This is a genomic window from Bacillus sp. YH3-2-B2, assembly GCF_053663335.1.
Map to the genome: position 1 here is coordinate 631,848 of NZ_JBSJQE010000002.1, position 114,674 is coordinate 746,521.

Consider the following 114,674-nt stretch of genomic DNA (forward strand, 5'->3'; position numbering starts at 1 on the left):
GCAAAGCAGCAGTTTGTAGCCCATGGACGTACAGTTGCTTTCAATATGAAAGGCGAGTTCGCCGAAAAACGGGTTGCTGGAGTTTGGAATGATAAGTCCTATTAAATTGGTTCGTTTTCGGAATAAAGAGCGGGCCAGATCGTTTGGAAAGTAATTGATTTCTTCCATCGCCTTGTACACTTTTTCTTTTGTTTTTTCGCTGATATAGCCGCGGTTATTTAATACCCGCGAAACGGTTGTAGATGAAACTCCCGCTATTTTCGCAACATCATGAATGTTAGGCTTCATTCCCGTGCCCTCCTGCTTACTGAAATGGCTTACAATTTCCGTCACGCACTTATTTTAGAGAATCAGGCTGACATGTGCAAGGACATTCCATGTTTCTGTTTTCATATAAAGAGGGTGCATTTTGTTTGATTGGAATAATCAGAAAATGTTATGTCAACCGATTGACATATGAAACCGGTTGACATACAATTCTTTTTGAAAGCGCTTTATTTATGGAGTGAAGGGAAGTGATGGGTATGGAGAGATGGCTGGCGGCAATAAAGTGAAGGAATCAAGCAGCGGCGGAAAGTAAGCGCTTACTCGGAGCTCGCATGTATGTGATGAATATGAAGAAGGAAGTATGCGGCTCTAAAACGGCTGTTAAAAGGTCCTATTAAAGGAGCGGTGCAAATGAAAAGCTCAAAAAGTCTGTATTGGAAACTGAGTGCTTATTTCTTCTTTTTCTTTTTTACTTGGTCTTCCAGCTATTCTTTATTTGCGATTTGGTTAGGGCAGGAAATCAATTTAAACGGATCAGCGACAGGCATTATCTTTTCTGTAAACGCCGTATTTGCCCTGTGCATGCAGCCTCTTTACGGTTTTATCTCTGACAAATTGGGGCTGAAGAAAAAGATATTGTTTATGATCAGCTGTCTTCTCATATTCACGGGTCCGTTTTATATCTTCGTCTATGGGCCGCTTTTACAATACAACGTCTTTCTTGGCGCCGTTGTCGGAGGCTTATATTTGGGAGCCGCTTTTTTAGCGGGAATAGGCGCGATTGAAACGTACATTGAAAAGGTCAGCCGTAAGTATGATTTCGAGTATGGAAAATCAAGAATGTGGGGCTCGCTGGGCTGGGCGGCGGCTGCATTTTTTGCAGGGCAGCTTTTCAATATCAATCCCAATATCAACTTCTGGATCGCCTCTGTTTCAGCCGTCATATTAACGGCCATTATCATGTCTGTGAAAATAGAAATGACCGATCATGAGAAAAACAGAGCGGATTCGGTCCGGTTAAAAGATGTGGGGCGGCTCTTTTTATTAAGAGATTTCTGGTTTTTTATGATGTACATTATCGGGGTGACTTGCATTTACGGCGTATATGATCAGCAGTTCCCGATCTACTATGCGTCTTTGTTTCCTTCAGTGTCGATGGGTAACCAAGTATTCGGCTATCTGAATTCATTCCAGGTGTTTTTGGAGGCCGGCATGATGTTTCTTGCGCCTTTTATCGTCAATAAGTTCGGAGCGAAAAACAGTTTGATTTTAGCGGGGTTTTTAATGGCTTTCCGCATCGTCGGGTCCGGAATTGCAGTTGAGCCTGTAGGCATTTCATCAATGAAACTCATCCACGCACTGGAATTGCCGATTATGCTGATCGCCGTTTTTAAATATTTGGCTGCCAATTTTGATACGCGTCTGTCGTCCATCCTTTATCTCGTCGGTTTTCAATTCGCATCTCAGGCAGGCGCGTCGATTCTGTCGCCGCTTGCGGGAGGATTATATGACAGTGCGGGGTTCCGTCAAACCTATCTCATCATGGGAATCGTCGTCTTTGGTTTTACCGTCATCTCCATATTTACTTTATTGGGCCCGAAACAAAACAGCAGGCGTGTCCAGCGTCTGCAAAAAATCGGATAGAGAGGATGTTACAAATGGACAGAATTCAGCAGGCGGAAGAAGCTTTGAAGGAAGCCGAGGGTAAAGTGAAACAAAGGTATCGATTGGGGTACCATATTATGCCCCGGGCGAATTGGATCAATGATCCGAACGGGCTTATTCAGTTTAAAGGAGAATACCACGTCTTTTTTCAGCATCATCCGTATGATGAGCATTGGGGGCCGATGCATTGGGGACATGTAAAAAGTAAAGATCTCATTCATTGGGAGCACCTGCCGGTTGCCTTAGCTCCGGGCGACGCATTCGATCAAAGCGGCTGTTTTTCGGGAAGCGCGGTCGATGATCATGGAAGATTGGCCCTCATCTATACAGGACATAATATAATTGATCAAGAGAAAGACCTATTCTATCAAACTCAAAATATCGCTGTCAGCCAAGATGGCACCGTGTTTGAAAAACTTCAGGAAAACCCTGTTATTGCGGAACCGCCGGAAGACAGCGCCCGTCATTTCCGCGATCCGAAAGTATGGAAGCATCGCGATGTTTGGTATATGGTCATCGGCAACTCTTCAAAAGAAAACGTCGGACGGGTCGTTTTATACCGTTCACCTGATTTGCGTGATTGGGAATACGCGGGGGTTCTCGCCCAAAGTGACGGTAATCTCGGCTATATGTGGGAATGTCCTGATTTCTTTGAACTAGGCGGCAAACATGTCCTGCTGATTTCGCCACAGGGTATTGAAGCGGACGGTGATTCCTATCAAAATTTACATCAAACCGGCTATTTAATCGGTGACTATAATAATGAAACAAACAAATTTACACACGGCGCTTTTAAAGAACTGGATCACGGCCATGACTTTTACGCCGTGCAAACATTATTAGATGATAAAGGACGCAGAATTGCTATCGGCTGGATGGATATGTGGGAATCTGAGATGCCGACAAAAGCAGACGGATGGTGCGGTGCACTGACTTTGCCGCGAGAACTGACTTTGCGTGATGATCATAAACTTTTGATGAATCCCGTGGAAGAAACCAAGCAGCTGCGGAAAATGGAATATCGGGAATGTGCCGGACGATCGATTTCAGGGAGTTACTTGGCAAAGACGTCCGAAGACCTGCTTGAAGTCCGAGCCGTGTTTGATGTAAACGATTCTGATGCCGAAGCGGCAGGTTTTAAAATTCGCGGCCTTGACGAAGAAGAACTTGTGCTGACATACAATCTAACGGATAAAAAGCTGACACTTGATTGCACTAAGATGGGGAAAGCGAAAGACGGTGTGAGAAGGGTGCGGCTGGATGCAAACGGCAAGCTGGCGCTGCGTATCTTTATTGACAGATCCTCGATTGAAGTATTCGCCAATCATGGAGAAACAACGATGACAAGCCGTATCTATCCGAATGAAGGCAGATTGGGGATTGAGCTGTTTTCTGAGAAAGGCGCCGTAAAGGTTGAGGAATTCACCTATTGGACGTTAAAAGACATTTGGAAAAAAAGCTGAAACGAGTGATTGCCGCTTTTTCTGAAGCGGCTGAAAATGTACCGAGCCGGGGGCAGTCCGCCTGAAATAAGTTTTTTGTGAAAATCAATGCCGTTAAATGATGCAGGATTATGCTGCATGAGGACGCTGCATAATCCTGTTGTGTATAATCAAAAAAGAGTTGCTTTCTGTTCGTTTCTTTATTATAATATAAAGGTATCTGATTGAAAAAACGTGCGCTCGTAGCTCAGTTGGATAGAGCGGTGGTTTCCGGTACCACGTCTGTCGGGGGTTCGAATCCCTCCGAGCGCGTCTCAGTTAAGACGATAGGAAAAACCTCGCAGATGATAATCTGCGAGGTTTTTTTATTTTATCTTGTTTTGAAACTGTTAACGAATGTGTCTCTGTTATGTTCGGTTCCGGCAATCAGCCGCGCACTTTCACTGATCCGCTGTGCGAGAGCTTTTTGCGCCTTGCCTTCGAAGCTGTTCAATAAGGCTGAATACACTTCATATAATTCATCTTTCAAAGTATCCATTTCGAATGTCGGTTTCAGCGTTCGGCGCACTGTCTCCAGTTTTGTCTCCGCTGCCTGTGTCATGACGGTTTTCAGCATCTGCCGCTGCAGCCTTTTCTTCATCGGGTCGTCCTTGTGTTCTAAAAGTTCGTCTAATGTCGGCATTATGTATCCACCTCTATCATCTTAACCAGTTTGCGAGCATCTGGTCTTTTTCCTGAAATTCGTCCGCTATTTTATGTAAGAATCCGCCGATCTCTTCAAGGTCCGTGATCGCCGCCTGCAAAGAATCAATAAACGCCTGCTCAGCCTGTGTGTCGTAAAAAATCGGGCCTTTATCGTAGGATTGCGCAATATCTTCAATTGTATTGGTCACGTCCTGTGCTTGAAGCTGATCAAACAAGCCATGCCCAACTTGGCCGTAAAATTCCGTTTTCAGCTCGGCGATTTTTTCATCGTGCTCTTGATAGGCGTTCTGCGCTTCTTTTTTCATCGTCCGCAAATCCTCAGTCATGGCCTGCACCTTTTCAGCCAGCTTCTTTGCGTTTTTCGGCGTTACTTTTATCGCGTCTCCGCTTCCGATCGCACCGGCCGGCAGGAGAGCGCCGAGGTTTTTATCGAAAACTAATTCATCACCATTCGGATTTGTGATGTTTCCGTTTCGGTCAAATATGAAATTCGCTTCGTTTAAGCCGTGTGTATCCGGATTTCTCAGAATGACCGTAGTGAAGAAATAAGTTAGATTCTTGCTGATCTGCTCGTTTAAGTTCCCGCCAAGCCGCTGCTTCCGGCTGAACTGTGAGAGCGAGGGGTTTTTCGTATAAATTGTTGTCCCGTTGTGGCGGTCATATTCGTTCCAATAACCTGCCCCGACCATGTCGTCCGGATTGATAATGGACCGGATGTATGGATCGTATATGCCGCTGTTGATGTCTTTCTGTGTTTCTTCATCGTGCAGTTTGACGACGGAGGGGCTGTTAAACGCGACGGCGTACACATCATTATTCACTGCGCTGTATTCGGCCTCAGCGCCGCCGAGTGAATGGCCGGTTGTTGAAATAATCGTTGACGTTCCGGCATACTTTTTCTTTACGCTGCGTACCAGCTGATCGGCTTGATCGATTTGCGATGTTTTCGTTATCAGCTTATACTTTCCGGTTGTGAGCATGGCGTCTTGAGAGGGCGTTCCGTGATAGGTTCCGAGCGTTTTCGAGGTATCCTCCGCGTCTTTTTTTACAATATAATACACTTCTTTTTGCGGATCATTTCCGAAAACAATATTCCCGCCGTCCGCTTTTACGCCGTCATTGATCGGGTCTTTTCCGATATCGGTTCCCGCAAAAGCGACGACCACGTTTTCGGGGTTTTTTGATTTTACCCATTTTCCGTTTTTTGTCTTGATGCCTTTTGAGAATACAAAGGCATCAAGACCCGTATCAGAATCCTGCTTCACTTTCTCAACGTACCAATATGACGTCTTACTTATTTTATAAGGTGTTTTATATTTCGTATGCAGGGCTAACATTTTATAATTATAAGCTGCTTGACTCAAACGGTAATATTCTTTATCTGTGACATTAGAGACGGTTATTTCTTTTCCTTTTGGCATATATACATCACCTTTCTTATATTGTAAAATAGTTCCGAAAGGATGATACGCATGAGAAAATACATTATTATCCTAATTGTTATAATTATAGCAGTGGGAGGTTTTTTCGTGAAGCGTCAATATGATAAACATAAAAACGAAGAAAAACTTGTGATTGAGGCGCAAGAGCACATGAAGATTTACTTAAAAAAAGACTATAAAAATGTACAGGAAGTTCATTTTTCAAAAGACTACAATATCGATCCGACAGGCGGAGTTGAAGTTTCAGGCTACATAAATAATAATAAAGAAAAAGAATTTTCCGGTATATATGATCCAACGAACAAGGAGATAGGTATTTCAGTGGTCAATGCCGAAGAAAGATAAAATACCCACCTCAGGATGAGTGGGTATTTATTTTGTTTAATTATCTTACAAAATTCGTGATATGTTTCTCATACAGTTCAAACCCGTCTCATTTGTCGAGGTATCCCCGATATTAACGATAACCGCGTACAAATATCATGACAACTCAACGTTAGGAAAAACGTCAGATCAGCATTTTACTCGCTTTAAGTTCCAATCTTAACTTGTCAGTAACAATCGCGATGAATTCTGAATTGGTTAGCTTTGCTTTTGACATGCTGAAAGTATATTCATATCAAGTTTTCGCTCATTTCGTTTACTTAAGAACGACAGTTATTTATAGGAAAGAGTTGATTTCCAAATGAAAATGAATAAGTACATAATTATCCTTATTTTAATAATTATAGCAGTTGGGGGACTTTTTATGAAGCATCAGTATGATCGAAAGGAAAAAGAGATTGCGTTATTCGAAGAAGCCCAGAATCATATGGAAAAGTTTTTAACAACGAACTATAAAAATGTGGATAATATCCATTTTTTCGAGGATTACTATATTAACCCAATGGGCGGTATTAGTGTTAAGGGTTATACTAATGGAAAAAAAGAGTTTGAAGGTCTATATGATCCAGGCAATAAAGAAATATTATCATATACGGTTGATGCCGAACCAAAAGAAGAATGTAAAGATAAGCTTTGTACAAGATAAATTAGCCTGCTCAATCGAGCTGGGCTAATTTTGCTGTATTGCTCTTCCTCTAATCTCCTGGACATAAAACAAATTTTCCATAGATACATTTAATCCTCTGTTAATAATGAATAGTGTTGTGATATCATATCTTGTATTTGTTTTAAATCTGCTTATCGTAACCTCAGTAGAACCAACTAAATCAGCCAAACCCTTTTGGCTTTGAATTCCCTTCTCCTTCATCACTTCATTTAACCTAGATCTAATTATAACTAACGCTTATAAAAAAGTATTCTCGATCACTGATACTTGATACGTTGATGTTTTTTAGACATGTACAACACCCTGAGGTTGATGTAAATTTAATCTAAGAAAGGATGAGTCTGTGAAGAAATACATGGTTGTCCTGATATTTGTAATAACTATAGTGTCAGGAAGTATCTACATGAAGTACCACCATGATAAAAAAGAAGCAGAGCAAGAACTTTTTATCCAAGTGAAAGATAAAATGGAAAGCTATATAAAAGCTAATTACAAAAATATAAAACACATTACATACCCCTATGGGGGAAATTTCCATTAGGGGGTACTTGAATGGTAATAATGAAAAAGAATTTTTCGGACTTTATGACAAAACGAATGATGAAATAGGAGTTTCGTCAGTCGATGCAGAAGAGAAACCCGAATGTCAGAAAAAAAATGTGAATACTAAAAAGACGCTGGAATAAAGAAGTACTCTGGATTGCCGCTTATATGATCCTCTGCGGACACTGAAGAAAAATCTTAAGACGCCTAAATGCATCGGATGTCACCACCATTTTTCTAGTCCGCGAGCTCCGTCATAACTCATGGAAAGGATGAGTTCTGTGAAAAAATACGTTTTGATCTTCGTGGTTATTTTTATAGCAGCCGGAGGTTTTATAATGAAGAGTATGAATGATAAAAATGTTCAGGCTGAAGAGATAAAGATTGCGCAAGAACGAATGGAGAAAATTATCAAAGCGAATTATGAAGGTATACATAACGTTACATTTAAAGATAAATACGAGATAGATCCAATGGGCGGGATAGAGGTATTTGGCTATTACAACGGTGATACATCGAATAAATTTGATGGTATTTATGATAAAGCAAATGACAAGATCATGGGGCACTCAATAGACGCTGTAAGTAAGAAAGGATGCAGAGATAAAGATTGTGATTACTAAGAAGACGCTCGTCTGCGTTTTTTATAGATGAGCTTAATGAAAAAGACAAGGGTTTCGGCATTTGCCGCCCTTGTCTTTTTTTATTGAACATCTCTTTTTCCGGGTAAAACATAACCGGAAAAAGCTCATTATTTGACAGTCCATTTTAACAGCGTTACAATTAAACGTGTAAATAGTTACATGTTTAAATAAACATAATGTCTCGGGAGGTGATACGTCCTTGAATGAACTTTCTTTAAAAAAGTCATTTATGAGTCAGTGAACCGCATCATTGATCCCGAGCACGTGTATTTCCGCACTGTGCCTGTGTTTGAAACAAGCAGTGAGGCATATCAGCATCTGCAGGACCGGCTGTTTATCGGGGCTGCGGTCAGATTGCCGGATGACATTCGGTTAGATATTTATGAAGTTCAATAATAAGATGGAGAGTGAGTCAACATGGAAAACTTTATCGGAAGCCATATGATTTACACGTATGAAAACGGCTGGGAGTATGAAATCTATATTAAAAATGATCATACGATCGACTATCGGATTCATAGCGGAATGGTAGGCGGCCGCTGGGTGCGCGACCAGGAAGTGAATATCGTCAAGCTGACAGAAGGCGTATACAAAGTGTCATGGACTGAACCGACAGGCACAGACGTTTCCTTAAACTTTATGCCGAATGAAAAACGGATGCACGGAATTATTTTCTTCCCGAAATGGGTGCATGAGCATCCGGAAATCACGGTGTGCTACCAAAATGATTACATTGACGTGATGAAAGAGTCACGTGAGAAATATGAAACGTACCCGAAATATGTCGTTCCCGAGTTTGCGGATATTACGTATCTCAACAATGCAGGAATCAATAACGAAACATTGATTTCAGAAGCGCCGTACGAAGGAATGACCGATGATATCCGTGCGGGAAAATTAAAATAAGAGAAAAACCCGGCAGCTTGGCCGGGTTTTTTGTATCCTTTTACGACAGGGTTTTGGTCATGATAAAGTCGACTTGTTTATCATCCCCCATATAAAAAGAGTGTTCTCCGGTTTGGACAAACCCCATTTTTTGATAAAAGGCGATTGCATTTTCGTTTTTTTCCCATACGCCCAGCCAGATGTTCTTTTTATTGTGTGCTGTTGCGATTTTCACAGCTTCATTCAGCAGATATTTGCCAAGCCCGTGTTTCTGATGGCTTTTTCTTATATAAATTCTCTCAATCTCAAGAGAGTCTTCCCCCATTTTTTCTGACTGTGCTTCGTTCATGTTGACTTTTACATACCCCGCAAGGTCATGATGATAATAAACAAAATAGAATTGAGAAGACGGATTGGATAATTCCTTTTTCAGCTGTTCAGAGCGGAATGCATTTTCCAAATAAGCTTTCATATTTTCAGGTGAATTTTGATCTTTAAATGTATCATTGAATGTTTCAATGCTTATCTCCCGGAGCTCTGTTATATCGTTAAGGCTGCACTTTTTTAATTTAATACTCATGGTCATACAGCTCCTTTCTTCATTTATCATATCAGCTGTTTTTTTTGTTGTGTTTGCAATAAAAATACCGTATAGTAAACATATCGTAATTTTGTTGTATTTGCAACATAAAATTAGAAAATGAGGACGATAAAGTGAAATATGTTTTTTATGTTTTAGGAATCATGATCTTGACCTTTGGTATTTCTGTCACGATTCAATCAGATCTTGGAACGTCGCCTTTTGATGCGCTTATTGTGGGATTGTCCGTCCATGCAGGGCTTACCGTGGGAAGCTGGGAAATCATCATTGCTTTCCTGTTAATTTGCTGTAATTCAATGTTAAAAAGGCAAAGACCGGAATTTTCAGGGATGATTACGGCGTTTATAACGGGAATCGGGATTGATATGTGGCTTTTTTTTCTGCATCGAGTCATAACGCCTGAACTATGGTACGGAAAGGCGGGCTGTTTTGCAATCGGTTTAGTTGTGATAGGGATAGGAACCGCAACCTACCTGCACACAAATTTCGCACCGATCCCGGTTGATCAATTAACGTTAATTGTCCGCGAATTAACCGGGAGAAGCATCTTTTTTTCAAGAACGGTCATTTACTTCATATTTTTCATACTGGCCGTGATGCTAAAAGGTCCGGTAGGCATCGGAACGTTATTAACCGTTTGTTTAGGCGGGATCATCCTTCATTTCTTTATGCCGATTACCGGAAGATGGATAGACGGCATATTAACAGCATCTCCAAAGCAGGAAGAAACGAAAACCCGGTAACGGCGGTTTTTATCCGATTCTATCATTTTTCATTTCACCCGCATGTTTAAGGTATAATAAAAAAGGGGGAGGGATTTTATGAGCGGTCAAAGAAAGCTCGTTTTTTACGGAGCTGTCAGCGCAGATGGCTATCTTGCGCGGGAAAATCATTCTTTAGATTGGTTAATCGGAACTGAAGGTGAAGACAGCACCGATTATGAAGCTTTCTATGAATCTGTCGATACGATCATTATGGGCAGAAAAACATACGAGGAAATATTGGTTTTATTGCCTGAGGAATTTCCGTACAAAGGTAAAGAATGCTATGTGTTTTCGCGGACATTGACAGGGCGTACTGAACATGTGCGGTTTATTCATGAAGAGCCTGCCGATTTTATAAAAGCATTGAAATGCCAAGAAGGCAAGCGGATTTGGATTGTCGGCGGGAGTGATCTGCTGCACCCGATTTTGGAGGAAAAACTTGTCGATGAGTTTATCATTCAGATCGCCCCCGTTCTGCTCGGCCGCGGAATTTCTTTGTTTAAACCCGGAGACCGGGAGACAGGACTGAAGCTGACTGATGTCAGGCGTTACAAACAATTTGCGGAGTTGCATTATGAAGTGAGATAAAATGAAAGGTATGAACGAAACCCAGTAAAGGTTACCGGGTTTCTTTTTCATGTTTGTTTTTATGTTTTGAAATGGTGTGGGCCGGACCGCATGAAAACCCTGCAACCATGATAACAACCCCTATCCACCTCACGGCATAGAAATCAGTGTCGCGCAGGAAGATAAATGAAACTAAGGTCATAAGCGCCCCGATTATAACGGCAGCTGTGCCGATAATACTTGATTTCTCCATATAGAAACTCCTTTATGAATGTTTGGTTAACGTATTGGGTTGGAATATAACATATCAGGGGTAATGCGGAAATGGATATGCCGCGAAGCTGACTGATGTCTGAAGTAAGATGAAAATGAAACGCCAAGGGAGCCGGCTCCCTTGGCGTTTTTTAGGCTTGAAACAGGATGCGGCGTTTTGCTGAATCGGGATCACTTTCGACAGCGGTATCCGTGTTGAAAAGCAAAGTTTCGCGTGAATCGGTTTCATATTCAGGCCAATTGAAGTGAGAGGTGTTCGGGTTTCCGGTTTTTGCAAAAGCGAGCCATGCGGATTGGATTTGTTTGGAAAGCTGTTCTGCGTCATCACCGAGCGGCTCTTGCAGCGTCTTTCTCAAAGAATCAAAGTTTCCGAACACAAACGGCAATTCCAGAGCGTGAACGGCTTTATGAAACGGCGGTGTTTCGCCATGCCAATCAAAGCGGTACATCCAGACCGGTGCGTGTTGCGACTGTCCTTGTGCGAAAGCGACAGCCGGCCGCCAGAAAATCAGATCCGTCATCATATCGATTTGTCCCGTTAATGAATGCGGATATAAATCTGCCGCTTGCTCGGTGCAGTTCTCTCCAAGATGATAATGCAAATAATCTTGCTGCTTTTTCTCGGAATGAATGTCTGTATCAGGGGTGAAAAACAAATATGCTTCATCACGATTGGTTCCGATGATCATAGGTATGCCTTCTGCGGCCCCGTCTGCTATGGCTTTCACCGGTTCCGCAGGCAATGTGGCCGGATCGATGGCGGGCTGAAACAAAAGCTGAAAAATGTTTTGATCCAGTGAGCGCCGCACTTTATCCGCAGTCTTAAGCAGGTCATTAACGGAAAGCTCCTGCAATTGATCAGTGCCGGCTTCATGAATAAATGCCGCCGCGATGTCTTTTGCCATGTCCGCCGGGATCGTATGAGAGGCGCCGCTTTCTAAAATGGCTTTATGAAACAGACCTTTTGCGTCAGGCATTGCCATAAGTGAGGCGATGCTCATGCCGCCTGCCGATTCACCAAATAGCGTGACGTTATCCGGGTCTCCTCCAAATTCGGAGATATTGTCCCTCACCCAGCGCAGCGCGGCGATCTGATCGAGCAGCCCGATATTGGCGGAATATGCGTCATGAATAGAAGACAAATGTAAAAAGCCTAACGGTCCGAGCCTGTAATTGAGTGTCACGACAATGACATCTCCCTCAGCGGCAAGGGCAGATCCGTCGTAAAGCGGTTCGCTTCCGGCACCTAAATAAAATGCCCCGCCGTGTATCCATACCATGACAGGCTTTTTTTCGCCCTCTGAATCGGGGGCGAAAACGTTGAGGTAAAGGCAATCTTCAGATTGAGGCGGTATATCCCCGGAAAACGATATGGACAGCATATCATCCGGCTGCGGACAAACCGGTCCGAACGAATCGGCATGTTTTACGCCGTCCCAAGGTGCGGGCGGCTCCGGCGCTTTAAATCTCAGCTCTCCGACGGGCGGCTTCGCGTACGGTATGCCCTTCCATGTGCGGGCACCGCGGCCGGCAGTTCCTTTCAGTGCGCCGCAGCGGGTTTGAACGGTAAGTTTTGTCATGATTTCATCCCCTTTTTTCTTTTCATTATAAACAGAGATGAAGGCATGAAGCGAATAAAAGCCCTTTCATCAGCATATCATCAGTAACGCTTCCGTTCTAAAAATGATCTGACTTCCTGAACGGACAAGCCGAGTTCTTTTGCTTCCTGCATCAGCGCTTTCCATTCTTCAATGTTGGATTCAGTCAGTTTTCTGTTGCGGTAGGGTGCGGGCACCGGGCGCTTTTCAGTCAGTTTGTTCGTAAAGGTGAACAGTTCTTCTTTCGGCATGCCCGACTGGACGGCCTGCACAAGGTGGATGCGCCACTCATCTTCCGTGTCTCCCATCTGATGCAGCATCGTTTCGGCATCAAAAAGCTCCGTCAGATCGACCTGCAGGGTGGCGGATACTTTTTTCAGAAATTGGATGGACGGATTTGAGTGAACCCCCCGTTCTATCTTGCTTAAATAAGATTTAGAGACACCTGCTTCAACTGCTAGCTGATTAATAGAGTAGCCTTTTCTTCTGCGGTATAAACGAATTATTCTTCCAATCATTGTGCTGAATTCTCCCCTGTATACTGGCATTTTTTGTTCATTATAAGAAATTTTTCGTTCTTTATAAAATTTAAAATTATAAGGTAAGTGCAGTAAATAAGAGGAAAATCATGATAATGTTCTCTAAAAAGAACCAAATGGCTTAATTTGAAATTTTCAAATTTCGACCTTTTCTTTTATAATCCAATCATTAACAGAAGGGGGCGTTTAAGCCTGATGCAATAAGGATGAGGCTGTAATTACATGAATGAGAATATGAGTTTTAAAGAATTATTTGACATTATTAAACACAGACTTTTACTGATTTTTATCATGACAGCAGTTGTAACGCTGGTGACGGGATACATCCAATTCCGGGTGATTTCGCCCGTTTATCAGGCATCGACCCAAGTGCTCATTCATGAAACAAGCGGTGAAAAAAATTCGAATCTCAGCGACGTTCAGCTGAATCTTCATTACAACAATACGTTTCAAACGATAATGAAAAGCCCGGTTGTGCTTGAGAAAGTGAAACAGAAGCTGCATCTTTCTGAGACGGCATCCGCTTTAAAAGCAAAGATTACGACAAGCAGCGAAACCGATTCAGAGATCATTACCGCAGCGGTGCAGGACGAGAACCCGAAACAGGCCGCCGCTATAGCGAACACGCTGATGAAGACATTTAAAAAAGAAGTCCGTGACAGGATGAATATAAAAGGCGTCATTGTTTTGTCCGAGGCAAAAGCATCGGAAAGTCCGATGGTCAAGCCTTCGCGCATCAGGAATATCATGATGGCGTTCGGTGCGGCTCTCATGGCGGGTGTGACGCTTGCGTTTTTTCTCCACTTTCTTGATGAAACCGTTAAAAGCGAGCGGCAGCTCAGCGAAAAAACAGACTTGCCTGTTTTAGGGGTTGTGTATGACATCAAAAATCAGCAGACACGGTCTGATGAAAAACATTTCGGGGAGTGAGGCGTTTGGGATTCAGAAAAAAGAAATCAAGAAGGGGACTGGCTCAAATATCCGTTTTACATCACAAATCATTGGTGGCTGAACAATACCGCACCATTCGGACAAATATTGAGTTCTCCTCTGTTCAGACCCATTTGCGCTCCATTCTCGTCACTTCCTCCGTTCCGGGAGAAGGAAAGTCATTCAGCGCCGCCAACCTTGCCGCGGTATTTGCGCAGCAGGAAAAAAAGGTGCTGCTCGTCGATGCGGATTTACGAAAACCGACGATACACGAGACCTATCAGCTTGAAAATGTACAAGGCCTTACGAATGTGTTAGTCGGAAACGCTTCCCTCGGCGAAACGGTGCAAAAAACGCTGATTGATAACCTTTACGTCTTAACGAGCGGGCCGACGCCGCCGAATCCGGCTGAGCTTTTATCTTCAAAGGCGATGGGAGAGCTGATTCAGGAGATGTACAGCCGGTACAGTCTGGTTATTTTCGATTCACCTCCGCTTTTGGCGGTGGCGGACGGACAGATTTTAGCGAACCAGACAGATGGAAGCGTTCTCGTCGTCTTGAGCGGAAAAACGAAAATGGATACCGTCCAAAAGGCGAAAGACGCGCTCCAGCAGTCAAAGGCAAAGCTTTTGGGGGCGCTGCTGAATAAAAAGAAAATCAAAAAAACAGAGCACTACTCGTATTGAGCGGTGCAGGTGATGTCTCCTTACCTTTATCAACGGAGGCACTCGGCTCTGCTGTGGGCGGCGTTTTCCGCCGCCTTAGATGCTGGTCGTCGGTGGCGGGGTGTGAGGACGGGTTAAATGCCCAATTTATCTTAAGATGATGCATTGTTATCGGCTTAGCTGTTATGTCTGTTTTTACGAAAACCGTATCAGCTAAACCGATAAATGAGGAGGGGAAAGATTGACTTACCGGAGAAGACTTTCAATGATTTTTGCATTGGATACGTATCTCGTTTTACTTTCCGTTGTTATAGGATATCAATTTTTTGAGGATTCTTATCACTTTTATGACTCCGGAGCGTTGCTGCTGACTGCCGTAAGCATGCTGATCAGCCATCATGTATGCGCTTTTATGTTTCACCAGTATAAGCAGGTATGGACGTATACGGGAATAGGCGAGCTGCTTGATCTGCTGAAGGGGATCACGCTGTCCGCAGCTGTGACAGCCGCCGTCCAATACGGGGTGTTCCACACGATTTTATTCCGGCTGTTAGCCGTCAGCTGGATGATTCAGCTATTGTTCATCGGAGGAAGCCGGATGATTTCGCGCGTACTGAAAGAAACGATCGGCAGGAAGCAAAATGACTCTTCCCGGGCGCTGATCATCGGCGCGGGCGCAGGAGGAACGCTGCTCGTCCGTCAGCTTACCCAGAAAAACGATCTCGGAATCATGCCTGTGGCTTTTATTGATGATGATCAGACGAAGCATAAGCTCAAAATTATGGGCCTGCCCGTCATCGGCGGAAAAGAAAGCATTATGCCGGCGGTGCAGAGGCTGAGAATTCACCACATTATCATCGCCATTCCGTCTCTTTGCACCCATGAGCTTCAGACGCTGTACAAAGAATGTGTACAGACGGGCGCCCATATTAAAATCATGCCGCAATTTGATGAGATCCTGCTCGGAACGCAGGCTGCCGGACACATCAGGGATGTGAAAGCCGAAGATCTCCTCGGCAGAAAGCCGGTCACCCTTGATACGAGCAAAATTTCTGACAGCATCAAAGGGAAAACGATTCTGGTCACGGGCGCCGGCGGCTCTATCGGTTCTGAAATCTGCCGCCAGATCAGCTCGTTTCTTCCGCATGAAATCGTCCTTCTCGGCCACGGGGAGAACAGCATTTATTCGGTGCATAACGAACTGTCCGCACGCTTCGGCAAAGAGGTGCTTTTTCACGCGGAGATCGCCGATATTCAGGACAGAGATAAAATCTTTACCTTGATGAAAAAATACGAGCCGCACGTCGTCTATCATGCGGCCGCCCATAAACATGTGCCGTTAATGGAACATAATCCGGAAGAAGCCGTCAAAAACAATATTATCGGCACGAAAAATGTCGCCGAAGCCGCCGATATGTGCGGAACGGAAACATTCGTGCTGATTTCTTCTGACAAAGCGGTCAATCCGGCCAATGTCATGGGCGCGACGAAGCGGTTTGCGGAAATGGTCATCATGAACCTCGGAAAGGTCAGCAACACCAAATTCGCCGCCGTCCGTTTCGGGAATGTGCTCGGAAGCCGCGGCAGCGTCATTCCGATTTTCAAAAAGCAGATTGAAAAAGGCGGACCCGTCACCGTCACGCATCCGGCGATGACAAGATATTTTATGACGATCCCCGAAGCGTCAAGACTCGTCATTCAGGCGGGGGCGCTTGCAAAGGGGCGGCAGATTTTCGTTCTGGATATGGGAGAACCCGTCAAAATCGTCGACTTGGCAAAAAACCTGATTCATTTATCAGGCTATACGACAGAACAGATTCCCATTGAATTCTCCGGCATCCGCCCGGGAGAAAAGATGTATGAAGAACTGCTGAATCATAATGAAGTACATACGGAACAGATTTTTCCGAAAATCCATATCGGGAAAGCGATCGACGGGGATTGGGCCGTGCTCATCCGTTTTATGGAGGAATTCAGCCGTCTGCCTGAAGATGAGCTGAGAAAACGGCTGTTTGAGGCGATCGAATCAGTACATGAAGAAGCGGCCGCAGGTGTGTGATGGGAGGACAGAAAGATGACGAAAAAAGTATTATTCTGCGCCACTGTCGATTATCATTTTAAAGCCTTTCATCTTCCGTATTTTCAATGGTTTCAGGATATGGGCTGGGAAGTGCACGTCGCAGCAGACGGCAATATGAATCTTCCGTTCGTTGATGAAAAGTTTTCCATTCCGATCCGGCGCTCGCCGTTTCATCCCGAAAATCTTTCTGTTTACAGGCGGCTGAAACGGCTCATTCAGGACAACGGCTACGACATGATTCACTGTCATACGCCGGTCGGCGGCGTGCTTGCACGCCTTGCGGCGAGACAAGCGCGCCAAAAAGGGACAAAGGTGCTGTACACCGCGCACGGCTTTCACTTCTGCGACGGAGCGCCCCTGAAAAACTGGCTTATTTATTACCCGATCGAAAAATTTCTCTCTTCTTACACGGATTGTTTGATTACGATTAATGAAGAGGATTACGAACGGGCCAAGCAAATGAAAAAAACAGCTTGCGGCGCGAAGAAAATACACGGCATCGGCGTGAATACAGACAGGTTTCGCCCTGTGAGCCGGGCAGAGAGTGAACGTCTGAGAGAAAAACACGGCTTCGGCGCCGGGGAATTTATCCTCATATACCCCGCTGAATTAAACGGCAATAAAAACCAGGGACTTCTCATTGAGGCTGCGGCACTGCTGAAGAACCGCATTCCGGAGCTGAAACTCGTATTTGCCGGAGAAGGCGCGATGGAAGAGCCGTACAGAAAAAAGGCTGAATCACTCGGGGTATCCGACATTGTGCGGTTTTACGGTTTTTGCCGTGACATTCATGAGCTGATTCAGCTTGCCGATCTGTCTGTCGCCTCAAGCATCCGCGAAGGGCTCGGCATGAATCTGCTTGAAGGAATGGCTGCCGAAAAGCCCGCCGTTGCCGCGGACAACAGGGGGCACCGTGAGATCATCGAAGACGGTGTGAACGGTTTTCTCGTGCCGGCAGGGGACAGCGCGGCATTTGCCGATCGGATTGAAAAGCTGTACCGATCCCCGGGTCTGCGAAAAGCAATGGGACAAGAAGGGCGCAGGACGGCGGAATGTTTTTCAGAAACACGTACGGTAAAGGAAATGGCGCACATTTACGCCGGTTATATGGATAAAAAGGAGAAAAGCGTATGAATGCAGGAGCACAACCGAAAATTTCCGTCATCATGGGAATTTATAATTGCGAAGAGACTTTAGCGGAGAGTATTGAATCCATCCTGAGCCAATCGTATAAGAATTGGGAACTGATTATGTGTGATGACGCGTCAACTGACGGAACGTATCAGATTGCGCGCCGTTACGCGGATCATTACAGCGACCGGATCACGCTGATTCAAAATAAGACGAATCAACGGCTTGCCGCTTCGCTGAACCGCTGTCTGACATACGCAACGGGAGATTATATCGCCAGGCAGGACGGTGATGACATCTCCAACCCGAGGAGACTGGAAAAACAGGCCGCTTTCTTAAACAAGCACGCCCACTATCAAGTCGTAGGCACGGGCATGCTCGTATTTGACGAATTCGGCGTCAGGGGCGCCCGGCTTTTGCCGCCCGTGCCGAAACCGGGAATTATGGCGAAAGGCACACCGTTCTGCCACGGCACCATTATGATGCGGGCTGAAGCGTACAAAGCGCTTGGCGGCTACCGGTCAGTCAGGCGGACGCGGCGGATGGAGGATATCGATTTGTGGCTGCGCTTTTTTGAAGCGGGTTTCCGTGGGTACAATCTCCAGGAAACGCTGTATAAAGTCAGAGAGGACAGTGATGCGTTTAAAAGGAGATCGTTTACGTATTCCATTGATAATGCGGTGCTCGTTTTTCAGGCATGCAGACGGCTGAAGCTGCCGCTTTCCCATTACGCGTATATCGCAAAACCGCTCATCCGCGCCATTACGCCGCCCGCGGTCATGAACCGTTATCATAAAAACAGGGACATTCGCCAAAAAGAAGGGCTTGCCGAACATGACTGACAAACCGATGCGGGTGCTGCACATCTTCAGCGGTATGAACAGGGGCGGCGCAGAAACGATGATGATGAATTTGTACCGGAAGATGGACAGAACGAAGGTGCAGTTTGATTTTTTAACCCATAGGAACGATCCGTGCGCTTATGACGAGGAAATTCTCGCTCTCGGCGGACGGCTTTTTTATGTGCCGAGCATCGGCAGCACAAACCCGATTACATTTGTAAAACAGGTCAAGCGGGTGATTCAGGAAAAAGGCCCGTTTGCCGCCGTGCACGCCCATACCGATTTTCAGTCGGGATTTATCGCGCTTGCCGCTCGTTTAGCCGGCGTCCCGGTGCGGATCTGCCATTCGCACAGTACGTCGTGGCGGGGGCGGGCGTCGCGGCTTGCCGGGATGCAGCTGTTTGTGTTCAGACGGCTGATCACGGCAAACGCCACGGCACTGTGCGCCTGCGGAAAAGAGGCGGGCCGTTTCTTATTCGGGAAAGAAAAAGACGTGCATCTTTTGCCGAATGGCATTGATCTCGACCTATTTGCCGGCGGGTGCGCGGACACAGAAGCTGAAAAAAGGAAGCGGGGCATTTCAGACGGCCGTTTGGTGATCGGCCATATCGGCCGCTTTACAGAAGAAAAAAACCACGAATTTCTGCTCCGGCTGGCCGCTGATATGAAAGAGCGGGGCATCGGCTTACAGCTGATTCTCGCCGGAGACGGTCCGCTTCGCACCGATATGGAAAATCTGGCGGCGAAGCTGGGGCTTGATGATGATGTGCGTTTTATCGGCATAGAAGACCGCGTTCATGATCTGCTGAAAACGCTGGATGTATTTGTCATGCCGTCTCTTTATGAAGGGCTGCCCGTCACGCTCGTTGAAGCGCAGGCCTCCGGGGTGCCGTGCGTGATATCAGACGGCATAACGGAAGAAGCCGATGCCGGGCTCGGGCTGGTCAAAAGGCTCAGCCTCAAAGAACCGCCGGGACAATGGGCATCCGCGGTTTTACGGGCAGCAGAGGCGGCAAAGCCTGACGGAGCGCGTATTAAAGAAACCCTCAGGCGGCTGGGATATGATGCGGGAGAAAATGCGGGGGCTGTTATGAAGCTTTACAATATGAATTGGAAAAAGGAACAGTAACGAATGATTGTATATGTAGTCAATATGGGAATTGTTTATATTTGGTCATGGTTCGCGAAAATGTGCGGCGGGCGTGATCAATCGCTTTCGACCGGATACCGGCCGAATCAGCTCGTCATGCTCGTTCCGCTGCTATCGCTGGTATTGGTCTCCGGTTTGCGCTACAGAGTCGGGACGGATTTTCAGACCTACGCGCTGATGTACAAGCTGGCGGAAAATTACGGAAGCATTTGGGAGATCTTCGGGTTCGGAGCGAAAAAAGCAGCCGTTGATCCGGGGTTTACGGCTCTCATCTGGCTCATGAATTTTATCACGAAAGATCCGCAAATCATGTATTTCACCGTGGCGGTCGTGACGTGCAGCTTTATTTTAAAGGGGCTCGTTGAGTTCGGCCGTCCGTTTGAGCTGAGTGTATTTTTGTTTTTGGGCACGTATCACTATTACGCTTCCTTTAACGGGATCAGGCAGTATATGGTGGCGGCCGTTTTGTTTTGGGCCGTCCGCTACGTGATCAGCGGAAGCTGGAAGCGTTATATGTCAATCGTGCTGCTGTGTTCGCTTTTTCATTCCTCAGCGCTGATTATGATTCCGGTTTATTTTCTCGTCAGAAAAAGAGCATGGTCGCCCGCGATTTTCGGACTGTCGGCATTGTTTCTTCTTATGACGTTTCTGTATCAGAAGTTCATTTCGCTGTTTGTCGTCGTGCTGGAAAACAGCTCGTACGGCCATTATGAGAAATGGCTGATGACCAATACGAACGGGATGAACGTCGTAAAAATCGCGGTGCTGCTTCTGCCGCTGTTTTTGGCTTTCTGCTATCGGGAGCGGCTGCGGAAGCTCTGGCCTGACATTGATGTCATCGTGAATTTCTGTCTGCTCGGCCTGCTCTTCGGTCTTTTGGCGACAAAGGATGTTATTTTTGCCCGGTTTAATATATATTTCGGCCTGTATCAAATGATCCTGATCCCTTATTTTGTGAGGATTTTTGATGAAAAATCAAATGCGCTGATTTATATCGCCATTATTGTCTGTTATTTTCTTTACAGTTACTTGCTTATGCCGGTCGATTCGTCTGTGCTTCCGTACAGAACGATTTTTTCCCGGTAATGGACACTGGAGGTTTATATGGAAACACCCGCGGTCAGTTTATTAATTGCTGTGTATAATACGGAAACTTATTTAGAAAGATGCTTAGATTCATTGCTCAATCAGTCGCTCGCCAATATCGAAATCGTGGCCGTTAATGACGGGTCAACGGATCAAAGCCCGGCGATTCTTGAAACCTATCAGAAGCGGGATGAGAGAATCAGGGTCGTTCATCAGCAAAACCGGGGGCTCGGCGCGGTCCGCAACAGGGGAATCGAGGCGGCGCGCGGCGAATTTATCGCTTTTATTGATGCGGACGACTGGGTTGAACCTGATTATTGCCTCAGCATGTATGAAAAAGCGAAGGCTGATCAGTCTGATCTCGTGATTTGCGAATATGCGGCTGAATTTGCGGATACGGGGAAAACCGCCGTTTCAACGATCGCTTCAGCGTACGAGGGCCACCCGAAACAACGATACCTGAAAGATTTATTTGAAGGAAGAGTCAGCGGCTTTTCATGGAACAAGCTGTACAAAAGATCCATGATCGAGCATCATCAGCTGCGCTTTCCGCTTCGTGATGAGCTGGAGCACGTGGAGGATCAGTACTTCAGCCTCCGGGCGCATGTTTTCGCAGGTGCCGTCTCATACGTGGATCAGCCGCTCTATCATTATCGGATTCACTTGACTTCCATTGTGCAAAGCTATCAGAAAAAGCTGTTTGACTCAGGTCTCGTTCTCTATCGGCTGAACGAGGCTTTTTTGCGTGAAAACGGCTGCTTACAGGAATACCGGCAGGAGCTGGATTTTTTCATCGTTCAGCACGGAACGGTCTGCCTGCTGAATGAATGGAAGCGGAATAACGGAGGCCGGTTTTCTGAGAAGTGGAAGAATATCAGCCGGATATGCGCTGATCCCGTATTCCGCCTGAGCCTTTCCAAAACGGGAACGGCGCCGTTTGACGCCAAACGCTCATGCCTTCTGCTTTTGGCGAAGCTGAAGCTGATTCCGTTCGTGTCGCTGGCATCAGCCGCGTATCAGCGGGCAATCGAGTACAAAATGAAAATCAGAGGGTGAAGACATGTCGATACAATCTTTAAAAATCAATCTCGCGGAATGGCTTTTGCTTAAGGTCAAATACCCGTCCCAATTTCATTTCGGAACGGCAGCGGATGGGGCGGGGCTTACAGCGGCAAGAAAAAAGATCATTCTGACGCTGCTCCCGTCCCATGATAATCTCGGCGATCACGCCATCGCCTACGCAAGCAAAACGTTTCTTGAACGGGAGTATCCCGATTTTGACATTGTCGAGGTGGATATGAAGGATATATACAGATCCGCAAAAGCGCTGATCAAAAAGCGCCACCCCGATGATATGGTATTCATCATCGGCGGCGGGAACATGGGGGATTTGTACCGGTATGAGGAATGGACGCGCCGCTTTATCATAAAAACATTCAGGCAATATCGGATCGTTCAGCTTCCGGCGACGGCTCACTTTTCTGAATCAAAAAAGGGACGGAAGGAACTGAAGCGCGCCCGAAAAGTGTACAATGCGCATCCCGACCTTTTGTTGATGGCGAGAGATGAGACGACGTATCAATGGATGAAGCGTCATTTTCCCGGAAAAACAGTGCTCAAACAGCCTGACATGGTCTTATATTTGGATAAAAGCGAGCGGGGCATAGCGCGGGAAGGGATCTACCTCTGTTTACGGGAGGATAAGGAGAGCGCGCTGACGGCTGAGGACAGAACGATGGTAAAAGAAGCTTTGGCCAAAGAGTACGGAGAGCTGTATTCCTTTACCACGACGGTCGGCCGGAGGGTCAGCCGCCATACACGCGAAAAGGAGCTGGAAGCGCTTTGGAATACGCTGAAAGGCGCGGAAGCCGTCGTCACTGACAGGCTTCACGGGATGATTTTTTGTGCGCTGACGAAAACGCCTTGTGTCGTCATTCGTTCGTTTGATCATAAGGTGATGGAAGGCTATCAATGGCTGAAAAACATACCGAACATGACATTGCTTGAACGTCCCGACCCTGAAGCCGTAACGTCCGCCGTAAACCGGCTGCTCAGCGGAAAGCATGAGGAAGGCGGTTCTTTGCGAAGTGTTTATTTTGCCGGGCTGCGCTCGAAAATCAGCGGTGATGCCCAATGACCGCCCCGCTTCTGAGCGTGATCGTCCCGATGTATAAGACAGAGCCTTTTATTAAAGAATGCGCGGTTTCTTTAACAAAACAGACGCTGAGAGACATCGAAATCATTTTCGTCAATGACGGTTCACCGGATCAGTCAGGCCGGATGGCTGAACAATTCGCCGCAGAAGATGCGAGAATCCGGGTGATTCATAAAGAAAACGGCGGCCTCAGCTCGGCCCGCAATGCCGGAATAAAAGCCGCCCGCGGCCGTTATATCGGTTTTGCGGACGGCGATGACTATGTGACGGAAACGATGTTCGAGCGGCTTTATGAAGAAGCGGAGAAGAACCGGCTGGATATTGCCGGCTGCGGTTATTACAAAGAAACGCCGTCTAAAGAAAGAACGTATATGCCGCCGTCCCTTCCGCCGGGCCGCGTCTTCACAGCGGATGAAATGACTGCATTGCTGACCCGCGCGCACGAACATCGGTTTATTTGGTATGTGTGGCGCTATATATACCGGCGAGAAGCATTGCAAGGGCTGTTGTTCCATGAAGATATCCGGTTTGCCGAGGACTCTCCGTTTAACTTGGCAGCGTTCCGCCAAGCCGCGCGTGTCAAAGTGATAGACGAAGGGCTGTATATCTACCGGGAAAATCCGCAAAGTCTTACAGAAACACCGTTTAAGCCCCGCTTAGATCACGAACTGCAAAAGCAATATGCAGCGAAAATGGCTTTTTATGAGGAAAACGGGCTGACGGACGCCTGCCGGAGCGATATTGATACGTATTTGTGCAAGCATCAAATTCCGATGCTGATCGCCAACGCATGCGCCGCCCCGCAGCTGTCACACCAGATTACGGCGCATATCGGCAGAATCTTAGCGTATGACATGGTAAAAACGGCCGTGCGCAGGACGCCGTGCCGCCATAAACAGCTGCTGGCCGGGGAGCGCGTGGTGCTCGGTCTGTGCAAAATGCGCCTTCCTCTTCTTCTGCATGCGTTTTTCGAACGGAAATCGAAAGAGAAAGGCAGTGCGGAAGGAGCATGAAATTTGCCATTAATTTCGGCGCCAATGTGACGGCGTTTTTACTATCGGTGTTTTTATCAGTGTGGATGACGCCCTTTATTGTGAAAACATTAGGTGTTGAGGCTTTTGGGTTTGTCCATCTGACACAGAATATCATTAACTATTTCTCTATTATTACCGTTGCGCTGAGCTCAGTCGTTGTGAGGTTTTTCTCCGTCGCCGCCCACAGGGGGAACAGGGACGAGGCCAATGCGTATGTAAGCAATTATTTAGCCGCGTCTGTCGTGATATCTCTATTACTCGCTGTGCCGCTCGCCGGGACTGCTTTTTTTATTGACAGGATTATGAATGTACCGGCCGGGCTCTTAACGGATGTGAGGCTGTCTATCGTAATCGGCAGCGTGCTGTTTATGCTGACGTTTTTTATGGCGGGGTTCGCGACGGGGCCGTTTTTTGCCAACAAGCTTTATATCACAAGTTCCATTCAGGCCGTGCAAATGCTGGTCAGGGTGCTGTGTGTGCTCGCTCTGTTTACGTGCCTGCCGCCGAAGATCTGGCAGATCCAGCTTTCGGCATTAGCGGGAGCCGTCTGTGCAGCTGTGCTGACTTTTTTCTTCTTTAAGAAATTGATTCCGTGGTTTTCTTTCAGCCGTAAAACTTTGTCATTACAGACAAGCAAAGTGCTGTTTTCGGCCGGTGCCTGGAGTTCTGTCAACCAGATCGGCGTGCTGCTGTTTCTGCAGATTGACCTCATGACGGCCAACCTTGTGCTGGGGCCGTCTGAAGCGGGTGTCTATGCGGCGATTATTCAATTCCCGCTTCTGCTCAGAAGTCTTGCCGGGACGCTTGCTTCACTGTTTGCGCCGGTTTTGACTTCCTATTATTCAAAAGGCGATATGGAAGGTCTCCTATCTTACGCCAATAAGGCCGTGCGGATGAACGGGCTTCTCCTCGCGCTTCCCGCTGCGTTATTAGGAGGGCTTGCCGAACCGTTTCTGGCGATTTGGCTGGGCCCGTCGTTTGTGCAGACGGCGCCGCTTTTATATATTCACGCCGCGTATTTGGCGGTCAGTCTCTCTGTCATGCCGCTTTTTTACGTATGGACGGCTTTTAATAAACAAAAAACGCCCGCCGTCGTTACTTTATGTTTAGGCGGACTGAATGTCATATTGGCCGTGGTTCTCAGCGGACCGGCACATCTCGGGCTGTACGGCATCACCATTGCCGGGGCTGTCTCCCTCATTTTGAAAAATGCCGTCTTCACGCCGCTGTATGTTTCGCATATTACCGGCTTTCAGAAAACTGCGTTTTACAAAGGCATGTTCGGACCGTTGGCGGCGGCCGTATTTGCCTGGGCCGTCTGCCGGGGTATCCGTCTGTTTTCACCGCTTGACAGCTGGGCCGGTCTGATCGCCGCGGGGCTTGCCGTATGCATAAGCTATGCCGCATTCGCTTTTTTCTTCATTTGTACGAAAGAAGAAAGGCGGCTTGCTTTACAGAAATGCCGAAAAGTGAAAGGAGCTGTTCAGATTTGAAGGCGAAACGTGTATTTGATATAGCGGCCGCGATGCTGTTATTGTGCGGCGCGAGTGTCATTCTTCTCTTCGCCATGGCAGCCGTCAGATGCGCCATCGGGTCTCCGGTATTGTTCAAACAGACGAGACCGGGGCATAATGGGCGTCCGTTTACGTTGTATAAACTCAGAACGATGACGGATGCGCGTGATGAAAACGGTGTGCTGCTTCCGGATCATCTGCGCCTGACCAAACCGGGAAGGCTGATCAGAAAACTGAGCATCGATGAGCTTCCCCAGCTTTTTAATGTGCTCAAAGGCGATATCAGTCTGGTCGGCCCCCGCCCTTTGCTGATGGATTATCTGCCGCTTTACACGGCGGAGCAGGCGCGGCGGCACGAGGTGAAGCCGGGGATTACGGGCTGGGCGCAGATCAATGGGAGAAACGCGATTTCATGGGAGGAGAAATTCAAGCTCGACGTGTGGTACGTCGACAACCGCACCTTTCTGCTCGACTTAAAGATTCTGCTTTTAACAGTGAAAAAAGTTCTCGTGTCAGAAGGCATACACCAAGCCGGCCATGTGACGGCAAAGCGCTTCACAGGCAGCGGAGATATGTCATCGTGAAAAAGGTCGTGCTGATCGGAAACGGCGGACACGGAAAAGTCGTGAAGGAAATCGTGCAGGCCCGTTCCGATATGGAGCTTGCGGGCATATTGGACGACGGATTCAGCGGTTTTGCCGTTCGGAACGGTTTATATACGGGCCGGACGGAAGACGTGCACATACTTCAGAAACTCGTCCCCGAGGCCGTGTTCACGATATGCATCGGACGCAACGGCGTCAGAAAGCAGTTCGCTGAAACGCTTGGGATTGAAGATGCCGATTATGCCGCACTCATTCACCCCGGGGCGATCGTCAGTGAAACGGCTTCCGTCGGACACGGAACGGTTGTGATGGCGGGCGCCGTCATTCAGGCGGGCGCTGACATCGGCGCCCATTGCATCATCAATACGGGGGCGGTTGCCGATCATGACAATGCAATCGGAGATTACGTCCATCTTTCACCGCGCGCGGCGCTTGCCGGCGGAGTGAAAGTCGGGGAAGGAACGCACATCGGAATCGGCGCGTCCGTCATACCGCAGATGGACATCGGCCCTTGGTCCGTTATCGGCGCGGGGGCTGCGGTCATCAGCAGAATTCCCGGCCATGTGACGGCGGTCGGCGTTCCGGCCCGCGTCATCCCCCCTATCCATAATGAAAAAGGATGATTTCATGCAAACAAACAAACGGATTTATTTGTCTCCGCCTCATATGAGCGGAAAAGAACAGGAATACATCGCAGAAGCCTTCCGCTCCAATTGGATTGCCCCGCTCGGTCCGCTCGTCAATTCGTTTGAAGCGCGGCTCGCGGAATATGCGGGAGTGAAAAGCGCGGCGGCCGTAAGCTCGGGAACGGCCGCCATCCATCTTGCCCTGCGGCTTGCGGGTGTGAAAAAAGGAGACGCTGTATTTTGTCCTTCTTTTACGTTTGTCGCTACGGCGAATCCGATTGTGTATGAGCAGGCTGAGCCCGTTTTTATTGATTCGGAATGGGAGACGTGGAATATGTCGCCCGATGCGCTTGAGCGGGCGCTCCGGGATGCAAAGCGGCGCGGCAGACTCCCGAAAGCGGTAATCGCCGTCAATCTTTACGGGCAAAGCGCGAAAATGGATGAATTAATGAGCCTTTGTGACGCATACGGCGTCTGTCTGATTGAAGACGCTGCCGAGTCCTTAGGATCAACATATAAAGGCAGGCAGAGCGGCACCTTCGGCCGTTTCGGCATTTATTCCTTTAACGGCAACAAAATCATTACAACATCGGGAGGCGGCATGCTCGTGTCTGACGATGAAGCCGCGATTGAAAAAGCGAGGTTTCTTGCGTCACAGGCGAGAGATGCCGCCGTTCATTACCAGCACAGCGAGCTCGGTTACAACTACAGGCTAAGCAACATTCTCGCGGGCGTGGGGATATCGCAGCTGGAAGTGCTCGAAGATCGCGTCCGGGCGAGGAGAGAAATCTTTCACCGGTATCGGGAAGCGCTGGAAACATATCCGGGCATCCGCATGATGCCGGAGCTTGAAGGAACGGTTTCAAACCGCTGGCTGACGGCTCTGACGCTTGATAACGGCGTGACGCCGCAAGAAGCCGTTGCCTGTCTTGCGGAACAGAACATTGAGGCCCGGCCGCTGTGGAAACCGCTGCATACGCAGCCGCTTTTCTCATCTTCCGTCTTTTATCCTCACAGCGAACATGAGCGTGTCTCTGAGAACCTTTTCAGCCGGGGCATCTGTCTGCCGTCCGGGTCTGACCTGTCTTCTGAGGAGCAGCAGCGTGTCATTGACGCACTTGCGCAACTGTTTGAAACGAAAGGGGAGAAAACATGGACAGCCGCCATGTTATGAGCCGATTAAAAGAGAAGCTGACGGGTCTGCTCAGCGTTATACCGCCGCAATCCGACATCATATATGCCGACTATCCCCTCTACGGAAATGTAGGGGATTTATTGATTATGAAAGGGACGGAGGCGTTTTTTAAAGCGCACGGCATCCGCGTGAAACAGCGCTGGAATCCCGACAATTTTCCATTCGGGCGCCGGGCGGACAAAAAGACGATCATCGTCTGTCAGGGTGGCGGAAATTTCGGGGATCTCTATCCATACTATCAGACGTTCAGGGAAAAAATCGTCAAATCCTTTCCGGAAAACAGGATCGTCATCCTGCCGCAATCGATTTATTATCAGGATGAGACACGGCTGCAAAAGACATCAGCGCTTTTTGCGGAGCACAAGGATCTCCACCTGTTTACGAGAGATCATGTGTCATACGAGACTGCGAAACACTTTTTTTCGGCGAATCATATCGGGCTTATGCCTGATATGGCCCATCAGCTGTATCCGATCGCGGCGTCAGCGGCTCCGTCACGCGGCAGGCTTCATTTTATCCGCACGGATGGGGAAATCAACCCGAAGCTGCAAAACAATTCTTCCGTTAAAAGCTGTGACTGGCAGGATGTTCTGTCAGCAAGCGGCCGCAGGGGAATCGCTTTTTTCCAAACGCTGAATGTTTTGAATAAAAAAGCGGGAAACCCGCTGCCGATTGCGCGGTTTTGGAAACGCTATTCCGATTTCTTAACGAAAAAAGCGGTCCTGTTTTTCAGCAGGTACGAATCGGTGGAAACGTCAAGGCTCCACGGCCACATCTTGTCCTCGCTTCTCGGGAAACCGAATACCGTCATTGATAATTCATACGGGAAAAATGCCAACTATTATTACACCTGGACGCACGAAGCGCCGGACGTCCGGCTGATCGGTGAAACCGCCGGCACGAAGGAAAACCTTCCGCTTTGAATGAGCGGAAGGTTTATTTTGTTTCTCCGCGTTTTACTTTGTTGTACGCCTCATCCAAATGCTGAATTCTTTTGAGCACAACCGAGTTTTTCGTCAGCTGATCCTGTACAAGGGTTGAGACGACGGAGCGGTAATAGCTGTTCATCGCATGAATTCGGTCTTCATTCGGATTCATTTCAATGTGCTGTGTAAAGTTTTCAATAAAATAGGGAACAGAAAAAAGTTCTGACATCTATAAAGCAACTCCTTTTAATAAGTATATACGGTATGAAACCAATCATGTACAATGAAAAAAGGGGAGTGAGCATGATGGATATCAAACTTCAGCAAACACAAATGTTAAAGCCTCAATTAACGCAAGAGCTTAAACAGGCCATCACATTACTCGGATACAATTCCGCGGAACTGGCCGGATATATTGATGAGCTCTCACTGGAAAACCCTCTGATTGAACGAAAGGAAACAGACACGCCGCCACTATCTTACCATAAAACAAATAAAAACAGGATGAAAGAACGGGACGGAAGCCAGCAGATCAGACTTACCCGTAAAACGTTGCAGGATTCGCTCAAACAGCAAGCCTTAGACATGAAGCTGTCCGATGATGAGAAAAAAATTTTCAATTATCTGATACATTCATTGGATTCAAACGGATATTTAAAAGAGGACATATCAGCCGCCGCCGACCATGTATCCGCTTCACAAGAGGAGACGGAAGCGGTTTTGAAAAAGCTTCAATCCCTTGAGCCCGCGGGAATCGGCGCCCGGTCTTTGCAGGAATGCATCCTTCTTCAGCTCCGCCGTCTGCCCGAGCGGAACGAACAGGCGGAATGGATTGCCGAAGCCTATTTTGAGCTATTTGCAAGAAAGAACTGGAAAGCGCTTACACTGAAAACGGGCATTCCGCTTAAAGACATTCAGGGCATCGCTGACATGATCAGCGCGCTTGATCCGAGGCCGGGGCTCCGTTATGCGCATGAGGAGCCGGGTTTTTACGTAGAACCGGATATTTTCATCACGGTGAAAAACGGCATCATTCAAGCGCGGCTCAACAGCCGTTCGTTTCCTGACATCCAGCTTCATGCCCATTATCAGCCGCTCCTGTCAGCTGCCGGGTGCCGTGACACGAAAAATTATCTGTCGGCAAAATATCAGGAATGGCGCTGGCTGAACCGGGCTTTGTCGCAAAGAAAACAAACGATCACGAGAATTATCGGCGTCCTGACTGAACGGCAGGAATCCTTTTTTCTCACAGGAAAAAGCGGAATGCAGCCGCTGACCTTAAGAGAGGTGGCGGAAACGCTGGAGCTCCACGAATCAACGATCAGCCGGGCCATCAAAGGGAAGTACGTTCAGACGCCGTACGGACTGTATGAAATGAAAACATTTTTCTCGGCGAAAGCTGAATCATCGGGGGATGGCGGCGCCTCCAATTATGCCGTAAAAGCGCATCTGGAAGCATTGGTCCGTAAAGAAGATAAAAAGAAACCTTTTTCAGACCAAAAGCTTGCCGATCTGCTTCATGAACAATATGAGATCCGAATCTCAAGGCGCACCGTCGCCAAATACCGTGATCAATTAAATATTCCGCCGTCATCGGCGAGAAAACGGTACAGCTGAAACCTCCCCGAGCCAAACCCCGGGGAGGTTCTCCGTGTTACGGGATCATCCATGAAAACAGATGATGCTGTAAAAATGTAATGAGACAGACGAGCAGAAGCAAAAACAGACTGTGCTTAATCGTAAAGCGGAAAAGGTCGGCTTCCTTGCCCGCCAGACCGACAGCGGCACAGGCAACCGCAATGGATTGCGGAGAAATCATTTTTCCGGTGACACCGCCTGATGAATTGGCGGCAACGGAGAGAACCGGGTCCATCCCGACAGAGAGCGCCGTCACCTTTTGCAATCCGCCGAACAATAGGTTGGCCGATGTATCAGAGCCGGTAATAAATACGCCGAGCCAGCCGAGCACCGGCGAAAAAAAGGTAAACATCGCGCCCGTCATGGCAAGCGAAAGACCGAGTGTCGTGCTCATGCCGGAAGCATTCGTCACATAAGCAAAGCCGACAACAGAAACAATGGTCACAACCGGAAGCGTTAACTCTTTCACCGTTTCAATAAACGCTTCGCCCCACGTCTTCCACGACATGCCGAGGGCGAACTTGGAGATGACGGCGGCAATCAGAATCGCCGTGCCCGCTGAACCGAGAAGCTCAAGCTTGTACACGGCTTCAATCGGCGTGCCGTCCGCCTGAAGAATCTGCTGATTTACAAATGGGACGGGAGGCGTGAAGGTCAATGCGCGCCCGGCTGCATTCAGCCAGGAAAGCCACATTGACGTTCCTTCATAATGACCGGTTAAGGCAGCCTTCACGCCGGGAATCCCCCAAACGGATATCATGGCCGTCAGAAGAAGGAAAGGAGACCACGCTTTAAACACCGCGGCGCCCCCGTACTTGATCGGCGCCCGGTCAGCGGCCGCTGCTGATTCCCGTTCTGCTGCGAAACGAAAGGCCGTTTTCGGTTTCCAAAATTTCAAAAACAGAGCGAGCGCGGCCATGGAAACAAGCGCCGACAGCACATCCGGAAGCTCGGGCCCTAAAAAATTCGAGCTTGCGTACTGCACGGCCGCAAAGGAGACGCCGGAAACAAGAATGGCCGGCCATACTTCAAAAGCCTTTTTAAACCCGCTCATCAAAATGATTAAGTAAAGCGGAATAAAGACGGATAAAAACGGAAGCTGCCGGCCGACCATTTGGGAAATTTCCATTGCCGGTATCCCGGTCGGACCTTCGACGGCGGTAATCGGAATGCCGATCGCACCGAAGGCAACGGGCGCCGTATTGGCAATCAGGCAAATTCCCGCCGCATACAGCGGCTGAAAACCAAGTCCGACGAGCAAAGCGGCCGAGATCGCGACGGGAGCGCCGAAACCGGCGGCGCCTTCTAAAAATGCCCCGAATGAAAAGGCGATGAGCAGCGCCTGCAAACGCCGGTCATCTGTAATTGAGAGCACCGAACTCCGGATAATCTCGAACTGTCCCGTTTTCACGGTGATTTTATACAGAAAGACCGATGTGACGATAATCCAGCCGATCGGAAGCAGCCCGTACACCGCTCCCTGAGAAGCGGACATCACCGCTTTTTCCGCCGGCATGCCGTAAACAAATACAGCGATTAAAAGTGAAACGGCTAACGTTAAAAGCCCCGCTATGTACCCCTTCATCCGTTTCACCGCAAGCGCCCAAAAAAAGAAGATAATCGGCACGAGCGCGCAAGCTGCCGATAAAAGCAAATTTCCCCCTAAAGGAGCGTACCCCTGTGTCCATTGCATCCCTAAAAAACCCCTCCTTATGTCATGTAAACGATTACTTTTTATGATAAGGTCATCTGATGACCGGGTTAATTAGCATTATATTTTGAAAGTTTTGAAAGTACAATACTTTTCTTGAACAAATTGTCTGAACCTGTCGGCAACACAAAAAAAGAAGTATAATAGACGATAAACATCAAGATTCACAAGTGACGGGGTGATCGCGTTGAAATATAAACAAATTAAAACGAAAAAAATCTACGAAGAAGTCGCTGACGCATTGCTGGAGAAGATAAAAGCGGGCGAGCTTAAGCCGGGTGAAAAGCTTGATTCCGTTCAGGCGCTTTCTGAGAGTTTTCAGGTCAGCCGCTCGGCGGTCAGAGAAGCGCTGTCGGCTTTGAAAGCGATGGGGCTCGTCGACATGAAGCAGGGAGAAGGCACATACATAAGAGAATTTGAGCCGTCTCATGTTTCCCAGCCGCTTTCTTCCGCCCTCTTGATGAAAAAAGAGGACGTCAAACAGCTGCTCGAAGTCAGAAAGCTGCTTGAACTCGGCGTCGCCGCCATGGCCGCTGAAAAACGCACCGAAGACGATTTGCAAAAAATCCGCCAAGCTCTCTTGGAGATGAAAGACATCGACGGAGACGAAGAATTGGGCGAAAAAGCAGATTTCTCCTTTCACATGGCGCTGGCGGAAGCATCACAAAACGGGCTGCTTAAGCATCTCATGAATCATGTCTCCGCGCTCCTTTTGGAAACAATGAGAGAAACGAGAAAAATTTGGCTGTTTTCTAAACGAACGAGCGTGCAGCGATTGTATGAAGAGCATGAACGCATTTACAGCGCCGTCGCCGCCGGAGACGCGGATGAAGCGGAAGCCGCGATGACGGCGCACCTGACGAATGTGGAAGAAGTGCTGGGGGCTTATTTTGAAGAAAATGTATAGAAGCTGACTTGTGAAAGGGGATAACATCACATGCAGGCCGAATCTTTTTTTTCTGACCATGTAAAGAAAGCTCTGACAAACGATCCTCCCGGGGAATGGATGCCGGCAGTTCCGAAAGCGTGCATCCCTCTGCATTCCGGCTATCCCGATCCCGCCCTCGTTCCGGATAAGGAGCTGAAAGAAGCCGCCTCCCGCCTTCTGGATGAGGAGCGTGATCTGCCGCTGCATTATATGGGAAGCCCGAGGACGGCCGTTTTAAAAAAGCAGATTCAAGAACGGTTAGCCATCCGCGGCATTCACTGCCGGGACGATGAGCTGATCGTGACATCAGGCGCCTGTCAGGCGATAGATCTGGCTGCGCGGGTTTTCCTCGATGAACAAACCGCCGCTGCCGTTGAAGCTCCGGTCTATATGGAAGCGCTCGAGATTTTAAAAAATTATACACCGCATATCATGAGCATTCCGACAGATCAAGAGGGCCTGCAAACAGAAACATTGGCCTTCATGCTTGAGGAAAGAAAACGAAAAGGGCTTGTGCTTCCCCGTCTTCTCTACACGATACCCGCTTTTCAGAATCCTGCGGGAACCGTAATGTCAGCGAAGCGGAGAACCCGCCTGCTTCAGCTTGCCGAAACGTATGATTTTCTCATCTTGGAGGATGATGCATACGGCGAGCTCGGATTCACCGATATTCCGCCGCCCTTGAAAGCCATGGATCAAAACGGCCGGGTGCTGTACGCCGGTTCATTATCAAAAGTCATCGCCCCGGGTATGAGGATCGGCTGGATTGCAGGGGACGCCGCATTCATTACGGCATTGTCATGGTTAAAAAAAGACTTAGGCCACCCGTTTTCCCAAGCGGTGACCGCCGTCTATCTGGAACAAACGAATATTGAAGAACGGCTCGCCGCCTTGCGGGAAGCATATCGAAGCAAACGTGATGTTTTGCTCGCCGCATCAGCGCGATATCTTCCGGAATCCGCATCCTGGCACGTGCCTGAAGGCGGTTACTTTGTATGGCTGAAAGCGCCGGGGGCTGATACGTCCGCAATGCTGGCGCGGGCTCTGTCTCACGGCGTTTCCTATGTACCCGGAAAATATTTTTTTCCGCATCAGGAAGACGGTGCCGAATATCTCCGCCTGTCGTTCAGTTTTGCCGGTAAAGCCGCGATAAAAGAGGGTGTGCAAAAACTGGGACGCCTGCTGAAAAACGGGATGTAGAGCAGCATGGGAAGCTTTCAGGCTTCTCTTTTTTTGCACCCTTCAGCGCATCGGACGAAAGGATTTTTCAGAAAAACCTTCCAATCCTTATTCAGAATAGTGTAGGATATTCATAGAGCTTTCCAAAAACAGGTCATCAGATGACCGGATCACATACTGAGGATGAAAGAGGGGTTCATCATGAAAGTCTCATTATTTGTCACGTGCCTTGTGGATATGTTTCAGACCAATGTCGGAAAGGCGACGGTTGAGGTGCTGGAACGGCTCGGGTGCGAGGTGGATTTTCCCGAGGGGCAGATTTGCTGCGGGCAGCCCGCATACAACAGCGGGTATGTGACGGATGCGAAAAAAGCGATGAAGCGGATGATTGCCGCGTTTGAAGAAGCGGAGTACGTCGTCAGCCCGTCAGGTTCCTGTACGACGATGTTCCGTGAATATCCGCATCTGTTTCAGGACGATCCGAAGTGGGCCGAAAAAGCGCAGCAGCTTGCGGACAAAACATATGAGTTAACGGATTTTATCGTCAACGTTCTCGGGGTGGAGGATGTCGGGGCGGTGCTGCATAAAAAAGCGACAGTCCATACATCATGCCACATGACGAGGCTGCTCGGCGTGTCGGAGGAGCCGATGAAGCTTTTGCGCCATGTCAAGGGGCTCGAGCTGACCGCGCTTCCCGGAAAACACCAATGCTGCGGATTCGGAGGAACATTTTCTGTGAAAATGGCGCAAATCTCTGAACAAATGGTGGATGAAAAGGTCGCCTGCGTGGAAGACACGGAAGCCGAGGTGCTGATCGGGGCGGATTGCGGATGTCTGATGAATATCGGCGGGCGTCTTGACCGTAAGGATAAAAACGTCAGAGTCATGCACATCGCAGAAGTGCTGAACAGCAGATAAGACGAGAAACAACAAGGGGGTAAAATCATGGCGATGAAAATCGGTACCGCCGCTTTTAAAGAGCGGGTATCAGAAGGAATAGATAATGAGTTTATGAGAGGAGCCGTCTCCGGAGCGCAGGAACGGCTCAGGACAAGAAGGCTTCAGGCGGCCGAGGAATTGGGAAACTGGGAGGATTGGCGTTCCCATGCGGAAGAAATCAGACAGCATGTGCTGGACAATCTTGATTTCTATTTGGAACAGCTCGCCGAAAACGTCGCCAACAGAGGCGGACATGTCTTTTTCGCCGAAACGGCGGAAGAAGCGTCCTCCTATATCCGCGATGTCATCCGGCAGAAAAACGCCAAAAAAATCGTAAAATCCAAATCCATGGTGACAGAAGAAATCAATATGAACGAAGTGCTTGAGGAAGAGGGCTGTGAAGTCACAGAAACGGACCTCGGCGAATACATTCTCCAGATTGACGATCATGATCCGCCGTCACATATCGTTGCTCCCGCTCTTCACAAAAACAAAGAGCAGATCCGTGACGTATTTAAAGAGAGACTCGAATACAAACAGACGGAAAAACCGGAAGAGCTCGTCATGCACGCGCGCAGCGTCCTCCGGAAAAAATTTCTCGAAGCGGATGTCGGCATCACGGGCTGCAACTTTGCAATCGCGGATACCGGATCGGTCAGTCTCGTGACAAACGAAGGAAACGGCCGCCTTGTGTCCGCGCTGCCGAAGACGCAGATCACCGTGATGGGAATGGAGCGGATCGTTCCTTCATTTTCTGAGTTTGAAGTGCTTGTCAGCATGCTGACGAGAAGCGCGGTCGGCCAGCGGCTTACAAGTTACATTACGGCGCTGACGGGCCCCCGGCAGCAAGGAGAAGCTGACGGGCCTGAGGAATTCCACCTCGTGGTTGTGGATAACGGGCGTTCCCGCATACTCGGCACGGAATTCCAATCGGTGCTGCAATGTATCCGCTGCGCCGCCTGCATCAACGTCTGTCCCGTGTACCGGCATGTCGGCGGACACTCGTACGGGTCCATCTATTCGGGTCCGATCGGCGCCGTCTTATCGCCTCTTCTCGGCGGATATGACGAATACAAGGAGCTCCCGTACGCATCTTCCTTATGCGCGGCCTGTACGGAAGCGTGTCCGGTTAAAATTCCGCTGCACGAGCTGCTGCTCAAGCATCGGCAGAACATTGTGGAAAAAGAGGGCAAAGCGCCGATCAGCGAAAAACTGGCGATGAAAGCCTTCGGGCTCGGCTCGTCATCCCCGTCCCTTTATAAAATGGGATCGAAATGGGCGCCTGCCGCCATGACGCCGTTTACGGAGGATGACAAAATATCAAAAGGGCCGGGGCCGTTAAAAGAATGGACGGCAATACGGGACTTCCCTGCGCCGCATAAATCGAGATTCAGAGATTGGTTTAAAGACCGGGAAAAACAAAAGGGGGAAGAATGATGATGAAAGGGACGGTTACACATCAGGAATCCTTTCTAAACCGGATCGCCGGAAGTCTGGGCAGAGAGCGCAGGAAATCAGGCGTGTCCCTGCCTGAATGGAAGTATCAGCCTCAATATCAAACGCATGCGGACTGTACGGAAGACGATCTTGTCACGATGCTGAAAGACCACTGCGTCAACATTCATACCGAACTGATCGAAACGGATGCAGCCGGGCTTTACGACGCTTTGCGCGCGCAGGTGAACCGCTTTGAAGGAGGGCCTGTCATCATTCCGAAGGACAGCCGGTTTGAAATGTACGGCTTGCAGACCCTTATGACAGAAGAGTGGCCGGACGAAGGGATTTCCGTTTGGGAATGGGACGCGGAACAAGGAGCGAAAAATATTGAAAAAGCGGAACAAGCGAATGTGGGCATCACATTCAGCGAGATCACGCTTGCGGAATCAGCCACCGTCGTTTTGTATGCGTCAGAGCATGCCGGCCGTTCCGTCAGCCTGCTTCCGACCACCTATATCGCAATCATCCCGAAATCTTCCATTGTGCCGAGAATGACACAGGCCAGCGATATACTGAAACAGCAGATCAGAGACGGCGTCACCGTTCCTTCCTGCATCAACTATATTACCGGACCGAGCAACTCGGCCGATATCGAAATGGATTTGGTTGTCGGCGTCCACGGACCCGTTAAAGCCGCTTATATCCTCGTGAATGACCGATAAAAAAACAAACCCCGGTTTACGGCCGGGGTTTGTTTTTATATAAACGCGTTAATGATCATGATAAAACAGATCGCACTGACAGAAATAATCGTTTCCATCGCTGTCCATGTCAGGAACGTTTCTTTTACCGTCATTCCGAAATACTCTTTAATGAGCCAGAAACCGGAGTCATTGACATGTGACAGAATCAAAGAGCCCGCTCCCGTTGCCAAAACGAGAAGCTCGCTGCTGACGCCCGGCATGACAGATGCAATCGGAGCAACAATGCCGGCCGCCGTCATCATGGCGACAGTCGCTGAACCCGTGGCGACACGGATGACCGCCGCGATCGTCCAGCTTAAAAGAACGGGAGAGAAGCTTGAGTGTTTCGCCATGTCAGCGATATACGTGCCGACGCCTGAATCAATCAGGACGTTGTTAAAAGCGCCGCCGGCTCCGATCACAAGCAGAATAGAAGCGATCGGTCCGAGACAGTCATTGCTGAATTTTAAAATGCTTTCTCTGTCAAAGCCCTGATAAAAACCAAGGCTGAAAAAGGAGTAAACCGTGGCGATCAAAAGCGCCGTGACAGGGTCGCCGATAAATTTAAAAGTTTCATAGAGCGTGCTTTTTTCCGGAAGCGCAATTTCGGCAAGCGTGGCCATAAGCATCAGGATCACCGGTACCAATATCGTAAACAATGTATTTGCGAATCCCGGAAGCTTGCGTTTTTCATTCCGTTCAATAAATTGTTTTTTCAACAGTTCGGGAACGGGTTTATGAATGCGCTTACCAATCCATTTTCCGTAAAGCGGCCCCGCGATGATGGCAGTCGGAATGCCGACGATTAAAGAAAACAAAATCGTTTTTCCGACATTGGCGTGATAAATGCCGACAGCCGCCATCGCCGCCGGGTGGGGCGGAACCAATCCGTGCACGACGGAAAGTCCCGCAAGGAGCGGAATCCCGATCGTCACTAATGAAACCCCGGTTTCAATCGCAATCGTAAACAAAAGCGGCACGAGCAGGACGAAGCCGACCTGGAAAAAGACCGGGATGCCGACGATAAAAGCGACGGCCATCATCGCCCAATGCACTTTCTTTTTGCCGAAGCGGCCGATCAGGGTGTGGGCGATCCGCTCCGCACCGCCTGATTCAGCCATCATTTTGCCGAGCATCGTACCGAGGGCCAGCACGATCGCAAGCAGCGAAAGCGTATTGCCGAGCCCGGTTTTCATCGAAGTGATAATGTCCGGCAGATTCATGCCCGTTGCGAAACCGACAAGGATGGATGTAATCAAAAGACTGATAAAAGGATTTAACTTAGCGACCGTAATCAATAAGAGTAAAACGATAATAGCGGCAATGACAATAAACAGTAACATGACCTTTTCACCCTTTCAAAGAAGAATTAACGGCTTTGTTTGAGCTGAAATTCACTGATGACGTCAAATTCATCTTTGAGCTTGTCATACAGCCGCTCGTATAAGTAAAACAGCTCAATATATGTTTCGCTGTTTTTGACGTTCGGTTCATGGCGGTGCGAAATTCTGATCCAGTCCTGAACATCCTCGATCCGTTCCATTTCGCCAAGGCTGTGCAAAGCGAGAACGGCCGCTCCGAGCGCAGAGGCTTCGTAACTTTCCGGAACGAGGACTTCCCGTCCCATCGTATCGGACAAAATCTGCCTCCACAGCGGCGATCTCGCAAATCCTCCCGAAGCCCGCACGTCTTTTGCGGGGCCCGCCAAATCTCTCAGTGCGACACCGATTGAAAAGACGCTCATGATGACGCCTTCCAGCACCGCTCTGATAAAATGCTCCCGTTTATGGCGGAGGCTGATGCCGAAAAACGTTCCGCGGGCATTCGGGTTCCAAAACGGCGCGCGCTCCCCTGATAAAAACGGCAGAAACAGCAATCCCTCAGAGCCTGCGGGCACTTTATCAGCAATATCAATCATTAAATCGTACGGATCAATGCCGAGCCGCTTCGCCGTTTCAACTTCCGGAGAAGCGAATTCGTCTCGAAGCCAGCGCAGCATAATGCCTCCGTTATTCGTCGGGCCTCCGATGACCCAATGCTTGTCAGTCAGCGCGTAACAGAATGTCCGCGCTTTTTCATCCGTAATCGGCGCATCCGTCACCGAACGCACGGCTCCGCTTGTTCCGATCGTAACGGCCACTTCGCCTTTGCCGATCGCGCCGACTCCCAGGTTGGCGAGCACGCCGTCATTTGCGCCGATAATAAACGGTGTATCCGCATGAATGCCCATCCGTGCAGCGATTTCCGGCGCAAGGCCGCGCAGCTGATAAGTGGTCGGCACGATGTCCGACAGCTGATCTTCCCGGATTCCGGCAATCCGGAGCGCTTCTTCATCCCAGGAAAGCGTATCTAATCGGAACAGCCCCGTTGCCGAAGCGATCGAATAATCGACGACATAAGTTCCGAAAAACTCGTGCAGAATATATTCTTTAATACTGATGAATTTGGCGGTTTTCGCGAATGTCTCCTTGTCCTGTTCTTTCATCCACACAATTTTGGAAAGCGGAGACATCGGATGAATCGGCGTACCCGTTCTTTTATAAATATCAAAACCGTTCATCTCTTTTATAATCCGTTTTGATTGCTCGGCGCTGCGGTTGTCCGCCCAAATGATGCTTTTGGTCAGCAGGCCGCCGTTTTGATCGACAGCTATCAATGAGTGCATGGCGGTGCTGATGCCGATTGCAAGCAGATTGTCAGGACTCAGTCCGGCCTTTGTGACGGCGCCCCTGATGCTTCCGATCACCGCTTCCAAAATGTGCTCAGGATCCTGCTCGGCCCATGCCGGCTTTGGCTGTATTAAATCATAGTGAACCGAATGCTTGGCTAACACTTTGCCTCTTGGTCCGAACAGAACGGCTTTCGTACTGGTCGTGCCGATATCCAGACCGATAACAGCTTGGGTTTCCTTCATAATATATCCCGCCTAATCTGATTGAATAATAAGATAGATTTATAATGTATGCCCTTACAAAGTCAATTATAGGAATAATTTTTTTATAAATCAACGATGAAGAAGAAAATTTTTTTCATAAAATTGCCTCAATTCCCGCTGTATCGGCATTCTCTCTTTTGAAAAATAAATATTACAAACGTTTGTGCGCGATCATTTTTCTGATTTGCTGCAAGTTGGCGAGCGTTTTCTCCTGCCGCAGCCGGGCCGTGGCGAAATACAGTGTATCAATGACCGACAGCTGGGCAAGCCTTGCGGACATCGCTTCCGTTCTGAAAGCCGTCTCCCTTGTTGACGTATACAGCACAACGTCGGAAATCTGGGTGAGCGGCGACTTTTGGTAGCTTGTAATGCCGATCGTGCCGGCGCCGAGCGATTTGGCCGTTTTCACCGCGTCGAGCACGTCCTTGTTGCTCCCCGAATGAGAAATGCCGATGACTGCGCTTTCGGGACCGAGAAGACCCGCTGACATCGCCTGAAAGTGAGAATCCGTGTGCGCGATGCAATTTATACCCGTACGCATAAATTTATGATACGCGTCAGTGGCGATCAGCCCGGAACCGCCGTTTCCGTAAAATTCGATTCTGTCTGCGCGGTGGATCATTTCTACCGCTTTTTCAACGTCGGCCGGATCTAATAATTGAAAGGTATCGGTCAGACCGGAAATGTTTGTGCGGAAAACTTTCCGGATGATGACTTCGATATCGTCGTCGGGGCTCATTTCTTCATGAATGTGCTGCACCGGCTCCTGAACGATCTCCTGAGCAAGCGCGATTTTTAAATCCTGATAGCCGGAAAAACCGAGCCGCTTGCACAGCCTGAAAATCGTCGCTTCAGAGCTTTTCGTTTTTTCCGCCAGCTGAATGATGGAAAGGTGAACCACGTCTTTCGGTTCCTTCACGATATGGTCTGCAATCGCTCTCAATTTTGGCGACAAACCTTTGCTGGCCGCCTGAATCTTCCCGATGCTGCTTGAATTCACAGGGGTCATGCTATAACCTCCCTACTCGAATGTAAACGCATACTTTTATGATAAAGCAAGTTCTGTCATAAGGGAATCAGGTTTTGCTTTCTTTACCGCAAATGAAAGAAAAGAGAAAAGTATATCGGGGAAACCGCCTCAATGACATTTCAGACATCCGATTTTTACAAAAAGTGATCGTTCTCTGAAAAGTGCCGGTGCCCAAGTCGCCGGCGCTTGAAGTTCCAGATGAATTTCTTCAAATTAGTGTTCCGCTATTAGCAGTCAGTTCATTATTAACTGGATTGATCGAAAGAGAAGGATTATTAAGCAGGAGAACACTTGAGAAGCACAGGCTGATCAGCTTCTCAGAAAAACTTCAAATTAATATAATAATCTAATTGCTCTGAAACGCGTACCATACATTATACTTTCAATGATTTTTAAACTCTGAGGAGGAAATTCACATGAAAGTAATTGCAATTGACTTAGATGGCACGCTGTTATCAGAGAACTTAACTATCCAAGAACAAGATGTAAGAGCTTTAAAGCTCGGACAAAAACAAGGTCATCTTGTAACAATCGCTACAGGGAGAGCTTTATTTGATGCAAAACACATCATCAATAAATATGATTTGGATTTTCCGATCATTGCTTCAAACGGCGCTCAAATTGATGTGGGAAATCAGGTCATATTCGAACATTTTATGGATTCAGATGTAATCCAACCTATCATCACATGGTTAAATAAAGAGGAAATCTATTATCAGCTTTACTTATCTGACAAAATTGCCGTATCAAATCAAGGAATTCAGCAGCTTGAAAAAGAACTTTACAATACAGTAATGGAAGAACCTCATTTTAATCAAGAAGTATTTTGGAATTCTATTAAAGCTCAGATACATCAATACGGGTTAGAGGAAATACCGGGTACAATTGACCCTATCGATTATCGGTATGTCATAAAATGTATGATCGTTTCGCCAAACCAAAGAAAATTAAAAAAAGCAAAAGAATATTTTGGACAACTGAAGGAGTGTGCCGTAACGAGTTCAGGAGCATTCAATCTTGAAATCACAAGTTCAGGAGTAGATAAAGGAGCGTCATTAAATAAACTTTGTGAACATTATGGAACGGATGCGCGGAATGCAATCGCAATAGGTGATAATCTAAATGATCTGCCTATGTTTCGTGCAGCAGGAATAGGGATAGCCATGGGAAATGCAGATAAGAAGCTTATTCAATTGGCTGCTTTTAAAACGTTATCGAATGATGAGTGTGGTGTATCTTATGCTTTTGATCACTACATTCTGACGAAAGAAGAAGACCCTAAACCGCGGAGTATACAGCCATGATCCATTTTGTGAAAAGATGTTTAATCTATATTGTCGGATTGTTTATTTTATCCGTAGGGGTTGTATGTATGATTAAATCTAATACCGGGATTGCCCCCTGGGATGCTCTGAACGTGGCTTTATCAGAACTCATTGGCCTTACAATCGGGTCATGGGTTTTCATCGTCGGAGGAATTCTTATCTTTATAAACAGCCTCATAAAAATGCAGTTTCCTAATTTAGCCGGTTTTATTCCGATTGTTATTATTGGAAGTTTTGTTGACCTTTTAAACTTAAAGGTTCTTTCGTTCTTAAAAACAGATGCTGTAATTCTTCAATGGAGTTTATTTTTGATAGGGTTGTGTATATTGGCTATGGGAATCGCTATTTATTTAAGAGCATCTTTTCCTTCGATACCGAATGATGAATTAATGTTGGCTATTACTGAACGTACAGGTTGGGGTATTCATATTACAAAGACGATAGGGGAAGCTTTAGCTTTTGTGCTTGCAATCATTCTTCAGGGGCCGATTGGGATAGGAACCATCATTGTGCTGCTATGTCTGGGGATATTAGTAGGTTTATTTGACAAACTATTACACAAGATGGGGAAGCCCCGTTCTATCTATAGTGTGGGACAGGAAGGCGCACATATTCATGCAGGCCATGATAAAACAATGAATTAAATGCTTTTTTCCCCTTGTGTTGTTCAGTGTGAAATGCTGATAACGCTGTCTAAAAAGGAGTAGCAGTAATGACAAACATTACAGAGATAGCAAAGAAAGCGAACGTTTCTCGGACAACAGTTTCTAGAGTTCTCAATAATCATCCTTATGTAAAACCTGAGAAGCGGGACGCTGTGTTAAAAGCTATGAAGGAATTAAATTATGTACCGAATTTCAACGCGATTAACCTTTCCAGGGGGAAGACAAATGTATTCGGAGTCATTGTTCCTAAAATCAACCATCCGTTTTTCAGTAAACTGATTGCCGGAATAGGCGAAGAGTGTAATAAACATAATTACAGTTTACTTGTGCACCAATCAAATAACGATCCTGAACAAGAAATGGAGTTTTTTAACAGATTGAAATACAAACTTATTGACGGTCTTATTTTGGGATCCTGTGTAAGCCCCCATCACGTACTCGACGAGATATCTGGGTTTGGTAATATTGTTTCCTGTGAAGCTTCTGCGAGCAAACAGGTTGCACATATATTTATTAATCATGAGTCAGGAATCAAAATGGCAATAGATCATCTGCGAAATCAAGGACATCAATCCATTGGTCTGTGTATAGGAAATCCTAAGAGCGGTGTTGGCATAAGCAGAAAAAAATCATTTTTTCACTTTCAAAATGAATACGGGTTGAAATGGAGTGATAATTGGTACTTTGAGGAACAGTACACTATTGAGAATGGTATAGAAATAGCAAAATTATTACTAAATAAGTCACCTCGTCCTGCGGCAATGGTTGTAGGAAGTGATTATGTTGCGGCGGGGATCATTTATGAAGCGAAAAGACAGGGAATACGAATACCTGAAGAACTGGCGGTTATAGGATTTGATAATCAGCCGATATCTAAGGTAATAGAACTTTCAACGATACATCAACCTATTAAAGAGTTGGGACAAACAGCAGCAAATTTATTATATAACTTAATGAATAACAAAGATGTCCCTAATATAAATAAGTTGGACCTAAAACTTATTAAAAGAAAGTCAACTTAAAAAGACCACTTTATGGTGGTCTTTTTTGCTTAGCGCAGAATCAGCTCTGGGGCAGGCGCTTTGAAATGAGCTCTTTTTTTCGTTTCATCTATAAAACTGAAGGACTTCATGGATAGGTTCCCAAGTTCATTTAGGAAATGACAAGCTTTTAATGGCACAAATGATGTCATATTCCATACAACTTTCTCATTAAAACCTATAGCACGAATATTATGCATAAGCCGATCAATTGTGTAAGACCCTGCCGCTACATACCCTTTTCCTTGATACCACAGATTATTCCCTTCAATTTTCTCCAGTGATTGGCCGCACATGGAATCTGTGTCAATGCGATCTGTCATTGCTATAATACCCTCAGAGCCAACAAGTTCTACAACCCGCCGTGCAACTTCTAAGTCTACATGTTCACTATCAAAATTCATACAAATGGTTAATAAACCTTCTTTTGCGGCTCTCATCAAAGTACCGGGAACTTCTCCGACAAGTGTGTTGATATTATCTATGTTCCATTTATCTAGCCGAGCATCTTTTAACCCCTCTAATCTATGTACTCTTTCTTGGGGTGTTCTCCAGGTGTGTTTAAAATTGTTTGGCATATCATTAAACAAATGATCTGTTAAAACGGCATCTGATCCAGTGTAATTGCTGCGTTTTTGCGCTGTATCTATAACTTTCATTATAAGTTCAGAGGTTTCCTCCGGGTATGCTTTTTGGAAGTGACCCAGCGCCGGTTTTACTCCAGCCTCCACAAGTGTATCTACAATCCATTCTAAACTTGGATGTTTTTCGGTGATATATTTCTTTAGATAGGAGTTTTCAGTCATAGCATCTGGAGACAGTACCGTATAAATAAGACCATATTCTCCACATGAAGCGATCTTTTCCCATTCTTTTTTTAAGGGTGCCCAATTCCCTTTTTCCGGTGTGCCTGCAAAGCTGGCCAATAATGGTCCTTCTAGTGAAATACCTAAAATATTACGGTAACGTCCCTTTCTCTTTTGTGTATGGAACTCTTTCATAAAGGATGCAAATTGATCTAATTGATTATGAGGAAGAAAGATAGAGGGTACACAGAAAATCCCTTCTATTTCAGCTAGTGTATTGATCTTTTCAATATCTAATTGGTCTAAATTGCTAAAATCATAGTCACAGATTCCATGACAATGAAATTCTACTGGAAGAGATGGAACTAAATAAGAACCTGATTTCTTAAAAATCCCTTCTCCTCCAATGTCAAAGTTCAGCCATTCATTATTACTATAGGTTATATCAGCGATTTTCATTACTCCGTTTGTTTCAAGGTAAGCCGGGCTGTTAAATGATGTGCTGGACTGCATAGGAAACGCCTCCTGGAAATGTTTATTTAGTATTCAGTGAAGACACATCATCATCTTAAAGTATGAAACCCGTACCATATCAACCTTTTATTATCATTTTTTGTAAAAAAGTAGGTGTTTTATTCAACTTTATACACCCGATTTTCTCGTTATTGTCATTTATATCCTGAAAATCTCCTTTAAAAACTCAAAAACACTAGCTGTAACGCCACTAATGCATCTATACTGTTTCGTGTTACGCCAACTAGTGTTCTCCACGAGTTTAATTTGTGGAATTGGTTTCATGTCAATAGCTTTAATAAATGGAATATGACTTCCGGGTATAGAACCTTGTGGGGTCATTGGAGTTGAAGTATTAGAAATGAAATGTGTACAGTTACTAAGCTGAGATACCGGAATAAGAGTAACCTTTCATATTTCTGCCAACTTTTTGCCGCTCAGTCCATATATCGCAGAAACCTTTCGTCGATGCCGATTACGCCATATTAGGAGCCGTCTCAATCCTCATATGAAGATAAACATGTTCAGTCAAAATGTCTTATATAGGTGATAAGAAAACCAGCGGAAAAAATTAGTATTGACTTTGAAAATAGAAGACTGTATATTATGTTACTATATTCAGAAAATAAAAACTCAAGAGATTCATTTAACATAAAACACTGTGAACGGGAGCAGTAAAAGAATCCAGTCAGAAAAAGAGAGCCGCGGGTTGGTGAAACGCGGACTGATTGTTCTTTGAACTCGCCCGGAAGTGGCAGGGCGGAACGGAATTGTCGGAATATTCCCTATGTCCTAACGGCTGACCTTCGTTAAAAGGTTTTTAAGCTGGATTCCGGATATTCGGGATCAACAAGAGTGGTACCGCGGCTGCCTGAGGCACGCCGTCTCTTTTCCTAAAGAGGCGGCGTGTTTTTTTATGTGATGAACACTTTTTGCGAGAGGGCGTGTGATAAATGGAAAAGGACAAGCAAACGTTAAAACGGACGATGTCGTCCAGACACATTATGATGATGGCGCTTGGAGGCGCAATCGGGGCCGGGCTCTTTAAAGGCAGCAGCACGGCGATTGATGAAGCGGGGCCGTCCGTGTTACTGGCCTACCTCCTCGGCGGAATCATTCTGCTGTTTATTATGCAGGGGCTGGCCGAAATGGCCGTCAGAAACAAACATGCAAGGACGTTCCGTGATTTAGTTCAGCAGTCTCTAGGATCGTACGCTGCATACTTTTTAGACTGGATCTATTGGAAAATGTGGGTGCTCAATATTGCCGCGGAGGCGGTCGTAGCCGCCATTTTCATTCAATATTGGCTGCCGGAATGTCCGATATGGATACTGGCTTTGATCATTTCCATCGTGGTGACGGTCGTAAACATGCTTTCTGTGAAACTGTTTGCCGAGACGGAGTACTGGCTCGCGCTCATTAAAATTACGGTGATTGTCATCTTTATTTTATGCGGAATTCTGCTATTATTTTTCTCATTCGGCAATCACACGGCGCCGGGGCTGTCTCATTTAACGGATCACGGAGGGTTTTTCCCGCATGGAGCGGGGGGCGTCATTACGGCGATGCTCGTCGTGATCTACTCATACGGCGGAACGGAAATCATCGGCGTCACGCTGGCGGAGACAAAAAACCCCGAAAAGGTGATCCCGAAAGCTGTCCGAAGCACGTTAACGCGGATTGTCGCTTTTTACTTGCTGCCGTTTTTCATCATCGTCAGCCTGATTCCTTGGAATCAAGTCAACAGCGTTCCCGAAAGCCCGTTTGTCATAGTATTTAAGATGATCGGAATTCCGGGTGCCGACCATATTATGAATGCCGTCATTCTTCTTGCGATTATCTCGTCTATGAACTCGGGACTGTACGGATCATCCCGCGTCTTATTTACGCAGGCTTCTGACGGCCGGGTGCCGAAAATCTTTTCAAAACTATCGAAGAAAAAGGTTCCTGTCTATGCGATTCTGACTTGTACGTCATTTTTATATGTAGGCGTCCTGATTTCTTTATTCGCAGGAAGCCGGACGTTTAATTATTTGATGGGTTCCCTCGGCTATACCGTGCTGTTCATCTGGCTGATTATCGGATTCGCCCATTTGAAATCAAGAAAACATTCAACAGAACAGCCGGCTTATTATGTCAAATGGTTCCCGTACACGACATGGTTCGCGGTGCTTGCGCTTTTGGCCATCCTGATCGGCGTAATTGCGACGACGTCCATCGTCATCACATGCATCACTGCGGCCATCTATCTCCTCATTACGGCTGCGTATCTCGTAAAAGGGAGACGTCAATAAATAAAAAAACTCTTGCCCCGCGGCAAGAGTTTTTTTAATGAACGGCCTTTTTTTCTGCGGCCAGAGCAGGTGTTTTCAGTTTCTTCGGTGTTATATTCACAAAACAAATGCTTGTGACGATCAGAAGCAGTCCGGCTAAAAGGCTGACGGTCAGCGGCTCATGCAGAAATATCGAGCTGACGACAATGGATATGAGCGGGATCAGGAAGGTGTAAGAGGCAACCTTGCTTGCTTCCCCTGAACCGACAAGCGTAAAAAAGGCGAGCCAACCGAGTGCGATGACAAATACCGAAATGAACAGAAGGCTGAGAATGAACGGAGCTTTCCATTGAATCGCTGAAAAGCTTTCTGAAAAATGGCCGGAGCTGACAAGCAGCACGCCGCCGATCAGAAGCTGAAGAGCGACCATCCAGATAGAGTCCGCGCGTCCGCCCGTTCTTTTCACATATACCGTGCCGAGCGCCCAGCTGACCGCGGAGCCCAGAGCCAAAAGAATGCCGGCGATGGAAATATGGCCTCCGAAACCGGCTGCGCTGATGACGGCGACACCGGCAAAGCCCAGAATAAGACCGGCTATTTTTAAAGGATACATCGATTCCCCGAGCCACAGCCAAGAAAAAACGCCCATTAAAACCGGCTGGAAAAACACGATGGCTGAAAATAAGCCGGCAGGCAGGTAATTCAAGCCGACCGTTTGCAGGCCGTAAAATAAAGTAATATTTAAAATGGCAGAAATAAGATAGATCGGCCACGTTTCTTTAAAACGCAGCTTTTTAAAACGGGGCAGCGCCACCATTAATAATAGAAGTCCGCCGATCAGCGTGCGGATTCCGGCAAACAGAAGAGGCGGCGAATAGGCGAGCGCGGCTTTTGTCAGCGGCCAGTTAATTCCCCATACCGTGACTAGAAACGCCAGCATAAGAGCCGTCTGTATTTTCGAAAGCTGTTTCACGTCGTTCACTCCTTGTAGAACAATTCCATCATATGATACGGTAATCAGTAAGATAAATAAAATGAATCTTTTTTATAAGGAGCATAAGTAAAACGTTATGACGATTACACAACTGCGGGTTTTTGTTCAAATCGCTGAAACGGGAAGCTTTACAAAAGCGGGGCAGGCGCTGAATATGACGCAGCCCGCCGTCAGCCATGCCATCTCGGCGCTTGAGTCAGAGCTCGGCATCAAGCTGATCATCCGCGAGCGCCGCAACGGCGTAAGGCTCACGGACACGGGCGGGAAAATTCTCGTTCATATCAGAGAGGTGCTCAAAGGCATAGAAAAAGCCGAGCAGCTGGCGGCCGCGGAAAGAGGGCTTGAACAGGGAACGATTCACATCGGCACATTTCCGGCCGCTTCCGCTTATTTCATTCCAAAACTGATCAGTGTGTTTAAAAAACGGTATCCGAAGCTTGAGTTGGTACTTCATGAAGGAACGGTTAACGAAGTAAAGGAATGGCTCCGCTCCCGGGTAATAGATGTGGGTATCACTCTTTTTCCTACGGAAGACATGGAATATCTGCCGCTGAAAAAAGATAAAATGGCTGTCGTGCTTAGAAATGATCATCCGCTTTGCTGCAGCTGTGAGTCAATCACTCTGAAAGATCTTGACCGCCAGCCGATGATCATCTGTGACGGAGGATACGAATCACCGTTTATTGATATGTTTAAGGAGGCAGGATCTGTGCTGACTGCCGCATTCACTGTTTACAACGTCAATACGTCCATCAGCATGATCAAAGAGGGACTGGGAATTGCGATATTATCACAAATGTCTATGTCGGGAATATCGCTGCCGGAAAATGTCGTGACAAGAGAACTCAATCAGGCGGTGTATCGTGATGTTCTGCTTGCCGTTCCTTCTGTAAAAGAGGCTTCATTAGCTGCAAAACTTTTTATTCAAATCGCGCAGGAGCTCACAAAGAATGAATAAAAAGACCCTAAAAATCTTAGGGTCCTGAATCTTACCGGTTAATTTTAAAAGAGTTTGTCGTATTGACAAGTTTTGAACCGCTGAAAGTGGCTTTGACACGATAATAACCTGTCTTGCATCCTTTTAAAGAGAATGACTTAGTCACCCTTACTGAGAAAGAAAAGGTTGTTTTTTTACAAGTCGTCCATTTCTTTCCGGACTTTCGCTGTAAGTATAGGTTTCCTTTAAAAGTTCGATCTGACGGATACGCTGTACTGAGAGTAAAATCGACACTTTTCGCTTTTTTCGTGTAATAGGAGGCATCGGTAAATCCGCTTACATTTAAATGCTGCTGAGTGCCGGCATAAAAGTCTGCGGCGTATGCCTTATCGGTGTTTCCGGTAAAGAAGATTGCTGCCAGTAAAGCTGTGGTGAGTGCCATTAAGATTTTTTTACGCATATAGACTATGACTTCCTTCCTATTCAATATCATACATATCTTAACATTATTGGATATGTTTTTTCAACGAGAGATTTTCACTTTTATAGGATGAAAAGCTCTTCATATCTGAATGTAATAGATTCATTCATACAGAGTTCACTAGTGACGACCGCTGACTGATTGTTCGAAGATCATCGAATCAAATTGTTTAACTCACGGGAAAAGCTGTGGTAAGGTGTGTGGTAGAGACCTTGTTTAAGATCTGCTTACACTAAACCATAAAGGAGAAAACGATGGCTGAACATACATTGAAAGATACTGCGTTTTCCGTATTGAATTTATCGCCGGTCGTACAGGGGGGAACGGTTGCTGAATCGTTCCGCAACAGCATGGATTTAGCGCGCCGCGCCGAGGAGTGGGGCTATAACCGCTATTGGCTGGCGGAGCATCATAATATAGAAGGAGTTGCCAGCTCGGCAACGGCGGTGCTGATCGGCCATATCGCCGGCGGCACGAAAAAAATCCGCGTCGGTTCAGGGGGCATTATGCTGCCGAATCATTCGTCACTTATAATCGCGGAGCAATTCGGAACCCTTGAAACGTTATATCCGGGGAGGATTGACCTGGGGCTCGGACGCGCGCCGGGAACCGACCAATTAACGGCGAGAGCCTTAAGAAGAAACATAAACAGCGGGGAAGATTTTCCGGAGCAGCTTGAAGAATTGAGAAATTACTTCAAACCGACAGGCAATGTGCGCAATCAAGTCCGCGCCATTCCGGGCGAAGGGCTGGACGTGCCGATTTGGCTTTTGGGCTCGAGCGGCTTCAGCGCGCGTCTTGCGGGAGAGCTCGGCCTTCCGTTCGCCTTTGCGGCTCACTTCTCACCGAAAAACACCGTGCCCGCCCTTGAGCTGTACCGAAGCTCCTTCCGTCCGTCAGACGTACTGGATCAACCGTACGCGATGGTCGGCGTCACCGTCATTGCCGCCGATACGGATGAAAAGGCGGAGCATCTGGCGACATCGCATTATCAAAGATTTTTAGACCTCGTCCGCGGCACGCCGAACCAGCTGAAGCCTCCTGTTGAAGACATGGATCAAATCTGGTCGCCGTATGAAAAAGCGATGGTCAATGAACAGCTCAGTTCAACGATCGTCGGAGGACCGGAGCGTGTGAAGGAAAAGCTGGAAAGCTTCATCCGGACAACCCAGGCGGATGAAATCATGGTGAATTCAGAAAGCTTTGAGCATGCCGACAGAATGAGATCATTTGAGATCATTGCCGAATTAAAAAACAGCTGAGCAAAAAAAAGCAATGTGCCGCGCACATTGCTTTTTTTATTCGCCGATCCGCCTGACGGAATTCCGGATGACGAGTTCCGGTTCATACACGACGTCATCCTTCTTCGGTTTTTTATGCTCTAAGCAGTCGATGACGTATTTTGCCGCCGCTTTCCCCATAATGGATTTCGGATGCTTGACAGAGGTGAGCTTCACCTCGGAAATCTGGGCGAAATGTGAATCATCATAGCCCATGACTGACACGTCATCAGGCACCTTTAAGCCGAATTCTCTGAGAAGATTAATCGTCTTCAGCGCAATTTCATCATTATAACAAAGAATGGCCGTCGGGTATGATCCGCTGTTTTGCTCAAGGGTATGCTTAATTTTTTGGAGAAGCACGGTTTCTTTTTCCTCAGTCGTGTAAGTCACGATCATGTCCGGAGACGGAAAAATCCCGCGCTCCCGATGCGCCTGAAGATAGCCGTTCATCCGTTTGACGCCCTGCGTGTCATCCGCTTTAAAGATTCCCATAATGTGCGTGTGGCCGAGGGACATGACGTATTCGCAAGCCATCATGCCGCCTTTGACATCATTGACGGAAAAGCTCGGTGCGGCCAGCTCCGCATAAGAGGCGTTAATCATGGCAAACGGAATGCCGTTTTTCTCCAGGTTGAGATAGTAGCCGATGTTGGGCGTCTGCAGCGCGCTTTTCGTAGGCTCGACAATCAGCCCGTCTATATTTTTGGACAGCAGGTTTTCAAGGCCGCGCCGCTCACTTTCTGTATTGTTGTTGGTGCTCGTCAGCAGCATGGAATAGCCCTGTTCGCTTAAATAAGATTCAATTCCCCTGATGATGCTCGGGAAAATATAGTCTGATATGTACGTTGTAATGACACCGATCGTTTTGTTTGAATGCATGGCTGATTTCGCCGTGCGTGAAGCGACAAAGGTGCCTCCGCCCTGAACGCTGTACAGCAGCCCCTGCGAGACCAAATCTCCGATCGCCTTTCTGATGGTATGGCGGCTGACCCCGAACTGCTGCATCAGCTCATTTTCCGTAGGCAGTTTTTCGTCCGGCTGTATTTTTCCTTGATTCAGCCATGAACAAATTTCTTCTTTTACTTGAGCATATTTCGGTAGCATATCAATTCCTCCAAAATGTATACGGACAAATTCCAGTATAACATAGTAAGCCCTTTCATCAAGCTGTAAAAATAATTGACAGATTATGAAAAACTGCTTATTCTTTATTTGTACGTACTAATTTTCCTTATTTTTAGATAAAATTCTTTATAAGTACGTACAAATGTGGCGGTTCTGAAGAAAACAAAGCAACGTCAAGCGCCGCACTCTGTTTTGTAAGCGTTTTTATTCTATTATTCGCGGGAGGGTAAAATTCATGAAGAATCACCCGGCACCAATTGGCTCAAATGTACCTGTCACTCGGCAGCATTCGAAGTGGTTTGTCATTCTCATCTCATGCGCGGCCGGACTGGGAGGGCTTTTGTACGGTTATGACACGGCGGTGATTTCCGGCGCCATCGGTTTCCTGAAAGATTTGTACCGCTTAAGTCCTTTTATGGAAGGGCTCGTGATTTCAAGCATTATGATCGGCGGTGTTTTCGGCGTCGGAATTTCCGGATTTTTGAGTGACCGGTTCGGACGGAGAAAGATTTTGATGGCAGCGGCTCTGTTGTTTGCGGTGTCAGCGGTTGTCTCTGCGCTTTCTCAAAGTGTGTCTTCCTTAGTGATCGCCAGAGTCATCGGCGGTCTCGGAATCGGCATGGGCTCCTCGCTTTCTGTCACGTATATTACCGAAGCGGCTCCGCCGGCCATACGCGGCAGTCTGTCTTCACTGTATCAGCTGTTTACGATATTAGGGATATCCGGCACTTATTTTATTAACCTGGCCGTCCAGCAGTCCGGCTCGTATGAATGGGGGGTGCACACCGGCTGGCGGTGGATGCTCGCTTACGGCATGATTCCGTCCGTCATCTTTTTTATCGTGCTGCTTATCGTGCCGGAAAGTCCGCGCTGGCTTGCGAAAGCGGGGCGCCGGAATGAAGCCCTCGCCGTGCTGACGCGCATTAACGGCGAGCAGACCGCGAAAGAAGAAATCAAACAAATCGAAACGTCTTTACAATTAGAAAAAATGGGTTCATTGTCTCAGCTGTTTAAACCGGGGCTGAGAAAAGCGCTTGTGATCGGGATTCTGCTGGCTTTATTCAATCAGGTCATCGGCATGAACGCAATTACGTATTACGGGCCGGAAATTTTCAAAATGATGGGCTTCGGACAGAATGCGGGGTTTATCACGACATGCATCGTCGGTGTCGTTGAAGTGATTTTCACCATTATCGCGGTTCTTTTAGTCGATAAGGTAGGCCGGAAAAAGCTGATGGGGGTCGGATCTGCCTTTATGGCGCTGTTCATGATCTTAATCGGGGCATCCTTTTATTTTCAGCTGGCGAGCGGTCCGGCTTTAGTCGTCATCATATTGGGATTCGTCGCCGCTTTCTGCGTATCAGTCGGGCCGATTACGTGGATCATGATTTCGGAAATCTTTCCGAACCACCTCCGCGCACGCGCCGCCGGTATTGCGACGATATTCTTATGGGGGGCCAACTGGGCGATCGGCCAGTTCGTGCCGATGATGATCAGCGGGTTGGGGCTCGCGTACACCTTCTGGATATTCGCCGTCATTAATATTCTCTGTTTCTTGTTTGTCGTGACGATCTGCCCTGAGACGAAAAATAAATCATTAGAAGAAATAGAAAAACTCTGGATAAAATGAAAGCGTTTTACGACAAAAGTCCGCTCCGGCGGGCTTTTGTCTGTCACCTTCATTCCGTTTCTGTATATAATGACTGTATCAAGGAGATACTGGTAAATCCTGCGAAGAATGTCGAGGAATTGACCTTTAACAGTTGAATTAACAATGTCATCCTGTTAAAATAATTAAAGAAAGCAGACATAATTTTTTTTGGCTATGATGGGACGTTTTTTGTCATAGCGGGACATTTTCTGTCCAGTATGAATAGGAAGGAACGTTTGAGTCATGAACCAGTTAATACAAGCTCAAAAAAAATTATTGCCTGATCTTTTGCTTGTGATGCAGAAAAGATTTGAAATCTTGCAGTATATCAGGCTTACAGAACCGATCGGCCGCAGAAGTCTTGCAGCCAGTCTCGGATTGACCGAGCGCGTTCTCAGGAGCGAGGTTCAGTTCTTGAAAGAACAGAATCTCATCGATATTAAAACAAACGGCATGACAATGACGGAAGAGGGCTATTCACTGCTTTCGATTCTGGAAGATACGATGAAGGATGTTTTAGGATTGACGCTTTTGGAAAAGACATTAAAAGAGCGGCTCAATCTGAAAGACGCCATTATCGTTTCCGGAGACAGCGACCAATCTCCTTGGGTCAAAAAAGAATTAGGGAGAGCGGCCGTTGCATGTATGAAAAAGAGATTTTCAGGCAAAAATATCGTCGCTGTAACCGGCGGTACGACAATTGAAGCCGTCGCCGATATGATGACGCCGGATTCAAAAAACCGCGAGCTCCTGTTTGTGCCCGCAAGAGGCGGTTTAGGCGAAGATGTGAAAAACCAGGCGAACACCATATGCGCGCATATGGCGGAAAAGGCTTCAGGCACTTACCGGCTTTTGTTCGTTCCCGGCCAGCTGTCACAAGGCGCCTACTCATCTATTATTGAAGAACCTTCCGTAAAAGAGGTGCTTCACACGATTAAATCAGCGAGTATGCTCGTTCACGGAATCGGCGAAGCTAGAACAATGGCGGAGCGAAGAAACACGCCTTTGGAAGATTTGAAGAAAATAGATGACAATCATGCGGTGACAGAGGCATTCGGCTACTACTTTAATGCGGACGGAGAAGTCGTTCACAAGGTGCATTCAGTCGGAATGCAGCTCGATGACCTCGATGCCATTCCCGACATTATCGCGGTAGCGGGCGGATCATCAAAAGCGGAAGCAATCGAAGCTTATTTTAAAAAGCAGCGAAACACGGTTCTCGTCACGGACGAAGGAGCCGCAAAGAAGTTATTAAGGGATAACAGTCCCTCAATATAAATATCTCTCACTTATTTAAAGGAGGAAATAATCATGGCAGTAAAAGTCGGTATTAACGGTTTTGGTCGTATTGGACGTAACGTATTCCGCGCAGCATTAAACAATCCTGAAGTTGAGGTAGTAGCAGTTAACGATTTAACAGACGCTAACATGCTTGCTCATCTTTTACAATATGATTCCGTACACGGAAAATTAGATGCAGAAGTTAAAGTTGACGGCAGCAACCTTGTTGTTAACGGCAAAACAATCGAAGTTTCTGCTGAGCGCGATCCTGCGAAACTCAGCTGGGGCAAACAAGGCGTTGAAATCGTAGTTGAATCTACTGGTTTCTTCACAAAACGCGCAGACGCTGCGAAACACTTAGAAGCAGGCGCGAAAAAAGTTATCATCTCTGCACCTGCTAACGAAGAAGATATCACAATCGTTATGGGTGTTAACGAAGACAAATACGATGCGGCTAACCACCATGTTATCTCTAACGCATCTTGCACAACAAACTGCCTTGCGCCGTTTGCAAAAGTACTTAACGACAAATTCGGCATCAAACGCGGTATGATGACAACTGTTCACTCTTACACAAACGATCAGCAAATTCTTGATCTTCCGCACAAAGACTACCGTCGTGCGCGTGCAGCAGCTGAAAACATCATTCCTACCTCAACTGGTGCTGCTAAAGCAGTTTCCCTTGTTCTTCCTGAACTGAAAGGCAAACTGAACGGCGGAGCTATGCGTGTGCCGACTCCAAACGTTTCTCTTGTTGACCTAGTTGCTGAACTTAACAAAGACGTAACGGCTGAAGACGTAAACGCAGCTCTTAAAGAAGCGGCTGAAGGCGATCTTAAAGGAATTCTCGGCTACAGCGAAGAGCCATTAGTATCCGGAGATTACAACGGCAATGCTAACTCTTCTACAATCGATGCTCTTTCTACAATGGTTATGGAAGGCAGCATGGTAAAAGTAATCTCTTGGTACGATAACGAAAGCGGCTACTCTAACCGCGTTGTTGACCTTGCAGCTTACATCGCAAAACAAGGTCTTTAATTCATAGCTCCCGGAAAGGGCCGGACTTGGTTCTTTCGGACAGAAACGCTATAATGAAAGCGGACAAGGGAAGGGGACGGACTCCCTTTCCCTTTTTCCATGAGAACCGGCTTTCAGAAAGCGCCGGATTGCTGCAGAACGTCCGCGTTTTGAAGTTTCCGCGGCACTTTCGTTTTCTGAGCCGCCTGCCCTGGCTCAGAAGACGATCTGCCCCGTGCCCGGAAGCTGCAATCTGCCCCGCGGCGGAAGCATCATGAGGCGGTTTCACGTTTCACGTTTTTCGTGCTATGCAAACCATTTTGAAGGAGGATCTCCTAAGGCATGAATAAAAAAACAGTAAAAGACATCGACGTAAAAGGCAAAGTCGTATTCTGCCGCGTTGATTTTAACGTTCCAATGAAAGACGGGGAAGTAACAGACGATACTCGTATCCGAGCTGCGCTTCCAACAATCAAACACCTTGCAGACCAAGGCGCGAAAGTCCTTCTTGCGAGCCACTTAGGCCGCCCGAAAGGCGAAGTGGTTGAGGAGCTTCGTTTAACTCCTGTCGCTGCACGCTTAGGCGAACTGCTCGGAAAAGAAGTGAAAAAAGCGGATGAAGCTTACGGCGATGCTGTAAAAGCACAAATTTCTGATATGAAGGACGGAGACGTTCTTGTATTGGAAAACGTACGTTTCTACCCTGGTGAAGAGAAAAACGATCCTGAGCTTGCTAAAGCATTTGCTGAGCTTGCGGATGTATATGTCAATGACGCATTCGGTGCTGCCCACCGTGCTCACGCATCTACAGCCGGAATTGCCGAGCATCTGCCGGCGGTTGCAGGATTCCTGATGGAAAAAGAGCTTGACGTTCTCGGCAAAGCCGTGACAAATCCTGAGCGCCCGTTTACGGCAATCATCGGCGGCGCGAAAGTAAAAGACAAAATCGGCGTAATCGAAAGTCTGCTTGATAAAGTGGACAACCTGATCATCGGCGGAGGTCTTGCTTACACATTCGTAAAAGCGCTTGGCTATGAAGTCGGTAAATCTCTTCTTGAAGAAGATAAAATCGAACTTGCAAAATCATTCATGGACCGCGCGAAAGAAAAAGGCGTTAAATTCTATATGCCGGAAGACGTTCTCGTTGCTGATGATTTCTCTAACGATGCAAACGTTCAAATCGTGCCGATCTCTGAGATCCCAAGTGATTTAGAAGCGATCGACATCGGAACGAAAACCCGCGAAACGTACGCTGAAGTTATCAAAAACAGCAAACTTGTCGTATGGAACGGACCGATGGGCGTATTCGAAATCGACTTGTTCGCTCAAGGCACAAAAGCAGTGGCTGAAGCATTGGCAGAGGCAAACGATACATACTCTGTCATCGGCGGAGGAGACTCTGCGGCAGCCGTTGAAAAATTCGGCCTTGCTGACAAAATGAGCCATATCTCAACAGGCGGCGGCGCATCCCTTGAATTCATGGAAGGCAAAGAGCTTCCGGGTGTAGCTGCGCTGAACGATAAATAAAAACTGCTATAAGGAAGTGGAACAGATGAGAAAACCAATTATAGCCGGTAACTGGAAAATGAACAAAACACTCGGCGAGGCTGTCAGCTTCGTTGAAGAAGTGAAATCTTCCATTCCAGCAGCAGACAAAGCGGAAGCCGTTGTTTGCGCACCAGCTCTTTTCTTAGAAAAGCTGACTTCTGCTGTTAAAGGAACTGACCTGAAAGTCGGCGCCCAAAACATGCATTTTGAAGAAAACGGTGCGTTCACAGGTGAAATCAGCCCGGTCGCTCTGAAAGACCTTGGCGTGGATTACTGCGTCATCGGACACTCTGAGCGCCGTGAAATGTTCGCTGAAACTGATGAAACAGTTAATAAAAAAGCGCATGCCGCTTTCAAACACGGCATTGTGCCGATCATTTGCGTAGGTGAAACGCTTGAAGAGCGCGAAGCCGGAAAAACAAATGATCTTGTTGCCGATCAAGTGAAAAAAGGGCTTGCGGGTCTTTCTGAAGAGCAAGTTGCCGCTTCCGTTATTGCGTACGAGCCAATCTGGGCAATCGGAACAGGCAAATCTTCTACAGCGAAAGATGCAAACGACGTCTGCGCGCATATCCGTAAAGTCGTTGCTGAAAGCTTCAGCCAGGAAACTGCTGACAAGCTCCGCATTCAATACGGCGGCAGCGTAAAACCTGCAAATATTAAAGAATATATGGCAGAGTCCGATATTGACGGTGCTTTGGTCGGCGGCGCAAGCCTTGAACCGCAGTCATTCGTTCAATTATTGGAGGAAGGTCAATATGAGTAAAAAACCAGCTGCACTCATCATTCTTGATGGGTTCGGATTACGCAATGAAACAGTCGGAAACGCAGTCGCACAAGCGAAAAAACCGAATTTCGACCGTTATTGGAACCAATACCCTCATCAGACGCTGACGGCATCAGGCGAAGCAGTCGGACTGCCTGAAGGACAGATGGGGAACTCTGAGGTCGGTCATTTGAATATCGGCGCCGGACGTATTGTGTACCAAAGCTTAACACGCGTGAACGTTGCCATCCGCGAAGGCGAATTCGAACGCAATCAAACGTTCCTTGACGCCATCAAAAACGCGAAAGACAACGACAAAGCGCTGCACCTGTTCGGCCTTCTTTCTGACGGAGGCGTACACAGTCACATCAATCATTTATTCGCGCTGCTGAAACTTGCGAAAAGTGAAGGACTGACGAAGGTGTATATTCACGGTTTCCTCGACGGCCGCGATGTAGGTCCGCAAACGGCGAAAACTTACATTCAGCAGCTGAATGAGCAGATCGAAGAAATCGGTGTCGGCGAAATCGCCAGCATTTCCGGACGCTACTACTCCATGGACCGCGACAAACGCTGGGACCGTGTGGAAAAAGCGTACCGCGCAATGGCTTACGGCGAAGGCCCGTCTTACCGCAGCGCGATGGATGTAGTCGACGATTCTTATGCGAACGGCATTCATGATGAATTCGTCATTCCGTCCGTCATCACAAAAGAAAACGGTGAACCCGTTGCGAAAATTCATGACGGCGATTCTGTGATTTTCTATAATTTCAGACCAGACCGCGCCATCCAGATTTCAAACACGTTTACCAACAAAGATTTCCGCGATTTCGACCGCGGTGAAAATCATCCGAAAAACCTGTATTTCGTCTGCCTGACTCACTTCAGTGAATCTGTTGACGGATATGTGGCTTTTAAACCGGTAAACCTTGACAATACGGTCGGTGAAGTATTAGCACAGCACGGGTTAAAACAGCTTCGCATTGCAGAAACTGAAAAGTATCCGCACGTTACGTTCTTTATGAGCGGCGGCCGCGAAGAAGAATTCCCGGGCGAAGAGCGCATCCTCATTAACTCGCCGAAGGTCGCGACATATGACCTGAAGCCTGAAATGAGCGCGTATGAAGTGAAGGATGCTCTTGTAAAAGAAATCGCGGCTGACAAGCACGACGCGATCATCCTGAACTTTGCAAACCCTGACATGGTCGGCCACTCCGGAATGGTCGAACCGACGATTAAAGCAATTGAAGCAGTGGACGAATGCTTAGGCGAAGTGGTTGACGCCATTATCGCTAAAGGCGGACATGCCATCATTACCGCTGATCACGGTAATGCGGACATTCTGATTACAGAAACAGGCGAACCGCACACTGCCCATACGACAAACCCAGTCCCTGTCATTGTGACGAAAGAAGGCGTGACGCTGCGCGAAGGCGGAATCCTAGGCGACCTCGCACCAACGTTATTAGACCTTCTCGGTGTTGAAAAACCAAAAGAAATGACCGGAACATCTTTAATTCAAAAATAAGCGTAAATCAAAAGGAGAGACAAACTCATGCCATACATTGTTGATGTTTATGCACGCGAAGTCCTTGACTCCCGCGGCAACCCGACAGTTGAAGTTGAAGTATATACAGAAACAGGAGCTTTCGGCCGCGCATTAGTGCCAAGCGGAGCTTCTACAGGTGAATACGAAGCGGTTGAGCTTCGTGACGGCGACAAAGACCGTTACCTTGGAAAAGGCGTGTTAACTGCTGTTAACAACGTAAACGAAATCATTTCTCCAGAGCTTCTCGGCTTTGACGTAACTGAACAAAACGCAATCGATCAGCTTTTAATCGAGCTTGACGGAACTGAAAACAAAGGCAAACTCGGTGCGAACGCAATCCTTGGCGTATCTATGGCTTGTGCGCGCGCAGCTGCTGATTTCTTACAGATTCCTCTTTACCAATACCTTGGAGGATTCAACTCAAAAACGCTTCCTGTACCGATGATGAACATCGTAAACGGCGGAGAGCATGCTGACAACAACGTAGACATTCAAGAATTCATGATTATGCCTGTAGGCGCGCCTAACTTCCGTGAAGCGCTTCGCATGGGCGCTCAAATCTTCCACAGCCTGAAATCAGTTCTTTCTGCTAAAGGAATGAACACAGCTGTAGGTGACGAAGGCGGTTTCGCTCCGAACCTTGGTTCTAACGAAGAAGCGCTTCAAACAATCGTTGAAGCAATCGAAAAAGCCGGCTTCAAACCTGGCGAAGAAGTGAAGCTTGCTATGGATGCTGCATCTTCTGAGTTCTACAACAAAGAAGACGGCAAATACCATCTGTCTGGCGAAGGCGTTGTGAAAACATCTGCTGAAATGGTTGACTGGTACGAAGAAATGGTTTCTAAATACCCAATCATCTCTATCGAAGACGGACTTGACGAGAACGACTGGGAAGGCCACAAACTTCTTACAGAGCGTCTTGGCAAAAAAGTTCAGCTTGTCGGTGACGACCTTTTCGTTACAAACACGAAAAAGCTTGCTGAAGGTATCAAAAACGGCGTAGGCAACTCTATCCTGATCAAAGTAAACCAAATCGGTACATTGACTGAAACATTCGATGCGATCGAAATGGCGAAACGCGCGGGCTACACTGCCGTTATCTCTCACCGTTCCGGTGAAACTGAAGACAGCACAATCGCTGACATCGCTGTGGCAACTAATGCAGGACAAATCAAAACAGGTGCTCCGTCCCGTACGGACCGTGTTGCGAAATACAACCAGCTTCTTCGCATCGAAGATCAGTTGGCTGAAACTGCTCAATACCACGGTATCAACTCTTTCTATAACTTGAATAAGTAATGTAATGGACGCCGGGAGAATATCTCCCGGCGTTTTTTTATGGTCCCGGGCTTTTCCCTCCTTTTTCTCCATCTTCATTTGGTCAATAATATTCATTTTTCCCCTTTTTAAAGGAATCAGTGTTCTTCAATCGAAAGGGAAGAGGTGTTAATAAGAGGAGGGATTATGATGAAATTTTCATTTATGTCAGCCGCGGTGGCAGCAAGCGTCATATGGGGCGCATCTGCCGGGCCGCTGTCCGAAACTCATGCTTATTCAACTGTGACCGCCCCGGTTTTTGATGCTGATGAGGCATTGGACACTATGCATGATCTGAGTGAAACCATCGGACCGCGGGAAACCGGAACTGCGAAAGAAAAGGAAGCGGCTGAATACATATCGAATCGCCTGCGGGCTCAGGGCGCCAGTGTCAAAGTACAGTCATTTCCATTGAAAAAGTACTATTCAGGTTCAGTCACAGCGGGAGATCATGAATTCCCGCTCCGTTCCGCTGATCAATCCGCTGTTGAAAAAGAGCTCAAAATAGAAGGCGGGATTTTTGACGGCGGCTGCGGATCACGCAATGACGTAACAGGAGCCAAAGGAAAGATTGCAGTGATACGCGAAGGAAAGATCCCCGTTTCTCAAAAGATCAAACATGCCGAACAAGCGGGAGCCAAAGCAGTCATTATTTATAATCAGACAACAAAACCGCTCGCCGTCCGTCCGCATACCGATAAAGGAATCACGATACCGGCGGCGGGTATGAAAAAAGAAGACGGTGAAGCATTGCTGCAGGAAAAGCAGGCAGTCATTCAATTTAAAAACTATAAAAACCGCACCTCACAAAATATCATAGGAACGCGCAAAGCGGCACAGGCCAACCCTTCTGATGCTGATATTATTTATGTCACAGCGCATTATGACAGCGTAAAAGGCGCGCCCGGAGCGGATGATAACGCCTCAGGCACATCTGCCGTTCTGGAAATCAGCAAGCAATGGACACACATACCGAAAGACAAAGAGATCCGCTTTATCCTGTTCGGTGCAGAAGAATTATGGTCTGCGGGTTCATCTTATTACGTCAGTACACTCACGAACAATGAAAGAAAGCACAGCCAGGCCAATTTTAATGCCGATATGATTGCGACTGACTGGGAAGAAGCGAGTCAAATGTGTGTCACGACTCCTGACGGCAGGGAAAACCCGAGTGTCCGGTACGCTGAAAAAGCCGCTGAAAAATCCCGGTTGGTCAAGCCAAACCTGATTCAGCTCGGTTACTCAGACCATGTCTCTTTTTATGAAGCGGGGATTCCGTCGGCTAACTGGATTTGGCTCAGCCCCGATACACAGGAGCCGGGGCCCTGGTACCACACCGAAAATGATAATATGAAACACATCAGCAAAGAACGGCTAGAGAAAGCTGGGGCACTCGTTTCCGCAGCAGTAACTGAGGCAATGAAAGAATAAAAAACAGGCTTCGGCCTGTTTTTTATATTATTTTCTGTATATTCTACCAATTAAGGGAGATTTTCTCACTCGTTACCAGATATATACCATTTAACAGGATTTTATTTTACAAATAAAAGAAAAATAAATAGATAATACCTAATTCACAAAAGGATGTAAAACTCATTTATCAAATTTTAACTTTTGTTATAATTGCGATATCGATCGATATTTGTTTTAAATTGTAAAAAACAATACTCTTTTCTATCTATTAGGGGGCGAAAAATGAATACTGTCACAAAAGAAGCCAGCAACCTTGGTCAAAAACGGCTGTTACATCTGATTGAAACGAAGCAGGCGATAGTAGGCGTGTTAGGCATGGGATATGTGGGATTTCCTCTTGCGCTGGAATGTGTCGATAAAGGATACAATGTGATCGGATTCGACAAAAACAGTGAAAAGGTTTCCTTGTTAGCCGCCGGAAGCAGCCATATTCAAGATATAGAGGACGGCAGACTGAACTCGGCTTTACAAACAAAACGCTTTCAAATCAGCGCCGACATGTCGCTCATCCAAAAATGTGACATCATTGTGATATGTGTGCCGACACCCCTGAACAAAAAAGACAAGATCCCCGATTTAACCTACATCGACAGTGCAGTTGACAGCATGATCGCTTATGGAAGGCAGCATCAGCTTTTAATTTTAGAAAGCACCACCTATCCCGGAACAACGAAAAAAAAGATTGCCGACAGAATGGCATCAAGCCGCGGCATGAAAATAGGAACAGACTTTTTTACGGCTTATTCTCCGGAAAGAATCGATCCGGGCAACAGGCAATATGAAGTTTCAGATATTCCTAAAGTAGTCGGCGGAACCACACAGACTTGCACAGAACTTGCCTCAGCGTTTTACAACACCATTGTTACAAGCATTCACCCGGTCACCTCACCCGAAGTAGCTGAAACAGCTAAACTCCTAGAGAATACTTATCGTTATGTCAATATAGCTCTTATCAATGAAATGGCGCTTAATTGCCGTGAACTCGATATTGATATATGGGAAGTCATCTGCGCGGCGGACACGAAGCCGTTCGGCTTTCAAAAATTTATCCCTGGCCCCGGAGTCGGAGGCCATTGTATCCCGATTGATCCTTTTTACTTCAAATGGATCGCGAATGAAAAAGGACTGCAGACAAAATTAATTGATCTGGCGGACGAAATCAATTCTAACATGCCGATTTCTGTCTCTGACTATGCTTTGAAACTGGCGGGCAAAGACAAATGCAGCATCTTAATAATAGGGGCCGCTTATAAAAAAAATACAAATGACCCGCGTGAATCCTCAGTGTTTACGATAATGGAAGAATTGATGGACAAGGGATGCGCGATTGATTATCATGATCCGTTTATCAGCGAGATCCGCTTGAATGACGGAAGCCGCAAACAATCTGTCCCTTTCACAAGAGAACAAATCAATCAGTACGACGTCATCATCATTCATACAGATCACGATGTAATCGACTACAGTATTTTGAAGGATGCCTCACCGATTATCTTTGACACAAGAAATGTATGCAGGGAAAAATCAGCCGACAATTGCAGAGTTGTCACTTTATAGGAGGGAACGGTCATTAGTAATCGATTTATCTCTTTTCACAGACCTGATATGACAAACGAAGAAATCGCAAGCGTAACCGAAACGATTCAGTCGGGCTGGATTTCGAAAGGCCCGAAGGTAATCGATTTTGAAAAAAAGCTGGGAGAATGTATTGGAGCCGAACACGTCATCAGCTGTAATTCAGGAACCGCTGCATTACACATGGCTTTATTGGCGCTCGGTGTGGGAGAAGGCGATGAAGTCATCGTGCCGAGCTTCACGTTCTGTTCCAGCGTCAATGTCATCCTGCACGCCGGAGCCGTTCCTGTGTTTGCGGATATATGCGAGAAAAGTCTATGTGCCGATCCTGAAGATGTCAGGAAGAAAATAACGCCGCGCACAAAAGCGGTAATTGCGGTTCATTTTGCCGGCTATCCGGCTGATCTGGAAAACTTGCAGTCCATTTGTAAAGAAAACGGATTGTATCTGATTGAAGACGCCGCTCATGCGCTCGGTACAAAATATAACGGAAGCATGATCGGCACTCATGGAGATGCCGTGTGCTTCAGCTTTTATGCCACCAAAAATATTACAACGGGGGAAGGCGGAGCACTCGTCATGAAAGACGAACAGGCCGCAGAAAGAGCGAGGCTGTACGGCTGGCACGGCATCACAAAAAATGCCTGGAACCGGTACGGTGAAAAAGGCAGCTGGAGATACGACGTGTTACTGCCGGGCTTTAAATATAATATGACGGATATTCAGGCCGCGCTCGGTCTGGTTCAATTGAAGCGTGCAAACGAAATTCAAGAAAAACGGGCACAGATCGCTCAATTTTATGTACGTGAACTGTCGGGCCAATCTGACAAAGCAGCGCTTCCGCTTTCTGACATTCCAAACGGCATAACGCACTCATGGCATTTATTCATTTTGCGGATCCGAGAGAACGGCGGCATGGACAGAGATCTGTTTATTGAGAAAATGAAAGAAAAACAAATCGGGCTGAGCGTGCACTTTATTCCCGTGCATATGCATCCTTACTATCAAAAACATTTTCCTGCCGAGCTTCCGGTTACTGAACGTGTTTTCCGGGAGATCGTGTCACTGCCTCTTTACAGCCAGTTATCAGATGAGGATTGCAGCTATATTGTCAAGTCTATAAAAGAAGTTTTGACTATCAGCCAGGAGGTAGGATCATGAAACATATTGCGATTATCGGAGGAGCCGGTTTTATCGGAAGCGAATTGGCGGCATTATTACAGGCTAAAGGTTATCACACCATTATTGCAGACCAAAAGAAGCCCGATTTTGACACTGAATACCGCCAAACGGATATCCTTGACCGGACGTCCCTCCGCGAATCACTGCGGGGAGCGGATGCGGTTGTCCATTTGGCGGCAATGGTCGGTGTAGACAGCTGCCGAAGCAATGAAGAAGACGTCATACGGGTCAATTTTGAAGGAACGAAAAATGTCACCGAGGTATGCGGTGAATTGGGAATCAGAACACTTCTTTTCTCATCGAGCTCAGAAGTATTCGGCGATTCACCGGATTTTCCTTATACCGAGACAAGCCGAAAGCTTCCGAAATCGGCTTACGGAAAAGCCAAACTGCAATCAGAGGAATATTTGAGAGAACAGGCTTCCGACGAGCTTCATATTCGGGTCGTCCGGTACTTTAATGTATACGGGCCGAAACAGCGCGAGGATTTTGTCATCAACAAGTTTTTCAGCCTGGCCGAGAATGGCTCTGAGCTGCCTCTTTACGGGGACGGCGGACAAATACGCTGCTTCAGCTACATCAGTGATATCGTCACCGGAACTTATCTCGCGCTCATTCATGAAGGAGCCGTCTTTGAAGACTTCAATATCGGGAACGACCAGCCGATCACGATAAAAGAACTGGCTGAAAAAGTTAATGTGCTCTCTGGCAGAGAGAAGGATAACTATCTGTTTAAAAAGCTGGGCGAAGACGGCGTGAGGGGAAAAGACATCGAGATTTTTAAACGGGCGCCGTCAATCGAGAAGGCGAAACGTTTACTCGGTTACGCTCCGAAAGTAAGTCTGAATGAAGGCCTGGAGATCATAAAAGATGAAAGACAAAAGCACAAACTTTCACTTTCCTAAAAACCCGGAAGTGGTCAAATATCCCGTTTATCCCGGACAGCTTTCCGTCAGGGGCCGTCTGCGCGCGGTGAAGCACTTGCTTACTGCCGGACAAAGCGGACTGACTGAAAAGCTGGAAAAACGGTACGGAAAAGGGGTTGTACTGACCTCCAGCGGCAGTGCGGCACTGGTGCTCGCCTTAACTTATTCGGGAGCCGGGCCGGGGAAAGAAGTGATTTTCTCATCCTTCAGCTGCCCGAATGTCATTGATGCCGTAGTGCAATCCGGTGCAACGCCTGTTTTTGCGCAGCTGGATGAGCATCTTTCTTTATCGTTTGAGGATGTCAAAAAAAAAGCGACGCGGCAGACGTGTGCGGTTATCCTCACGCATGTATACGGCCGGAGAGAAAATACCGCCATCATTGACTGGGCGAAGGAACACGGTATTTTTGTCATTGATGATGCCGCTCAAGCTATGTTTACAAAACAAGCGGATACATATGCCGGCGGTCTGGGCGATTTCGGCATTTTAAGCTTTGGCCCGTCAAAACCGCTTGCGAGTATCGGAGGCGGCGCGTTAATCGCGCCGAAAGAATTGCTGAAGCAAAATGCAGCTCCCCCGATGGAACGGCGCGGCCGAGTAGCAAATGACTATCGATCCTATATCAGAAATCAAAGAATACAGGCTGTTATGAAACGGAAACGGCATCATCCCCTTTCATATATTTATAGAAAAGCGGGCGTCATGCCTTCCATGAAAGCCACTAAGCTCGAAGCTCTGCCGGATAAACCGGCTGTTGTACCGGTGCTTCGCATGCATCCGGCAAGGGAAGCCATTATTGAAGATCAGCTTTCACGTATGGATCAGCTTGTAACAGCTTCCATTCGAAACTTAGAGACGGCGGGAGAAATCTTTATAAAGGCGGAAGAGACGTACGGCATAAAGATGATCCAGCCTCAGGAAGGAGAACATCTGAATTATTTAACGATTGTATTCCCCCGGGATGAAGAGCGGTACGGGTGTTCCGTTTATTTAGCCGAAAGAGGCATCCAAACATGCTGGAACTATCTTCCCCTCGAACGTATTCCGATTTATGAAACATATGCGGCGGAAGAAGGGGAAGATCCGCTTTGGAAAAGAGTTCTTTCTCTGCCGTTTAAACCTCCTCTTCAAAAGGAGCAAGTCAGATATGTAGCCGAATCCGTTTTATCATATTGTGAGCAACAGAATAAGACTGAATAGTGGTGATAACAATGCAAAAAACAGCAGTATGCACGAGCCGCCAGGCATGGGATCGGGCCGCTGACATGTATCAGGCGGGGTTGTTTCAAAGCTATGATTGGGGAATTCTCATGGAAGAGCTTCCCGGCACGTCATTTCACCCTGTCAGACTGACAACGGACGGAGGACAGGTCATCTATCTTCCGCTTTTTGAACAGAAGGGCGTATTATCCGGCAATATGATCGGATACGGCGGCGTTATTTCAGATCGCCCCATCTCATTTGAATGGCTTCAAAGTGAAATCGAGGCCATATTCGGCCGGAACATATCCCGGATGCTGCTGCCGTACGGTCAGACTTCTTTTACAGAAGAAATCGGGGAAGGGTGGACGGAAAAGGCGACACGGATTCTTACGCTTCCGGACACGTTTGACGAACTTTGGACGGGCATCTCCGGAAAAGCCCGGACGGCAGTCAGATACGCTGAAAAAGAGAATATTGTCACCAGGCTGATCGGGCGACAAGAACTTGAATCATTTTACGACCTCTACAAGGAGCATACGGCGGCAATCGGCGCGGCTTATGTGCTGAGCCAGGGATTTTTCCAAAAACTGCTTGACACGTTTGGGGACCGGATGTTTTGGGTCGGAGCATATCAGGATGAGACGCTGATCAGCAGCAGTATTTTTCTCTATGACCGCTCTCACTTCTATTATTGGCAGAATGTAAACAGCCTGGCGGGAAAAAAAGCGCAGGCCTCTTACTTGTTGATGCGTGACGCTTTGCAATTCGCCATCAGCCGCAAGCTTCAATGGGCTGATTTTGGCTATTCACACAGTAAAGAAATCGCAAGACCGAAACGATATTGGGGAGCTGAAGAAAAACAATGCCGACTTTTTACGAAACCGGAATGAAAACAATAAGCGGCCATCAATCCAGTTATCTGCCGTGGTACGGTTTTTTTGAAAAAATGTATAAGTCGGATCTGTTTGCCATTCATGACACGGCTCAATTTGAGAAAAAAGGATTTCTGAACCGCAACAGAATCAAAACGCCGCAGGGTCCCAGATGGCTGACGGTGCCTTTGCAGATGAAACAATATAAAGACATAGAGCTTCGGCATATGAAAATCGACCAGACACAGGATTGGCGGAAAAAACATTGGATGGCGATTAAAATGAACTATGCGAAAGCTCCCTATTTTGAGCGATACCAGCAATTTTTTCAAGATGTCTATCAGAGGGAGTGGGAATATCTCCATGATTTGAATATGCACATCATTGAATTTTTCCGAAAAGAGCTCCGAATTGAAACGCCGCTCTGTTATGTCTCTGAGCTTGAATGCCGGAAGGAGAAAAAAAGCGATTTTGTTTTAGCGCTTTGTCGGGAGCTGGGGGCGGATCGTTATTATTCAGGCAGTCAGGGTTCCGACTATTTAATAGAAAGCGATTTTGAAAGAAACGGAATTGTCATTGAGTATCAGCAGATCCGGCATTTTGACTATCCTCAATTATTCGGGGAGCATATCCCTCACCTCTCCATGCTTGATATGCTGATGAACTGCGGAGCGGATACAGCTGAAATGTTAGTTAAAGGAGGGCAATATGATGAAAGTAATGGTATTTGCAGCGCATCCCGACGATGAAATTATCGGCGTCGGCGGCACGCTCGCCAAACATGTCCGCCAAGGTGACAGCGTGTCGGCAGTCATTATGGCGGAAGGCAAGTCATCAAGAAAAACGGATTATGAGAAGCCTGAAGAGTCCATTATGCAGCATTCTGCTCAAGAAACGGAACAAGCGCTCAGCACTTTGGGCATCCATGATTTTGTCAGGCTGAACCTTCCTGATAACAGAATGGATTCAATGGATTTGCTGGATGTCGTGAAGGAAGCGGAGAAACAAATCAATCGTTTTCAGCCTGACATTGTGTATACCCAGTACGGCGGTGACATTAATATTGACCACTCCGTTGTATTCAGAGCGGTCATGACCGCAACCCGTCCGCTTCCCGGCCATACGGTAAAACGGGTTTTTGCCTATGAAACATTGTCTTCGACGGAATGGAATTACTGTCAGAAGGATCAGTTTCATGCCAACTTCTTCGTTAATATTGAAGCTGAACTTAAAACGAAATTGAAATCGATGGCGTGTTACGGCTCCGAGCTCAGGGACTTCCCTCATCCCCGTTCTTTGCAGGCGATTGAACAAAATGCCCGTGTATGGGGAGCAAAATCGGGTTTTTCCGCTGCGGAAGCGTTTATGCTTGTGAGAGGAACATGGTGACTGTCCTATGATTGCTCAAATTCCGTTTTTCGGACTTGATCCGAAGCAAATCGATGAGAAATGGGTGGAAGCGGGATACGGTCTGGAAGCGAATATTTTTGACGGCCGCTCCTTTAGTGAAGCGGATTATCTCAAAACATTCAATCAGACGCTGGAATATGCAAAACAGCTTGATCCTTCATTATTAACGCTGCATTTCCCGACAGATCATGCCGATTATGTGCATGAAGATCACATCAAAAAACAGCTTTATCACTTTGCAGAGCTCGCTGTGAAATACGGCGCCAAAGGCATAACCGTTCATGCGAATCAATTTATGACGGTTGAGGAATTTCAAGTCTATGACCTGGAAGGAAACCGTAAAAAAATCATTGAATTTTTCGCGGAGTTTGATGAGCAGCTGAAAGGGACGGACATTTGGATAGGTGTGGAAAACCTTCCGATCATCGGAAATCTGGGAGAGGATTTTGATCCGATTTTCATTTATCCTGAGGATTTTACAGAGCTGGTTCAGCTGGATCTGAAGCATGTCGGTATTACGTGGGATCTGTGCCATTGGGCGATTACCTATCAGACTCACTTGTCTTCCGCGCTTATGTTCAGAAATGACCAGCTGAGATACCCGGATTTCTTTCAGTTTCTCTCGATAAAAGAGAGCATTAAACATTATCACTTCAGCTCATTTCGCCAGCTTGCGTTCCCGCATGGCGGCGTCCGCTGTTTTGAGGGCCGCCATCCGAGTGAAGGGACGATCGCTGAGGAGGTGCTGAGACGGGCTGCAGATACTTTGCAGGAGCTTTATCGGAATCAAGATACCGGCATTGTATTTGAGGTGATGGAAGAGGATTATACGGAAAGACGGGAATCATGGAGAACGCTGGAATGGTTCGGCGGTGTTTCTGATGCCGAGGATCAAAAAAGGGCCTGATATGACATATCGAACACCGAACTATGCAAAGCTTTGGTGTGCGCAGGTGTTTTCTTCAGCGGCGGACGGGATCTGGCTTATTGCACTGCCGCTGTTAGTGCTGGAATTGACCGGCAGCAAAATTCTTGTCGGCGTTATTTCTTTTATCGAACTCGTGCCGTTGACATTTGGCGTGCTGGCGGGACCGCTGATTGATTTATTCCGAAAAAAGTCGATCTTGTATTTGTGCAATACGGGCCGGGCCGTCATCATGATCCTCTTGGCGGTGCTCAGCGCGAACGATTTATTAACCGTGTGGATAGCCGGGGTGTGCGCCTTTTGTCTATCTCTGCAATCGATGCTGTTTGCGCCGGCGAAAGTCGCGATCATTCCGCTGCTCGTCCGCAAACAGCATCTTGATCAGGCGACATCTTTGATCAATACGAGTGACTTGATCGGACTCATCGTCGGAAAATTGATCAGCGGGATCATGATTGCGGCTATTCCGTTCGGGCTGCTGTTTGCCATAAACGGAACTGCTTTTTTTATCTCCGCGGCATTTATCGCGTTCATTCGTATTTCAGAACAGCCCAATGAAAAAAGCAACGGGGCTGAAGGTGTAAAAGCCGGTTACAGAATGCTGAAAGGAAATGCGGCATGGCTGACATCGGTCGGATACTTTTTCGTCGTAAATCTCGTCATTGCCGGTCTTATTTCAGTAATGGGGCCGATTCTTGCTGTGGAGCGTTTTCAGCAGAACTATTCTGTATGGTTTGCCGTCATGTATTCAATGTTTCAGGCGGGGATGCTTTTGGGCAATCTGGCCGTATTTTTCAAATGGAATACAAAACGCTTGAACCGGCTGTACCCGCGGACGTTAACGGCAGCGGGACTGCTCATTTTGGTGCTGTTTTTTCCGCTTCACGGGTTTGAGTGCATCATCTTCCTGGTGCTCGGCATCATCATCTCGTATATTGATGTGCAAACGGTGCTGTATTTCCAAAAGACGGTTCCGGCCGCATATTTCGGAAGGGTCTTTGCACTGATTTTTTCCATTGTCAAAATGGGTGAACCGCTGTCGGCCGCTGTCTACACAGGGCTTCTGCTGTTGATGAATGCGGATTATATTTTTGCGGCGGTCGGACTGACCCTTACGATCGTTTTTGCTGTTTTTTCAGTCAGACAAGGGAGTCAAAGAAATACAGAGAAACAAGCGGATCAATCCGTCTGAATGTTAAACGAAGGGGCGCCGATGTCAGCCGGCGCCCTTTTATCATAAATCCAAATAAAGCCGTATCATATCCCGGCATTGAATGCCGTTTTCAAAAATGTCTTCATCATAATGTCTGATAAAAAAATCATGGTCGACAGCCTGAATGCGGAATCCGCATTTTTGATAGAGTGACAGCTGATGAATACTGGAATTTCCGGTGCCGATTTCAATCGTGTCAGCTCCCGATTGTCTCGCTTTTTCAATGGCATCCCGCACCAGCTGTTTTCCGAATCCCCTGTTCTGCAGCGATTCTTTTACCGCGATGTTTACGATTTCTATCGTTTTCGGCCTTGTTTGCAATAAGACGTAAACCCCTGCAAGCTCGTCTGACGTCCAAGCCGTATAGCATTCTCCTCTTACAAGATAATCATCGACAATCTCTTTCGACGGATCGGCCAGAAGCAATAGTTCATACAGCGCTTCATCCGGCTCCGCGGCTTTTCGGATGCTCAGTTTTTGCATGTCCGTTTCTCCTCCTCCATTATGATCGACAGCTATTTTTCAAAATAACTCCAAAATCATTCTACTTTATTATAAAATATGAAACATAGGAAAAGTTATACAAGTTTTGCAGATTGAATAGGAGGAAAGTCATGTTTTTTTGTAAGTATTGCGGCCGACAGAACAACGAAGAGGCGCATTTCTGTAAAGAGTGCGGAAAACCGATCGGGAAAGGAAGCCGGCTTGAACGGCAGGCGGCTGTAAGAGCGGCTGAACCTGCTTCACAAATGAGAAAGCCGATCCCTAAAAAAACGCTCTTCATATGGGGCGGCATTGCCGCAGCGCTGATCTTATTGATTGCCGCATATAAAACCGGAGCCTGGCTGACATCTGAAAAAAGGCTCACAGATCAATTCGAACAGGCGGTTCATGACGGGGACACGAAAAAGCTCGCAGCCCTGCTCACTCCTTCAGACAAAAAACTGAAGCTGAATGAGACCAATGTCAAACCGCTCCTTGCATACGCAAAGAAACACGATGAACTGCTGGCAACGCTTCGCGGCAATTCATCAGAAAAAGATGCGGTATACGTCAAAAAAGAGGGTAAAACCCTTCTATTGTTTGACCATTACGAACTGAAAGTCGATCCGGTTTATTTCCGCGTCACCAGCAATTATAAAGGTGCCGATCTTTATATCAACAGCGAGAAAACAGGTACGGTCAAAAAAGCCGATGAAACCCAAATCTTCGGCCCGTATGCACCCGGTGTCTACACGGCGGAAGCCAAGCTTAAAAATGACACGGTTGACGTTGTCAAAAAGCAAGAGGCAGAGGCGGCCGGCAGCCGGAATGTTGATTTTGACCTGCCGTTAGACGCCGAGGATGTGACGTTCACTCCGGCAGACAGCTTCAAAAACGCGAAAGGCGATCTGCTGATAAACGGCAAGTCCGTCCATAAAGATCCGTTTAAATCCGTTACATACGGTCCGCTCTTAACTGACGGTTCCATGACAGCCGCCGTGGAGGCTGATTTTCCTTGGGGAAAAATGAAAACTGCCGATGTTCCGATCAACAGTACTGATGTGGACTTAACGCTTATCCCGGATCAAGATACACAACAAACAATTATGGACACGATTGTCAAAACAACGAAGCAGTATACAAAAGCGATGGCAGACGGAAATACCGATCAGATGACCGAGGCTGTTTCCGCCTGGAAAGAGCAGACGAAAGAAGTGGTATCCGGCATGAAGAGTTCCGGCACCTTTTTGAAGGATCAGTATAAAGAGACAAGCTTTGATCTGGATTCATTTGCGATTTCTCAAGAGAACGGCCGCTGGCAAGCAACTGTTACGGGTAAAGAGCTTCATGAGTCTGCTTATTTCGACGGGAATACGAAGCCTGATATGGAAGAGGCTGAGCCGAGCTTTCATTATGTACTCTCATATGATACAAAACATAAAAAATGGGTTTTCGAAAAAGCTGACCCTGGCTCAGATTCTTCTGGGACAAATGTAAAAAAAATAAAAAACGACCAGCCGAAAACCTATACATCCGCATGGGCATTTTCCAAAGGAAATACAGCTTCAGGCAGCGTGACAAACGAGCAAGTCACATCGTTTATGACTGATTACCTGACAAATCAATCAAGCGCCGTCAGCCTTAACAATTTTGCCATCATGGCGGGCAATTTAGAAGAGGGAAGCCCTTTGTATGCTGATCAGCAGAAACTGGTCAAAAAACTGCACAGCGAGGGCACGACCGAAGTATTTAATGAAGTGAATGTCAAAAGCTTTTCACAGAAAGGCTCTCATCTGACGATTCATACGTACGAGGAGTTTTATATTACGAAAGCCGGCGGCAGTCCGAAGCTCAGAACATACAATTGGACGTATGGCGGCGTTGTCAAAGACGGAAGAATTTATTTAACATCCATTCAATAAAAAAACCCCGCGCCAATCAGGCGGCGGGGTTTCCGTTTTTAAAAGAAGAAATAATTCATGAGTTCTTTCATATAATGCTTGATCGTGAATTGAAACGTTACGCAAATGATCAAATAGATGACGATAACAGAATAAATGATATCCGCTTTAGCCGTGAGCTGATGCTGATAGCTCGCCAGCATGAGCGGAGGCACGGCAAACGCCGCTCCTAAAAGACCGACAGCCAGAATGGTAAAGCAAACGGTTGTATGAAGCAGCATAAAAATGAGGGCAAGAAGCAAAATAGCTGTAAACGGAATCAAAAATGCTCCGAATCTGGACAGCGAATCTTTAAATGACACCTGCGCGCCGCCGGCCTTCAAAGCGATAAAAATCAAGAGATACAGGCAGAATACGCATAATGCAAAGGTAAGCGCCGGTTTGATCACAACCGCGGTAAAACTGACATCACGAAAGCCGTCCGATAAGAGAATATAAAACATAATCGGCGTCACCAGGCAGAAAAGCACCATGTTGATGATGCTGCTGACAAGCTGTTCGCCGCCTGTCGTTTTACATGTTTGATACGGTCTCTTTAACACATCAAGCACGAATAAGGCAAATTGCTTTGAAGCCTGTTTAGCCGCGGCGCCGGCCTGAGCGGCCTGACCCTGTGTTTGGCCTGCGCCTCCCTGCCCGGGCTGGGGCGCACCGCACTTTTCGCAAAATTTTCCGCCATCAGTATGATGGCCGCATTGAGAACAATACATTCTAAAACTCCTTTTACAAGTAATATAGGGATTTTGTTCAATATTTACATTATAAAAGAAAATAGGACGGATGTAACGGAGTTTTCTAAAGATATATAAATCACCTTCTCTATGAATTGATAATAGAGAAAAAGTACCCATTATGGTAGAATTTTATTGGAGCTGATAGATATCATGTCTCTCGGCGCATTGATTCAGAGTGAAAAAGGAAATTAACGCATGCTAAAAAAATTGAAAATGCTTTATCGGCTGTTGAAATTCGGAAAAGGCTTATGGAGATAGCAAACAGAAAAAAACCGTCCTTACAAGGACGGTTTTTTCTGTTTTCCGGATCGTCCGGCTGAGGTTATAAAAAGCAGACCCCGGGGTAAAAATCATGCATAAGAAACAGCGGAGAACAAAACATAACTCAATAATGGCAAGTCATAAGGAGGTACGCATGTTTTCATTCATCATTCATGTCTTCATTTCACTGTTTGCAGTCTCCAATCCCATCGGAAACGTGCCGATTTTTCTTTCACTGACGGAAGGATACCCGGAGAAAGAACGGACAGCGATCGCACGCAAGGCTTCCGTGCTGTCGTTTATCATCTTGGCGGCTTTTTTAATCTTCGGCCATCTGATCTTTAAACTGTTCGGCATTAACATTCATGCCTTGCGTATCGCGGGCGGCATTTTTATTTTCGGCATCGCTTATAATCTTCTGAACGCGAAGAAATCTCATGTACAGTCTCTCCATCATGAAGAGAAAGGGGAGAGCAAGGAGAAAGCCGATATATCCGTGACGCCTTTGTCGATTCCGATTATTGCCGGTCCCGGTACGATTGCGACGGTGATGAGTCTGTCGGCCGGCCATGGCGGCATCATCCATTACATCAGCGTGCTTATCGGTATTGCGGCCGTCATCGCGATGACGTTCATCTTCTTTCACTATTCATCTTTCATCAGCAATAAGCTCGGGAAAACCGAAATGAACGTCATTACCCGACTGATGGGGCTGATCTTGGCGGTGGTGGCGATCGGCATGATCGGCGCCGGTCTGAAAGGCATGTTCCCGATATTGGTTTCCTGACTTAAAAAAGCAGCGCCCGGTTATCTTCGGGTGCTGCTTTTTTCTATTTTCGGCACATGCTGAAACACTTCTTCACTCTCAAAAAATTCTATCAAACGGCTCAGCCAGTCATAATAATGGAGCCAATCCGTCAGTTCATCCAAAAGCTGACGGGCTTTTTCTTCAATATCGGGACTGAGATTTTCCGATTCCAGAAGCTCAGTCAGCTCGCGGTTCAGCTTTTTATAGAGCATTTTGTTTTTGCTGACCGCCTTTGTCCAATTTGCCGTAAACAGGGAGATAAACGTCTGGTAATAATCACGCTCCACGTCGTAAAGGTCTTTGCGAACGCCTTTTTCAAACACTTTTTCCGCCAGATTGGCATCAGTCATTTCACGGACCACCTGGCTCATCCTCGTTTTGCTCATCCCGGTCGCCTCTGACAGCTCATTTAACGTCATCGGCTTGCGGTTCATATAAATAATACCGAGCACACGACCAAGTGTGGCCGGCATTCCGAATGTATGCATATTCTCGGCGATTCTCTCAATGAGATGCTCTTCAGCATGCCCGATGATATCAAGAGCGTTTTTTTCCACGGCTGATCATCCCTTCACTGGCTTTTCATGCTGACAATATATCATATTTTTTACAGTTGATGAAAAAGATGATGCGGCAGGATATGCGAGCTATCGGGAGCGATTGTAAGAACATCCGCATTGTCAGCGGGATAACATGAAAAAATACGTATATTGTATATAATTTCAACACATTGTAAACTTTTTATTTTACAAATTTCATCTTATAATAAAGATTATACTTTTCAGAAAAATAACGGAACCCTTCGGAGGTGCACGGATTGCTGAGATTAGAAAATGTATCGAAAGTCTATAAAGGCGGAAAAAAAGCTGTCAGCAGCATTGATTTAAATATCGAAAAAGGCGAGTTTATTTGTTTTATCGGGCCGAGCGGCTGCGGAAAAACGACGACGATGAAAATGATTAACAGACTGATTGAGCCGTCATCCGGAAAGATTTTTATCGATGGCGAAAACATTATGGAGCAGGACCCGGTGGAGCTGAGACGGAAAATCGGCTACGTCATTCAGCAGATCGGACTTTTCCCTCATATGACCATTCAGCAGAACATTTCCCTCGTGCCGAAACTGCTGAAATGGCCGGAACAAAAGCGGAAGGAACGGGCGCGGGAGCTTTTGAAGCTCGTCGATATGGGCCCGGAATATTTAGACCGCTATCCTCACGAGCTGAGCGGCGGACAGCAGCAGAGAATCGGCGTGCTGCGCGCCCTTGCAGCGGAACCGCCTCTTATTCTTATGGATGAACCGTTCGGAGCGCTTGACCCGATTACACGGGATTCCCTTCAGGAAGAATTCAAAAAACTGCAAAGAACATTGAATAAAACAATTGTGTTTGTAACCCACGATATGGATGAAGCAATAAAGCTGGCTGACCGGATCGTCATTTTAAAAGCGGGAGAGATCGTTCAGGCCGGCACTCCTGATGACATTCTCCGGAATCCGGCTAATGAGTTTGTCGAAGAATTTATCGGCAAAGAACGGTTATTGCAATCAAGACCGGACATTGAGCGCGTCGAGCAGATGATGAACAAAAAGCCTGTCACCGTTACGGCGGACAAAACGCTTTCGCAGGCGATCCAAGTGATGCGGGAGCACCGTGTCGATTCCCTGCTTGTCGTTGATGACCTGAATGTGCTGCAAGGGTATGTCGATGTCGAGATCATTGATCAGAACCGGAAAAAAGCGAGCCTCGTCGGCGACGTGCTACGCTCTGATCTGTATACGGTCGAGCAGGGTACACTGCTGCGTGATACCGTACGCAAAATTTTAAAGCGCGGAATGAAATATGTACCCGTCGTTGATGAACAAAGGCATTTAGTCGGAATCGTCACGCGAGCGAGCCTTGTCGACATCGTTTACGATTCAATCTGGGGCGAGGAAGACCAGCTGGTGACAGGCTGACAAGGGGGAGGAACGCTTACAATGAATGAAATGATCAAGTTTTTGCAGACGAACGGCGGAGAACTGTTATATAAAACGTGGGAGCATTTATACATTTCGATCATCGCCGTCATATTAGGCATTGTCGTCGCCGTTCCGCTCGGAGTGGCGCTGACGAGAATGAAAAAGGGCGCAGGCGCCGTCATCGGCGCCGTCAATATTGTGCAGACCTTGCCGAGTCTCGCGATACTGGCGTTTTTTATCCCGCTGTTAGGCGTGGGAAAGGTGCCCGCGATCGTCGCGCTGTTTTTCTATTCGGTGCTGCCGATTCTCCGAAACACGTATACCGGCATTCAAGGCGTAAACAAAAATCTGCTGGAATCGGGAAAAGGCATCGGCATGACGGTCTGGGAGCAGATCAGGCTTGTGGAACTGCCGCTTGCGGTTCCGGTGATCATGGCGGGCATCCGCACATCCACCATTTATCTGATCGGCTGGGCGACGCTTGCTTCCTTTATCGGGGGCGGCGGGCTCGGAGACTATATTTTTATCGGCCTGAATCTCTATCAGCCTGAATATATTATCGGCGGCGCCGTGCCCGTCACCATTTTAGCCATTATCATTGATTATCTGCTGGCGGCGACGGAACGGAAGGTGACGCCGAAAGGGCTGAAAGGACTGAAGGAAGTATCATAAGGAGTTGGCTGTTTTGAAAAGAAACCAAAAGAGATGGATGTGCGCACTGGCGCTGTCAGCTGCTCTGCTTCTGGGCGGCTGTTCCCTTCCCGGCCTGAGCGGGGCTTCCGATGATACGATTAAAATCGGGGCGCAAAGCATGACGGAATCAGAAATTATCGCCAATATGATTGCACAGATGATTGAGCACAATACAGACTTGAATACGGCATTAATTAAAAACCTCGGATCGAACTATGTCCAGCAGCAGGCGATGCTCGGCGGTGAAATCGATATCGCCGCGACGCGCTACTCGGGAACGGATTTAACGAGCACCCTCGGCATGGAAGCGGAAAAAGACCCGAAAAAAGCATTATCTATCGTCCAGAAGGAATTTGAGAAACGCTTCCATTACAAATGGTTTGATTCTTACGGATTTGAGAACACATACGCTTTTACCGTCACGAAAGAGCTTGCGGAAAAAGACCATTTAGACAAAGTATCCGATATTAAGAAGTATGCGGATCAATTTAAGCTCGGTGTAGACAATGCGTGGCTGAAAAGAAAAGGCGACGGCTATAAGGGCTTCACCGACACGTACGGCTATGAATTCGGCACAACCTATCCGATGCAGATCGGACTTGTATACGATGCCGTGAAAAACGGGAAAATGGACGCCGTCCTCGCTTATTCAACGGACGGACGGATTAAAGCGTACGATCTGAAAATTTTAAAAGACGACAAGCAGTTTTTCCCGCCGTATGACTGTTCGCCGGTCATTCCCGACAGCGTGCTGAAGCAGCATCCTGAACTGAAGGGCATTGTGAATAAACTGATCGGCAAAATCGATACGGAAACGATGCAGGAATTGAATTACGAGGTGGACGGCAAGCTGAAAGAACCGTCCGTCGTCGCTAAAGAATTTTTGGAGAAACATCATTATTTTGAATAAGAAATGAGGTGGGGCAAATGGAAGTGCTGCAGCAGCTCGGCACTTATTATTCTCAAAACGGCGCCTATGTGCTTCAGGAGTTTTACCGCCATTTTCTCATGTCGGTATACGGCGTTTTATTTGCGGCGATCGTTGGGATTCCGCTCGGCATCTTCATTGCCAGATACAGAACATTAAGCGGCTGGATATTCGCGGTGACAAACGTGATTCAGACCGTGCCGGCGCTTGCGATGCTTGCGGTGCTGATGCTCGTCATGGGGCTCGGCGCCAATACGGTGATTTTGTCGCTGTTTTTATATTCGCTTCTTCCGATCATCCGGAATACGTACACCGGAATCGCCAGCATTGAACACGCTTATCTTGAATCGGGAAAAGCGATGGGCATGACCAAATTTCAAGTGCTCCGCATGGTGGAGCTGCCGCTTGCGCTTTCTGTCATCATGGCGGGGCTGCGGACGGCGCTCGTCATCGCGATCGGCATTACGGCAATCGGTACGTTTGTCGGCGCGGGCGGACTCGGTGACATCATTGTCAGGGGCTCAAACGCCACGAACGGAACCGCGATTATTTTAGCCGGCGCCATCCCGACAGCGCTGATGGCCGTTATTGCAGATCTTGTGATGGCATGGCTGGAGCGGGCGCTGAGTCCGGTGAGAAAGAAAAAACGAACCAAAGCGCCGAATGCGGCATGAAAAAAACGCCTTGCGGGTCAGGGCGTTTTTTTCTTATGGCTTCGGAACATGCTTGAATATTTCTTCGCTTTCAAAAAACTCGATCAGACGGCTGATCCAGTTGTAGTAATCAAGCCAATCCTTTAATTCTTTCAGCAGTTCGTTGATTTTTTCCTCAGCTTCTTCCGGCACGCCGTTTTCAAGGACGGCCGTCAGTTCGCGGTTCAGCTTTTTATGCATCATTTTATTTTTGCTGACGACCTTGCTCCATGTGGCCGTAAACAGCGTAATAAAGGTTTGATAATAATCCTGCTCGACGTCGTATAAATCTTTGCGGACGCCTTTTTCAAACACTTTTTCCGCCAGATTGACGTCAAGCATTTCACGGACCGCCTGGCTCATTCTCGTTTTGCTCATGCCGGTCGCTTCTGATAATTCAGTTAAGGTCATCGGCTTGCGGTTCATATAAATAATGCCTAAAATGCGCCCCACCGTCGCCGGCATTCCGAATGTATGCATATTTTCAGCGATTCGTTCTATCAAATGATCTTCAGCTTGTTCGATTACGTGTAACGGATCTTTCTCCAACAGTTTCAATCCTTTCAGTCAGCAATTCCGATGTCAATATACCACATTTTTAAACCGACGGAAATGCTCTTCCGAGAGAATTTGGCAGTAATTCGGAGCAATAAGAAGAACTTTGCCGGTCAATACGGGTAAATCAGTGCTTACACAACCTTTATATATAATATGGACAAATTGTAAACTTTTTAATTTACAAAGTTTAATTTATAATGGGAAACGTTCAATTATCTGAAAAGTTAAATTTGAATTTAACGATTTGAACAAATTTAATATCGGAGGTGTGAGTGTTTGTTGACATTAGAAAATGTCTCGAAAACGTATAAAGGCGGGAAAAAAGCCGTCAACAGCATCAGCCTGAATATCGCCAAAGGCGAATTTATTTGTTTTATCGGACCGAGCGGCTGCGGCAAAACGACGACGATGAAAATGATCAACCGCTTAATTGAACCGACAGAAGGCAGAATCCTGATAGAGGGCCGAAACATTATGGAACAAGACCCGGTGGAACTCAGAAGAAGCATCGGCTATGTCATCCAGCAGATCGGGCTGTTTCCGCATATGACCATTCAGCAGAACATTACGCTCGTTCCGAAGCTTTTAAAGCATCCTGCCGAAAAACGGAAGGAACGGGCGCGGGAGCTTTTAAAGCTCGTTGATATGGGGCCTGAATATTTAGACCGTTACCCTCATGAACTGAGCGGAGGACAGCAGCAGCGAATAGGTGTATTACGGGCACTTGCCGCAGAGCCGCCGCTTATCTTAATGGATGAACCGTTCGGGGCGCTTGACCCGATTACGAGAGATTCCCTTCAGGAAGAATTTAAAAAACTGCAAAAAACCTTACATAAAACCATCGTATTTGTTACCCATGATATGGACGAAGCCATCAAGCTTGCGGACAGAATCGTCATTCTGAAAGCGGGAGAAATCGTCCAGGCCGGAACGCCTGATGAGATTCTCAGATTTCCGGCGAATGAATTTGTTGAGGAGTTTATCGGCAAGGAACGGCTGATTCAATCATCCAGCCCTGATATTGAACGGGTGGAGCAGATCATGAATCCCGATCCCGTGACGGTAACACCTGAGAAAACACTGTCAGCCGCCATTCAGCTGATGCGTGCCGAGCGGGTGGATTCGCTGCTCGTCATTGATGAAAAGAACGTTCTCCAAGGTTATGTCGATGTGGAGATGATTGACCGCAAACGAAGACAAGCGGTAACCGTCGCGGAAGTGCTTGAACGGAATCTGTACACGGTCAGAAGCGGCACTTTGCTTCGCGACGCCGTCCATAAAATTTTAAAAAGAGGCATGAAATTTGTGCCGGTCCTTGATGAGGACGGCCGGCTAACGGGTATCGTGACAAGGGCAAGCCTCGTTGACATCGTCTATGACTCCATCTGGGGAGAAGAGAATCAGCTCGCGGTGATGTCATGAGGAGGCTTCAGTTGATATGAATCAGACCGTGCAATTTTTACAGGCAAATGGCGGAGAGATGCTTTATAAAACATGGGAGCATCTGTACATCTCATTAATCGCCGTCATGGCGGGCATTCTCGCCGCCGTTCCGCTCGGCGTCCTGCTGACGAGAATGAAAAGAGGAGCCGGCGCCGTCATCGGCATCGTCAACATCATTCAAACCTTGCCGAGCCTTGCCATTCTTGCGTTTTTTATTCCGCTTTTAGGCGTAGGAAAGGTCCCGGCCGTTGCGGCGCTGTTTTTCTATTCCATGCTGCCGATTCTCAGAAACACGTATACGGGGATTCTCGGCGTCAATCGGCATCTTCTGGAATCGGGAAAAGGAATCGGCATGACGGTATGGGAGCAGATCAGGCTTGTAGAGCTTCCGCTTGCCGCTCCGGTCATCATGGCGGGCATCAGAACGTCTTCGATTTATTTAATCGGCTGGGCGACGCTCGCCTCCTTTATCGGCGGAGGCGGGCTGGGAGATTACATTTTTATCGGCTTGAACCTTTATCAGCCGGAGTATATTATCGCAGGCGCCGTTCCGGTCACGATGCTGGCGGCCGCCGTCGATTACATGCTGGGGATGACAGAACGGAAAGTCACGCCTGACGGGCTGAAAAGCATAAAGGACGCTTCATAAGGAGGAGGTCTCACATGGGGAATAGATGCAAAAAACGGCTGCTCGCAATCACCTGTCTCGGCATGCTGCTCCTTGGGGGATGCTCGCTCCCGGGATTGAGCGCCGCATCGGAGGACACCATTAAAATCGGCGCGCAAAGCATGACCGAATCGGAAATCATCGCAAGCATGCTCGGACAGATGATCGAACATCACAGCGGGTTGAAAACAACGGTTATTAAAAATCTCGGCTCCAATGCCGTACAGCAGCAATCCTTGATCAACGGTGATATTGATATCGCCGCGACGCGCTATACAGGAGACGCGCTGACCGGGACGCTTCGCATGGAGCCGGAAAAAGACCCGGACAAAGCGCTGCGGCTCGTTCAGCGTGAATTTCAAAACAGATATGACATGAAATGGTTTGATTCTTACGGTTTTGATAATACATACGTCTTTACCGTTTCCGGACAGCTTGCCCGAAAGTATCATTTAGAAACGGTATCCGATGTCAAAAAAGAAGCATCCCATCTGAAATTCGGCGTAGATAACTATTGGATGAAGCTGAGAGGCAACGGATATCAGGATTTTATGAAAACATACGGAATGTCATTTGAAGGCACGTATCCAATGCAGATCGGCCTCGTATACGACGCGCTGAAAAGCAGAAAGATGGATATCGCGCTCGCTTATTCCACCGACGGAAGAATCATCGCTTACGGACTGAAAACGCTGAAGGATGATAAGCGGTTCTTTCCTCCGTATGACTGTTCACCCGTCGTTCCGGATCATGTATTAAAAGAGCATCCCGAACTGGAGGGCGTGATCAATCAAATGATCGGCGCGATTGATACAAAGATGATGCAGAAAATGAATTACGAAGTTGACGGCCGATTAAAAGAGCCGTCCGTCGTGGCCAAGGAATATTTAGAAAAACATCATTACTTTGAATAACGGAAAGGAGATGTGCGGATGGACACGATGAAAGAGCTGTTTACGTATTACGCTCAAAACGGCAGCTATGTTCTGTATGAGTGCTGGCGGCACTTTCTCATGTCGGCGTACGGCGTCATTTTCGCCGCCGCTTTCGCCATTCCGGCCGGAATTGTGACAGCCAGGCACGGGCGTCTCGCCGGCTGGGTGTTTGCTGTGGCGAACGTGATTCAAACCGTTCCGGCGCTTGCGATGCTCGCCGTCCTGATGCTTGTCATGGGGCTCGGCGCCAATACGGTCATCACGGCTTTGTTTTTGTATTCACTGCTGCCGATTCTCAGAAATACGCACACGGGCATTATTAATATTGAGCACGCTTATCTCGAGTCGGGAAAAGCGATGGGCATGACGAAATACCAAATCCTTCGTATGGTGGAGCTGCCGCTTGCGCTTTCCGTCATTATGGCGGGTCTCCGAACGGCGCTCGTCATTGCCATCGGCATCACGGCGATCGGCACCTTCGTCGGGGCGGGCGGCCTCGGCGATATGATCGTCAGAGGATCGAACGCGACAAACGGAACCGCCATTATTCTGGCGGGCGCTATCCCGACCGCGCTGATGGCGGTGGCCGCAGACCTGCTGATGGCGTGGCTGGAGCGAGCCCTAAGCCCGGTGAAAAAACAAAAAAGAAAGCTGATCGTACGCTCAGCCTCATGAAAAAAAGCATTCTTCCGCGTGAAGGATGCTTTTTTTGATTTCTTGATTAAATTTTGATAACTGCGCTGTAAAGTCTTACATATCAAATAACAAAGCAGAGGGGTAATCATATGAGCAACATCTTAGAAACGAGACGGCTGCAAAAATCATTCGGCAGACAACAGGCAGTGGCTGATGTGTCTCTATCGGTTAAACGCAACAGTATATACGGCCTGCTCGGTCCGAACGGCGCGGGAAAATCGACGACTCTCAAAATATTGACCGGCATGCTGCAGCAAACATCCGGCGAGGTTCTGTTCGACGGACATACATGGAAGCGCGAAGATTTGAAAAGCATCGGTTCCCTGATTGAAGCGCCGCCGCTTTACAGCAACCTGACAGCCGCTGAAAATCTGAAAGTCCGCTGCGTGATGCTCGGGCTGCCTGATTCAAGAATTGCGGAAGTGCTGGAAATCACGGGATTAACGGGAACCGGAAAAAAGCGCGCCGGACAATTTTCCATGGGAATGAAACAGCGTCTCGGCATTGCGTTAGCATTATTAAACCGTCCGTCGCTCTTAATTCTTGATGAGCCGACAAACGGATTGGACCCAATGGGGATTCAGGATTTGCGGGAATTTATCCGCTCCCTGCCCGGACAGGGAATGACGGTGATTTTATCAAGCCACCTGTTATCAGAAGTCGAGCAGATCGCAGACCATATCGGAATCATCAGTGACGGCGTTTTAGGATATCAGGGAGAAATCAGCCGGGAAGACGATCTGGAGCGGCTGTTTCTGGAGGTAGTCAAATCAACACGGGAGAAAGCGGGGACTGGGAAATGATTCAGTACATGCAGGCGGAACATCTTACATCGAAAAGAACATTTATCAGAAAGCTCATCATTCTTATCCCGCTTCTGAACACGGCTTTTTCTTTTCTGCTGAATGCCGCCTATTTTATGACGGGCACGTTCAATTGGTGGGCGGTTATTTTCATGCCGCTCATGATTGCTCTAATGTGCGGTTTATCTATTAAAAAAGAGAAAAAATCTGCGAATGACCGCGCGGTGTACTCATTGCCGGCAGATTTAAAAAGCATATGGCTCTCAAAAATAAGCTTGATCGCGCTGTATTCACTCCTGTCGCAAATCGTCTTTTTCATCATCATGTTTTTACTTGGCCTTGTATTTCCGGGAATTGCTGCGCTGCAGCTGAAAGGCGTTGAAGCAGGCTTCCTTTTATGGCTGACGACGCTTTGGGAAATCCCATTGTGCTTATGGATTGCCAGACAGTTCGGATTTACGGCAGTCATTCTCGCGAATATGATCGCCGCCTTTGTTTTGGGTATTGTGCCGGCGTCCGGCTCATTGTGGTGGCTGAGTCCGTGGAGCTGGTCAGTCCGGGTGATGTCACCGATTCTCGGGATCCACCCGAACGGAATTCCGCTTCCCGCAAACAGCGGCTTATTAAACGGAAACGTGATCTTTCCGGCTATTATTCTTTCTATTCTTTCTTTTATCGCAATAAGTTTGATTTCCGCAGTGTCTTTTTCAAAAGGGGGAAACCGGTCATGACCGTGCTTTTACGATATATGTGGGCCGATGTATTAAAAATGAAGCGCACGCCGCTCATATGGATGCATGCTGCGGCCCCGGTTTTATGCGCGGGATTTTTCCTGTTGTATATGTATGGAAGGGTTCAGGAGCCTTATATGCTGTACAGTGTGTTTTTCAGCGCGATTGCTGTTTTATACCCTCTAATCATCAGTATTGTCTGCGGCATGTCTGCCTCCGTCGAGGAACAGGCGGGCCATTTTCAGATGATGCTGGCGGTTCCGCATTCGAAAATCGTCAGTTTTGCGGGCAAGCTGCTTCTTCTGCTGCTCTTGAATGTGTTATCGATAGGTCTTGCCATCTGTCTTTATTTGGCGGGGATGAAATTTGTTCTTCACATCAATGACCTCCCGTATCTTCTCTTTTTAAAAGGAGGGGCGTGGCTGATTGCCGGCAGTATTCCGCTCTATATGATGTCTTTTTTTGTCGGCATAAAGTACGGCATGGGACCGTCCGGGCTTTTAGGGGGGGCGGGATTATTAATGGCGGCGCTCATGAATACGGGACTTGGCGATATCATCTGGCGTTTTTTCCCGTGGGCATGGAGCGTGCGGCTTTCAGGCCTTGCAGGACTGCTGCATTTTGACAAAGTCAAAAAAGAGTTCCTCCCTTATGTAAGATACGATATGAGATTCGGAGAAATAATGTTATATTTTTCTATAGTGATATTATGTCTGGCCGGCCTCTATTGGTGCAGAAGATGGGAAGGGCGGCGTTCATATGAATAAAGGCAAGGAGCGATTCGGCCGGTGGCAAACATTTTAGCAATTGATGATGAAAAAGATATTCTCGTTCTGATCAGAAACATTTTACAGCGTGATCAGCATACAGTAACGATTCTGGAAAAAGCGGAAGATCAGTCATTGGATTTTTTTCAAGGCTATGATTTGATTCTTCTTGATGTCATGATGCCCGGAACGGACGGGATTGAACTCTGCCGGCGGATTCGGCCGCTGGTGGACAGCCCGATCCTGTTTTTAACGGCAAAGTCTGACGAAGAATCCATTGTGAAAGGCCTCATGACAGGCGCTGATGATTACATCACAAAGCCGTTCGGCGTACAGGAATTGATGGCAAGGGTAAACGCGCATGTCAGAAGGGAACGGCGGGAAAAGCATCAGACGAAACGGCTGATATCAGGCTTCATGTTTGATTTTGACAATAAAGAAGTATGGATGGATGACCGGAAACTGCCTCTTACGAAAAACGAATATAAAATCGTTGAATTTCTGGCACAGCATAAAAACAGAACATTCTCACGGGAGCAGATTTATGAGGAAGTGTACGGCTTGGACGGCGATGCGCTCTATTCAACCATTACGGAGTTTATCAGAACCATCCGGAAAAAATGTAAAGAACACGGGGCTGATCCGATCAAAACGGTGTGGGGTGTCGGATACAAATGGGAATAGCAAAAGGAAAATCCAGCATCCGCAAAGAGCTTGTCAAATTTACCATCACTTTGTGTCTGAGCACGATGGGGGTGGCGGCATTATGCATCGCCTTAAATGCCATAGCCATGAATGCCGGAGCGATCCTGCCCGCAAACTACAGCGAGCATGAGGCGGAACAGATCAAACCCCGCCTGAAATCAGCGGAAAAGATAACAGAAGACATGATCCCCGCAGGTATGACATACGCCGTTTTTGATAAAAAAACAAAGCGGATGACAAAAGGAACGATGACGGAACAAGATGCGGCCAACGCCAGAAAAAAGATTCAGCATCAGCCGTATTTTAATTATGCTCAAAAAGGATTCATGGTGATAAATCGGAAAGATGAATACGGCGTTCTCCAATATTCACTCAGGTCGGAATTTCAGTCGCCGCTGTTAAGGCGCTATCTGCCGAATTATGAATGGACGGGTCTTACGATTCTGATCACTTTGCTTCTTTTGACCGTTTTTATCGTGACGACGCGTTTCGCCAATCAGCTGAGACGGCATTTCAGCACACTCAGCTCCATTACGGCAAGCATTCAAAAACAGAATTTAAATATCAATCCAAAAAGGTCGCGTATAAAAGAATTTGACGATGTCATTGACTCTCTGCTGAAAATGAAAGACGCGCTTCAGGCATCTCTGGCGGCGCAGTGGGAGGCGGAGCGGATAAAGAAAGAACAGATCGGCGCGCTTGCACATGATATTAAAATTCCGGCAACGATTATTAAAGGAAATGCCGAGCTGCTTCAGTTAACAGAACCTGATGAGGAGCAGGCGGAATATGCGCAGTATATCCTGGATGCCGGAAACAAAATCGAGCATTATGTCGGACAGCTGATCCAGCTTTCCAAAGCGGAGGAGGCAGTTGCCGTTCATGTCGAATATACCGACCTCAAAGAGTGGATTCAAAACATATATCGTGACGCGGCGGCGCTTGCGGGGCCGAAGCAGATGGATATCGTCCTCAGCGAACGGGGAATTGACCGAATAGAAGCGCCGATCGATCATGAGCTGCTCCACAGGGCGGTCATGAATATCGCGGCAAATGCCGTCGACTATACGCCGGAAGGAGGGGAAATCCGTGTGGACGTCCTGTGCACCGATTCCGCCCTCCATCTTGCCGTATCCGACAGCGGAAGCGGGTTCTCGCCGGAGGCGCTGAAAAGAGCGACACAGCTTTTTTACACGGAGGATAAAAGCAGACATTCGGCGGGGCATCACGGCATGGGGCTTACATTCGCCCATCACGTCGTACATCTTCATCACGGCGAATTAATACTTGAAAATCAGGAGTCTGGAGGAGCCCGGGCGGAGATTCGAATTCCGCTGGAAGGCGTCAGACAAAAACAAGCCCTGCACGCCTGAGGGCTTGTTTTTCTGTATAAGAAAAGCAAAAATAAAAACGGCTGTCCGTTTGAGAGATCAGCCGCTTATGCGGAAAAGAGTTTATCAGGAAGGATCAATCCATGTTGAAGACCACTTGGAAATTTCCTCTAAAATAGGGGCTAATGCGCAGCCTTTTTCCGTTAAAGAATACTCAATGCGGACAGGCGTTTCGGGGATAACATCCCGTTTGATGACACCTTCTGTTTCAAGTTCTTTCAGACGTTCTGACAAGACTCTTCCGCTTAAATTCGGAAGCGCCGCTTCAATTTCGCTAAATCGCTGCTGTCCGTTCAATAACTGAAAGACGATTAGAGCCACCCAGCGTTTACTTAGGATGTCGACCGCTTTTTCGAATCTGGGGCACATTTCTGATTGGTTCATGCTTTTTCACCTCGTCTTCTGCTATTATACCGCAAAATCGGAGGGAACGTACGTCTGGCGCTTGTTAAGTTGAGGAGAGGATCAAAAAGAGGATGAGGAATCCGGGGAGCGTTTTTTCGCTTCAGCCGCAATAAAATCAAAGTACTTGCTGACGCTTTCAATATCTTCTTTTGTGAAGTGCTGCCACTTTTTGCTGTCAAACAGCGGCAGATGCTCCGCGCCTCTGTCAACGGCGGTCTGATAGATGGCGCAGATGGATTGATAGCTTTCGGAGGTTTCACGGATTTCCTCCTGAAATGCCTTGATGTGTCCGGCCCGCGCCATTAACTCCTCGTACGGGATTTTTAATGTGTCCGCCAATTTTCTGATGGTCGCGGGTTTAGGAATGCCGCGGTGCCCGTTTTCAATTCTGGAAATGGTCGCCGAGCTGACGCCGGAATAGACGGCAAGCTGATTGACGGTAAGCTTCCGGGCGCGGCGCAGCTCTCTTAATTGCTTTCCGAATGTGTTCAATAAGATCGCCTCACATGTGCAAAGTCATGAGTCTTCATTTGTTCTTTTTTTGGCTTCCGCCGCTAAGAACGCAAAGTATTTATCAAGAAGAACCAAGTCTTCTTTCGACAGGTGCCGCCAGTTCTCCCGCTCCAAAAGGGATAAATCATGCAGCTCATACGTTTCGGCTTTTTCCAGCAAGGTGCAGCCCGTGTCGTACGGGGCTCTCGTTTCCTGGACGGTCTCTATGTATCCCGCCGTCTGCATCAGTTCCTCATACGGGATTTTTAACGCATCTGCGAGCTTTTTAATGGTTGCAGGTTTCGGCACCCCGCGTTTGCCGTTTTCAATCCGCGAGATTCCCGCGGCGCTGACGCCTGAATACGTTGCCAGCTGATTCACTGTCAGATGCCTTTTTTCCCGTAATGTCCGCAATTGTTTCCCGAAGCTTTCCACAGTCTCTCCCCCTCCCGCGGTCTATTTATATTCTAGTATGTTTATTGACTAAAGGGAATAGCCAGGCTGGAAAAGTATTGACAAAAGTTAACAAAAGCCGTATCTTATGTATAAGAAAGAAAGTATTTGACAGAACGGAAGGTGAAGAAAGTGGTCGAAAAGATACAGATCAGAAGAGATTATGTGCTGCAGTATATGGTCAATAATGACTACTCGTTAAACCAGCTCGCCCTGGAGATCGGAATATCTCCCGCCACACTGAGCCGTGTACTGAATGGAGAGCGGAGGCCGGGCCAGCTGGTCATCGGAAAAATGCTCTATTACTTTGACATGAAATTTGAAGATCTTTTTTACTACGACTTTGTTGACAAAAGTCAATGATGATGGAAGATTCAAACGCATTTCCGTTTTTCTGACATGATGTGCACCGATACGGCGTGACATGCCTTTGTTTTTCATGTAAAATAGAAGCAATGTAGGCCAGTCAGTCTGGAGGTGTATGGGATGCACACATTATTGATTACCTTATTGGTTATCGTCAGTATTGCACTTATTATTGTCGTATTGCTTCAAACCAGCAAAAGCGCCGGTTTATCGGGTGCAATTTCAGGCGGGGCGGAGCAGCTTTTCGGAAAACAGAAAGCAAGGGGCCTTGATCTGATTCTTCACCGCACAACCGTTGTGCTGGCAGTCTTGTTTTTCGTGTTGACGATTTCGCTGGCGTATATCGTATAAGGCAATGTTTGTATAAGGTCTGATTTAATATCAGGCCTTTTTCTTGTTGAGAGACGGCGTTTGTTTCTCGCAAAACTGTGGAAAACTAAATTGAATGTGCAAAAAAGGGGTTATGAGCATGAAAATTGTGACACCAAAACCATTTACATTTAAAGGCGGAGACAAAGCGGTGCTTCTGCTGCACGGATTTACGGGAAATACGGCAGACGTCAGAATGCTCGGCCGCTACTTGAATGAGCGCGGCTACACTTGTCACGCGCCTCAATATAAAGGGCACGGCGTTCCGCCGGAAGAGCTGGTACATACGGGACCTGAAGATTGGTGGAAAGACGTCATGGACGGTTATGAGTATTTACGGTCTGAAGGCTATGAAAACATTGCGGCGTGCGGACTGTCGCTTGGCGGGGTTTTTTCATTGAAATTGGGTTACACTGTACCCATAAAGGGAATTGTTCCTATGTGTGCGCCGATGCACATTAAAAGTGAAGAGGTTATGTACGAAGGAGTTCTCTCCTACGCGCGCAATTATAAAAAATTCGAAGGAAAACAGCCGGAGCAGATTGAAAAGGAAATGAAGGAGTTTGAAAAAACGCCGATGAATACGCTCAAATCGCTCCAAGAGCTGATTGCCGATGTGCGCAAAAACGTCGACATGATCTATTCCCCGACATTTGTGGTTCAGGCACGGCATGACCATATGATTAATACAGAAAGTGCGAACATCATTTTCAACGAGGTGGAAACGGACGACAAACAGCTGAAATGGTATGAAGAATCAGGCCATGTCATTACGCTCGATAAAGAACGGGACCTCGTTCATCAGGATGTGTACGAATTTTTAGAGAAACTCGATTGGTAACAAACAGGAGGTCGAATAATGGAAAAAGAAGCGTTTATGGACCGTCTTCTCGCGTTTATGAAGGAAGAGGCGTACAAGCCCCTTACCATTCAGGAACTCGAGGAGATGCTGAACATCAAGGAAGCCGATGAATTTAAAGAGCTGGTAAAAGCGCTGGTGGCGCTCGAGGAGACGGGACAGATCGTCCGCACCAGAAGCAACCGCTACGGGCTTCCGGAAAAAATGAATTTAGTAAAAGGAAAAATTTCCGCGCATGCGAAGGGCTTCGCGTTTCTGCTGCCGGAGGATACCTCTTTAAGCGACGTGTTTATTCCGCCGAACGAGCTGAATACGGCCATGAACGGCGATATTGTCATGGTGCGGCTCAATTCCCAGTCAAGCGGATCGAGACAGGAAGGCACGGTCATCCGCATCCTGGAAAGAAGCATCGACCGCGTCGTGGGCACATACACAGAAACGAAAAGCTTCGGCTTTGTCATCCCGGATGATAAGAAAATCACGAGTGATATTTTTATTCCGAAACATGCCAATAACGGCGCTGCGGAAGGCCATAAAGTCGTCGTCAAACTGACAAGCTACCCTGAAGGCAGAATGAACGCCGAAGGGGAAATCGTTGAAATACTCGGCCATAAAAATGATCCGGGCATCGATATTTTATCCATCATCCATAAGCACGGCCTGCCGGGAGATTTTCCGGCTGAAGCGATGGAGCAGGCAACAAGCACGCCCGATACCATCGATGAAAAAGACATCAAAGACCGCCGTGATCTCCGCGATCAGGTCATCGTCACCATTGACGGCGCCGATGCGAAGGATCTGGATGACGCCGTGACCGTGACAAAGCTTGATAACGGCAGCTACAAGCTCGGCGTTCATATTGCCGACGTCAGCCATTACGTCACGGAGAATTCCCCGATTGACAAAGAAGCGCTGGAAAGAGGGACAAGCGTGTACTTGGTTGACCGGGTCATTCCGATGATCCCGCACAGACTGTCTAACGGAATCTGTTCGTTAAATCCGAAGGTCGACCGGCTGACGCTTTCCTGCGAAATGACAATCAACCAGCAGGGACAGGTGACGGAACACGAGATCTTCCAAAGCGTCATTAAAACGACGGAACGAATGACCTATTCAGATGTCAACCGGATCCTCACAGAAGACGACGCCGAGCTGAAAGAAAGATATGAGCCGCTCGTCCCGATGTTTAAAGACATGGAACGTCTGGCGGAAATTCTCCGGGCGAAACGGATGGACCGCGGCGCCGTGGATTTTGATTTTAAAGAGGCGAAGGTGCTCGTCGATGAGGAAGGCGCCGTAAGAGACGTCGTCATCAGAGAGCGCTCAGTAGCGGAAAAGCTGATTGAAGAATTCATGCTTGTGGCAAACGAAACGGTGGCCGAACACTTCCATTGGATGAACGTGCCGTTTATTTACCGGATTCACGAAGAGCCGAACGCCGAAAAACTGCAAAAGTTTCTGGAGTTCGTGACGACATTCGGTTATATCGTCAAAGGGAAAGCCGGAGACATTCATCCGCGCGCGCTGCAAAGCATTCTTGACGAAGTGCGGGACCGTCCGGAAGAAACGGTGATTTCCACCGTCATGCTCCGTTCCATGAAGCAGGCGAAATACGATCCGCAAAGCTTGGGCCATTTCGGGCTGGCGACTGAATTTTATACGCACTTCACATCGCCGATCCGCCGTTATCCTGACTTAATCGTTCACAGGCTGATCAGAACGTATTTGATCAACGGACAATCGGACGAAGCGACTCAGGAAAAGTGGGCCGAACGCCTTCCGGAAATCGCTGATCATACGTCAACGATGGAACGGCGCGCCGTTGACGCCGAGCGGGAAACGGACGATCTGAAAAAAGCGGAATATATGCTTGATAAAATCGGCGAGGAATTTGACGGCATGATCAGTTCCGTCACGAATTTCGGAATGTTCGTCGAGCTGCCGAATACGATTGAAGGGCTTGTGCACGTCAGCTTTATGACGGATGATTATTACCGTTTTGACGAGCAGCATTTCGCCATGATCGGTGAACGCACGGGCAACGTTTACCGCATCGGAGACGAAATCACGGTCAAAGTCGTCGACGTCAATAAAGATGAGAGAAACATCGACTTTGAAATTGTCGGCATGAAAGGCACCCGCCGTCCGAGAGAAACAACAGGCGACCGCAGAAAACGAGGCAGACCGGCGCGGAAACGCGTGTTAAACAGCAATACCCCGGCTTCACCGCCGAAATCGGAGGAAAAAGGGGAATGGTTTACAAAACCGAAGAAGAAAAAGAAAAAACGCGGTTTCCAAAACGCGCCGAAACAAAAACGCAAAAAGAAGAAGTAAATGCGAAAAGCAAATGGGGCATAATGCTCTGTTTGCTTTCTTTCGCAAGCCGCATTTTCATTGTCGCGGAACGCTCCATTTGCTAAAATAAAGCGTATCGCACACATGAACGGTTTTTACGGAGAGAGGAGGATAAGGCATGCCAAAAGGATCAGGCAAAGTATTATCGCAAAACAAAAAAGCAAATCATGACTACTTTATAGAAGAAACCTATGAAACAGGCATCGTGCTGCAGGGAACGGAGATTAAGTCCATCCGCGCCGGCCGCGTAAACATGAAGGATTCCTTTGCGAAAATCGAGCGCGGCGAAGTGTTCCTCCACAACATGCACATCAGCCCGTACGAGCAGGGAAACCGCTATAACCACGACCCGCTCCGGACGAGAAAGCTTTTGATGCACCGGAAAGAAATCAATAAGCTGATCGGCCTGACGAAAGAGAAAGGCTATTCCCTCGTGCCGCTGAAGCTGTACTTGAAAAACGGCTTCGCCAAAGTATTAATCGGCCTCGGAAAAGGGAAGAAAACATACGATAAACGTGAAGATTTAAAACGAAAAGACGCCAAAAGAGAAATCGAAAGAGCGTTCAGAGACAGACAAAAAGGCTTCTGATGCCTGAGCCTTGATGTGATGATATGCCCTGTGCTATACTGTTCACACATCAGATTCACAGGCTGTTTATTGAAGATATTCCCAATTGAATTTGCCTGTGATCATGGTATAATAACAGTACAGCCAGTTGAGCAAGAGCTTGATAGATCTCCCGTATACCCTTAACAAGGGGACGTTACGGATTCGACAGGGATGGATCGAGCTTGAGCTGCGAGCCGAGAGGCGATCTCGTTAACACGCACCTAAATATAACTGGCAAAACTAAAAGTTTTAACCAAAACTTAGCACTAGCTGCCTAATAAACGCAGCGAGCTCTTCCTGACATTGCCTATGTGTCCGTGAAGAGCACATCCAAGTAGGCTACGCTTGCGTTCCCGTCTGAGAACGTAAGAAGAGACTGACAGACTAGCTCTCGGAAGGCCCGCCCGCAGGCATGAAGACGAGTGAAACACGAAATATGCAGGCTACGCTCGTAGACGCTTAAGTAATCGATGTTTCTGGACGTGGGTTCGACTCCCACCGTCTCCATACATAACGCCGAAACCGCAGTGTTATCAAGGCTTTCAAAGCTTTCGATGGCACTGCGGTAACATTTTGGTAACACTTTTTAAAATTCTTCGTTTTCTCCCTTTGTGCTGAAAGGAAGATAGCTTTCGTGTTAATGCCATACCTCCTCCTATCTAAATTCCTGCCTGTTCATTTTAATTTCTCTTACTACTCATTCAATACTTAAAAAGGATAATCTAAAAGATGTGCTGCTTTTGCTTTATCCTATTATTTTGTATTATCCGTTTGTATAATTTTGGCAAATAAGCTGTCCGGGAAATACAGTAAAGAATAGAGATAAAGCCAACAGAATTACTATGCTCTTTGTTTTAATTGTTTTCAGAATGAAATGAAAGATAGGGATCGAATTGCGGAGTATTTTCTTCAGTCTCGTACATGGACTTCTGTTTAGATTTTAAATGAAATTGTTTAAATTTTTCGGTTTATACTTGAAGTTAGTGAAGAGTATTAGCTATTTCGGGAATTACATACAATATAAACTAGAATTAATTCATGTTATCATTGTTTTATGGGAGGTGACGACATGAGTAAAATGAAGAAGGCTCAATGTACCAACCTAAACGAAAGATTAAGCACTTAACCACCAATAAGTATTTTTGATGAGCATTGAAAAATTTTATAGTAAGGATTGAAAAGATTCAAGAATAGGGAGGGCAGATCATTGTTTTTTAAAACTAGTAGAAATACGGATGAAAAGAGCACTAATATAGCTTTCTATTCTTTATTCATCTATTGGTCAGGTTTTTTATTGATAAATAGTATCCTTGATTTTTTTAACAAGGGTTTAAAGATAAATTCACTTTTGTTATTAATATCAGGCTTAATAGTTTTTTTTGTTAGTGAATTTATATCAAAATGTATCAGAAAAATAAAAAATAAAAAAGTGTGAGCGAAAGCTCACACTTTTTTATTGAGATCTACAACTATATGTATTCGTTGCTCCTGAACCCATTTTTGTAATAATAATGCCCTTTCCTTTAGAATTGCAGGCATTTATAGTACCCATACCTAAAAGCGGTACCGCACCTAACATTAATGTAAGTGCAGTTGGGCTTTTAGCAAAAATTTTAGCTATAGCTGTAGCTGTACCCCAAAATCCACTATTAATTCCAACAGCAGCACTCAATTGTTTTATTTGTGAGTTGCTAATTTTATATTCTTTATAGTTTATAACTCCCATTGTTGTTACAATGTGTTCAACAGGTTTAATAACTTCACTTCTATTTAACTCGTCAATATACTCTTTGAATATGATCAACGCGTCAGTGCCTGTCAAAGAAGCAGATGTTTGATTTTCATAATTTACAATAGTATCATACAGCGTTTTTGCTGCTAAACTCAGTTGACTTATATCTTCTGGAGAATTAGATGATAGATTTTTCATATCCAATTTTTCATCTAATTCATTGATAGCATCAACTAATACTGCAGTGTTTTTTACATCTTTTCCAGGTACAGTTATCGTGTCATCTTCTGACGTTTTCACGGTGGCTAAAGTGCTAATAGGAAAAATGCTAAATAAAAGCACTAGCGATAATAGAAAAACAAAAGATTTTTTCATCTATAACCCTCCTCATAAGATTCAATTAAATTCTACCAATAATAAATAATACAGTAAATAACTAGAATATTAATTTCTCCTTAACAAGTGTGAGGTGAGTTATAATAACGGGTCGAAGGTAATGGATCAAGGTGTATCCTGCTAAATATAATTCGAAGAAAAAAGGAGTCCATGTGAATGATAGTCGTCATCATAGACGGAAAAGATGTTACAAGCACAGAAGCATTACACCGAATCTTAAAAGATCAATTAGATTTCCCGGACTTTTATGGTGAAAATCTGAACGCCTTATGGGATTGTCTGACAGGCTGGATAGAATATCCGCTGACTTTGGTGTGGAAGAATTTTGAGATCAGTCAGAAGGAATTGGGTTCGGATGCTGATGATGTATTAAGGATATTAAAAAAGGCTCAGGCAGAATTAGATGGTGAGTTTTTCATTCAAATTGATCAGCCGTCAGCCGGGACAACGGACAGGCACTAAAAAGTGCGTACTTCCCCTCATCCATTTTTCTATCCGATAATAGGGACGGAAGGTTTCAGGCTTTCGATTTCTGTCCATATATAAGAAGAGACTTGCGATAGGGAGGAATGGATGATGGACTTGCAGTTAAAAGGGAAGACGGCGCTTGTGACGGGATCTACGTCAGGCATCGGGAAGGCGATTGCGGCTTCGCTGATTGCAGAAGGTGCGGCCGTGATCATTAACGGCCGCCGTGAAGAAAAGGTGAACGAAACGATCCGGGAACTAGAGAAACAGACGCCGGATGCCCGTCTCTATCCGGCCGCATTTGATTTAGGCACGGCGGAAGGATGCGGCGCGATTTTTCAGCAGTATCCGGATGTGGATATTCTCGTCAACAATTTAGGAATCTTTGAACCTGCGGAATACTTTGATATTCCTGACGAAGAGTGGCTCCGGTTTTTCGAGGTGAATATCATGAGCGGCGTGCGGCTGACACGCCGGTATGCAAAGCGGATGATTGAGCGGAAGGAAGGACGGGTGATCTTTATCGCGAGTGAAGCGGCCGTCATGCCTTCTCAGGAAATGGCTCATTACAGCGCTACGAAAACAACGCAGCTGTCGCTGTCACGCAGTCTGGCCGAGCTCACGGAAGGGACGAATGTGACGGTGAATACGGTCATGCCCGGCTCCACGAAAACAGAGGGCGTCGAAACAATGCTGGAGTCGCTTTATCCCGGTGAAAACCTGACAGTGGCTGAAGCGGAGAGACGATTTATGAAGGAAAATCGTCCGACGTCGATCATTCAGCGATTGATCCGTCCGGAAGAGATCGCTCATTTTGTCGCCTTTTTAAGCAGCCCGCTGTCGTCTGCCATTAACGGATCTGCATTGCGGATCGACGGCGGCTTGGTGCGGAGCATTATATAAGATGAACATACAAAAACCCCCGTAAAGCGGGGGTTTTTTTAATGCGGATCACGCTGAAACCGGCTGATGATCCTGCTGATTAAATCTTTTGTGGCACAGTCAAAATGCTCTTCTTTTTGGTTTGTCAACAGCCCGACCGGCGGTGAAATTGTTAAGTTATGGATCGGAATGACCTTCGTGCCCTCGATCGGCTCTGAATGCGCCGTCGCCGTAAAGATTGAGACGCCGATATTTTCCCTGACATAGTATTGGTGAGCCATGCTGCTGGTCAGCTCCATTTTTCGATAGCTGCTGCCGATGGCCCGCTGCAGGTGCTGTTCAATTTGAATCCGGATCGGGCAATTGGCGGGCGTAAAAATCAGGCATTCATTTTCTAAATCTTCGAGATTAACGCTTGCTTTGGCGGCAAGGGGATGTCTGTTGGACACGATGACATTGAGCGAGTCATGGAAAAACGGATCAAAGTAATTTTCCAGAATCAGCTCCGGCTCGCCGCATACCGCAAAATCAATGGCGCCCTCCAGCAGTTTGCGGCTGCATGTATTGGCATCATCCACGCTGACATTGACCGACATGTCCGGATAATCATTTAAGAAACCCCGCAGCACGGCAGGGAAGATCAGGCTTGCCGTCGGTTCGGATATGCCGATCTGAATAAGGCCGGCCTGGCCCTGTCTGATATCGGCCAGAGTATGGTCAAGCACCTCGTATTGCGCGAGAAGCTGCCCGGCCCGCTCATGAAACAGCCGCCCCGCCCTTGTCAGCTTCAGCTTCTTTCCACGTTCAAACAGCTGCGCGCCTACATCCTGTTCCAGCTGTTTAATCCGCATTGAAATCGTCGGCTGTGAGTAGTTCAGAATTTCTGCGGCCTTATAAAAGCTGCCTGACTGTACGATGGTATGAAACGTTTTAATGGTGCGTAATTCCAACGAAATCCCCTCCCGGCTGTTCATTAATTTTCTTGAACCTTTCCTTTACTTTTTTTGATTAGTCAAATAAATCAGTTTGCTTTATAGTATAAACAATCAAAGCTTAGTAAACAAATTGGAATTATATATTTTTGCGGGGAGAGTGACCGGAATGAGTGAAGACATATTTCGATTGGCTGAGAAAAAGGATGCGCCGGAGTTTTTAGAGCTGCTGTACAGCGCGTTTCAGCCGATCCGCAATTTGGAGATTGACTGGCCGTCGGCGCGGGCCGACATCGATATGGTAACGGAAAATATTGAAAATCATTCAGCCGTCGTGCTCGAACGGGACGGACGGCTTCTTTCAACCATTACGATCCGTTTTCCGTGGGAGAGTGACACGCCTCCGTCAAAATATCCGTTTGTCTGGTGGTTTGCGACGCTTCCTGAGCTGAAGGGGCAGGGTATCGGCAGCAAACTTTTGACTTATGTGGAGGAACATGTGCTGCGGGATACGCTGAAGGCCCCGGCCATCACGCTCGGCACTTCGGCGCGCAAGCATCCCTGGCTTGTAGATATGTACAGACGGAGGGGATATGAAGTGTATTTTGAGCAGGAGAAAGACGGAGACATCGGAGTCATGATGAGAAAGGTGCTCATACCGGAGCGGTTTGACGCGTCGCTGTTAGGCACACCGAGCTGGGCGCAATGATAAAAAAACGGATCAGAGCCGGCTGTCTGCTTCTGCTGCTCGGCGTGCTGGCCGGGTGCGGGCAAGGAGAAAGCACGAAAGCGGGGAGCGGCGTGCAGACCGTTATCGTCGGCACGGGAACTGATTTTCCGAACATTGCTTTTATGGATGAAAAAGGCGAGCTGACCGGCTATGACATTGAAGTGATGAAAGCCATTGATGAACAGCTGCCGCAATACAAATTTGTCTTTAAGACGATGGATTTTTCGAATCTGCTTACAAGTCTCGGAAACCGGAAAATTGACGTGATCGCGCACAATATGGCGAAAAACAAGGAACGGGAGAAACGCTTTTTGTATCACAAAATCCCGTATAACTACTCGCCGATGTACATTACGGTGAAGGCGGATAATGACGCGATACACACGCTCCGGGATTTAAAAGGGAAAACCGTCATCGTCGGCGCGACGTCAAATGCGGCGGATTATATGACGGCATACAACAAGTCCCACGGCAGCCCGATACACTTGAAATACGCCGGGCAGGGCGGCAATGATACAGCGAACCAAATGGAGACAGGACGTGCTGACGCCACCGTATCCACGCCGTTTGCCGTCGATTTTCAAAATAAGACGCACGCGTTCAAACAAAAGACGGTCGGTGATGTGCTGCTCGATACCGAGGTGTATTTTATGTTCAATAAAAACAGCCAAACCCTGGCGGACGATACGGATCGGGCGATTCAAAAGCTTGAGAAGGACGGCACATTGAAAAGGCTGAGTGAAAAATGGCTCGGCGCGGATTATTCAAAATCAAGTTTCACGAAATAATTGAAGCAGAAAACGGGGCGATCACATGAAAATAAGACTGGCGGTCATGTCATTAACAATTGCGGCAATGGCGGCGTTATCAGCCTGCGGCGCGGGCGGGGAGGCGGCATCAGGCAATCAGAAAAACGTGAAGAACATTACGGTCGGCACCGGCACTCAATTTCCGAATATTTGCTTTATTGATGATAAAGGCAAATTGACGGGCTATGACGTTGAGCTGGTGAAAGAGCTTGACAGGCGCCTGCCGGACTATCGATTCACCTTTAAAACGATGGATTTCTCCAACCTGCTTGTCAGCCTCGGCCAGCATAAAGTCGATATCGTGGCTCATCAAATGGAGAAAAGCGCCGAACGGGAGAAAAAATTTCTGTTCAATCAAGTCGCGTATAACAACTTCCCGCTGAAAATCACGGTGCTCCAAGATAACGGGGACATTCACGGCATTGATGACTTGAAAGGAAAGCGGGTCATTACAAGTCCGACGTCAAACGGCGCGCTTGTGCTGAAAAAATGGAATGAAAAACACGGCAGTCCGTTTGAAATCGCCTATGCCGGCCAAGGTTCAAACGATGCGGCCAATCAGCTGAAATCCGGCCGCGCCGATGCAACGATTTCCACGCCGTTTGCTGTCGATTTTCAAAACAAAACGAGCGCAATCAAAGAAAAAACGGTCGGCGGAGTGCTGTCAAATGCCAAAGTGTTCTTTATGTTTAACAAAAATGAACAAACGCTGAGCGATGACATTGATAAAGCGCTCAAGGAAATCATTGATGACGGCACGCTTAAAAAGCTGAGTGAAAAGTGGCTCGGCGCGGATTATTCAAAGGAGCAATATTAAGTGAAAAAGAGAGGGACCGGCAATGGAAAAAGCGTTTGATATCAGTATGATCGCCTCCTTTGTGCCGACATTGCTCGGGTATTTGCCCGTCACGCTGTATATATTGGCGGTGTCTTTGCTGTTCGGCTTTCTATTGGGGCTGCTTTTGGCGCTGCCCCGCATCTATCGCATTCCCGTTTTGAATCAGTTTGCGAAGCTGTATATCTCTTTTTTCAGAGGAACGCCCATCATGGTGCAGCTGTTCATTGTATTTTACGGCATTCCGGCACTCACGGCGCTCGCCGGAATTGATACCTCTAAAATGGACCCTTTGTATGCGGCCATCGCCACGTACGCGCTGAGCAGCGCGGCAAGAGCGGCCGAAATCATCAGGGGAGGTGTGAACAGCGTCGGCCGCGGGCAGGCGGAGGCGGCGTTCAGCATCGGGCTGAACGGGGGGCAGACATTCCGGCGCATCATTCTGCCGCAGGCGCTTGTGCAGGCCTTTCCCAACATCGGGAATATGGTGATCGGTTTCTTAAAAGATACATCACTCGCTTTTTCGATCGGGGTGATGGATATGTCGGGCAGAGGACAGACCTTGATTACATCGAGCAATCATTCTCTTGAAGTGTATATCTCGCTGTCTGTTCTGTATTACGCGGCCGCCCTTTTATTTGAATGTGTCTTCAGATGGGCCGAAAAACGAATCAAGAAAGATGAGACGCGCCTTGTGACGGTTTTTGACATGAGTGCGCACGGCTGAAAAGGAGGGAGAACAGTGGAGCTGGACATTCCATTTATCGGCACTGCGATAAAACAAATGTTGAAAACCGTTCCGCTTACATTGGCGATGACGGTCATTCCGATTATTGCCGGATTTTTCATAGCTCTCGGCAATATCACGGTGCGTATATTCCGCATCAAATGGCTGCTGGCCTGCTCAGCGTTTTACGTGTCTTTTTTCCGCAGCACCCCGGCGATTCTCCATATCATGCTGATTTATTTAGGGGTTCCGCTGATTGCCGAACAATTCAGCCGCGCGTTTCATCTCGGCTGGTCGGCCAATCAGATTCCGGTCGCCGTGTTTGTCATCATGGCACTGTCATTAACGGCAGGCGCTTATATGACGGAAATTCTCCGATCCGGGATCATGGCCGTCGATACGGGGCAGGCGGAGGCGGCATATTCAATCGGTCTGACGCGGGGCCAGATGATTCGGCGCGTAATTCTGCCGCAGGCGTTCATGATATCGCTGCCGAACTTCACCAATATAGGCATCGGCTTTTTGCATACCACTTCCATCGCGGCAATTGTTGCAGTGCCTGAAATTACAGGAACGGCGACGATTGCGGCATCCGATAACTATGCGTTTCTGGAAGCATTTATCGGGGCGGCCGTGATTTATTGGGGATTAACGCTGATTCTCGAAGCAGTAAACAGTCTGGCGGAAAAAAGAGCGGCCAGATATCAAGGAGGCGCATTATGATCGAAATCCGAAACATTCAGAAACATTTTGGCAGTCATCACGTGTTAAAGGGGATCAATTTAAGTGTCCGGAAAGGAGAAGTCGTGACGATCATCGGTCCGAGCGGTTCCGGGAAAACCACTTTTCTGCGCTGCCTTAATTTGCTTGAGCGGCCGGATGAGGGCGCCATTTCGCTGCACGGTGAAGTCATTAACTGCAAAAAGCCTGCCAAAAAAGACATTCTCAGACTGAGGAAACAGACGGCGATGGTTTTTCAGCAATATCATTTGTTTTCGCATAAAACGGCGATTCAAAATGTCATGGAAGGCCTGACGGTCGCAAGGAAAATGAAAAAATCAGATGCGTACGCCATTGCCGAGCGGGAACTGGCCAAGGTGGGGCTTCAGGATAAATTGCATGCCTATCCGAATCAGCTGTCGGGAGGACAAAAGCAGCGGGTCGGGATTGCCCGGGCGCTTGCCATTCATCCTGATGTGATGCTGTTTGATGAACCGACCGCAGCCCTTGATCCGGAGCTTGTCGGCGAGGTGCTTGAGGTGATGCTTAACATTGTGCGGACCGGCGCCACCATGATCATTGTCACACATGAGATGGAATTCGCCAGAAGAGTGTCCGACCAAATTGTGTTTATGGATGAAGGAGCAATCGTGGAACAAGGAACGCCTGAGGAAGTTTTTCACAAGACGAAAAAAGAAAGAACGAAGAAGTTCCTCCGCCGCGTGCTGCCTGATTACGGTTATGACATAAAAGAGCGCATAAAGGAGCCTGTCGTATGATTCGTTTAAGCATTTTAGACCAAAGTGTCACCTCGGAAAACCAAACCGCAGAAGAAGCCTTGCGGCAAACGGTGAGATTGGCTCAGGAGGCCGAACAATACGGATATGACCGTTTCTGGGCGGCGGAGCATCATAACAATGAAGAGATAGCGGGATCAGCGCCGGAAATTGTTCTGGGGTATCTTGCCGCAAGCACGAAAAAAATCCGTCTCGCATCCGGCGGGGTGATGCTGCAGCATTACAGTCCTTATAAAGTGGCGGAGCAGTTCCGGGTTCTGTCCGCCCTTGCTCCCGGCCGTGTGGCGCTCGGTGTCGGCAAAGCGCCCGGCGGATTTCAGCTGTCAACCGATGCGCTGCAGCGGGAGCTTATCCAGCCCGCCCGTTTGTTTGAAGAAAAGCTTGAGGAGCTGACTCATTTCATCCGAAATGATTTTCCGGACTCGCACCGCTACGCGTCATTGCGGCCGACGCCGCATACTGAGTATGCGCCTGACATCTTTTTACTCGGCGGCAGCGCGGAAAGCGCGATATCCGCGGCCAAACTCGGCATTTCCTTCGTTTTCGCCTATTTCATAAACGGTGAAGAGGCTGCGTTAGAAAAAGCGCGCCACGCCTTTGACGAGCATCTGCCGAAAGGATCGAAGGCGGAATTTCACCTTGCGCCGATGGTATTTACCGCACATACAAAAGCAGAAGCGGAAAAACACGTCGTATCGCGTGAGTCGGTCAAAATCATTCTCGAAGACGGCAAAAAGGTGAATGTCGGTTCCCGGGAACAAGCGGAAGCGTTTCTTGAACAAGTCACGCAGCCATATAAGCTGATCACACAAAAGACGGGTGTGATTGCCGGGACAAAAGAAGAGACCGCCGCCGAGCTGCGACGATTATCCGTTCAATACAGCATTACCGATTTTGTGATTTTGTCGCCTATCAAAAACGCTGAGGAAAAACGATTGTCTTACCGGCTGTTAAGCGAAGCGGTGCAGCCGGCCCCACAATTATAGGAGGGATGAACATGAGTCATGAAGTAAACGTAGTGGTCTGGAGCAAACAGGGCTGCTCCTATTGTGATGAAGTGAAAGGATATTTGCGGGAAAAAGCCGTGGCATACGAAACAATTGATGTGACAGAGCGGGACGAATTGCGTGACGTGCTGCAGACGAAGTACGGCATCCGTCATGTTCCCGTCGTTGAAATCGGCAGCGGTGACAGCCGTGTGTATCAGGCCGTTACTCAAGTCGGCATTGAACATGTAGAACGGGCGCTTGCCGATTACGAGGGGAAAAAGGGGGTGAGAAAATGAGCCGGACGGATCTAATTCAATTCGGAGTCATGATTCACGGTGTCGGCGGCACAACGGACGGCTGGCGTCATCCCGACGCCGATCCGACAGCAAGCACGAATGCGGCGTTTTACAGGCAAAAAGCGCAGACTGCTGAAAGAGGGCTGTTCAGCTTTGCTTTTATTGCGGACGGCTTGTTCATTTCTGAAAAGTCCATCCCGCATTTCTTAAATCGGTTTGAGCCGATCACTATTTTATCGGCGCTTGCCGCCTCTACAACCCATCTTGGTTTAATCGGCACATTTTCCACCTCGTTCACTGAGCCGTTTACCATCGCAAGACAGCTGATGTCTCTTGACCATATCAGCGGCGGCAGGGCGGGCTGGAATCTCGTCACCTCTCCGCAGGCGGGAGCCGCGCGCAATCACAGCAAAGAAAGCCTTCCCGATCACAGCCGGCGCTACGCCATCGCCCAGGAACATGTGGACGTGGTGCGCGGTCTGTGGAATTCCTGGGAAGAAGATGCCTTCGTCCGCAATAAAGAAACCGGGCAGTTTTTTGACCCTGACAAACTGCATCGCCTGTATCACAAAGGCGAGTATTTTCAAGTGGAGGGCCCGCTGAATATCGGCCGGTCCAAACAGGGAGAGCCGGTCGTTTTCCAAGCGGGGTCTTCAGAAACCGGCCGGTCGTTTGCCGCGAGGAATGCAGATGCAGTCTTTACGCACTCCAATTCACTTGAGGAAACGAAAGCTTTTTATGATGATGTGAAGAAGCGGGGGGCGGATTACGGCCGGGACGCTTCCAAGCTGCGGATCTTTCCGGGAATCAGTCCGATTATAGCCGGCTCACAAGAAGAAGCGGAAGCGAAATATCAGGAATTCGCCGAGCTGATTCCGATAGAGAACGCCGTTAAATATGTGGCCAGATTTTTTGACGATTATGATCTGAGCCGTTTTCCGCTGGATGAGCCGTTTCCTGATTTGGGCGACGTCGGGAAAAACGCGTTTCAAAGCACGACAGACCGTATCAAAAGAGAGGCGAAAGCCAGGAATCTTACGCTGCGTCAAGTGGCGCGCGAAGCCGCGTTTCCGCGAACCAACTTTATCGGGACACCGGAACGTGTGGCATCATTAATTGAAACATGGTTTCAGCGGGAAGCGGCGGACGGGTTTATCATTCACTCTGACATCCCGGGCATGCTTGAAGCCTTTGTAGATCAAGTCATACCGATCCTTCAGGAAAAGGGGCTGTACCGAAAAAGCTATCCGGCGGATACACTGCGGGGGAATCTCGGATTGGATATTCCGGTCTGCAAACCAAATCCGATTTTGAGCAGAAACTAAATGTTTCTGCTTTTTCTGCTGCTTGCCATTCCCGTCATTACAGCCTTTTTTAAAAAATATACTGATTTCGAGATATTATTGTTGCGAAAAGAATTTTTTGTAACTATAATTATTACAGAACTGATCAGTATAAAAAAACATTCATATTTCATAATAAATGTGTGTGTAATTTGAAAACGAAAGGGCTGTTAACAATGGCAAAAGTACTTTATATCACTGCTCATCCTCATGATGAAAAGACATCTTACAGCATGGCGACAGGAAAAGCGTTTATCGATTCTTATAAAGAATCAAACCCGAATGATGAGGTTGTACATATCGACCTTTACAAAGAGAACATTCCTCATATCGATGCGGATGTATTCAGCGGCTGGGGAAAACTTCAATCCGGCACAGGTTTTGAAGAGCTTTCTGAAAACGAAAAAGCGAAAGTCGGCCGTCTGAACGAGCTGAGCGATCAATTCGCGTCAGCTGACAAATACGTATTCGTCACACCGCTTTGGAACTTCTCATTCCCGCCTGTTATGAAAGCGTACCTTGATTCTGTGGCTGTAGCCGGAAAATCATTCAAATATACAGAGCAAGGCCCGATCGGCCTGTTGACTGACAAAAAAGCGCTCCACATTCAGGCGCGCGGAGGCTATTACTCTGAAGGCCCGGCGGCTGACATGGAAATGGGCCACCGTTACATCGGCATCATGATGAACTTCTTCGGCGTTCCTTCTTTTGACGGTTTAATCGTTGAAGGCCATAATGCTGAACCGAATAAAGCACAGCAAATTAAAGAAGATGCGATTGCCCGCGCGAAAGAAGCCGGAAAATCATTCTGATCTTTAAAAAAACCTCCCCGCCGTCGGCAGGGAGGTTTTTTTATATTAAAGGGCAATCGTCCGTTTTTGCTCGCTGCTTTTCATCGCCGCTTCAATGACACGGATGACATCGATGCCTTCTTTTGCCGTAACGGGAAGCTGTTTTCCGTTTAAGATGCTGTCCGCCAGCAGTTTGTAGTACGTAAGGTAAGAGCCGTTCTCAGAGGGGATTGTTTCTGTATGCCTTTTTTCATCCGCTGCGATTGTCAGCTCTCCGAAGTTGTCAGGGTCATCGGCCCCCCAGCTGTCGTCAATCGGCTTTTGGCCGGCTGAAAGCGCCTCTTCCTGTCCGTCCTTTCCGTATTTGATAAAGCTTGCATTCCGTCCGTGAATCTGATAGCGCGGGCCGTTTGCCGCATTCATGGAGCCGGATTGAAGAATGACCTGAAGTTTGCCGTAATGGAGCGCGGCCAGAAAATAATCGACGGTTTCACTGTTGTCCCGCTGTTTCATCACATGTGCCGTGACGGATTCCGGCATTCCGAAAAGCAGGAGTGTCTGGTCAATAATATGTGAACCGAGATCATACAGCGTTCCCGTGGCGGGTCCGCTTTTTTCGCGCCATCTTTCTTGGACAACCGGATTGTACAGATCGTAGTTGACTTGATATGTATGAATGTCTTGAAGCGCCCCGTCCCGAATCAGCTTTTGTATCGTTAAAAAGTCATTGTCCCACCGCCGGTTGTGGTACACGCTCAGTAAGACGCCTTTATTTTCAGCCGTTCTTCTCAGCTCCTCCGCTTCTGCTGAAGTCGCCGTCATCGGTTTTTCCACGACGGTGTGTTTTCCCGCCAGGAGACATTTCATCGCTGATTCATAATGCATTCCGCTCGGTGTCGTAACGATGACGAGATCAATGTCAGGATCACCGGTAATGTCTTCAATCGCGCGCACGGCTTCAGCCCCCGGCAGATCACGTTTGACCTCCTCCGTTCTGGAGGTCATGACTTTTTTGATCTGATAATCATCAAGGACGTCCAAAAGCGGCGCATGAAAGACTTTCCCGGACAAACCATATCCCAATATGCCAACCTGTATCGTTTTCAATGAACTTCCCCCTCATGATATGTGATAACAATATATACCCCGCGGGTGTACTGGTAAAACTTGTGTGTTGAAAATTTTTTACACCGGATTTTCAAGTCTGTATAATGAAGGTAACGAAGAACAAAACCGAGGTGGAAAATGGACAAACATACCGAGCATCAATCGTTAAATCATAAAAGCGCCAAAGAAAAAGACCAGATTCTGAACCGGCTGAAACGGATTGAAGGCCAAGTCAGGGGCATTCAGAATATGGTGGAAAACGAACGATACTGCGTGGATATTCTCGTGCAGATTTCAGCCGTACAGGCGGCCATGCAGAAAGTCGCGTTTCATCTGCTGGAAGATCACGCCCATCACTGCGTAGCCGGCGCCATTGAGAGCGGAAACGGGGAGCAGGCGATTGCCGAGCTGCTTGATGTTGTGAAAAAAATCGCGAAATCGTAAAATAAAATGTTTTGAAATACCCTACAGGGGTATGGTAACATAAAAAAGAAAAAACAAGACGTGGAGGGAATCATCATGGAACAAAAAACACTGCAAGTCGAAGGCATGTCCTGTCAGCACTGCGTAAAAGCAGTAGAGACCGGAGTGGGAGAACTGAACGGAGTGACGGCGGTTCAGGTGAAATTGGAAGCCGGACAGGTGGATGTGACGTTTGATGAGAACAAAGTCTCCGTATCAGATATAAAGGACGCGATTGAAGATCAAGGGTATGACGTCGTATAAGGTTTATCGCGCTTCGGGAACGGGCGCGGTTTTCTTTTATCATAATTATACCCCCATGGGGTTTATGAAGAGAGATGAGGACATTGAGTGAACCGAAAGAGATAACCATTCAAGTGGGGGGCATGACATGCGCCGCCTGCGCTTCAAGAATTGAAAAAGGGCTGAAACGGATGGACGGCGTCAATGACGCTTCCGTCAATCTTGCGCTTGAGACCTCAAATATTTCTTATCAGCCTGACAAAATCGAAGCTGGCGCCATAAAGGATAAAATTGAAAAACTCGGCTATCACGTCGTGACGGAAAAAGCCGATTTTCAGATTGAAGGCATGACGTGCGCCGCTTGCGCCAACCGGATTGAAAAGCGCCTGAACAAAACAGAGGGCGTTGTGAGCGCACCGGTGAATTTCGCCCTGGAAACAGTCACCGTTGAATACAATCCGAAAGAGGTGACACCGAAAGAGCTGAAAGAGACCGTGGCAAAACTCGGCTACAGATTAGACGAGAAGAAGGCGGTTGATGGAGACGGCGGATTATCCCAAAAGGAGAAAGAGCAGCGAAAGCAGCTGATCAGGCTCATATTTTCTGCCGTTCTCTCCTTTCCGCTTTTATGGTCGATGGTCAGCCATTTTTCTTTTACTTCTTTTATCTGGATGCCGGATATCCTGATGAATCCGTGGCTGCAATTCGCGCTTGCCACCCCGGTGCAGCTCGTCATCGGCTGGCCTTTTTATACGGGAGCGTACAAGGCGCTGAGAAACAAAAGCGCCAATATGGATGTTCTCGTTGCGCTCGGAACGACGGCCGCTTACGCGTACAGCCTGTACATGACGATTGCGTCTCTCGGACGAGACGGACATGCGGAAGGGCTTTATTATGAAACGAGCGCCATTTTGCTGACTTTAATTTTGCTTGGAAAGCTTTTAGAGATGAAAGCAAAAGGCCGCTCATCAGAAGCGATTAAAAAGTTAATGAAGCTTCAGGCGAAGACGGCGGCGGTTGAGCGGGACGGCAAAGTACAGGTGATTCCGATTGACGAGGTCCGGACGGGAGATATCGTATACGTGAAACCTGGAGAACGCGTTCCTGTCGATGGCGAAGTGATTGAAGGCCATTCCGCGATTGATGAATCGATGATTACGGGAGAGAGCATGCCTGTCGATAAGTCTCCCGGAAGCACCGTCACCGGGGCGACGATCAATGCAAACGGCTTTCTCAAAATCAAAGCGGTGAATGTCGGGAAAGATACCGCGCTTGCACACATTATTAAAATCGTGGAAGAAGCCCAAGGATCAAAAGCCCCCATTCAGCGGCTCGCGGATCACATTTCAGGCATTTTCGTCCCGATTGTGCTGGGGCTGGCCGTGCTGACTTTTCTCATTTGGTATGTATGGGCGGCGCCGGGACAGTTTTCTGAAGCGATCGGCAAATTCATCGCCGTGCTTGTCATTGCCTGTCCGTGCGCACTGGGCCTCGCCACTCCGACGAGCATTATGGCGGGCTCCGGCCGCGCAGCTGAATTCGGCATTCTCTTTAAAGGCGGGGAGCATCTAGAAAAGACCCAGCGTCTGACGACCATCGTACTGGATAAAACCGGAACGGTGACAAACGGCAGACCGGTGCTGACAGACGCCGTACCGGCAGCGGGAATGAACGAAGAGGAACTCCTGCGGCTGGCGGCGGCCGCCGAAACGGGATCAGAGCACCCGCTTGGAGAAGCCATCGTGTCAGGAGCCGAAAAACGGGGGATTTCTATCCCGAAACTCACCCGGTTTCAAGCCCGGATCGGTTCCGGAATCTATGCAGAGGCTGACGGCAGAACGATTCTAGCCGGATCAAGACGGCTGATGGAATCAGAGCATATTGAACATGAAGCGCTGCTTCCGCACATGGCCCGCTTGGAGGCGGAAGGAAAAACGGTGATGCTTATTGCGGCAGACGGCAAAGCGGCGGGGCTTATCGCAGTCGCCGATACGATCAAAGAAACATCTCCGGCCGCGGTGAAACGTCTGAAGGATATGGGACTTGACGTCATCATGATGACCGGTGACAACAAAAAGACCGCGGAAGCCATTGCAAAAGCCGCGGGCATCGGCAGCGTGATCGCAGAAGTGCTTCCCGAACAAAAGGCGGCGGAAATTTCCCGGCTGCAAAAAGAAGGCCGGCGCGTGGCGATGGTCGGTGACGGCATCAATGATGCTCCGGCGCTGGCTGTGGCCGATATCGGGATGGCCATCGGCACCGGCACCGATATCGCAATGGAAGCAGCGGACATTACGCTGATCCGCGGAGACCTGAACGGCATTGCCGACGCCATCGGCATGAGCAGGCTGACTATGAGAAACATCAAGCAGAATTTAGGCTGGGCATTGGGCTACAACAGCATCGGCATTCCGATTGCGGCAGCCGGCTTTCTGGCTCCGTGGGTGGCAGGCGCCGCCATGGCATTCAGCTCGGTATCGGTCGTGCTTAATGCCTTGCGTTTACAGAAGGTGAAAAAAGACAAAATCGGCTGATGCCGGTTTTGTCTTTTTTATTGACACTTTATTCAAAGCCTGCATATAATAGAGAAAACACTTATATGAATATATGCTCATATATATAATTTCGTTTAGCTGTATTGATGTTATGGGAATCCTATTACGGAAAGTAGGGTGAGTCGAAAATGAAAGCAGCCAAAGGTGAATTTGTATTAGACGGACTTGATTGCAGCAACTGTGCAAAAAAAATAGAAAACGGCGTAAAAGCCATTGACGGCATAGACGGCTGTGCTGTCAATTTTGCGGCAAGCACCATCACGGTCTCAGCCGGCGGGAAAAACGAGCAATGGATGAAAGACGAAGTCGCGAAAAAAGTAAAGTCCATTGATCCTCATGTGACCGTTCGTTCGAAGCACGAAGACAAACCCGGCGGGGATGAATACCGCAAAAAGCTGCAGCTGATGTTAGTGAGATTGGCGGCAGGCGCCGTTTTGGCCGTCATCGCTTACTTCGCGCACACGGGCGCCGTCCTTGAGTTTCTGCTCTTTTTTGCTTCATATTTGATCATCGGCGGCGATATCGTAGCCAGAGCGGGAAAAAATATTGTCCGCGGCCAGGTATTTGATGAGCATTTTCTGATGGCGCTTGCCACAATCGGCGCATTTATCATTCATCAATATCCGGAAGGCGTCGCGGTCATGCTGTTCTACCAGATCGGTGAATTGTTTCAGGGAGCGGCCGTCAGCCGATCCAGAAAATCGATCAGCGCGTTATTGGACATCCGTCCTGAGTACGCCAATGTGAAAACGGAAAACGGCATGGCTGCCGTTCCCCCGCAGGACGTCAAAGTCGGACAGGTCATCATCGTGAATCCCGGAGAACGGATTCCGCTGGACGGAAAGGTGCTGAGCGGTTCCTCGATGGTTGATACATCCGCTTTAACGGGCGAATCCGTGCCGAGAAAAGCGGAGCCGGGGCAAGAGGTGATGGCCGGATTTATGAATCAGAACGGCGTGCTTCATATTGAAACCTCTAAAGGGTATGAAGACTCTGCCGTGTCAAAAATATTGAATCTGGTCGAAAATGCGGCCGGACGCAAAGCGAAAACGGAAAACTTTATTACGAAGTTTGCCAAGTACTATACACCGGCCGTTGTCATTGTTGCGGTGCTTCTCGCCTTTTTACCGCCGCTTCTCGTGCCTTCAGCCGCGCTATCCGACTGGGTGTACCGCGCGCTGATTTTCCTTGTGATTTCTTGTCCGTGCGCACTCGTCGTCTCCATTCCGCTCGGGTTTTTCGGCGGTATCGGGGCTGCGTCTAAAGCAGGGGTGCTCGTGAAAGGCAGCAACTATTTAGAAGCGCTCAATCAGGTGGCATACGCCGTGTTTGATAAAACGGGAACCTTAACGAAAGGCAATTTCGCCGTGACTGATATCAAACCGGCGGCAGGATTTACGAATGACAGCCTGCTTCATGCAGCCGCGCTTGCAGAAGTCCATTCCAATCATCCGATTGCTTCTTCCATCCGTGAAGCTTACAATCAACCGTTAGCGGCTGAGGAGATTGAAGAATATGAAGAAATACCCGGACACGGCATTCGGGTGAAAACCGGCGGATCAACGATTTTGGCCGGAAATCAAAAACTGATGGCAAAAGAACAAATCGCTTCCGGCACAGCTGAAAATAACGGAACCGTCGTTTATGTCGCCGTTGATCAGCAGTATGCGGGGGCGATCGTGATCGCAGATGAAATCAAAGAGGACGCCAAACAGGCCATTGCCAATTTAAAAGCGCTCGGCGTGAAGCGGACAGTGATGCTGACGGGTGATTCAAAGCAGACCGGAGAAGCTGTCGGCCGAGAGCTCGGTATTGATGACGTGTACACAGAGCTTTTGCCGGGTGACAAGGTAGACCGCGTCGAAGAACTTGAAGCGGCGCTTTCACCGAATGAAAAACTGATGTTTGTCGGCGACGGG

General features: G+C 47.5%; 117 protein-coding genes, 1 tRNA gene, 1 other RNA gene, 1 pseudogene and 1 other annotated feature (2 of these 121 cut by a window edge). Of the genes and pseudogenes, 92 read left to right on the forward strand and 28 right to left on the reverse strand.

Features of this window, described 5'->3' with window-relative positions:
* Positions 1-288, reverse strand: partial view of a LacI family DNA-binding transcriptional regulator gene (locus ACWJJX_RS08130; RefSeq protein WP_278071337.1) — the 5' end (the start) only. It extends 687 nt beyond the left edge of the window; the window shows 288 of its 975 coding nt (coding positions 1-288); it begins with the start codon at positions 286-288; its stop codon lies off the left edge, out of view.
* 390 nt (positions 289-678) lie between these two features.
* Between ACWJJX_RS08130 and ACWJJX_RS08135 the strand changes: the two genes are divergently transcribed.
* The 3 genes from ACWJJX_RS08135 to ACWJJX_RS08145 all read left to right on the forward strand — a co-directional run bounded on the left by ACWJJX_RS08135 (position 679) and on the right by ACWJJX_RS08145 (position 3,686).
* On the forward strand, positions 679-1,911 hold the full coding sequence (locus ACWJJX_RS08135) for an MFS transporter (RefSeq protein ID WP_025853519.1): 1,233 nt from the start codon (positions 679-681) through the stop codon (positions 1,909-1,911).
* Between the two features lie 14 nt (positions 1,912-1,925).
* Entirely contained in the window at positions 1,926-3,395 is a 1,470-nt protein-coding gene (locus ACWJJX_RS08140) for a glycoside hydrolase family 32 protein (RefSeq protein ID WP_454022882.1), read from the forward strand.
* A 215-nt stretch (positions 3,396-3,610) separates the two neighbouring features.
* Positions 3,611-3,686 (forward strand) — tRNA-Arg (locus ACWJJX_RS08145).
* A 58-nt stretch (positions 3,687-3,744) separates the two neighbouring features.
* Here ACWJJX_RS08145 and ACWJJX_RS08150 read toward each other — a convergent pair.
* Positions 3,745-4,056: a hypothetical protein gene (locus tag ACWJJX_RS08150; protein WP_156735832.1), complete on the reverse strand. Its 312-nt coding sequence runs from the start codon at positions 4,054-4,056 to the stop codon at positions 3,745-3,747.
* A gap of 16 nt (positions 4,057-4,072) precedes the next feature.
* Entirely contained in the window at positions 4,073-5,500 is a 1,428-nt protein-coding gene (locus ACWJJX_RS08155; RefSeq protein ID WP_454022883.1) for a lipase, read from the reverse strand.
* Between the two features lie 51 nt (positions 5,501-5,551).
* On the opposite strand from ACWJJX_RS08155, the gene ACWJJX_RS08160 reads away from it, so the two are divergent.
* Positions 5,552-5,866: a DUF1433 domain-containing protein gene (locus ACWJJX_RS08160; RefSeq protein WP_165698143.1), complete on the forward strand. Its 315-nt coding sequence runs from the start codon at positions 5,552-5,554 to the stop codon at positions 5,864-5,866.
* Between the two features lie 163 nt (positions 5,867-6,029).
* Here the strand turns inward: ACWJJX_RS08160 and ACWJJX_RS08165 are convergent.
* Positions 6,030-6,140: pseudogene (locus ACWJJX_RS08165) on the reverse strand (sporulation transcription factor Spo0A); the annotation flags it as partial.
* Positions 6,141-6,206: 66 nt separating this feature from the next.
* On the opposite strand from ACWJJX_RS08165, the gene ACWJJX_RS08170 reads away from it, so the two are divergent.
* Positions 6,207-6,551, forward strand: a complete 345-nt coding sequence (locus tag ACWJJX_RS08170) for a DUF1433 domain-containing protein (RefSeq protein WP_436335238.1) — start codon at positions 6,207-6,209, stop codon at positions 6,549-6,551.
* 24 nt (positions 6,552-6,575) lie between these two features.
* Here the strand turns inward: ACWJJX_RS08170 and ACWJJX_RS08175 are convergent, their stop codons facing one another.
* Positions 6,576-6,776: a helix-turn-helix domain-containing protein gene (locus ACWJJX_RS08175; RefSeq protein ID WP_454022884.1), complete on the reverse strand. Its 201-nt coding sequence runs from the start codon at positions 6,774-6,776 to the stop codon at positions 6,576-6,578.
* A 199-nt stretch (positions 6,777-6,975) separates the two neighbouring features.
* On the opposite strand from ACWJJX_RS08175, the gene ACWJJX_RS08180 reads away from it, so the two are divergent.
* From ACWJJX_RS08180 to ACWJJX_RS08195, 4 genes are all read left to right on the forward strand, one after another.
* A complete protein-coding gene (locus tag ACWJJX_RS08180) occupies positions 6,976-7,113 on the forward strand; it encodes a hypothetical protein (protein WP_411814021.1) in 138 nt (45 codons plus the stop codon).
* A 340-nt stretch (positions 7,114-7,453) separates the two neighbouring features.
* A complete protein-coding gene (locus ACWJJX_RS08185) occupies positions 7,454-7,738 on the forward strand; it encodes a DUF1433 domain-containing protein (RefSeq protein ID WP_454022952.1) in 285 nt (94 codons plus the stop codon).
* Between the two features lie 258 nt (positions 7,739-7,996).
* Positions 7,997-8,155, forward strand: coding sequence for a DUF3237 family protein (locus ACWJJX_RS08190; protein WP_007407401.1), 159 nt, complete (start codon positions 7,997-7,999; stop codon positions 8,153-8,155).
* A 21-nt stretch (positions 8,156-8,176) separates the two neighbouring features.
* Positions 8,177-8,665 carry a phenolic acid decarboxylase gene (locus tag ACWJJX_RS08195; protein ID WP_014305882.1) on the forward strand — a complete coding sequence of 163 codons (489 nt, stop codon included), beginning with the start codon at positions 8,177-8,179 and terminating at the stop codon, positions 8,663-8,665.
* 40 nt (positions 8,666-8,705) lie between these two features.
* Here ACWJJX_RS08195 and ACWJJX_RS08200 read toward each other — a convergent pair whose 3' ends face one another.
* On the reverse strand, positions 8,706-9,224 hold the full coding sequence (locus ACWJJX_RS08200; protein WP_070082421.1) for a GNAT family N-acetyltransferase: 519 nt from the start codon (positions 9,222-9,224) through the stop codon (positions 8,706-8,708).
* A gap of 134 nt (positions 9,225-9,358) precedes the next feature.
* Between ACWJJX_RS08200 and ACWJJX_RS08205 the strand changes: the two genes are divergently transcribed.
* A complete protein-coding gene (locus ACWJJX_RS08205; protein WP_077722886.1) occupies positions 9,359-9,988 on the forward strand; it encodes a YczE/YyaS/YitT family protein in 630 nt (209 codons plus the stop codon).
* A gap of 78 nt (positions 9,989-10,066) precedes the next feature.
* Positions 10,067-10,597 (forward strand): dihydrofolate reductase family protein, encoded by a 531-nt coding sequence (locus ACWJJX_RS08210; RefSeq protein WP_454022885.1) that lies wholly within the window; start codon positions 10,067-10,069, stop codon positions 10,595-10,597.
* Between the two features lie 31 nt (positions 10,598-10,628).
* Here the strand turns inward: ACWJJX_RS08210 and ACWJJX_RS08215 are convergent, their stop codons facing one another.
* From ACWJJX_RS08215 to slrR, 3 genes are all read right to left on the reverse strand, one after another.
* Positions 10,629-10,829 (reverse strand): hypothetical protein, encoded by a 201-nt coding sequence (locus ACWJJX_RS08215; RefSeq protein WP_014418938.1) that lies wholly within the window; start codon positions 10,827-10,829, stop codon positions 10,629-10,631.
* A 151-nt stretch (positions 10,830-10,980) separates the two neighbouring features.
* Positions 10,981-12,429: a carboxylesterase/lipase family protein gene (locus ACWJJX_RS08220; RefSeq protein ID WP_326358653.1), complete on the reverse strand. Its 1,449-nt coding sequence runs from the start codon at positions 12,427-12,429 to the stop codon at positions 10,981-10,983.
* An 80-nt stretch (positions 12,430-12,509) separates the two neighbouring features.
* Positions 12,510-12,965 carry an HTH-type transcriptional regulator SlrR gene (slrR, locus tag ACWJJX_RS08225; RefSeq protein ID WP_454022886.1) on the reverse strand — a complete coding sequence of 152 codons (456 nt, stop codon included), beginning with the start codon at positions 12,963-12,965 and terminating at the stop codon, positions 12,510-12,512.
* Between the two features lie 243 nt (positions 12,966-13,208).
* Here slrR and ACWJJX_RS08230 point away from each other — a divergent pair, with 243 nt between their 5' ends.
* The 15 genes from ACWJJX_RS08230 to ACWJJX_RS08300 all read left to right on the forward strand — a co-directional run bounded on the left by ACWJJX_RS08230 (position 13,209) and on the right by ACWJJX_RS08300 (position 28,922).
* Entirely contained in the window at positions 13,209-13,916 is a 708-nt protein-coding gene (locus tag ACWJJX_RS08230) for a YveK family protein (protein WP_109567225.1), read from the forward strand.
* A gap of 5 nt (positions 13,917-13,921) precedes the next feature.
* Positions 13,922-14,602: a CpsD/CapB family tyrosine-protein kinase gene (locus ACWJJX_RS08235; protein WP_003151543.1), complete on the forward strand. Its 681-nt coding sequence runs from the start codon at positions 13,922-13,924 to the stop codon at positions 14,600-14,602.
* A gap of 220 nt (positions 14,603-14,822) precedes the next feature.
* Positions 14,823-16,640, forward strand: coding sequence for a polysaccharide biosynthesis protein (locus tag ACWJJX_RS08240; RefSeq protein WP_172614994.1), 1,818 nt, complete (start codon positions 14,823-14,825; stop codon positions 16,638-16,640).
* Positions 16,641-16,655: 15 nt separating this feature from the next.
* Positions 16,656-17,795: a glycosyltransferase family 4 protein gene (locus ACWJJX_RS08245; RefSeq protein ID WP_454022887.1), complete on the forward strand. Its 1,140-nt coding sequence runs from the start codon at positions 16,656-16,658 to the stop codon at positions 17,793-17,795.
* Complete coding sequence (locus ACWJJX_RS08250) at positions 17,792-18,634, forward strand: glycosyltransferase family 2 protein (protein WP_025853499.1); 843 nt, start codon at positions 17,792-17,794, stop codon at positions 18,632-18,634. Before ACWJJX_RS08245 ends, ACWJJX_RS08250 begins: the two co-directional genes overlap by 4 nt.
* Positions 18,627-19,763, forward strand: a complete 1,137-nt coding sequence (locus tag ACWJJX_RS08255; RefSeq protein WP_454022888.1) for a glycosyltransferase family 1 protein — start codon at positions 18,627-18,629, stop codon at positions 19,761-19,763. The genes ACWJJX_RS08250 and ACWJJX_RS08255 overlap by 8 nt, the downstream gene beginning before the upstream one ends.
* Before the next feature lie 3 nt (positions 19,764-19,766).
* The gene (locus ACWJJX_RS08260; protein WP_025853495.1) at positions 19,767-20,870 is read left to right on the forward strand and encodes an EpsG family protein; all 1,104 of its coding nucleotides are present in this window, start codon (positions 19,767-19,769) and stop codon (positions 20,868-20,870) included.
* Positions 20,871-20,888: 18 nt separating this feature from the next.
* Positions 20,889-21,926, forward strand: a complete 1,038-nt coding sequence (locus ACWJJX_RS08265; protein WP_454022889.1) for a glycosyltransferase family 2 protein — start codon at positions 20,889-20,891, stop codon at positions 21,924-21,926.
* A gap of 4 nt (positions 21,927-21,930) precedes the next feature.
* The gene (locus tag ACWJJX_RS08270) at positions 21,931-23,007 is read left to right on the forward strand and encodes a polysaccharide pyruvyl transferase family protein (protein WP_101562453.1); all 1,077 of its coding nucleotides are present in this window, start codon (positions 21,931-21,933) and stop codon (positions 23,005-23,007) included.
* A complete protein-coding gene (locus tag ACWJJX_RS08275) occupies positions 23,004-24,038 on the forward strand; it encodes a glycosyltransferase (protein ID WP_454022890.1) in 1,035 nt (344 codons plus the stop codon). The genes ACWJJX_RS08270 and ACWJJX_RS08275 overlap by 4 nt, the downstream gene beginning before the upstream one ends.
* On the forward strand, positions 24,035-25,552 hold the full coding sequence (locus ACWJJX_RS08280; RefSeq protein ID WP_041481923.1) for an MATE family efflux transporter: 1,518 nt from the start codon (positions 24,035-24,037) through the stop codon (positions 25,550-25,552). The genes ACWJJX_RS08275 and ACWJJX_RS08280 overlap by 4 nt, the downstream gene beginning before the upstream one ends.
* Positions 25,549-26,157, forward strand: a complete 609-nt coding sequence (locus tag ACWJJX_RS08285) for a sugar transferase (protein ID WP_025853492.1) — start codon at positions 25,549-25,551, stop codon at positions 26,155-26,157. The genes ACWJJX_RS08280 and ACWJJX_RS08285 overlap by 4 nt, the downstream gene beginning before the upstream one ends.
* Complete coding sequence (locus tag ACWJJX_RS08290; RefSeq protein WP_160249202.1) at positions 26,154-26,801, forward strand: acetyltransferase; 648 nt, start codon at positions 26,154-26,156, stop codon at positions 26,799-26,801. Before ACWJJX_RS08285 ends, ACWJJX_RS08290 begins: the two co-directional genes overlap by 4 nt.
* Positions 26,802-26,805: 4 nt before the next feature.
* Positions 26,806-27,978 carry a DegT/DnrJ/EryC1/StrS family aminotransferase gene (locus ACWJJX_RS08295; RefSeq protein ID WP_454022891.1) on the forward strand — a complete coding sequence of 391 codons (1,173 nt, stop codon included), beginning with the start codon at positions 26,806-26,808 and terminating at the stop codon, positions 27,976-27,978.
* Positions 27,957-28,922 carry a polysaccharide pyruvyl transferase family protein gene (locus ACWJJX_RS08300; protein WP_454022892.1) on the forward strand — a complete coding sequence of 322 codons (966 nt, stop codon included), beginning with the start codon at positions 27,957-27,959 and terminating at the stop codon, positions 28,920-28,922. The genes ACWJJX_RS08295 and ACWJJX_RS08300 overlap by 22 nt, the downstream gene beginning before the upstream one ends.
* Positions 28,923-28,935: 13 nt before the next feature.
* On the opposite strand, the gene yvfG is transcribed toward ACWJJX_RS08300, so the two are convergent.
* Positions 28,936-29,154 (reverse strand): protein YvfG, encoded by a 219-nt coding sequence (gene yvfG / locus ACWJJX_RS08305; RefSeq protein WP_003151570.1) that lies wholly within the window; start codon positions 29,152-29,154, stop codon positions 28,936-28,938.
* Between the two features lie 77 nt (positions 29,155-29,231).
* On the opposite strand from yvfG, the gene rpoN reads away from it, so the two are divergent.
* Positions 29,232-30,542 (forward strand): RNA polymerase factor sigma-54, encoded by a 1,311-nt coding sequence (gene rpoN / locus ACWJJX_RS08310; protein WP_454022893.1) that lies wholly within the window; start codon positions 29,232-29,234, stop codon positions 30,540-30,542.
* Between the two features lie 37 nt (positions 30,543-30,579).
* Here rpoN and lutP read toward each other — a convergent pair whose 3' ends face one another.
* On the reverse strand, positions 30,580-32,256 hold the full coding sequence (lutP, locus tag ACWJJX_RS08315; protein ID WP_454022894.1) for an L-lactate permease LutP: 1,677 nt from the start codon (positions 32,254-32,256) through the stop codon (positions 30,580-30,582).
* 205 nt (positions 32,257-32,461) lie between these two features.
* Between lutP and ACWJJX_RS08320 the strand changes: the two genes are divergently transcribed.
* The 5 genes from ACWJJX_RS08320 (at position 32,462) to ACWJJX_RS08340 (ending at position 37,479) form a co-directional block, all read left to right on the forward strand.
* Positions 32,462-33,181: a FadR/GntR family transcriptional regulator gene (locus ACWJJX_RS08320; protein ID WP_017418877.1), complete on the forward strand. Its 720-nt coding sequence runs from the start codon at positions 32,462-32,464 to the stop codon at positions 33,179-33,181.
* Positions 33,182-33,211: 30 nt separating this feature from the next.
* Positions 33,212-34,402, forward strand: a complete 1,191-nt coding sequence (locus ACWJJX_RS08325) for an aminotransferase-like domain-containing protein (protein WP_327967644.1) — start codon at positions 33,212-33,214, stop codon at positions 34,400-34,402.
* A 180-nt stretch (positions 34,403-34,582) separates the two neighbouring features.
* Positions 34,583-35,299, forward strand: a complete 717-nt coding sequence (locus ACWJJX_RS08330; RefSeq protein ID WP_167860445.1) for a (Fe-S)-binding protein — start codon at positions 34,583-34,585, stop codon at positions 35,297-35,299.
* A gap of 27 nt (positions 35,300-35,326) precedes the next feature.
* The gene (locus ACWJJX_RS08335) at positions 35,327-36,757 is read left to right on the forward strand and encodes a LutB/LldF family L-lactate oxidation iron-sulfur protein (protein WP_007407375.1); all 1,431 of its coding nucleotides are present in this window, start codon (positions 35,327-35,329) and stop codon (positions 36,755-36,757) included.
* On the forward strand, positions 36,757-37,479 hold the full coding sequence (locus tag ACWJJX_RS08340; protein WP_003151581.1) for a LutC/YkgG family protein: 723 nt from the start codon (positions 36,757-36,759) through the stop codon (positions 37,477-37,479). Before ACWJJX_RS08335 ends, ACWJJX_RS08340 begins: the two co-directional genes overlap by 1 nt.
* A 35-nt stretch (positions 37,480-37,514) precedes the next feature.
* Here the strand turns inward: ACWJJX_RS08340 and ACWJJX_RS08345 are convergent, their stop codons facing one another.
* The 3 genes from ACWJJX_RS08345 to ACWJJX_RS08355 form a co-directional block, all read right to left on the reverse strand.
* The gene (locus tag ACWJJX_RS08345; protein ID WP_015418256.1) at positions 37,515-38,843 is read right to left on the reverse strand and encodes a GntP family permease; all 1,329 of its coding nucleotides are present in this window, start codon (positions 38,841-38,843) and stop codon (positions 37,515-37,517) included.
* A gap of 26 nt (positions 38,844-38,869) precedes the next feature.
* A complete protein-coding gene (gene gntK / locus ACWJJX_RS08350; protein WP_025853461.1) occupies positions 38,870-40,414 on the reverse strand; it encodes a gluconokinase in 1,545 nt (514 codons plus the stop codon).
* Positions 40,415-40,586: 172 nt separating this feature from the next.
* Positions 40,587-41,444: a MurR/RpiR family transcriptional regulator gene (locus ACWJJX_RS08355; RefSeq protein WP_003151588.1), complete on the reverse strand. Its 858-nt coding sequence runs from the start codon at positions 41,442-41,444 to the stop codon at positions 40,587-40,589.
* Between the two features lie 437 nt (positions 41,445-41,881).
* Here ACWJJX_RS08355 and ACWJJX_RS08360 point away from each other — a divergent pair, with 437 nt between their 5' ends.
* The 3 genes from ACWJJX_RS08360 (at position 41,882) to ACWJJX_RS08370 (ending at position 44,477) form a co-directional block, all read left to right on the forward strand.
* The gene (locus ACWJJX_RS08360) at positions 41,882-42,769 is read left to right on the forward strand and encodes a Cof-type HAD-IIB family hydrolase (RefSeq protein WP_128574698.1); all 888 of its coding nucleotides are present in this window, start codon (positions 41,882-41,884) and stop codon (positions 42,767-42,769) included.
* Positions 42,766-43,434, forward strand: coding sequence for a YczE/YyaS/YitT family protein (locus tag ACWJJX_RS08365; protein ID WP_025853455.1), 669 nt, complete (start codon positions 42,766-42,768; stop codon positions 43,432-43,434). The genes ACWJJX_RS08360 and ACWJJX_RS08365 overlap by 4 nt, the downstream gene beginning before the upstream one ends.
* Before the next feature lie 68 nt (positions 43,435-43,502).
* On the forward strand, positions 43,503-44,477 hold the full coding sequence (locus ACWJJX_RS08370) for a LacI family DNA-binding transcriptional regulator (protein ID WP_071392306.1): 975 nt from the start codon (positions 43,503-43,505) through the stop codon (positions 44,475-44,477).
* Between the two features lie 29 nt (positions 44,478-44,506).
* On the opposite strand, the gene ACWJJX_RS08375 is transcribed toward ACWJJX_RS08370, so the two are convergent.
* A complete protein-coding gene (locus ACWJJX_RS08375) occupies positions 44,507-45,814 on the reverse strand; it encodes an N-acetylglucosamine-6-phosphate deacetylase (protein WP_454022895.1) in 1,308 nt (435 codons plus the stop codon).
* A gap of 652 nt (positions 45,815-46,466) precedes the next feature.
* Positions 46,467-46,706: a binding site (T-box leader), on the forward strand.
* A gap of 61 nt (positions 46,707-46,767) precedes the next feature.
* Here ACWJJX_RS08375 and ACWJJX_RS08380 point away from each other — a divergent pair.
* Complete coding sequence (locus ACWJJX_RS08380) at positions 46,768-48,108, forward strand: amino acid permease (RefSeq protein WP_003151592.1); 1,341 nt, start codon at positions 46,768-46,770, stop codon at positions 48,106-48,108.
* A 34-nt stretch (positions 48,109-48,142) separates the two neighbouring features.
* On the opposite strand, the gene ACWJJX_RS08385 is transcribed toward ACWJJX_RS08380, so the two are convergent.
* Complete coding sequence (locus ACWJJX_RS08385; protein ID WP_003151595.1) at positions 48,143-49,060, reverse strand: DMT family transporter; 918 nt, start codon at positions 49,058-49,060, stop codon at positions 48,143-48,145.
* A gap of 97 nt (positions 49,061-49,157) precedes the next feature.
* Here ACWJJX_RS08385 and ACWJJX_RS08390 point away from each other — a divergent pair, with 97 nt between their 5' ends.
* Positions 49,158-50,039: a LysR family transcriptional regulator gene (locus ACWJJX_RS08390; protein WP_454022896.1), complete on the forward strand. Its 882-nt coding sequence runs from the start codon at positions 49,158-49,160 to the stop codon at positions 50,037-50,039.
* Positions 50,040-50,070: 31 nt separating this feature from the next.
* Here the strand turns inward: ACWJJX_RS08390 and ACWJJX_RS08395 are convergent, their stop codons facing one another.
* A complete protein-coding gene (locus ACWJJX_RS08395) occupies positions 50,071-50,478 on the reverse strand; it encodes a hypothetical protein (protein ID WP_172614981.1) in 408 nt (135 codons plus the stop codon).
* Positions 50,479-50,753: 275 nt separating this feature from the next.
* On the opposite strand from ACWJJX_RS08395, the gene ACWJJX_RS08400 reads away from it, so the two are divergent.
* Entirely contained in the window at positions 50,754-51,761 is a 1,008-nt protein-coding gene (locus ACWJJX_RS08400; RefSeq protein WP_101562442.1) for an LLM class flavin-dependent oxidoreductase, read from the forward strand.
* A gap of 36 nt (positions 51,762-51,797) precedes the next feature.
* Here ACWJJX_RS08400 and ACWJJX_RS08405 read toward each other — a convergent pair whose 3' ends face one another.
* A complete protein-coding gene (locus ACWJJX_RS08405; RefSeq protein WP_142385909.1) occupies positions 51,798-52,886 on the reverse strand; it encodes a GntR family transcriptional regulator in 1,089 nt (362 codons plus the stop codon).
* Positions 52,887-53,142: 256 nt separating this feature from the next.
* On the opposite strand from ACWJJX_RS08405, the gene ACWJJX_RS08410 reads away from it, so the two are divergent.
* From ACWJJX_RS08410 to ACWJJX_RS08490, 17 genes are all read left to right on the forward strand, one after another.
* Positions 53,143-54,537, forward strand: coding sequence for a sugar porter family MFS transporter (locus ACWJJX_RS08410; protein WP_003151605.1), 1,395 nt, complete (start codon positions 53,143-53,145; stop codon positions 54,535-54,537).
* 264 nt (positions 54,538-54,801) lie between these two features.
* Positions 54,802-55,836, forward strand: a complete 1,035-nt coding sequence (cggR, locus tag ACWJJX_RS08415; RefSeq protein ID WP_003151607.1) for a gapA transcriptional regulator CggR — start codon at positions 54,802-54,804, stop codon at positions 55,834-55,836.
* A gap of 33 nt (positions 55,837-55,869) precedes the next feature.
* Positions 55,870-56,877, forward strand: coding sequence for a type I glyceraldehyde-3-phosphate dehydrogenase (gene gap / locus ACWJJX_RS08420; RefSeq protein ID WP_003151611.1), 1,008 nt, complete (start codon positions 55,870-55,872; stop codon positions 56,875-56,877).
* 321 nt (positions 56,878-57,198) lie between these two features.
* Positions 57,199-58,383 carry a phosphoglycerate kinase gene (locus ACWJJX_RS08425; protein WP_003151616.1) on the forward strand — a complete coding sequence of 395 codons (1,185 nt, stop codon included), beginning with the start codon at positions 57,199-57,201 and terminating at the stop codon, positions 58,381-58,383.
* A gap of 25 nt (positions 58,384-58,408) precedes the next feature.
* The gene (gene tpiA / locus ACWJJX_RS08430; RefSeq protein WP_003151618.1) at positions 58,409-59,170 is read left to right on the forward strand and encodes a triose-phosphate isomerase; all 762 of its coding nucleotides are present in this window, start codon (positions 58,409-58,411) and stop codon (positions 59,168-59,170) included.
* Positions 59,163-60,698 (forward strand): 2,3-bisphosphoglycerate-independent phosphoglycerate mutase, encoded by a 1,536-nt coding sequence (gene gpmI / locus ACWJJX_RS08435; protein ID WP_003151620.1) that lies wholly within the window; start codon positions 59,163-59,165, stop codon positions 60,696-60,698. Before tpiA ends, gpmI begins: the two co-directional genes overlap by 8 nt.
* Before the next feature lie 27 nt (positions 60,699-60,725).
* A complete protein-coding gene (gene eno / locus ACWJJX_RS08440; protein WP_007409956.1) occupies positions 60,726-62,018 on the forward strand; it encodes a phosphopyruvate hydratase in 1,293 nt (430 codons plus the stop codon).
* A gap of 168 nt (positions 62,019-62,186) precedes the next feature.
* On the forward strand, positions 62,187-63,467 hold the full coding sequence (locus ACWJJX_RS08445; RefSeq protein ID WP_454022897.1) for a M28 family peptidase: 1,281 nt from the start codon (positions 62,187-62,189) through the stop codon (positions 63,465-63,467).
* Between the two features lie 264 nt (positions 63,468-63,731).
* A complete protein-coding gene (locus tag ACWJJX_RS08450) occupies positions 63,732-65,066 on the forward strand; it encodes a nucleotide sugar dehydrogenase (RefSeq protein ID WP_070082399.1) in 1,335 nt (444 codons plus the stop codon).
* A 48-nt stretch (positions 65,067-65,114) separates the two neighbouring features.
* A complete protein-coding gene (locus ACWJJX_RS08455; RefSeq protein ID WP_014305849.1) occupies positions 65,115-66,245 on the forward strand; it encodes a DegT/DnrJ/EryC1/StrS family aminotransferase in 1,131 nt (376 codons plus the stop codon).
* Positions 66,242-67,171: an NAD-dependent epimerase/dehydratase family protein gene (locus tag ACWJJX_RS08460; protein WP_167860432.1), complete on the forward strand. Its 930-nt coding sequence runs from the start codon at positions 66,242-66,244 to the stop codon at positions 67,169-67,171. Before ACWJJX_RS08455 ends, ACWJJX_RS08460 begins: the two co-directional genes overlap by 4 nt.
* Entirely contained in the window at positions 67,137-68,393 is a 1,257-nt protein-coding gene (locus tag ACWJJX_RS08465) for an aminotransferase class V-fold PLP-dependent enzyme (RefSeq protein ID WP_070082396.1), read from the forward strand. Before ACWJJX_RS08460 ends, ACWJJX_RS08465 begins: the two co-directional genes overlap by 35 nt.
* 11 nt (positions 68,394-68,404) lie before the next feature.
* Entirely contained in the window at positions 68,405-69,286 is an 882-nt protein-coding gene (locus ACWJJX_RS08470; RefSeq protein WP_003151632.1) for a GNAT family N-acetyltransferase, read from the forward strand.
* Complete coding sequence (locus ACWJJX_RS08475; protein ID WP_070082395.1) at positions 69,259-70,017, forward strand: WbqC family protein; 759 nt, start codon at positions 69,259-69,261, stop codon at positions 70,015-70,017. The genes ACWJJX_RS08470 and ACWJJX_RS08475 overlap by 28 nt, the downstream gene beginning before the upstream one ends.
* The gene (locus ACWJJX_RS08480; RefSeq protein ID WP_454022898.1) at positions 69,980-70,657 is read left to right on the forward strand and encodes a PIG-L deacetylase family protein; all 678 of its coding nucleotides are present in this window, start codon (positions 69,980-69,982) and stop codon (positions 70,655-70,657) included. Before ACWJJX_RS08475 ends, ACWJJX_RS08480 begins: the two co-directional genes overlap by 38 nt.
* 7 nt (positions 70,658-70,664) lie before the next feature.
* Positions 70,665-71,585 carry a sugar phosphate isomerase/epimerase family protein gene (locus ACWJJX_RS08485; protein WP_070082393.1) on the forward strand — a complete coding sequence of 307 codons (921 nt, stop codon included), beginning with the start codon at positions 70,665-70,667 and terminating at the stop codon, positions 71,583-71,585.
* Complete coding sequence (locus ACWJJX_RS08490) at positions 71,560-72,795, forward strand: MFS transporter (protein WP_070082392.1); 1,236 nt, start codon at positions 71,560-71,562, stop codon at positions 72,793-72,795. The genes ACWJJX_RS08485 and ACWJJX_RS08490 overlap by 26 nt, the downstream gene beginning before the upstream one ends.
* 42 nt (positions 72,796-72,837) lie before the next feature.
* Here the strand turns inward: ACWJJX_RS08490 and ACWJJX_RS08495 are convergent, their stop codons facing one another.
* A complete protein-coding gene (locus tag ACWJJX_RS08495; RefSeq protein WP_007409969.1) occupies positions 72,838-73,299 on the reverse strand; it encodes a GNAT family N-acetyltransferase in 462 nt (153 codons plus the stop codon).
* 131 nt (positions 73,300-73,430) lie between these two features.
* On the opposite strand from ACWJJX_RS08495, the gene ACWJJX_RS08500 reads away from it, so the two are divergent.
* Positions 73,431-75,221 (forward strand): zinc ribbon domain-containing protein, encoded by a 1,791-nt coding sequence (locus ACWJJX_RS08500; RefSeq protein WP_454022899.1) that lies wholly within the window; start codon positions 73,431-73,433, stop codon positions 75,219-75,221.
* A gap of 38 nt (positions 75,222-75,259) precedes the next feature.
* On the opposite strand, the gene ACWJJX_RS08505 is transcribed toward ACWJJX_RS08500, so the two are convergent.
* A complete protein-coding gene (locus ACWJJX_RS08505; protein ID WP_015387695.1) occupies positions 75,260-75,970 on the reverse strand; it encodes a hypothetical protein in 711 nt (236 codons plus the stop codon).
* A 439-nt stretch (positions 75,971-76,409) separates the two neighbouring features.
* Between ACWJJX_RS08505 and ACWJJX_RS08510 the strand changes: the two genes are divergently transcribed.
* Positions 76,410-77,042, forward strand: a complete 633-nt coding sequence (locus ACWJJX_RS08510; protein WP_070082389.1) for an NAAT family transporter — start codon at positions 76,410-76,412, stop codon at positions 77,040-77,042.
* Between the two features lie 20 nt (positions 77,043-77,062).
* Here the strand turns inward: ACWJJX_RS08510 and ACWJJX_RS08515 are convergent, their stop codons facing one another.
* Entirely contained in the window at positions 77,063-77,620 is a 558-nt protein-coding gene (locus tag ACWJJX_RS08515) for a GbsR/MarR family transcriptional regulator (RefSeq protein WP_014418904.1), read from the reverse strand.
* 260 nt (positions 77,621-77,880) lie between these two features.
* Between ACWJJX_RS08515 and opuCA the strand changes: the two genes are divergently transcribed.
* The 4 genes from opuCA to opuCD are packed head-to-tail and all read left to right on the forward strand — an operon-like array spanning position 77,881 to position 81,318.
* Positions 77,881-79,020 carry an osmoprotectant ABC transporter ATP-binding protein OpuCA gene (gene opuCA, locus ACWJJX_RS08520; protein ID WP_062623563.1) on the forward strand — a complete coding sequence of 380 codons (1,140 nt, stop codon included), beginning with the start codon at positions 77,881-77,883 and terminating at the stop codon, positions 79,018-79,020.
* A gap of 21 nt (positions 79,021-79,041) precedes the next feature.
* The gene (locus tag ACWJJX_RS08525) at positions 79,042-79,695 is read left to right on the forward strand and encodes an ABC transporter permease (protein ID WP_003151654.1); all 654 of its coding nucleotides are present in this window, start codon (positions 79,042-79,044) and stop codon (positions 79,693-79,695) included.
* A 37-nt stretch (positions 79,696-79,732) separates the two neighbouring features.
* Positions 79,733-80,626 (forward strand): osmoprotectant ABC transporter substrate-binding lipoprotein OpuCC, encoded by an 894-nt coding sequence (opuCC, locus tag ACWJJX_RS08530; RefSeq protein ID WP_102422576.1) that lies wholly within the window; start codon positions 79,733-79,735, stop codon positions 80,624-80,626.
* 17 nt (positions 80,627-80,643) lie between these two features.
* Positions 80,644-81,318: a glycine betaine/carnitine/choline/choline sulfate ABC transporter permease OpuCD gene (gene opuCD / locus ACWJJX_RS08535; RefSeq protein WP_171463598.1), complete on the forward strand. Its 675-nt coding sequence runs from the start codon at positions 80,644-80,646 to the stop codon at positions 81,316-81,318.
* Positions 81,319-81,351: 33 nt separating this feature from the next.
* Here opuCD and ACWJJX_RS08540 read toward each other — a convergent pair whose 3' ends face one another.
* Positions 81,352-81,885, reverse strand: a complete 534-nt coding sequence (locus ACWJJX_RS08540; RefSeq protein WP_003151660.1) for a GbsR/MarR family transcriptional regulator — start codon at positions 81,883-81,885, stop codon at positions 81,352-81,354.
* A 285-nt stretch (positions 81,886-82,170) separates the two neighbouring features.
* Here ACWJJX_RS08540 and ACWJJX_RS08545 point away from each other — a divergent pair, with 285 nt between their 5' ends.
* The 9 genes from ACWJJX_RS08545 to ACWJJX_RS08585 all read left to right on the forward strand — a co-directional run bounded on the left by ACWJJX_RS08545 (position 82,171) and on the right by ACWJJX_RS08585 (position 90,014).
* Positions 82,171-83,316, forward strand: a complete 1,146-nt coding sequence (locus tag ACWJJX_RS08545; RefSeq protein WP_454022900.1) for a betaine/proline/choline family ABC transporter ATP-binding protein — start codon at positions 82,171-82,173, stop codon at positions 83,314-83,316.
* A 16-nt stretch (positions 83,317-83,332) separates the two neighbouring features.
* The gene (locus ACWJJX_RS08550; protein ID WP_077722855.1) at positions 83,333-83,986 is read left to right on the forward strand and encodes an ABC transporter permease; all 654 of its coding nucleotides are present in this window, start codon (positions 83,333-83,335) and stop codon (positions 83,984-83,986) included.
* Between the two features lie 14 nt (positions 83,987-84,000).
* Positions 84,001-84,918, forward strand: a complete 918-nt coding sequence (locus ACWJJX_RS08555; protein WP_454022901.1) for an osmoprotectant ABC transporter substrate-binding protein — start codon at positions 84,001-84,003, stop codon at positions 84,916-84,918.
* An 18-nt stretch (positions 84,919-84,936) separates the two neighbouring features.
* Positions 84,937-85,614: an ABC transporter permease gene (locus ACWJJX_RS08560; protein ID WP_146275511.1), complete on the forward strand. Its 678-nt coding sequence runs from the start codon at positions 84,937-84,939 to the stop codon at positions 85,612-85,614.
* 110 nt (positions 85,615-85,724) lie between these two features.
* A complete protein-coding gene (locus tag ACWJJX_RS08565; RefSeq protein ID WP_071392291.1) occupies positions 85,725-86,438 on the forward strand; it encodes a lantibiotic protection ABC transporter ATP-binding protein in 714 nt (237 codons plus the stop codon).
* Complete coding sequence (locus tag ACWJJX_RS08570; protein ID WP_232213099.1) at positions 86,435-87,169, forward strand: lantibiotic immunity ABC transporter MutE/EpiE family permease subunit; 735 nt, start codon at positions 86,435-86,437, stop codon at positions 87,167-87,169. The genes ACWJJX_RS08565 and ACWJJX_RS08570 overlap by 4 nt, the downstream gene beginning before the upstream one ends.
* The gene (locus ACWJJX_RS08575) at positions 87,166-87,936 is read left to right on the forward strand and encodes a lantibiotic immunity ABC transporter MutG family permease subunit (RefSeq protein ID WP_146275509.1); all 771 of its coding nucleotides are present in this window, start codon (positions 87,166-87,168) and stop codon (positions 87,934-87,936) included. The genes ACWJJX_RS08570 and ACWJJX_RS08575 overlap by 4 nt, the downstream gene beginning before the upstream one ends.
* Before the next feature lie 21 nt (positions 87,937-87,957).
* Positions 87,958-88,620: a response regulator transcription factor gene (locus ACWJJX_RS08580; RefSeq protein WP_003151668.1), complete on the forward strand. Its 663-nt coding sequence runs from the start codon at positions 87,958-87,960 to the stop codon at positions 88,618-88,620.
* On the forward strand, positions 88,611-90,014 hold the full coding sequence (locus tag ACWJJX_RS08585) for a sensor histidine kinase (protein WP_454022902.1): 1,404 nt from the start codon (positions 88,611-88,613) through the stop codon (positions 90,012-90,014). The genes ACWJJX_RS08580 and ACWJJX_RS08585 overlap by 10 nt, the downstream gene beginning before the upstream one ends.
* An 84-nt stretch (positions 90,015-90,098) precedes the next feature.
* Here the strand turns inward: ACWJJX_RS08585 and ACWJJX_RS08590 are convergent, their stop codons facing one another.
* The 3 genes from ACWJJX_RS08590 to ACWJJX_RS08600 form a co-directional block, all read right to left on the reverse strand.
* Positions 90,099-90,416, reverse strand: coding sequence for a winged helix-turn-helix transcriptional regulator (locus tag ACWJJX_RS08590; protein ID WP_003151672.1), 318 nt, complete (start codon positions 90,414-90,416; stop codon positions 90,099-90,101).
* An 81-nt stretch (positions 90,417-90,497) separates the two neighbouring features.
* A complete protein-coding gene (locus ACWJJX_RS08595) occupies positions 90,498-90,929 on the reverse strand; it encodes a helix-turn-helix domain-containing protein (protein WP_003151674.1) in 432 nt (143 codons plus the stop codon).
* A 24-nt stretch (positions 90,930-90,953) separates the two neighbouring features.
* Positions 90,954-91,364, reverse strand: a complete 411-nt coding sequence (locus ACWJJX_RS08600; RefSeq protein WP_014418895.1) for a helix-turn-helix domain-containing protein — start codon at positions 91,362-91,364, stop codon at positions 90,954-90,956.
* A gap of 195 nt (positions 91,365-91,559) precedes the next feature.
* Here ACWJJX_RS08600 and ACWJJX_RS08605 point away from each other — a divergent pair, with 195 nt between their 5' ends.
* The 6 genes from ACWJJX_RS08605 (at position 91,560) to ssrA (ending at position 96,451) form a co-directional block, all read left to right on the forward strand.
* Positions 91,560-91,745: a helix-turn-helix domain-containing protein gene (locus ACWJJX_RS08605; RefSeq protein WP_087920807.1), complete on the forward strand. Its 186-nt coding sequence runs from the start codon at positions 91,560-91,562 to the stop codon at positions 91,743-91,745.
* Positions 91,746-91,868: 123 nt separating this feature from the next.
* The gene (secG, locus tag ACWJJX_RS08610; protein ID WP_003151681.1) at positions 91,869-92,099 is read left to right on the forward strand and encodes a preprotein translocase subunit SecG; all 231 of its coding nucleotides are present in this window, start codon (positions 91,869-91,871) and stop codon (positions 92,097-92,099) included.
* 118 nt (positions 92,100-92,217) lie between these two features.
* Positions 92,218-92,958, forward strand: coding sequence for an alpha/beta hydrolase (locus ACWJJX_RS08615; protein WP_014305833.1), 741 nt, complete (start codon positions 92,218-92,220; stop codon positions 92,956-92,958).
* An 18-nt stretch (positions 92,959-92,976) separates the two neighbouring features.
* A complete protein-coding gene (gene rnr, locus ACWJJX_RS08620; protein ID WP_077722851.1) occupies positions 92,977-95,310 on the forward strand; it encodes a ribonuclease R in 2,334 nt (777 codons plus the stop codon).
* Between the two features lie 139 nt (positions 95,311-95,449).
* On the forward strand, positions 95,450-95,920 hold the full coding sequence (gene smpB / locus ACWJJX_RS08625; protein WP_003151688.1) for an SsrA-binding protein: 471 nt from the start codon (positions 95,450-95,452) through the stop codon (positions 95,918-95,920).
* Between the two features lie 168 nt (positions 95,921-96,088).
* Positions 96,089-96,451: a transfer-messenger RNA gene (gene ssrA / locus ACWJJX_RS08630) on the forward strand.
* Positions 96,452-97,394: 943 nt separating this feature from the next.
* Here the strand turns inward: ssrA and ACWJJX_RS08635 are convergent.
* Positions 97,395-98,048: a hypothetical protein gene (locus ACWJJX_RS08635; protein ID WP_101562435.1), complete on the reverse strand. Its 654-nt coding sequence runs from the start codon at positions 98,046-98,048 to the stop codon at positions 97,395-97,397.
* Between the two features lie 177 nt (positions 98,049-98,225).
* Here ACWJJX_RS08635 and ACWJJX_RS08640 point away from each other — a divergent pair, with 177 nt between their 5' ends.
* Both ACWJJX_RS08640 and ACWJJX_RS08645 read left to right on the forward strand, forming a co-directional pair.
* On the forward strand, positions 98,226-98,531 hold the full coding sequence (locus ACWJJX_RS08640; RefSeq protein ID WP_146275503.1) for a barstar family protein: 306 nt from the start codon (positions 98,226-98,228) through the stop codon (positions 98,529-98,531).
* A 114-nt stretch (positions 98,532-98,645) separates the two neighbouring features.
* Complete coding sequence (locus ACWJJX_RS08645) at positions 98,646-99,440, forward strand: SDR family NAD(P)-dependent oxidoreductase (protein WP_003151697.1); 795 nt, start codon at positions 98,646-98,648, stop codon at positions 99,438-99,440.
* Positions 99,441-99,478: 38 nt separating this feature from the next.
* Here ACWJJX_RS08645 and ACWJJX_RS08650 read toward each other — a convergent pair whose 3' ends face one another.
* A complete protein-coding gene (locus ACWJJX_RS08650) occupies positions 99,479-100,369 on the reverse strand; it encodes a LysR family transcriptional regulator (RefSeq protein ID WP_025853843.1) in 891 nt (296 codons plus the stop codon).
* 151 nt (positions 100,370-100,520) lie between these two features.
* On the opposite strand from ACWJJX_RS08650, the gene ACWJJX_RS08655 reads away from it, so the two are divergent.
* From ACWJJX_RS08655 to azoRB, 10 genes are all read left to right on the forward strand, one after another.
* On the forward strand, positions 100,521-101,060 hold the full coding sequence (locus ACWJJX_RS08655) for a GNAT family N-acetyltransferase (RefSeq protein WP_003151702.1): 540 nt from the start codon (positions 100,521-100,523) through the stop codon (positions 101,058-101,060).
* Positions 101,057-101,869, forward strand: a complete 813-nt coding sequence (locus ACWJJX_RS08660) for an amino acid ABC transporter substrate-binding protein (protein WP_070082375.1) — start codon at positions 101,057-101,059, stop codon at positions 101,867-101,869. Before ACWJJX_RS08655 ends, ACWJJX_RS08660 begins: the two co-directional genes overlap by 4 nt.
* A gap of 25 nt (positions 101,870-101,894) precedes the next feature.
* Positions 101,895-102,707: an amino acid ABC transporter substrate-binding protein gene (locus ACWJJX_RS08665; RefSeq protein WP_167860423.1), complete on the forward strand. Its 813-nt coding sequence runs from the start codon at positions 101,895-101,897 to the stop codon at positions 102,705-102,707.
* A gap of 22 nt (positions 102,708-102,729) precedes the next feature.
* The gene (locus tag ACWJJX_RS08670) at positions 102,730-103,452 is read left to right on the forward strand and encodes an amino acid ABC transporter permease (protein WP_025853845.1); all 723 of its coding nucleotides are present in this window, start codon (positions 102,730-102,732) and stop codon (positions 103,450-103,452) included.
* A 15-nt stretch (positions 103,453-103,467) separates the two neighbouring features.
* Entirely contained in the window at positions 103,468-104,175 is a 708-nt protein-coding gene (locus ACWJJX_RS08675) for an amino acid ABC transporter permease (RefSeq protein WP_070082373.1), read from the forward strand.
* Complete coding sequence (locus ACWJJX_RS08680) at positions 104,172-104,951, forward strand: amino acid ABC transporter ATP-binding protein (protein ID WP_025853847.1); 780 nt, start codon at positions 104,172-104,174, stop codon at positions 104,949-104,951. The genes ACWJJX_RS08675 and ACWJJX_RS08680 overlap by 4 nt, the downstream gene beginning before the upstream one ends.
* Positions 104,948-105,955, forward strand: coding sequence for an LLM class flavin-dependent oxidoreductase (locus ACWJJX_RS08685; RefSeq protein WP_278071313.1), 1,008 nt, complete (start codon positions 104,948-104,950; stop codon positions 105,953-105,955). Before ACWJJX_RS08680 ends, ACWJJX_RS08685 begins: the two co-directional genes overlap by 4 nt.
* 11 nt (positions 105,956-105,966) lie before the next feature.
* Entirely contained in the window at positions 105,967-106,254 is a 288-nt protein-coding gene (locus ACWJJX_RS08690) for a glutaredoxin family protein (protein WP_044052896.1), read from the forward strand.
* Positions 106,251-107,579 carry an LLM class flavin-dependent oxidoreductase gene (locus ACWJJX_RS08695; RefSeq protein ID WP_454022903.1) on the forward strand — a complete coding sequence of 443 codons (1,329 nt, stop codon included), beginning with the start codon at positions 106,251-106,253 and terminating at the stop codon, positions 107,577-107,579. The genes ACWJJX_RS08690 and ACWJJX_RS08695 overlap by 4 nt, the downstream gene beginning before the upstream one ends.
* Before the next feature lie 194 nt (positions 107,580-107,773).
* A complete protein-coding gene (azoRB, locus tag ACWJJX_RS08700) occupies positions 107,774-108,409 on the forward strand; it encodes an FMN-dependent NADH-azoreductase AzoRB (RefSeq protein WP_003151719.1) in 636 nt (211 codons plus the stop codon).
* Positions 108,410-108,454: 45 nt separating this feature from the next.
* Here the strand turns inward: azoRB and ACWJJX_RS08705 are convergent, their stop codons facing one another.
* On the reverse strand, positions 108,455-109,495 hold the full coding sequence (locus ACWJJX_RS08705; RefSeq protein WP_044052898.1) for an oxidoreductase: 1,041 nt from the start codon (positions 109,493-109,495) through the stop codon (positions 108,455-108,457).
* A 138-nt stretch (positions 109,496-109,633) separates the two neighbouring features.
* Here ACWJJX_RS08705 and csoR point away from each other — a divergent pair, with 138 nt between their 5' ends.
* From csoR to ACWJJX_RS08725, 4 genes are all read left to right on the forward strand, one after another.
* Positions 109,634-109,939, forward strand: a complete 306-nt coding sequence (gene csoR, locus ACWJJX_RS08710; protein ID WP_013353610.1) for a copper-sensing transcriptional repressor CsoR — start codon at positions 109,634-109,636, stop codon at positions 109,937-109,939.
* A gap of 75 nt (positions 109,940-110,014) precedes the next feature.
* On the forward strand, positions 110,015-110,221 hold the full coding sequence (gene copZ / locus ACWJJX_RS08715) for a copper chaperone CopZ (protein ID WP_015240581.1): 207 nt from the start codon (positions 110,015-110,017) through the stop codon (positions 110,219-110,221).
* Positions 110,222-110,304: 83 nt separating this feature from the next.
* Complete coding sequence (locus ACWJJX_RS08720; protein WP_454022904.1) at positions 110,305-112,734, forward strand: heavy metal translocating P-type ATPase; 2,430 nt, start codon at positions 110,305-110,307, stop codon at positions 112,732-112,734.
* 149 nt (positions 112,735-112,883) lie between these two features.
* Positions 112,884-114,674: the 5' portion of a heavy metal translocating P-type ATPase gene (locus tag ACWJJX_RS08725; RefSeq protein ID WP_454022905.1), read on the forward strand. It continues 321 nt past the right edge of the window; only the first 1,791 of its 2,112 coding nucleotides appear in the window; its start codon is at positions 112,884-112,886; its stop codon lies off the right edge, out of view.

Bases quoted from the DNA above. Each gene is read 5' to 3' on its own strand.
- ACWJJX_RS08135 (WP_025853519.1), top strand. From the start codon at position 679: ATGAAAAGCTCAAAAAGTCTGTATTGGAAACTGAGTGCTTATTTCTTC.
- ACWJJX_RS08140 (WP_454022882.1), top strand. From the start codon at position 1,926: ATGGACAGAATTCAGCAGGCGGAAGAAGCTTTGAAGGAAGCCGAGGGT.
- ACWJJX_RS08150 (WP_156735832.1), bottom strand. From the start codon at position 4,056: ATGCCGACATTAGACGAACTTTTAGAACACAAGGACGACCCGATGAAG.
- ACWJJX_RS08155 (WP_454022883.1), bottom strand. From the start codon at position 5,500: ATGCCAAAAGGAAAAGAAATAACCGTCTCTAATGTCACAGATAAAGAA.
- ACWJJX_RS08160 (WP_165698143.1), top strand. From the start codon at position 5,552: ATGAGAAAATACATTATTATCCTAATTGTTATAATTATAGCAGTGGGA.
- ACWJJX_RS08170 (WP_436335238.1), top strand. From the start codon at position 6,207: ATGAAAATGAATAAGTACATAATTATCCTTATTTTAATAATTATAGCA.
- ACWJJX_RS08180 (WP_411814021.1), top strand. From the start codon at position 6,976: ATGAAGTACCACCATGATAAAAAAGAAGCAGAGCAAGAACTTTTTATC.
- ACWJJX_RS08185 (WP_454022952.1), top strand. From the start codon at position 7,454: ATGAAGAGTATGAATGATAAAAATGTTCAGGCTGAAGAGATAAAGATT.
- ACWJJX_RS08195 (WP_014305882.1), top strand. From the start codon at position 8,177: ATGGAAAACTTTATCGGAAGCCATATGATTTACACGTATGAAAACGGC.
- ACWJJX_RS08200 (WP_070082421.1), bottom strand. From the start codon at position 9,224: ATGAGTATTAAATTAAAAAAGTGCAGCCTTAACGATATAACAGAGCTC.
- ACWJJX_RS08210 (WP_454022885.1), top strand. From the start codon at position 10,067: ATGAGCGGTCAAAGAAAGCTCGTTTTTTACGGAGCTGTCAGCGCAGAT.
- ACWJJX_RS08215 (WP_014418938.1), bottom strand. From the start codon at position 10,829: ATGGAGAAATCAAGTATTATCGGCACAGCTGCCGTTATAATCGGGGCG.
- ACWJJX_RS08220 (WP_326358653.1), bottom strand. From the start codon at position 12,429: ATGACAAAACTTACCGTTCAAACCCGCTGCGGCGCACTGAAAGGAACT.
- slrR (WP_454022886.1), bottom strand. From the start codon at position 12,965: ATGATTGGAAGAATAATTCGTTTATACCGCAGAAGAAAAGGCTACTCT.
- ACWJJX_RS08230 (WP_109567225.1), top strand. From the start codon at position 13,209: ATGAATGAGAATATGAGTTTTAAAGAATTATTTGACATTATTAAACAC.
- ACWJJX_RS08245 (WP_454022887.1), top strand. From the start codon at position 16,656: ATGACGAAAAAAGTATTATTCTGCGCCACTGTCGATTATCATTTTAAA.
- ACWJJX_RS08250 (WP_025853499.1), top strand. From the start codon at position 17,792: ATGAATGCAGGAGCACAACCGAAAATTTCCGTCATCATGGGAATTTAT.
- ACWJJX_RS08255 (WP_454022888.1), top strand. From the start codon at position 18,627: ATGACTGACAAACCGATGCGGGTGCTGCACATCTTCAGCGGTATGAAC.
- ACWJJX_RS08260 (WP_025853495.1), top strand. From the start codon at position 19,767: ATGATTGTATATGTAGTCAATATGGGAATTGTTTATATTTGGTCATGG.
- ACWJJX_RS08265 (WP_454022889.1), top strand. From the start codon at position 20,889: ATGGAAACACCCGCGGTCAGTTTATTAATTGCTGTGTATAATACGGAA.
- ACWJJX_RS08270 (WP_101562453.1), top strand. From the start codon at position 21,931: ATGTCGATACAATCTTTAAAAATCAATCTCGCGGAATGGCTTTTGCTT.
- ACWJJX_RS08275 (WP_454022890.1), top strand. From the start codon at position 23,004: ATGACCGCCCCGCTTCTGAGCGTGATCGTCCCGATGTATAAGACAGAG.
- ACWJJX_RS08280 (WP_041481923.1), top strand. From the start codon at position 24,035: ATGAAATTTGCCATTAATTTCGGCGCCAATGTGACGGCGTTTTTACTA.
- ACWJJX_RS08295 (WP_454022891.1), top strand. From the start codon at position 26,806: ATGCAAACAAACAAACGGATTTATTTGTCTCCGCCTCATATGAGCGGA.
- ACWJJX_RS08300 (WP_454022892.1), top strand. From the start codon at position 27,957: ATGGACAGCCGCCATGTTATGAGCCGATTAAAAGAGAAGCTGACGGGT.
- yvfG (WP_003151570.1), bottom strand. From the start codon at position 29,154: ATGTCAGAACTTTTTTCTGTTCCCTATTTTATTGAAAACTTTACACAG.
- rpoN (WP_454022893.1), top strand. From the start codon at position 29,232: ATGGATATCAAACTTCAGCAAACACAAATGTTAAAGCCTCAATTAACG.
- lutP (WP_454022894.1), bottom strand. From the start codon at position 32,256: ATGCAATGGACACAGGGGTACGCTCCTTTAGGGGGAAATTTGCTTTTA.
- ACWJJX_RS08325 (WP_327967644.1), top strand. From the start codon at position 33,212: ATGCAGGCCGAATCTTTTTTTTCTGACCATGTAAAGAAAGCTCTGACA.
- ACWJJX_RS08330 (WP_167860445.1), top strand. From the start codon at position 34,583: ATGAAAGTCTCATTATTTGTCACGTGCCTTGTGGATATGTTTCAGACC.
- ACWJJX_RS08335 (WP_007407375.1), top strand. From the start codon at position 35,327: ATGGCGATGAAAATCGGTACCGCCGCTTTTAAAGAGCGGGTATCAGAA.
- ACWJJX_RS08340 (WP_003151581.1), top strand. From the start codon at position 36,757: ATGATGAAAGGGACGGTTACACATCAGGAATCCTTTCTAAACCGGATC.
- ACWJJX_RS08345 (WP_015418256.1), bottom strand. From the start codon at position 38,843: ATGTTACTGTTTATTGTCATTGCCGCTATTATCGTTTTACTCTTATTG.
- gntK (WP_025853461.1), bottom strand. From the start codon at position 40,414: ATGAAGGAAACCCAAGCTGTTATCGGTCTGGATATCGGCACGACCAGT.
- ACWJJX_RS08355 (WP_003151588.1), bottom strand. From the start codon at position 41,444: ATGACCCCTGTGAATTCAAGCAGCATCGGGAAGATTCAGGCGGCCAGC.
- ACWJJX_RS08360 (WP_128574698.1), top strand. From the start codon at position 41,882: ATGAAAGTAATTGCAATTGACTTAGATGGCACGCTGTTATCAGAGAAC.
- ACWJJX_RS08365 (WP_025853455.1), top strand. From the start codon at position 42,766: ATGATCCATTTTGTGAAAAGATGTTTAATCTATATTGTCGGATTGTTT.
- ACWJJX_RS08370 (WP_071392306.1), top strand. From the start codon at position 43,503: ATGACAAACATTACAGAGATAGCAAAGAAAGCGAACGTTTCTCGGACA.
- ACWJJX_RS08375 (WP_454022895.1), bottom strand. From the start codon at position 45,814: ATGCAGTCCAGCACATCATTTAACAGCCCGGCTTACCTTGAAACAAAC.
- ACWJJX_RS08380 (WP_003151592.1), top strand. From the start codon at position 46,768: ATGGAAAAGGACAAGCAAACGTTAAAACGGACGATGTCGTCCAGACAC.
- ACWJJX_RS08390 (WP_454022896.1), top strand. From the start codon at position 49,158: ATGACGATTACACAACTGCGGGTTTTTGTTCAAATCGCTGAAACGGGA.
- ACWJJX_RS08395 (WP_172614981.1), bottom strand. From the start codon at position 50,478: ATGCGTAAAAAAATCTTAATGGCACTCACCACAGCTTTACTGGCAGCA.
- ACWJJX_RS08400 (WP_101562442.1), top strand. From the start codon at position 50,754: ATGGCTGAACATACATTGAAAGATACTGCGTTTTCCGTATTGAATTTA.
- ACWJJX_RS08405 (WP_142385909.1), bottom strand. From the start codon at position 52,886: ATGCTACCGAAATATGCTCAAGTAAAAGAAGAAATTTGTTCATGGCTG.
- ACWJJX_RS08410 (WP_003151605.1), top strand. From the start codon at position 53,143: ATGAAGAATCACCCGGCACCAATTGGCTCAAATGTACCTGTCACTCGG.
- cggR (WP_003151607.1), top strand. From the start codon at position 54,802: ATGAACCAGTTAATACAAGCTCAAAAAAAATTATTGCCTGATCTTTTG.
- gap (WP_003151611.1), top strand. From the start codon at position 55,870: ATGGCAGTAAAAGTCGGTATTAACGGTTTTGGTCGTATTGGACGTAAC.
- ACWJJX_RS08425 (WP_003151616.1), top strand. From the start codon at position 57,199: ATGAATAAAAAAACAGTAAAAGACATCGACGTAAAAGGCAAAGTCGTA.
- tpiA (WP_003151618.1), top strand. From the start codon at position 58,409: ATGAGAAAACCAATTATAGCCGGTAACTGGAAAATGAACAAAACACTC.
- gpmI (WP_003151620.1), top strand. From the start codon at position 59,163: ATGAGTAAAAAACCAGCTGCACTCATCATTCTTGATGGGTTCGGATTA.
- eno (WP_007409956.1), top strand. From the start codon at position 60,726: ATGCCATACATTGTTGATGTTTATGCACGCGAAGTCCTTGACTCCCGC.
- ACWJJX_RS08445 (WP_454022897.1), top strand. From the start codon at position 62,187: ATGAAATTTTCATTTATGTCAGCCGCGGTGGCAGCAAGCGTCATATGG.
- ACWJJX_RS08450 (WP_070082399.1), top strand. From the start codon at position 63,732: ATGAATACTGTCACAAAAGAAGCCAGCAACCTTGGTCAAAAACGGCTG.
- ACWJJX_RS08455 (WP_014305849.1), top strand. From the start codon at position 65,115: ATGACAAACGAAGAAATCGCAAGCGTAACCGAAACGATTCAGTCGGGC.
- ACWJJX_RS08460 (WP_167860432.1), top strand. From the start codon at position 66,242: ATGAAACATATTGCGATTATCGGAGGAGCCGGTTTTATCGGAAGCGAA.
- ACWJJX_RS08465 (WP_070082396.1), top strand. From the start codon at position 67,137: ATGAAAGACAAAAGCACAAACTTTCACTTTCCTAAAAACCCGGAAGTG.
- ACWJJX_RS08470 (WP_003151632.1), top strand. From the start codon at position 68,405: ATGCAAAAAACAGCAGTATGCACGAGCCGCCAGGCATGGGATCGGGCC.
- ACWJJX_RS08475 (WP_070082395.1), top strand. From the start codon at position 69,259: ATGCCGACTTTTTACGAAACCGGAATGAAAACAATAAGCGGCCATCAA.
- ACWJJX_RS08480 (WP_454022898.1), top strand. From the start codon at position 69,980: ATGAAAGTAATGGTATTTGCAGCGCATCCCGACGATGAAATTATCGGC.
- ACWJJX_RS08485 (WP_070082393.1), top strand. From the start codon at position 70,665: ATGATTGCTCAAATTCCGTTTTTCGGACTTGATCCGAAGCAAATCGAT.
- ACWJJX_RS08490 (WP_070082392.1), top strand. From the start codon at position 71,560: ATGCCGAGGATCAAAAAAGGGCCTGATATGACATATCGAACACCGAAC.
- ACWJJX_RS08495 (WP_007409969.1), bottom strand. From the start codon at position 73,299: ATGCAAAAACTGAGCATCCGAAAAGCCGCGGAGCCGGATGAAGCGCTG.
- ACWJJX_RS08500 (WP_454022899.1), top strand. From the start codon at position 73,431: ATGTTTTTTTGTAAGTATTGCGGCCGACAGAACAACGAAGAGGCGCAT.
- ACWJJX_RS08505 (WP_015387695.1), bottom strand. From the start codon at position 75,970: ATGTATTGTTCTCAATGCGGCCATCATACTGATGGCGGAAAATTTTGC.
- ACWJJX_RS08510 (WP_070082389.1), top strand. From the start codon at position 76,410: ATGTTTTCATTCATCATTCATGTCTTCATTTCACTGTTTGCAGTCTCC.
- ACWJJX_RS08525 (WP_003151654.1), top strand. From the start codon at position 79,042: ATGAATGAAATGATCAAGTTTTTGCAGACGAACGGCGGAGAACTGTTA.
- opuCC (WP_102422576.1), top strand. From the start codon at position 79,733: ATGTGCGCACTGGCGCTGTCAGCTGCTCTGCTTCTGGGCGGCTGTTCC.
- opuCD (WP_171463598.1), top strand. From the start codon at position 80,644: ATGGAAGTGCTGCAGCAGCTCGGCACTTATTATTCTCAAAACGGCGCC.
- ACWJJX_RS08550 (WP_077722855.1), top strand. From the start codon at position 83,333: ATGAATCAGACCGTGCAATTTTTACAGGCAAATGGCGGAGAGATGCTT.
- ACWJJX_RS08555 (WP_454022901.1), top strand. From the start codon at position 84,001: ATGGGGAATAGATGCAAAAAACGGCTGCTCGCAATCACCTGTCTCGGC.
- ACWJJX_RS08560 (WP_146275511.1), top strand. From the start codon at position 84,937: ATGGACACGATGAAAGAGCTGTTTACGTATTACGCTCAAAACGGCAGC.
- ACWJJX_RS08565 (WP_071392291.1), top strand. From the start codon at position 85,725: ATGAGCAACATCTTAGAAACGAGACGGCTGCAAAAATCATTCGGCAGA.
- ACWJJX_RS08570 (WP_232213099.1), top strand. From the start codon at position 86,435: ATGATTCAGTACATGCAGGCGGAACATCTTACATCGAAAAGAACATTT.
- ACWJJX_RS08575 (WP_146275509.1), top strand. From the start codon at position 87,166: ATGACCGTGCTTTTACGATATATGTGGGCCGATGTATTAAAAATGAAG.
- ACWJJX_RS08585 (WP_454022902.1), top strand. From the start codon at position 88,611: ATGGGAATAGCAAAAGGAAAATCCAGCATCCGCAAAGAGCTTGTCAAA.
- ACWJJX_RS08590 (WP_003151672.1), bottom strand. From the start codon at position 90,416: ATGAACCAATCAGAAATGTGCCCCAGATTCGAAAAAGCGGTCGACATC.
- ACWJJX_RS08605 (WP_087920807.1), top strand. From the start codon at position 91,560: ATGGTCAATAATGACTACTCGTTAAACCAGCTCGCCCTGGAGATCGGA.
- secG (WP_003151681.1), top strand. From the start codon at position 91,869: ATGCACACATTATTGATTACCTTATTGGTTATCGTCAGTATTGCACTT.
- ACWJJX_RS08615 (WP_014305833.1), top strand. From the start codon at position 92,218: ATGAAAATTGTGACACCAAAACCATTTACATTTAAAGGCGGAGACAAA.
- rnr (WP_077722851.1), top strand. From the start codon at position 92,977: ATGGAAAAAGAAGCGTTTATGGACCGTCTTCTCGCGTTTATGAAGGAA.
- smpB (WP_003151688.1), top strand. From the start codon at position 95,450: ATGCCAAAAGGATCAGGCAAAGTATTATCGCAAAACAAAAAAGCAAAT.
- ACWJJX_RS08635 (WP_101562435.1), bottom strand. From the start codon at position 98,048: ATGAAAAAATCTTTTGTTTTTCTATTATCGCTAGTGCTTTTATTTAGC.
- ACWJJX_RS08640 (WP_146275503.1), top strand. From the start codon at position 98,226: ATGATAGTCGTCATCATAGACGGAAAAGATGTTACAAGCACAGAAGCA.
- ACWJJX_RS08645 (WP_003151697.1), top strand. From the start codon at position 98,646: ATGGACTTGCAGTTAAAAGGGAAGACGGCGCTTGTGACGGGATCTACG.
- ACWJJX_RS08655 (WP_003151702.1), top strand. From the start codon at position 100,521: ATGAGTGAAGACATATTTCGATTGGCTGAGAAAAAGGATGCGCCGGAG.
- ACWJJX_RS08660 (WP_070082375.1), top strand. From the start codon at position 101,057: ATGATAAAAAAACGGATCAGAGCCGGCTGTCTGCTTCTGCTGCTCGGC.
- ACWJJX_RS08665 (WP_167860423.1), top strand. From the start codon at position 101,895: ATGAAAATAAGACTGGCGGTCATGTCATTAACAATTGCGGCAATGGCG.
- ACWJJX_RS08670 (WP_025853845.1), top strand. From the start codon at position 102,730: ATGGAAAAAGCGTTTGATATCAGTATGATCGCCTCCTTTGTGCCGACA.
- ACWJJX_RS08680 (WP_025853847.1), top strand. From the start codon at position 104,172: ATGATCGAAATCCGAAACATTCAGAAACATTTTGGCAGTCATCACGTG.
- ACWJJX_RS08685 (WP_278071313.1), top strand. From the start codon at position 104,948: ATGATTCGTTTAAGCATTTTAGACCAAAGTGTCACCTCGGAAAACCAA.
- ACWJJX_RS08690 (WP_044052896.1), top strand. From the start codon at position 105,967: ATGAGTCATGAAGTAAACGTAGTGGTCTGGAGCAAACAGGGCTGCTCC.
- ACWJJX_RS08695 (WP_454022903.1), top strand. From the start codon at position 106,251: ATGAGCCGGACGGATCTAATTCAATTCGGAGTCATGATTCACGGTGTC.
- azoRB (WP_003151719.1), top strand. From the start codon at position 107,774: ATGGCAAAAGTACTTTATATCACTGCTCATCCTCATGATGAAAAGACA.
- csoR (WP_013353610.1), top strand. From the start codon at position 109,634: ATGGACAAACATACCGAGCATCAATCGTTAAATCATAAAAGCGCCAAA.
- copZ (WP_015240581.1), top strand. From the start codon at position 110,015: ATGGAACAAAAAACACTGCAAGTCGAAGGCATGTCCTGTCAGCACTGC.